Raw genomic sequence first — 115343 nt, forward strand, 5'->3', positions numbered from 1 at the left:
CCGCTGGCATCTGGCACAACTGGACCACCGACGCCGCAGTCAAACGCTCCCTGATCGCCTACGACCACTGAAGACATCGGACTCATTCATCTAGGTGGCGGGCGCCCACCGGGGATCTCGTCCTCCGAGCCCCACGACGCGGTCCAGGAAGTCCGATCCGTACGGTACGTCCACCACGGGGCCGAACATCGGCTGCCGTGCCGGATTGTCGGCCTCCGGCGCCAGCAGCGCGTACACCACCTGCAGGCTGGGCCGGTCGCACGCGTACGGCTGCCCGGTCGCCCGGGCCAGATCCCAGCCGTGCAGGACGAGTTCGCCGAGCGCGACCTGCGCGGCGACCCCCGCCGTCAGCGTGACGCCGCCCGCCCTGGCCGACCCCTGCCACGCCTCGCCCCTGCGCCAGACCTGCGCGAGCTCCGTGAGCCGTCGCGGAAGGCCCCGCCGCCAGTCCGCGGCGAGAGGACGCCCCGTCCCCTCCGCCAAGGACCTCTCGCTCCAGGCCCCCGTCCGTTTCGCCGCGGCGTCCCGGAACGCCGCGGTGAGTCCCGCCAGATGCGCCAGCAGATCGCGCACCGTGAACTCCGCGCAGGGCGTGGGCCCGTGCAACTGCTCGTCGCCGACTCCGCCGATCAGCTCGGCCACCCGCCGGGCCGCCGGTGCGAGATCGAACACGACGTCGGTGGGGGCGGCGGTCGTGGTGATGGCCATCTTGTCCCTCTCCCTGAAACGGTACGAAGCCCTGCCGTCAGAAAGGACCGGCCCCGCTCCCGAAACTCATCGGCCGGGGCCGAAATTCACGCAGATGATGGCGAAGTCCCATGTCAGGGTGGGTGGATGAGTGAAGAGACGTCGATTCGCCGACTCGACCTCGGGCACTTCGTACGACCCGCCACCGAGACCGGCACCGGCCACGCGCGCGCGGAGGCGGCGCTCGCCTACCTGGTGCGCCACCCGCAGGGGCTGCTGCTGTTCGACACCGGGATCGGCGCGGGGGATGCCTACGCCGAGGACCACTACCGCCCGCGCAGGCGGGAGCTGACCGCCGCCCTGGCAGCGGCCGGGGTCGCCCCGCAGGACCTGACCGCCGTCGTGAACTGCCATCTCCACTTCGACCACATCGGCGGCAACCCGCTCCTGGGCGAACTGCGCCCCGGGCTCCCCGTCTTCGTACAGGCCAGAGAACTCGCCGCCGCTCGCGCCGGGGACTACACCATCGACGCGCTGGTGGACCCGCCCGGACGTGCCGTGGCCTACGAGGAGTTGGACGGCGAGGCGGAGATCCGGCCCGGTGTGACGGTCGTGCCGACACCGGGGCACACGGACGGTCACCAGTCGCTGGTGGTCGAGCCGACCGCTCCTTCGGGGTGCGTCACGGTCCTGGCCGGTCAGGCCTGCGACGTCGCCTCCGACTACAGCCACGCGGAACTCGCCCACCGGACGGGCAGCGGTCCTGCGGCCCCTCCGTGGTGGGCGCGGCTGGCCGCGTTCGCGCCGGGGCGCGTGCTGTTCGCCCACGACCGCGCGGTCTGGACACCGTAGGCATTCCGCCTCCCCGGGACCCGCTGCCTGAGGCCCCTCGAAGCGTTTCCCCCAGGGCAACACGCCGATCCGTACACCGCCTCGCCACTGCCACCCTGGCCGCATCCCCGAGGAGGAGGCGGTCACCCGATGACGGCGAGAACAGGCCACGGCACGGGCCCGCAGGCCGGGGCGCGGCAGGTGCTGCGGGACCGCAACGCATCCCTCTTCCTCACGGTCGTCGTCGTGACGGGCTTCGGAACGACCGCCCTGTGGCTGGTGGCGGGTGTGTGGGTCAAGTCGCTCACCGGTTCGGACTCGTTGGCCGCGCTGACCACGTTCTCGATGTGGCTGCCGGTACTGGCGGGGCCGCTGCTGGGGGCGGTCGCCGACCGGTTTCCGCGCCGGCCACTGCTGGTGGCCGTCAACCTGTCGCTGGCGGTGCTGCTGACGGCACTGTGCGCCGTGGACCGTGCGGACAGGGTGTGGGTCCTGTTCGGCGTGCTCCTCCTGTACGGGGTCGGCGGCACGCTCTGCCAGGCCGCCGAGTCCGCCCTGGTGGCGACCGCCGTCGGCCCCCGGCTCCTGGGCGACTTCAACGGGCTGCGGATGACCGCCCAGGAAGGCGTGAAGCTGCTGGCACCGCTGGCCGGGGCGGCGCTCTTCGCCCGGTTCGGCGGGCCGTCCGTGGCCCTGCTCGATGCGGTCACGTGCGCGCTGGCGGCCGGGCTGGTCATGCTGCTGCGGGTACGGGAGGATCGCCCCGCGCAGCCCACCAGCCCCAAGGAACCGCGCTACGGGGCCACCAGGGGCAGCCGCTTCCTCCTCGGCTCCGGCGTCCTGCGCCCCCTCCTGCTCGCCGGCGCCGCCACCATGGTGCTGTCCGGCGTCAACGGGGCCGCGCTCTTCGCCGTCGTGGACGAGGGGCTCGGCCACTCCCCCACCTACGCCGGAGTGATGTACGCGGCGCAGGGCGCGGGCACGGTGATCCTGGGCATCCTCGCGCTACCGCTGCTGCGGCGGCTGCCGGAGCGGGTGTTCGCGGCGGCCGGCATCGCTCTGTTCGCCCTGTCGGCGGGGCTGCGGGCACTGCCGTACGACGCGGTCGTGCTGGTGGCGAGCGCCGGCATCGGGGCCGGGCTGCCGTGCGTGCTGGTCGGCGCGACAACGGCCGTCCAGCGGGAGGCCCCGGACGCGATGCTGGGACGTGTCTCGGCGAGCGCCCACTTCCTGGTGTACGGCCCGATGGCGGCCGCCATCGCGGCGGGCTCCGCGCTGATCGCGGTGGTCGACCACCGGGTGGTGCTGGTGGGGATCGCCGGGTGCGGGGTGGCGGTCGCTCTCGCGCTCGTCGTGCGGGGCGGGGCGAATCGCCGTGCCGGGCGCACCACTTGACGCATCGGTGACCGGCTCCATAGCGTCGCGTCGGTCGCCGCCCCCACCGGTGTGCCCCGTGGAACTCCCGAGGAGCCCCCTTCCATGTCCGACTCGCCCCGCACCCCCGGCACGCCCCGTACACTCCTGCTCACCGGCGCCGCCGGCGGCATGGGCACCCTGATGCGGGGACTGCTCCCGGCGTACGGGTACTCGCTGCGGCTCTTCGACGCGACGCCCATCGAGGGCGAGCCGCACGCGGTGACCGCCGATCTGGGCGACAAGCACGCGCTGCGTGAGGCCGTGGCGGGCGTCGACGCGATCGTGCACCTGGCGGGCATCTCCCTGGAGGCCCCCTTCGAGAAGATCCTCCGCTCGAACATCGAGGGGACGTACAACCTGTACGAGGCGGCCAGGGAGGCGGGCGTGCGCCGGATCGTCCAGGCCTCCAGCAACCACGCGGTGGGTTTCACCCCGCTGCCGGGTCCGGACGGCCCTCCCGTACCGGTGGAGACGCCGCACCGCCCGGACACCTTCTACGGGTTGTCCAAGGCCTTCGCCGAGGACCTCGCGCAGCTCTACTGGGACCGCGACGGTCTGGAGACGGTGTCGGTGCGCATCGGCTCCTGCTTCATGGAACCCACGTCGGTACGGATGCTGTCGCTGTGGCTGAGCCCGGGGGACGCCGCCCGGCTCTTCGACGCGGCGCTGACCGCGCCGTCGGTGGGGCACGCCGTGGTGTACGGGTCGTCCGCCAACACCCGGCTGCGCTGGGACCTCTCGTCGGCACGCGCGCTCGGCTACGCACCGCAGGACGACTCCGAGCAGTACGCGGACAAGCTCCTGGCGGAGCACGGGGAACCGCAGCCGGGAGAGGCGGAACACGATCTTCTGGGCGGCGCGTTCTGCGTGGACCCGCCGCAATGGCCGTACTGACCCGGTCCGGCCGTCCGGCCCGCGACTCGCGCCGCCGGGGCGCGGAAACCGGTTGCGGGGGCCCGCACTCGGCGGGAACCATGCGGTCCATGCCGAAACCCCAGGGATTCCGTTACGAGCAGCGTGCCGACGGCACCGTCGTCCTCACCCATCGCGAGCGCGCCGCTTCCACCCTGCGCGGGGGCCGGGCGGCGAGGTTCCTCGCCGAGGTGGAGTCGGGGGACCCGCAGCTCGTCATGGCCCGCTGGACCGGTGCGTACAAGTTCGGCAACGAGCGCACCGCCCGCAATCACCCGCGAAACCGCTGATCAACGCCATCTCCCGGGTCCTGACCGCTTCCTTGACGGAATTCTTCGCAAGGTAAGGGAACGGCAAAGCCTTCCCGGTCGTTACCCCAGGCATGACCGCAATGACCCCTGGCTCGAACATTCCGCTTCCCACCGCCCGCGTGGCCGTGGACGTGGCCGCCCCGGTGCGGCTCGACGTATCGGGCCTGCTGCTCACCGCCGACGGCAAAGTGCGTTCCGACGACGACTTCATCTTCTACAACCAGCCCACCGGGCCGGGCGTGACCTACCGCTCGGGCAGCGGCTCGGCCCCGGACGCCATCGTGGTGGACACCGGTGCGCTGCCGCCCGGCATCGAGCGGGTTGTGGTCACCGCGAGCCCCGACGCGGCCGGCCAGTCGTTCCAGGGCATCGAGCCCACGGCCACGGTGCGCGGCGCCGACGACAACAGCGTGATCGCGTCCTTCACCCCGCCGCAGCTCGGCTCCGAGACCGCCCTCGTGGTCGTGGAGGTCTACCTCCGCAACGGCGCCTGGAAGGTCCGCGCGGTCGGTCAGGGCTATGCGAACGGCCTGGCGGGCATCGCCACCGACTTCGGCGTCTCGGTCGAGGAGCCCGCCCAGGCGCCGGCTGCCGCCCCGGTGACGCCTCCTGCCGCACCCGCCTCCGCACCATCCGCTCCCGTCCCGTCGTACGACCCCCGTCAGGCCGCCCCGCAGCCGCCCGCCGCTCCCCCGGCCGCGCCCGCCGCTCCCGCACCGGGCGCCGGCAAGATCAACCTCGACAAGGGCCGGGTCAGCCTCCAGAAGAACCAGACCGTCTCCCTGGTCAAGGGCGGGCAGCCGCTGCTCTCGCAGGTCAAGATGGGCCTGGGCTGGGAGCCCGCGTTCCGCGGCAAGGACATCGACCTGGATGCCTCGGTCATCGCCTACGGTCCGGACCGCAAGCACATCGACAGCTGCTACTTCGGCAAGCTGTCGATCCTGAACGGCGCGATCAAGCACTCCGGCGACAACCTGACGGGGGAGGGCGCGGGCGACGACGAGGTCATCGTCGTCGACCTGGGCCGCATCCCGGCGAACGCGACCGGGCTGGTGTTCACGGTGAACTCCTTCACCGGGCAGAAGTTCACCGAGGTCGCCAAGGCTTACTGCCGTCTGATCGACGCCCGGACGGGCGAGGAGCTGGTGCGCTTCGACCTGACCGGTGCGGAGCCGCAGACCGGCGTGATGATGGCGAAGCTGATCAAGCAGTTCAGCGGTGAGTGGGAAATGACCGGTATGGGGGAATTCGTCAAGTCCCGGACGGTCCGCGGCATGGTGAAGCCCGCCGCTCAGGCTCTTTAAGGGGCTCCTGGGGCGGGCGAGGACGGAGAGGCCTGGCCCCGTGACCGACACCACGCGCCCGATGGGTTTGGTCGCCGATGGCCGCACGTAGCCTGGAAGGCATGTCCACCACCTCTCCGTCCGCCGCCGGGGCACCGTCCTCGGGCGCGGACCAGACGAACGCGGCGATTCGCCGGCTCGTGGACGCGCAGACGACGGACGAGGCCTGGCCCTCGGAGGAGTACGAGATGCTCCTCGTCGAGTGGGCGGCCGCGATGAACGAGACGCCGGAACCGGCCCCGTAGACCTCACCTCGAACAGCGGCCCCGCGAACACCAGCCGCACTGCTTTCAAACCCGCAGCACCAAACGACTCCGCCCCGTTCCCGAATCGTGATGATCCGGATACGGGGCGGGGGCGTTTTATCCCGGAGCCACGGGGGCTCAGAGCTTGGTCAACTTGGAGTAGGGGCTGAGGATCCGCCCCTGGCGTCCGGAAAAGTCGATGAGGACGGCGAGGTCTCCCTCGACCCCCACGACTCGTCCGAGTCCGAATTGATCATGCGAAACCCGGTCCCCCACCTCGTAGTTCTCAATGGGCGGGGCGGCCGGGGCCGGGACGTTGAAGGGACTGGACGGCAGGTGTCGCCGGGCTCCGGCTGGCTTTGTCATTACCTTCAGTATGCGCCCACGGGACGGCAGATGCCATGCCCGCCTCCCACTCGCCTCCCAGGTCCGGCCCCTCGCAGGGCTCCCACCGGCCCCAACGACGCCGGTCGGCCGTGCGCCCCGCCCGGCGTACGGGACACCGTCGCCGGTGCTGTTCAGGACCCGGCGCGGCCGTCGCGGTGGCGCTCCGCCGCTTCGGCGGTTTCGGGGCCGGCCGGGTCGTCGAAACGCGTCGGGATCGTCGGCGGCGCTTCCCCTTTCGAGTACGCGACCGGCTCGCTGTTCGAACGGGACGGGAGGCGCCGGGCCGGGCCGTCGCGCGGGCCCACGGCGTCCCTCCGAGCGTGGACCGTGCCGCCGACCGCGGATCGCTGAGCGCCGACCGTAGGCCGCCGGCCGCCGGCCGCCGGCCTACGGAAGCGAGCTGCGCCGGACCCGTCCGCGGGCGTACGCCTACTGCGCCTCCATGCGCACGCGGGCGCGCACGAGCGCGAGCGCGAGCACGTACGTGGGCGAACGCGGGCACGTACGTGGGCGAACGCGGGCACGTACGTGGGCGAACGCGGGCACGTACGTGGGAGTATGCGGCGGAGCAGTGGGAACGCGCGCCCGTGGGATGCGTCACTCCTGCGACGGCCGCAACCACGCACCCCCTCCCCCGCGTCGCACACTGCGTCAGGCAGCCACATCCGCGGCTCGGGGCCGGGTCGACAGAGGGGATCACGGGCATGGCAGCCGCATCATCCGCAGCCCGGCCGGAGCGGTACCGCGTCGTGGCGCCCCTCGGGGAGAGCGGCACGGGACGCATGGACCTCGCACGGGACCCCGCCGGGCACCTGGTGGCGCTGAAGACCGTGCACCCGCGTATCGCCGCCGATCCGGGCTTCCGGGAACGCTTCCGCCGCGAGACCTCGGCGGCCAGGTCCGTCCACGACGTGTACGCGGCAGCCGTGCTGGACGCGGACGCCGACGCCGAACTCCCCTGGCTGGCGAGCGAGTTCTGCGCGGGCCCCTCCCTGGTGGACACGATCAGTACGCTCGGCCCGATGGACTCGGCCGCTCTGGGCACACTCGGCGCCGCGCTCGCCCAGGCCCTGGGCGCCGTGCACGCGGCCGGTCTGGTGCACCGCGACCTCAAGCCCGCCCATGTGGTCGTCTCGCGGACCGGCCCCAAGATCCTCGACTTCGGAACGGCGAAGGACACCGCGGACGGCAAGCTCGGCTTCCTCGCCCCGGAACAGCTCACCGGATCCGCGGGAGCCGCCGCCGTCGGTCCGCCCGCCGACGTGTTCGCCCTGGGCGCGCTACTCACCCTGTCCAGCACGGGCCGCAATCCGTACGGTTCGGGCACCGCCCGCGACGTCATGCACCGCACCCTGCACGAGGCCCCCGACCTGCTGGGCGTGCCCGGCGGGGAGTGGCAGGGCTTCCTGCGGCGCTGTCTGGCGATGGACCCGGCCGACCGGCCGACCGGTCCGGAGGCGCTCGCCTGGTGCGCGGGACGGGCGGCGGGATCCGTTCCGTGGTGGCTGGAGGAGCCGATCCTCGGGGTCGTACGGGAGCACGAGGAAGCGCTGGCGGAACTGGTCGACGCCGGGCCCGAGCTGGCGGAGGCCATACCGGAGGCGTTCCGCACCCCGGCTCGGCACGCTCCCGCGCCGTGGCCCGAGGGAGGCTCCCCCCGCACGCCGTCCCGGTTCGCCGCCCCACGGGCAGCCGCCCAAGCGCCTCCCGCCCCCTCGCAGGACACCCCCGCTGCTCGCGACCCACGAACGCCCCCGCGCGCGCCGACAAACCCGTCGCTCCGCCCCGCGAACCCGCCGCACGACGACCCCACGAACCCGTCGCACCGCCACACCACGCCGCCGCACGACCCCGCGAATCCGCCGCACCGCCCTGCCGAGCCCCCGCGCGACCCCGCGAGCGCGCCGGGCCGCCCCTCCGCCGTACCGTCACCCCCGCCGACGTCGCCCCCGGGTCCCTCCCGTGCCACCGCCTCCGCCCGGGACACGCCTGCGGACCCCGCGCCCATGCCTGCACCGGAATGTGCAACGACCCCCGCGTCCGCGCCCGGTGCGCTCCCCACGCCCCGTCGCCGCGGATTCCCGGCTTGGATGGCGCGCTTCCTGCCCGACCGATCCGGACACTGACCCGGACACTTTGCCGGTCTCGTGCCTCGCGCCGAGAGTCGGCCGTCCCCCTCCGCCGTTCTCGCGCGGGCGCGGCATCATGATCCACATGACTGACGCACCCGCCCCCGCCACCTCCCCCGACCCCACTGCACCCCGCCCCACGCCCTTCCCGCCCACCGGCCGCCGCGTCCTTGTCAGCGGGGCGTCACGCGGTCTCGGCCGCGCGCTTGCGCAGGCGTTCGCGGCCAACGGCGACCGCGTCGCCGTTCACTTCGCCTCACGGCGCGACGAGGCGCAGGCGACGCTCGCTTCGCTCTCCGGGACGGGGCACGTGCTCGTCGGCGGCGACCTGTCCGCCCCCGAGGGGGCCGTCGAAGTCGCCGGGGAGGCCGCCGACGGCCTCGGCGGACTCGACGTGCTCGTGAACAACGCCGCCGTGAACCTCCCGCATCCGCCCGCCACCACGTCGTACGAGGACTGGGCCGCCACCTGGCAGAGCCACGTCTCCGTCAACCTCCTCGCGACGGCGCACCTCAGCCATCTCGCGGCCCACCGGATGATCGGGCAGGGCGGCGGTGGCCGGATCGTCAACGTCGGCTCGCGCGGCGCGTTCCGGGGCGAGCCCGACCACCCCGCGTACGGAGCGACGAAAGCGGCGGTGCACGCACTGGGCCAGTCGCTCGCCGTGCACCTCGCGCCGTACGGGATCGGCGTCGCCTCCGTCGCGCCCGGGTTCTTCGAGACGGAGCGGGTGGCACACCGGCTGGCGGGGGCCGAGGGGGAGGCGATCCGTGCGCAGAGTCCGTTCGGGCGGGTGGCATCCGCGGAGGAGGTCGCGGCAGCCGTGCTGTGGCTCGCGTCCCCGGCGGCCGAATGGGCATCCGGCACGGTGCTGGATCTCAACGGCGCGTCCTACCTGCGCACTTGATGCTTCTCCCGAATCCGGGCCAGGCGGCCCCTTGGCCGACGGCTCAGGCCGGCCTGGCGGACCGAGGACCCGAGGTGGGGGGCGCCAGGCGGGCACAGCGACAGCAGAGGTCAGGGGCTGGGGGCGCCCCCAAGGCGGGCCCCGGGCGGGCGGGGCCCTCAAACTCCGTGGCGCCCCGCCCCAAGGGCATGCCGTCCCCGGGCCCCATCGGGCCCGGGGACGTCTCCTAGCTCCGCGACCGCGCCTTGAAGGCCGCCTTGCGTGCCTCCTTCGCCGCACCCTTCTCCGGGTGCAGCCGCCCCACCGCCTCCAGTACCTCTGCCACCGCCGGATGCCCGACCCGCCACGCGCGCTCGAAGAACCCCTCGTGCCGCCCGGTCAGCCCGGCGACCAGTTCCCTCAGCTCGGGCGACGCCCCGTCCGCCACCTCCAGCTGCGCGGCGATCGTGTCGACGGCCAGCCAGAACACCATCTCCTCCGGCGGCGCCGGCACCCGTGCCGAACCCTGCTCCACCAGCCACACCCGGGCGAGACCGCCCAGTTCGAGGTCGTCGAGCTGCTCGCGTACGGCGGCCTCCGCAGCCGCTCCCACCAGGGACAGCGCCTGCTGGCAGCGCAGCCGCCGCAGTGGCCCGCCCGGGTCGACGCCGCGTGCCGCCGCCAGCAGCTCCCGTGCCGCGTCCGCGGGCTCACGCTGCGCGAGCCACTGCTCGATCTCCGCGCGGCCCGCGAGTTCGGGGAAGTGCGCGATGCCGTCGAGGAGCACGTCCGCGCCCTTGTCGGCGAGGTCTCCGACGGCCGGGGCGTCGACTCCCGCCTCCCGCATCCGCGCCCGCACCCCGTACAGGCCGAGCGGCGTCAGCCGCACCAGGCCGTACCGGGACACGTCCTCCTCGTCGAGTTCCTCGGCCACGGCGGGCGCGCCGGACTCCTCCTCCGCCATCAGCGCCTCGTCCACCGGCGTGTACTCGACGAGGCCCACCGCCTCCAGCACCTGGAACTGGTCGTCGAGCCGCATCATGGCTTCCGAGACCTGTTCCAGTACGTCGTCGGTCGGCTCGCCCATGTCGTCGGGGAGGATCATCGAGGCGGCGAGCGCGGGCAGCGGCACCGGGGAGTCGCCCGTGCCGCCGTCTGCGACGGTCAGCAGATACAGGTTTCCGAGGACGTTCTCCAGGTCCTCCGCCTCCTGCCGCGGGTCCCAGTCCAGGGCATCGAAGTCGAGTTCGCCACCGTCGCCGAGCAGCGCGCCGAGGTCGTCGAGCACCGGAGCGGCGGCGTCGGCGAAGGCCGTCTCGAACGCCTCCAGCCACAGCGCGAGGACGTCCTGCGGGCTGCCCTGGGCGACCAGGGCGAGTGCGTCGCCCGGCCCCGCGGTTCCCGATGCTCCCTCGGCCTCCGGGTCGTCCGGATCCGTGACCTCGACGAGCCCGGTGTCGACGGCCGTGCGCCACGCCTCGCTCGCGTACGCCGCCGCGTCCTCGGCGTCCTCGACGCCGTCCGCCGGGCCGAGGTTCAACACCTGCGCCGCTTCGCCCAGTTGCTCGTCGAAGAGATCGCCGCCCGCGTCGACCCGAGTGCCGGGAGCGACCCAGCGGGCCAGTCGGACGGCGCGGGCGAACAGCGGCGCGGCCAGCGCGTCCCGCGCCAGCTCCGCGTCCGAGTGCAGCCGCACCGGCGGCAGGGTGGGTCGGTCTTCGGACATCTGGGGGTTCTCCTCGGGGCACATGCCTGGGGGCACTTCGGTTGAGCGGCCCCCAGCGTAGACGTATTTGCACCGATCCCACCGGGTTCATGTACCCGTCAGGTTTCGTCCATCGGAGGATCATCCGACAAACCTTGACAACACCCGTACGTACGCAAGAGATTGACGCGCGTAGAACTGTTTTTCCCACCCCCCGCCGCACTCACCTCCCCGGAGTCCCCCGATGACGTCCCGCCGTTCCCTGCCGAAGATCACCGGCCTGCCGAGAACCACCGCGGTCGCCACCCTCCTCATCACCGCCCTCGCCGCAGGCCTCCTGACCGGCGCCACGAGCGCGGCTGCGGGAGACACTGCCCCGGTCCGCATCCACGACATCCAGGGCACCACCCGCGTCTCCCCGCTCGCCGGACAGCAGGTCGCGGACGTCGAGGGCATCGTCACGGGGGTCCGTACGTACGGCTCGAAGGGCTTCTGGTTCCAGGACCCGAAGGGCGACGGCAACCCCGCCACCAGCGAGGGCGTCTTCGTCTTCACGAGCTCCGCGCCGACGGTCGCGGCCGGCGACGCGGTGAAGGTCTCGGGCACGGTCACCGAGTACATACCCGGCGGCCTGAAGTCCGGGAACCAGTCCCTGACCCAGCTCTCCAGGCCGACGGTGACGGTCGTTTCCTCCGGCAACCCGGTGCCGGCCCCGGTCGTCATCAACTCGCGTACGGTTCCGGCCCGTTACTCCCCCCAGGGGGACCCCGCCGCGGAGAACAGCATCAACGCCCTGCCCCTCGCCCCCTCCCGCTACGCCCTCGACCACTACGAGGCCCTCGAAGGCGCCAACGTACGGATCGGCACCTCCCGGGTGGTCGGCGCGTCCGACCGGCACGCCCAGCTGTGGGTCACCGTCAAGCCGTACGAGAACGACACCCGCCGCGGCGGCACCCTCTACGGCAGCTACACCTCGCAGAACACCGGCCGCCTCCAGATCCAGCAGCTGGCCCCGCTCGCCGAGCGGCCCTTCCCGAAGGCGAACGTCGGCGACGTGCTGACCGGCGGTGCCGAGGGCCCGCTGGACTTCAACCAGTACGGCGGCTACACGCTCATCGCCCGCACCCTGGGCACGGTCGCCGACCGCGGCCTCAAGCGCGAGCACACCCGCCCGCAGTCCCGCCACGAGCTGGCCGTGGCCACGTACAACGTCGAGAACCTCGATCCCGCCGACCCGCAGGAGAAGTTCGACGCCCTCGCCCGCGCGGTCGTCGACAACCTCGCCTCCCCCGACGTCGTCGCCCTGGAAGAGATCCAGGACGACAACGGCGCGAAGAACGACGGCACGGTCGGCGCCGAGGCCACCGTGCGGAAGTTCACGGACGCGATCCGCGCGGCGGGCGGCCCGGCCTACGCATGGACCTCCATCGCGCCGGAGAACAACAAGGACGGCGGCGAACCCGGCGGCAACATCCGCCAGGTCTTCCTCCACAACCCGGCCCGCGTCTCCTTCACCCACCGTGCGGGCGGCGACGCGACGACGCCCACCGGCGTCGTACGGGAGAAGGGGCGCGCCGCGCTCACCCTCTCCCCCGGGCGCGTCGACCCCGCGAACGCCGCCTGGGAGAACAGCCGCAAGCCGCTCGCCGCCGAGTTCTCCTTCCGCGGCAAGCCCGTCATCGTCGTCGCCAACCACTTCGGTTCCAAGGGCGGCGACGAGGCCCTGTCCTCGCACCACCAGCCGCCGGTCCGCTCCTCGGAGACCAAGCGCCTCCAGCAGGCGCAGTCGGTGAACGCCTTCGTCAAGGAGGTCCTGAAGGCCGACCGCCGGGCTAACGTCCTCGTCCTCGGCGACATCAACGACTTCGAGTTCTCCGCCACGACGAAGGCCCTGGCCGCGGACGGCGCACTGACCGCCGCCATCGAGTCCCTGCCCCGCAGCGAGCGCTACTCGTACGTCTTCCAGGGCAACAGCCAGGTCCTGGACCAGATCCTGACCAGTCCGGCCATCCGCGGCTTCAGCTACGACAGCGTGCACATCAACGCCGAGTTCGCCGACCAGAACAGCGACCACGACCCGCAGGTGCTGCGCTTCCGTCCGTAGTACGGGACGGCCGCCGTACGCCCGCTACGCCCCCGCGCCGAGCGACAACGCGGGGGTGTAGCGCCGTACTTGGCTGCTCGCCAGGCCGGGGAACTCGTGGACGCGCCGCCACTCGGCGGGCACTTCCCCCGCCGGGCCCTTCGGTGCGTTCATCATCGCCTCGTGCGAGGCGGCGTCGACCCACTCGGCGAGGTTGAGCGCGCGGGCGCCGTCGAGGCTCACGTGGAAGTGGGCGGCGAGCGAGCCGTCGGCCACCGCCCGCGGGCCGTCGGCCTCTCCGGGCGGGCCCTCCAGCGCGGCGAACACGGTGTCCACCCATTCCCGGGCCCGTGCCCGGCCGGGCCCCTCGAAGTCCACCTCGATCAGCGCCACGCTGCCCGGCTGCCGGTCGTCACCCTCGGTGGGACTGCTGCGGTACAGGTCGTAGGAGTCGAGCCGCAGCCGCCGCACACCGGGCACGGCGGCGTCGATCTCCGCGTTCCGCTCGTCGCGCTCCCCGGCGACGAACGCCCGGTACGCCTCCTCGTTCCTCCACTGGCTGTAGTGCATGAGCGTCCTGCCGTCCTCGCCGACGTAGACGCTGTAGGAGATCAGTCCCGTGTCGGGCCAGTCCCGGGACAGCCACGCCCTCTCGATGGCGGCGACGGCCGCCCGCTGCGCCTGGGGCGAGCCGACGTCCCAGGTGCTGACCTTGACGACGCCGACCCCCGGCCGGGTCAGGTCGGGGCGGCTGCGGGTCACGGTTGCGGTCATGTCGGTCTCCTCGTCGGCGCGCCCGGGCGGGTTCCCTGCGCGGCTACGGGGATCACTCTGGGACGTCAAGTCCGGTTGAGGTCAAGCGGGTTGTCCGGTGCGTCACCGCGGCGGAGCGAGGTCCCACGGTGTGACGTCGAACGCGTCCACCATCCGCACGTCCTCCTCCAGCGCGAAGCTGCGCGCCGAGTGCCCCGGCCCTGCCGCGATCCTGAGCGTCTGCGCCTTCTCCACCCCGTCGTAGGGCCGCCAGTCGAGCCGGGAGTACGCGACGCCGCCGGGCGGCAGCACCACCTCGGCATCGGCCTTCTTCCCCTCCTCGCGGACGTTCACCTCGATGTCGACGGCCGTGCCGTCGGAGGCGTAGGCCTTGACCGAGGGGCGGCCGGAGAGCCGGTAGGGCGCCGCGCCGCAGTTGGTGAGGGTGAGGGTGGCCAACCGGTGCATCAGGGCCGCCTGGATCTCTCCCATGCCGACGCGCACTCCGGCGGGGCAGTCCCGCGCGGCGGGAGGGCTGTGCGGGGCGGGAGGGCTGTGCGGGGCGCCGGCCGGCGGCGGCGCGGCGGGACGCCCCGGACCATCGGGGGCCGCAGCTCCCCGCGTCGGCGTCGGGGACACGGGAGGGGCACTGCTCCCGGCCGGCCGCGGCACTCCCTCGCCCTCCGGTACGAGGAAGCCGTCGCACCCCGTGAGGGCCAGCGCCCCGAGCAGCACCGCCGCCGCCTTCGCTCGCGTACGCACGCCCATACAGGATCCCCCCGGCTCGCGCGGACCGGCCCGCGCCTCGTCTGCGCGGATCATGTCAGACTCCGGCCGGGCACCCGCCACTCCGGCCCACCGTCCACTTCTGCTTATGTTTTCCCCTAAGGAAATCTAAGTGGACCTGAACGGTCCGTGCGCCCGACACTGCGTTCATGACAGCTCCCCCGACTCCTTTCGGCCGCGCCCTGTGCGCGATGGTCACCCCGTTCACCCCGAGCGGTGACGCGCTGGACCTGCCGGGCGCCCAGAAGCTCGCCGGCCACCTGGTCACCTCGGGCGGCTGCGACGGTCTCGTCCTGAACGGCACCACCGGCGAGTCCCCCACCACCTCGGACGCAGAGAAGACGGCGCTCGTCGCCGCCGTGCGGGAGGCGGTCGGCCCGGATGTCCCGCTCCTCGCCGGTGTCGGCAGCGCGAGCACCGCACACACCGTGGAACTGGCCCGCGAAGCGGAACGGGCCGGAGCGGACGGGCTGCTGGTGGTCTCCCCGTACTACAGCAGGCCACCCCAGGCGGCGATCGAGGCCCACTTCTGCCGGGTCGCGGACGCGGTCGGCATCCCGCTGATGCTGTACGACATCCCCGCCCGTACCGGTGTCCGCATCGAGCCGGCCACGATGCTGCGGCTCGCCGGGCACCCCCGCATCGCGGCGGTCAAGGACTGTTCGTACGACCTGCTCGGCGCGGCCCGGGTCATCGACCGCACCGGCCTCGCGCACTACTCGGGCAGCGAGGAGCTGAACCTGCCCCTGCTCGCGGTCGGCGGCGCCGGGTTCGTCAGTACGCTCGCCAACGTCGTCCCGCACGCGATGGCCGCCCCTCTCCGGGCGCACCGCGACGGCGACGTGGACCGGGCGGCACGCCTCCACCGGCGCACCCTCCCGCTCGCCGAGCTGATGATGGCGTCCGGCCTGCCCGGCACGGTCACCGCGAAGACGCTGCTCAACGCGCTGGGGCTGCCCGCGGGCCCGGTCCGCGAGCCCTTGCAGCCGGCGTCCTCGGACGTGCTCGACGCGCTGCTGGCCGCCTACGGGGAGCTGATGGGCGACGACTGCTGACACGGGGGTGGCAACCGGGCGGGCAGGGGCGAGGGGGCGGCGCGGGCGGGCATCCTGTGCGCCGGGACTCATGGGCGCTCCGGCCACTCGCACGGCCCGCAGGTCACGCAGCTCGACGGACTCCGCCCCCCGGCGGGGCAGCTCGTACGGTTGCCCCGCCGCCCCCCTGACCCGCCGCTAGTCGTTGCTGTGCAGCACCTCGTTCAGCCCGCCCCAGACCGCGTTGTTCGGCCGGGCCTCGACCGCACCCGTCACCGAGTTCCGGCGGAACAGGATGTTCGAGGCCCCGGACAGCTCCCGCGCCTTCACGATCTGTCCGTCCGGCATCGTCACCCGCGTCCCGGCGGTGACGTACAGACCCGCCTCCACCACGCACTCGTCGCCGAGCGCGATACCGACGCCGGCCTCGGCGCCGACCAGGCAGCGCTCGCCGATCGTGATCCGCATGTTGCCACCGCCCGACAGCGTGCCCATTGTCGACGCGCCGCCGCCGATGTCGGAGCCGTCACCGACGACGACGCCGGCCGAGATGCGCCCCTCCACCATGGACGTCCCGAGCGTCCCGGCGTTGAAGTTGACGAATCCCTCGTGCATCACGGTGGTGCCCGACGCCAGGTGCGCGCCCAGCCGCACCCGGTCCGCGTCCGCGATCCGCACACCCTTCGGCGCGACGTAGTCCGTCATCCTCGGGAACTTGTCCACCGAGGTCACCATCAGGTGCAGTCCCTCCGCGCGCGCGTTGAGCCGCACCTCCTCGACCGAGTCGACGGCGACCGGCCCGAGCGAGGTCCAGGCCACGTTGGCGAGCAGCCCGAAGAGGCCGTCCAGGTTCTGCCCGTGCGGCTGGACGAGCCGGTGCGAGAGCAGGTGCAGACGCAGGTACGCGTCGTGGGCGTCCAGCGGCTTGTCGTCGAGCGAGGCGATGACCGTGCGTACGGCCACGACTTCGACACCGCGGCGGGCGTCGGGGCCGACGGCCTTGGGCGCGGCGGCGCCCAGCAGTTCGGCGGCGCGCTCGTCGGTGAGGCGCTCGGTCCCGGCCGGGCCGGGCTCGGCGACGAGTTCGGGCGCCGGGAACCACGTGTCGAGGACGGTGCCGTCGGCGGCGAGGGTGGCGAGTCCGGCGGCGACAGCGCCGGTGGTGCGGGAAACAGTCGTATCGGTCATGACAGGAAACCTAACCGGCGGCGGCCCGCGCGGGCGAACCGGTCTCGCCCTCCGGGCGCACGTCACCGGGCCCGGCCTCCCCGGAGCCCCGCATCCGCCCCGCCGCCAGCACCGCCGCTCCCGCCAGCACGGCCAGCGCGGTACAGGCCGGCCACAGCAGCTCCGGCGACGCCGCGTACAGCGCCCCGCCCAGCGGCGGCGCCAGTACGACCCCGCTCACCGACACCCCCGCGTACAGGCTCTGGAACCGCCCCTGGGCGTGCGCGGGCGCCTGGTCCGCCACGAAGGCCGTCGCCGGCGTCTTGTACAGGATCTCCCCGGCGGTGAGCAGCAGCATCATCGCCGCCGCGAGTGCGATCCCCGCCCCGAACACCAGCAGCCCGTAGCCGAGGCCGACGAGGATCAGGCCTGTCCCGACGACGGCGAGCGGCGCGTACCGCCGCAGCGCCGCGGCGGCGGGCAGTTCGAGGAGGAGGATGACTCCGCCGTTGAGGGCGAACAGCCACCCGTACACCTGGGTGCTGAGGCCGTGGTCGGCCAGGAAGACGGGGAAGGTCGAGAACAGCTGCCGGTAGACGAGGTCGGCGAGGAAGACCGACACCAGCAGCACCACCAGGGCGGGCCGGTCGCGCAGCTCCCGCCGGATGCTCTTCCCGCCGCCGGGTCCGGGCCTGCGGACCGCCGCGCCGCGCGCGGGCATCACCCGGGACACGTACAGGGCGAAGAGGAGCGTCCCGATCCCGTCGGCCACGAAGAGCGCGGTGTACGAGAACGTGAGCGCGACCAGCGCCCCGAGCGGCGCGCCCACGGTGAACCCCGCGTTGCCCGCGGCCCGCATCACGGCGAAGCCCTGCCTGCGGGCCACCTCGGGGACGCTGACGGCGACGAGCGCGGAGTTGCAGGCGCGGACGGCGCCCTGGGCGTACTGGCACAGCGGCAGCACGCCGTACAGCGCGGCGACCGGGATCAGCGGCAGCAGGCACAGCGCCGCCCCGGCGAGCACGGCCGCGCCCAGCAGCGTCCGCCGGTGGCCGAACCTGTCCCCGAACCAGCCGCCGGTGAAGTTGCCCGCCACGAGGCCGAGGCCGCCGATGCCGCTGAGCAGCCCGGCCTGCGGGACGGACAGGTCCCGCTCGTCCGTCAGGTACACGAAAAGGTAGATGAAGGTGAAGGCGACCGCGCTGTTGAAGAAGATCCCGAACGCCAGCAGCCAGACGGCCCTCGGTATGTCCCTGAAAGTCCCCAACATGCCTGCCCCGCCCCTCAGTTCCTTTTGGGAACCGACTATGGCAGCATCGTCACCGCAGGTCAACGACGCAAAGGGAGGCCCACCTGATCCTGGTCGTCGACCGCGACCGAACTATCCGCGAGGTGGTCTCCAGGTGGTCTCCGGCGACACGGACATCACGGCGAGCGTGGACCGGGCCCTCGGTGCGGTCCTCGGCGCGCCCCGCCGTGACGGAGACGTCTTCCGCGCACCGGCGGTCGTTCCCGCCCCCGCACGGAATTCCGCAGACCGTTCGAACCCCGATACGGTGGGCCGCCGATCTTCCCCTCGCACACACCCACCCCATGGAGCACGCAGTGACCCACTACTCGGGCGGACCCCCCGGCAGCCCCCCGCCCGGACCCCCGGGCCCCGGATACGGCTGGAACGGCGGCTGGGCGCCGCTCCCGGACGCGCCGAAACCCGGTGTGGTCCCGCTGCGTCCGCTGGGCCTCGGCGACATCCTGGGCGGCACCTTCTCGGCCTTCGGCCGGTACTGGAAGCCGCTGCTGGGCACGGCAGCCGTGGCGTACGGGACGGCGCTGCTGGTCGCGTGCGGCGCGATGGCCGTCGCCTACGCCCTGTGCACCGACGAGTTCGACGTGATCGAGCGCTCGATCCGCGCCAACGACTCCCACCCGCCCACCTCGGCCCTGGTCAGCGTCGCCGTGACCTTCGGCGTGGCGGCTCTCTTCGGCGTGCTGTGCCTGATGGCCGCCTCCGCTCTGACGCAGGCGGCCTCGCCCGCCGTGCTCCAGGAAGCGGTACTCGGCCGGCCGGTCACGTTCCGCCAGGTGTGGGGCCGGGCGGTGCGCCGGTTCCCGGCGGTGCTCGGGGCGCTGTCGGTCCCGTGGCTGCTGTCCCTGCTGGTGGGGGCCCTGCTGTCCGCGGGGTACGTGGCCCTGATGCTCACCGTCGTGGAGAACCGGGGCGGGGAGGCGGCGGGTGTGTGGGCGGCGGTCGGCCTCGGGCTGGGGCTGCTGCTCGCGCCCGCGGCCGTGTGGCTGTGGGTGCTGTTCAGCCTGGCCCCGGCGGTCGCCGTCTTCGAGTCCGCAAGCCCGGTGCAGGCACTGCGCCGCTCGGCCCGCCTGGTGAAGGGCTCGTGGTGGCGGATCTTCGGCATCACGCTGCTGCTGTGGCTGATGGCGACCGTGGCGAGCTCGCTCATCCAGATGCCGTTCAACCTCCTGGGCGCCTTCTCCATGGTCCCCGGCATGGACGTCGACCATACGGACGACGCCGCCGCCGCGGCACAGATCATGCTCTCCGTGGGCGGCTACGTGCTGATCAGCCTGCTCGGCAGCTTCATCAGCCAGATCCTGGTCACCTACTTCCCGCAGCTCACCACCGGCCTGCTCTACGTCGACCAGCGCATCCGGCGCGAGGGCCTGGCCCCGGCGCTGATCGACGCCGCACAGGTCCCGCCGCCGCCGCGGCACTGAGGCACGCGGCTGCGACAACACCGCGCACGCGGACACGGCTGTGCCCCCGGCGCTCACACGGAGCACCGGGGGCACAGCCATACGCACAGTCGTGCGTACGGAGGGGAACTCAGACGTTGAAGCCGAGCGCGCGCAGCTGCTCGCGGCCGTCGTCGGTGATCTTGTCCGGGCCCCACGGCGGCATCCAGACCCAGTTGATCTTGAGCTCGTTGACGATGCCCTCGGTGGCGGACTTCGCCTGGTCCTCGATGACGTCCGTCAGCGGGCAGGCCGCCGAGGTGAGAGTCATGTCGATGGTCGCGATGTTCGCGTCGTCGACGTGCACCCCGTAGATCAGGCCCAGGTTGACCACGTCGATGCCCAGCTCGGGGTCGACCACGTCGTACAGGGCTTCGCGGACCTCTTCTTCGGAGGCCGGCTTGGTCGTCACAGTCGTCTCGTCGCTCATGCCGTCTCCTTCTTCGCGCTCTCGCCCAGGGCCTGGGCTGTCGCGTCCTTCCATGCCATCCAGCTCAGCAGGGCGCACTTCACCCGGGCGGGGAACTTCGACACCCCGGCGAACGCGACCGCGTCCTCCAGGATGTCCTCCATCGCCTCGTCGGGCACGACGGCGCCCTTGGACTGCATCAGCTCCAGGAACGTCTCCTGGATCTTCCGCGCGTCGGCGAGGTCCTTGCCGACGAGAAGGTCATTGAGGACGGAGGCGCTGGCCTGGCTGATCGAACAGCCCTGGCCCTCGTAGCTCACGTCCTCGATGCGCTCGCCGTCGTACTTCACCCGCAGCGTGATCTCGTCGCCGCACGTGGGGTTGACGTGGTGCACCTCGGCGTCGCCGTCACGAAGACCGCGCCCGTGCGGGTGCTTGTAGTGGTCCAGGATGACTTCCTGGTACATCGAATCCAGCTTCACAGTGTTCCCCGCCCTACCCGAAGAAGTTCCGTACGTGCTCCAGCCCGTCGACCAGCGCGTCGACCTCTCCGGGCGTGGAGTACAGATAGAACGACGCTCGCGTGGTCGCAGGAATTCCGTAGCGCAGGCAGACCGGACGCGCGCAGTGGTGTCCGACCCGTACCGCGATGCCCTCCTCGTCGAGTACCTGGCCCACGTCGTGCGGGTGGATGTCGCCGAGCGTGAAGGAGAGCGCCGCACCGCGGTCCTCGGCCGTCGCCGGGCCGATTATCCGCAGGTCCGGGACTTCGAGGAGACGCTTGACCGCGTACTCGGTGATCGCGTGCTCGTGGCGCGCGATGTTCTCCATGCCGATCGCCGAGAGGTAGTCCACCGCCGCGCCGAGGCCGACGGCCTGCGCGATCGGAGGTGTACCGGCCTCGAACTTGTGCGGCGCGGGAGCATACGTGGACGAGTGCATCGACACGGTTTCGATCATCTCGCCGCCGCCCAGGAACGGCGGCAGGTCCTCCAGGAGTTCCTGACGGCCCCAGAGCACGCCGATGCCGGTCGGGCCGACCATCTTGTGGCCGGTGAAGGCCACGAAGTCGGCCTGCAGCGCCTGCACGTCCAGCACCATGTGCGGGGCGGCCTGCGAGGCGTCGATGCAGACCAGCGCGCCGACCTGCTGCGCGCGCCGGATGATCGTCTCGACCGGGTTGACCGTGCCGAGCAGGTTGGAGACCAGCGTGAAGGAGACGATCTTCGTCTTCTCGGTGATGATCTCTTCGATGTTCGACAGGTCGAGACGGCCGTCGTCGGTGAGGCCGAACCACTTCAGCTTCGCGCCCGTGCGCTGCGAGAGCAGCTGCCACGGCACGATGTTGGAGTGGTGCTCCATCTCCGTGATGACGATCTCGGTGTCGCGGTCCACCCGGTAGGGCTCGTCGGCCCAGGTGAGCATGTTGGCCACGAGGTTGAGCGACTCGGAGGCGTTCTTGGTGAAGATCACCTCGTCGCGGCTCGGCGCGTTGATGAAGGCGGCGACCTTGTCGCGGGCACCCTCGTACAGTGCCGTGGCCTCCTCGGCGACCGTGTACACACCGCGGTGCACGTTCGCGTTGTGCCGCTCGTAGTACTCGTTGAGCGCGTCGAGCACCTGGCGCGGCTTCTGCGAAGTAGCGGCGGAGTCCAGGTAAACGATCTTCTTGTCCCCGTGGACGATGCGGTCCAGCAGGGGGAAGTCCTTGCGGATCGCGTCCGTGTCGAGGAGGCCCGGCAGTTGTGTCACGCGGCTGCGCCACCCTTCGTGTACTTCTCGTAGCCCTCGGCCTCGAGCTGGTCGGCGAGTTCCGGACCACCGGACTCCACGATCCTGCCCGCCGAGAAGACGTGCACGAAGTCCGGCTTGATGTAGCGCAGGATGCGCGTGTAGTGCGTGATCAGCAGCGTGCCGACCTCGCCGGTCCCGCGGACGCGGTTGACGCCGTCCGAGACCTGGCGGAGCGCGTCGACGTCGAGGCCCGAGTCGGTCTCGTCGAGGATGGCGATCTTCGGCTTCATGAGCTCCATCTGGAGGATCTCGTGACGCTTCTTCTCGCCGCCGGAGAAGCCCTCGTTGACGTTGCGCTCGGCGAAGGTCGGGTCCATCTGGAGCTGCTCCATCGCGGACTTGACCTCCTTCACCCAGGTGCGCAGCTTGGGGGCCTCGCCACGCAGCGCGGTGGCCGACGTGCGCAGGAAGTTGGACACCGAGACGCCGGGGACCTCGACCGGGTACTGCATGGCCAGGAACATGCCGGCGCGGGCGCGCTCGTCGACGGACATCTCCAGGACGTCCTCGCCGTCGAGGGTGACGGTGCCGCTGGTGATCGTGTACTTGGGGTGACCCGCGATCGAGTACGCGAGGGTGGACTTGCCGGAGCCGTTGGGGCCCATGATGGCGTGGGTCTCGCCCTGCTTCACGGTCAGGTCGACGCCCTTGAGGATCTCCTTGGTGCCGTTCTCGACATCGACGGAGACGTGCAGGTCGCGGATTTCAAGCGTTGCCATGGGGTACTCAGGACTCCTGGGTGACGGAGACGAGCACATCGTCCCCTTCGATCTTTACGGGGTATACGGGGACGGGGCGCGTCGCGGGCAGGCCGGACGGCTTTCCGGTACGGAGGTCGAAGCTGGAGCCGTGCAACCAGCACTCGATGGCACAGTCCTCGACTTCGCCCTCGGACAGCGAGACGTTCGCGTGCGAGCAGATGTCGTTGATCGCGAAGACTTCGCCCTCGGTCTGGACAAGGGACACCGGCGTGCCGTCGACCTCGACCCGCTTGGGGGTGTCGGTCTCCAGCTCGCTCAGCGTGGCCACTCGTACGAACGTCATCAGACGGAAGCCTCCAGCTCCGCATCGATCTTGGCGAGCAGGCGCGCCTCGACGTCGTCGACGCCGATCTGCTGGACCAGCTCGGCGAAGAAGCCACGCACGACCAGGCGGCGGGCCTCGTCCTCGGGGATGCCGCGCGACTGGAGGTAGAAGAGCTGCTCGTCGTCGAAGCGGCCGGTCGCCGAGGCGTGGCCCGCTCCGGCGATCTCGCCGGTCTCGATCTCCAGGTTGGGGACCGAGTCGACGCGCGCGCCGTCGGTCAGCACCAGGTTGCGGTTCATCTCGTACGAGTCGGTGCCCTCGGCGGCCGCCTGGATCAGGACGTCGCCGATCCACACCGCGTGCGCGTCCTGGCCCTGGAGGGCGCCCTTGTAGGCCACGTTCGACTTGCAGTGCGGGACGTTGTGGTCGACCAGGAGGCGGTGCTCCTGGTGCTGGCCCTTGTCCGTGAAGTACAGGCCGAACAGCTCGGCCTCGCCGCCGGGACCGGCGTACGAGACGCGCGGGTGCAGCCGGACCAGGTCGCCGCCGAAGGTCACCACGACGGACTTGAAGGACGCGTCCCGGCCCACCAGCGCGTTGTGCTGCGCCACGTGGACGGCCTTGTCGGCCCAGTCCTGCACGGACACGACGGTGAGCTTCGCGCCGTCGCCGAGCACGTAGTCCACGTTGGCGGCGAGCACGCCGTCACCGGTGTGGTCGATGACCACGACGGCCTCGGCGAACGCGCCGAGCTCGAAGACCTGGTGGCCGTAGGCCGTACCGCCCTCGCCGTGCACCGACACGCGGATGGGCTCGGTGAGGACGGTCTCCTTGGGCACCGAGACGACCGAGGCCTTCTCGAAGGCGGAGTACGCCTGGGCGGCCACCCGGTCCACCGGGGTGCCGGCCTTGCCGAGGCGGGCGTCGGAGCGGTCGACCGTCTCGACGGTGACGCCCTCGGGGGCGTCGACCCGGACGGTCAGCACGCCGCCGGCCTCGGCGGTGCCGTCGTGCAGACCGCGCAGCCGGGCGAGCGGGGTGAACCGCCACTCCTCCTCGCGGCCGTGCGGCACCGGGAAGTCCGCCACGTCGAAGGACGGCGGCGCACTCATGCGGGTGGCGACGGTGGACTCCGCCGCCACCGCGAGGGAGCCGGAGGTGGTGGAACCCACCGGGATGTTGGTCTGGGCCTCAGCCATGGCTGTCGTGGTGCTCTCTCTCTGGATCAAGAAGTCGGGACGTGCGGACGGAGGGGGACGGTCAGCCGACCGAACCCTCCATCTGCAGCTCGATCAGCCGGTTGAGCTCCAGGGCGTACTCCATCGGGAGCTCCTTGGCGATCGGCTCGACGAAACCGCGCACGATCATCGCCATCGCCTCGAACTCGGTCAGACCGCGGCTCATCAGGTAGAAGAGCTGGTCCTCGGAGACCTTGGAGACGGTCGCCTCGTGGCCCATCGACACGTCGTCCTCGCGGACGTCCACGTACGGGTACGTGTCCGAGCGGGAGATGGTGTCGACCAGCAGCGCGTCGCACAGCACGTTGGACTTGGAGCCGGGCGCGCCCTCACCGATCTCGATGAGACCGCGGTACGAGGTACGGCCGCCGCCGCGCGCCACCGACTTCGAGACGATGTTCGACGACGTGTTCGGCGCCATGTGCACCATCTTCGCGCCGGCGTCCTGGTGCTGGCCCTCGCCCGCGAAGGCGATGGACAGGGTCTCGCCCTTGGCGTGCTCGCCCATCAGGTAGACGGCCGGGTACTTCATGGTGACCTTGGAGCCGATGTTGCCGTCGACCCACTCCATGGTCGCGCCCTCGTACGCCACGGCGCGCTTGGTGACCAGGTTGTATACGTTGTTCGACCAGTTCTGGATCGTCGTGTAGCGGCAGCGGCCGCCCTTCTTCACGATGATCTCGACCACGGCGGAGTGCAGCGAGTCCGAGGAGTAGATCGGCGCGGTGCAGCCCTCGACGTAGTGCACGTAGGCGTCTTCGTCGACGATGATCAGCGTGCGCTCGAACTGGCCCATGTTCTCCGTGTTGATACGGAAGTAGGCCTGCAGCGGGATCTCGACGTGGACGCCCTTGGGCACGTAGATGAACGAGCCGCCGGACCACACGGCCGAGTTCAGCGACGCGAACTTGTTGTCGCCGACCGGGATGACGGTGCCGAAGTACTCCTGGAAGAGCTCCGGGTGCTCCTTCAGCGCGGTGTCGGTGTCCATGAAGATGACACCCTGCGCCTCCAGCTCCTCGTTGATCTGGTGGTAGACGACCTCGGACTCGTACTGGGCCGCGACACCGGCGACGAGGCGCTGCTTCTCCGCCTCGGGGATGCCGAGCTTGTCGTACGTGTTCTTGATGTCGGCAGGCAGGTCCTCCCAGGACTGCGCCTGCTTCTCCGTCGAACGCACGAAGTACTTGATGTTGTCGAAGTCGATCCCCGACAGGTCCGAGCCCCAGTTCGGCATGGGCTTCTTGCCGAACAGCTTCAGACCCTTGAGACGCAGCTTCAGCATCCAGTCGGGCTCGTTCTTCTTCGCCGAGATGTCGCGGACGACAGCCTCGGACAGGCCGCGCTTGGCCGCGGCACCTGCCGCGTCGGAGTCGGCCCAGCCGAACTCGTACGTGCCCAGGCCCTCGAGTTCGGGGTGGGCAGTCTCCTCGATAGGGAGTGTCATGCGGGGTTCCTCCCGGCCGTGCTTGCTGATGCTGAATGACTGGTGTGACTGACCTTGGGGATGTACGTCGTGCAGACCCCGTCGCCGTGGGCGATGGTGGCCAGCCGCTGGACGTGGGTCCCGAGCAGTGCGGAGAAGACCTCGGTCTCCGCCTCGCACAGCTGCGGGAACTTCTCAGCGACGTGGGCGACAGGGCAGTGGTGCTGGCACAGCTGCTCTCCGACCGGTGCGCTACGCGCCGTAGCAGCGTACCCGTCGGCACTCAGGGCCCTCGCCAGAGCCTCGGTGCGCTCCTCGGGGGGCGCCGCCTCGACGGCTTCCCGGTACGCCTCGGCCTGCGCGGCGATCCGGGCGCGGGCGAACGCGGTGACGGCCGCCTCGCCCTGCTCGCCGCCGCCGGCCGCCCGGGAGATCCAGGTGAGGGCGTCGGCCGCGAGAGTGTCGTAGGACTGGTCGAAGGCGTCCCGGCCGCAGTCGGTGAGCGCGAAGACCTTGGCGGGCCTCCCGCGCGTACGCGCACCGTAGACGCGCTGCTCCTTGGCCTCCACCACGGTGTCCGCGACCAGCGCGTCGAGGTGGCGTCGTACGGCTGCCTGCGTGAGGCCCAGCCGCTTCGCCAGATCGGCGACGGTGGACGGCCCGTGGTCCAGGATGGACCGCGCGACACGGTTGCGGGTCGACCGCTCACCTGTCGCGATGTCCTCCTGAGGAACCTCGCCGTCGTATTTCACAACACCATTGTTGCGTAATTCTTCTGGGCCTGACAACCCGGCCCCGGAACAAGATCCGTGGACTACATCACTTAGGTAAACCTAAGCTGACCTGCGGAAATGATCATCGGTCAGACAATCGTGAGGCCCGCCGGCGAGCGCCGTCGACGGCTTGCCGGCATGCCGTCACGCCTGCCGCACCCGTCCCTGCGCCCCCGCGGCTCCCTCGCCGCCGACCTGCATGACCTGGGAGTACGTCCCCCCGTACACCCCTCCTCTTAAGCTCCTCCGTCCGCGCCCCGGGAGGGATGTGCGGCTCCCGGGTGGGTGAACGGGACGCCGGCCTCCTCCCGTCCGGCGGCGCGACGGTGCACGCGCAGGGGTGAGGGGAAGGAGCATCGGCCCGGGGCCGCCAGGGACCCCGCCTTGCCGGGCGTGGCGAACCGCCCCACCGGCCACGTCGCGCCCGTACGCGGGTACCGGCCCCGTGCCGGGGTCCCCGTCCCCCGCCGCCTAGACTCGCTCCCATGTCACATGAGCCCGTCGTCCAGGTCACCGGCCTGGTCAAGCGGTACGGATCCAAGACCGCGGTCGACGGCCTCGACCTCACCGTCGCCCCCCGCACCGTCACCGCCGTCCTGGGACCCAACGGCGCGGGGAAGACGACCACCGTCGAGACCTGCGAGGGCTACCGCAAGCCCGACGCGGGCACCGTCCGTGTGCTGGGCCTCGACCCGATCGCCGACGCGGCGAAACTGCGCCCCCGCATCGGCGTCATGCTGCAGTCCGGCGGCGTCTACTCCGGCGCCCGCGCCGACGAGATGCTCCGCCACATGGCCAAGCTGCACGCCCACCCCCTGGACGTGGACGTTCTCATCGAACGCCTCGGGCTGGGCAGTTGCGGCCGTACGACCTACCGGCGCCTCTCCGGGGGCCAGCAGCAGCGCCTCGCGCTCGCCATGGCCGTCGTCGGCCGCCCGGAACTCGTCTTCCTCGACGAGCCGACCGCCGGTCTCGACCCGCACGCGCGCCGCTCCACCTGGGATCTCGTCCGCGAGCTGCGCGAATCCGGCGTGAGCGTCATCCTCACCACCCACTTCATGGACGAGGCCGAGCAGCTCGCCGACGACGTCGTGATCGTCGACGCCGGCCGGATCATCGCCCAGGGCGCCCCCGCCGAACTCTCCCGGGGCGGCGCCGAGAACACCCTGCGCTTCACGGGCCGCCCCGGCCTCGACCTCGCATCGCTGCTGAAGGCCCTGCCGACGGACACCCTCGCGGAGGAGCTGGTCCCCGGCACGTACCGCATCAGCGGGAAGATCGACCCGCACCTGCTCGCCACGGTCACCTCCTGGTGCGCGCAGCACGGAGTGATGCCGGACGGCATCTCGGTCGAGCGCCGCACCCTCGAAGACGTCTTCCTTGAGCTGACCGGTAAGGACCTCCGTCCATGAGCACCGCCCCTTACACCCCGATGCCGGGCGCGGCCCCGCTCGGCCGGATGATCGCGGCGCAGACCGCCCTCGAAACGAAGATGCTGCTGCGCAACGGCGAACAGCTCCTGCTGACCGTGATCATTCCGGCACTGCTGCTCGTCCTGTTCTCGGCCGTCGACATCATCGACACCGGCCGGGGCAAGTCGGTGGACTTCCTCGCCCCCGGCGTCCTCGCGCTCGCCGTCATGTCGACCGCGTTCACCGGTCAGGCCATCGCCACCGGTTTCGAGCGGCGCTACGGCGTCCTCAAGAGGCTCGCCACCTCTCCGCTGCCGCGCTGGGCGCTGATGACGGCGAAGACGCTGTCGGTGCTCGTCACCGAGGTGCTCCAAGTGCTCCTGCTGACCGTGATCGCCCTCGGCCTCGGGTGGTCGCCGCAGGGCGACCCCCTTTCCGTCCTGCTTCTGCTGCTCCTTGGCACGGCGGCCTTCTCCGGGCTCGGGCTGCTGATGGCCGGCACCCTGAGGGCGGAGGCGACGCTGGCCGCCGCGAACCTCGTCTTCCTGCTGCTCCTCGTCGGCGGAGGTGTGATCGTCCCGCTCGACAAGTTCCCGGACGGCGTGCAGAGCGTCCTCGGCCTGCTGCCCATCTCGGCACTCTCCGACGGACTGCGCGACGTCCTGCAGCACGGCGCGTCGATGCCGTGGGGCAACCTGGGCGTCCTGGCCGGCTGGGCCGTGCTCGGTCTGGGCGCGGCGGCGAAGTTCTTCCGCTGGGAATAGCGCCGAGGAACCTGCGAGTGACGTCACACGCCGTACCGGGCCCCCTCGTGAAAAGCTGCACAAGCTCCGGCCTACGATGGTTGCCGTGTTGACCCCCCTCGCCCTCATCGCCAAGCGATGGACGCCCACGCCCCGTACGCTCCAGCGCGCCGCGCTGTCCGCCGTCGTGATGAGCGTGCTCATCATCGTCACCGGCGGCGCGGTCCGGCTGACCGGTTCCGGCCTCGGCTGCGACACCTGGCCCAAGTGCACGTCGGAGAGTCTGATCACCACGCCCGAGCAGGGCATCCACGGTCTGATCGAGTTCGGCAACCGCATGCTGACGTACGTGCTGTCGGCGGCCGTCGGCTGGGCGATCATCGCGGCGCGCTCCACCAAGCCGTGGCGGCGCGGCCTCACCCGGACCGCCTGGTTGATGTTCTGGCTGGTGATGAGCAACGCGGTGCTCGGCGGCATCTCGGTGCTCTCCGGCCTCAACCCGTGGACGGTGGCGGGCCACTTCCTGGCCGCCAATGCCCTCCTCGCGGTCGCGGTGATCACCTGGCAGCGCACCCGGGAGGGCGACGCCCCGCCACGGCCGCGCGTGCCGGGCCCGGTCCGCAAGCTGTCGTGGGCGATCGTGGTGGCGACCGTGCTGCTGCTCGTGCTCGGCACGTCGGTGACCGGCTCCGGCAAGCACGCGGGCGACAAGAGCGAGGTGCCGCGCATGCCGTGGGACTGGACCGACGCGGCCCACCTGCACGCCGTCTCGGCGTGGGTGGTCTGTGCGCTGGCCATCGCGATGTGGTTCGTGCTGCGCATGGTGGACGCCCCGGACGACACCCGCAAGCGCTCCCGCGACCTGCTGATCGTGCTGGTGGCGCAGGGCGTCGTCGGTTACGTGCAGTACTTCACGCACGTCCCGGAGCTGCTGGTCGGCCTGCACATGCTGCTGTCGTCGCTGATGTGGATCGCGGTGCTCCGGCTGGCCCTGAGCCTGCGCGAGCGTCCCGTGGAGGAGACCCCGGAGGTCCCCGCGCAGCCCGACGCCCCGCTCACCACGGCCGTCTAGCCGCACAGCCGGGCGGCCCCGGCAGCCGCCCGCCGTCCGGTCACGGCGCCGACCGCCCGCCCCGCTCGTCGGCGTCCAGCCGGTAGACGCGGCGGGCGTTGCCCGCGGAAAGCATCCGGGCGACCCGTTCCGCGTCCGGCCTGGACCACGCCCCGTCGGCCACCCACCCGCCGAGCACCCGTCCCAGCGCGTCGCGGAACTGGTGCGCGCCCACCACGTGCAGTTCGGGCAGCCCGCGGGCCCCGCTGGAGAAGAGCAGCTTCCCGAACGGCGCCAGTTCCAGCATCCCGGCGAGCACGGCGGCGGCCCGCGCCCCGGTGTGCGCCACGGCAGGACCCAGGTCGGCGTACACGTGCGGGAAGAGGCCCGCCAGCCGGGCCGCGTGCGCGTGGTACGGGGAGCCGTGCAGCAGCACCAGATCCGTGCCCAGGCCGGCGCTGGCCGCCGCGAACTCCGTCAGCTGTTCCGGATCCCCCGCCACGCGCAGTTGCACTGGCAACTGACAGCCGATCGCGTTCCACAGCAGGTGGCGCAGCAGTACCGGATCGCTCAGCAGCCCTCCTGCCCGGCGTCCCGCCAGCCACCGCCCGGCGGCGCCGCGCACCTCTCCCGGCCCCGGCGGGTGCGGGGCGAACGCGAGCCCGTCCCGTACCCCGGCGACCGAGAGGAAGGCGACCGCGGACCTCGTCGCCGCGTGCATCGCCTCGCCCAGGTTGGCGAGGAAGCCCTCTGCGGTGCCCGAGGTGTCCGCGACCTGTTCGGCCAGCAGTTCCAGCCGTACGATCTCCCGCGCCTGCGCGTCCCCCGCCGCCGCGAGCTCCCCGGGGTCCGTCAGGTCGCCCGGCGGACCGGTGTCGACGAGGTAGGTGGCGATGCCGGTGCCGCGCAGCAGCCGGCGGCCCGCTTCCAGGGCGCCCAGTTCGCGCCGTCTGGCGAGGTAGCGGGCGGGCGGGCAGTGCGGCTCCAGGCCGAGCAGGGGCGGGCACCAGCGGCGAACGGCGAAGCCCGTCTGGGTGTCGAAGAAGGTGGTGCCCGGCGCGGGTGGCGCGGCGGTGCTGCCGAGGTGGGCCTCGAAGGTGCCGAGGCCCAGCTCGGTGCGGAGCACCCCGTGGCAGTACTGGTCCACCAGCGACGGCGGGGCGGTGATCATCGGGGGCTCCCTGCGCAGACCGGGGACTGAGCTGTCTTCCACTGGTCCTAACGGGTGAACCCCGCGCAGGGGTACTGCTACGGCTTGCCGGAAGAGGGGTTGGCGGGGCCGCCGATCTGGAGTCCGGCCATCCGGCTCCACTCGTACGGGCCGGTCTCCACCTTCGCCGCGAACTCGCCGTCGAAGTCCTCGTGGACGGTGATGCCGGCCCGCTCGGTGGCCGCCTTCGCCACGTCGTACGTCGGGGCCACCAGGTCGCCCCAGGCGCCGTCGTCGCCCACCAGGACGATCCGGGTGCCCTTCTGCCCGAGGTACGCGAGCTGGCCCTCGGCGCCGCCGTGCTTGCCGGCGAACGCGCCGATCTGCTTGGCCAGCTTGGCGGTCCTGCGCTCGGCGGACCTGGGGGTCGCCTGCGGGGTGGCCGTCTCTGCCTGCTTGGTGTCTGCCATGAACAGGATGCTACCGACGGGTAGCGAAACGCGCGACGGGCGGGTCGCGTGGCCTTGACCACGTGAGCCGCCCGTCGGGACGCCGTACCGGGCCTACCGCAGGAAGGGGTCCACCGCGACCGCCACGAAGAGCAGCGAGACGTAGGTGATCGACCAGTGGAAGAGCCGCATCTCCTTCAGCTTCGCGCCCGTGACCTCGGCCTTGGCGCGGGCTCGCAGACCGTGCGCCTCCCAGAGCCACCAGCCGCCGGTGACGGCCGCGACGGCGGTGTAGAACCACCCCGTGTAGCCGAGCGGCTGGAGCAGCAGGGACACCGCGACCATGACCCAGCTGTAGAGCACGATCTGATTGGCGACCGCCTTGTTGCCCGCGACGACCGGCAGCATGGGCACGCCCACGCGGGCGTAGTCGTCCTTGACCTTCATCGACAGTGGCCAGTAGTGCGGCGGCGTCCAGAAGAAGATGACCAGGAAGAGGATCAGCGCGGCCCAGGACAGCGAGTTGGTCACCGAGGACCAGCCGATGAGGACCGGCAGGCAGCCGGCGATACCGCCCCAGACGATGTTCTGCGCGGTGCGGCGCTTGAGGATCATCGTGTAGACGACCACGTAGAAGAGGAGCGCACCCAGCGACAGCGCGGCGGACAGCCAGTTGACCAGCAGCCCGAACCAGAGCGTGGAGATCACCGCGAGCGAGAAGCCGAAGACGAGGCACTCGCCCGGGCTGACCATCCCGGTGACCAGCGGGCGCTGCGACGTGCGGTCCATCAGCGCGTCGATGTCGCGGTCGATGTACATGTTGAGCGCGTTTGCACCACCGGCGGAGAGGTAACCGCCGATACAGGTGGCCAGCACCAGCCACAGGTCCGGAACCCCTTGCTCCGCCAGGAACATCACCGGAACGGTGGTGATCAGCAGAAGCTCGATGATCCGCGGCTTGGTCAGTGCAACAAACGCCTTGACCCGGGCTCCGAACGGCCGATGGCCCCCCGGGCTGGGAGTCGAAGCGACCCCTGCGGGTCGGGACTCGACGGCCGTCACGCACACCCCTGACAGAGAATTCCTGAAGCAAGCACCGGACGTGAAGGCCCGGTAAATACTTGCGCGTACCACGCCACTGTAGACGTTGCCCATACGTCGTCCTTCGCCGGGGTGGGGTCGTGTTGGGCCACCCGTGAACCGGCCGGATACCTGCCCAGGACCCTGGGTACGCGAGCAGTAGTGTCCCGATGTATACGGAAATGCGTTCGTCGGGAGGCGAACCCCGTTTCACGCGCGCACTCTGGTACGTATGCGTCTTCTTTCCAGGGCCGCGGACTCGAAATTTCGCGCGTTCACGCGGGGGTAGGCTCGTCAACGCCCCGGTGCGGCGAATAGTCACCGGGCCCAAATCATTGTGGAGAGGAGCCCTGACCCAGGGTGAGCACCAAGCCGACCACCACAGACCTTGAGTGGACCGAATTGGACCAGCGGGCCGTAGACACCGCCCGCGTCCTGGCCGCGGACGCCGTACAGAAGGTCGGCAACGGCCATCCGGGTACGGCGATGAGCCTGGCCCCGGCCGCGTACACCCTCTTCCAGAAGGTGATGCGGCACGACCCGGCGGACGCCGAGTGGACGGGCCGCGACCGCTTCGTACTGTCCGCCGGACACTCGTCGCTGACGCTCTACACCCAGCTGTACCTGGCCGGCTTCGGCCTGGAGCTGGACGACCTGAAGGCGTTCCGTACGTGGGGTTCCAAGACCCCCGGGCACCCGGAGTACGGCCACACCACCGGCGTCGAGACCACCACCGGCCCTCTCGGCCAGGGTGTGGCCAACGCGGTGGGCATGGCCATGGCGGCCCGTTACGAGCGCGGTCTGTTCGACCCGGAGACGGCGCTCGGCGAGTCCCCGTTCGACCACTTCGTCTACGCCATCGCCGGTGACGGCTGCCTCCAGGAGGGCATCTCCGGCGAGGCGTCCTCGATGGCCGGGCACCAGAAACTCGGCAACCTGGTCCTGCTGTGGGACGACAACCACATCTCGATCGAGGGCGACACGGAGACGGCCGTCTCCGAGGACACCATGAAGCGGTACGAGGCCTACGGCTGGCACGTCCAGCGCGTGGAGCCCAAGCCGGACGGCGACCTGGACCCGGAGGCGCTCTACCGCGCGATCCAGCAGGCGAAGGCCGTCACGGACAAGCCGTCGTTCATCGCGATGCGCTCGATCATCGCCTGGCCCGCCCCGAACGCGCAGAACACCGAAGCCGCGCACGGCTCGGCGCTCGGCGACGACGAGGTCGCGGCGACGAAGCGGGTGCTGGGCTTCGACCCGGAGAAGACCTTCGAGGTCTCCGACGAGGTCATCGCGCACACCCGTAAGGCGCTCGACCGGGGCCGTGAGGCCAGGGCCGGGTGGGAGAAGGGCTTCGCCGCCTGGCGCACCGCCAACGCGGAGCGCGCGGCCGAGTTCGACCGCATCGCCGCGGGCGAACTGCCCGTCGGCTGGGAGGACAAGCTGCCCGTCTTCGAGACCGGCAAGGGCGTCGCCACCCGCGCGGCCTCCGGCAAGGTCCTCGAAGCACTCGGCGCGGTCATCCCCGAGCTGTGGGGCGGCTCCGCCGACCTCGCCGGCTCGAACAACACGACGATCGACAAGACGTCGTCGTTCCTCCCCGACGGCAACCCGCTGCCCGGGGCGGACAAGTACGGCCGCACGATCCACTTCGGCATCCGCGAGCACTCGATGGCCGCCGAGATGAACGGCATCGCGCTGCACGGCAACACCCGCATCTACGGCGGCACCTTCCTGGTGTTCTCCGACTACATGCGCAACTCGGTGCGGCTGTCCGCGCTGATGCACCTGCCGGTGACATACGTGTGGACGCACGACTCCGTCGGCCTCGGCGAGGACGGCCCGACCCACCAGCCGGTCGAGCACCTGGCCTCGCTGCGCGCGATCCCGGGCCTCAACGTGGTCCGCCCGGCGGACGCCAACGAGACCGCGATCGCCTGGCGCGAGATCCTCAGGCGCTACACCAAGGTCTTCGGCAAGGGCGCCCCCACGGGCCTGGTGCTGACCCGTCAGGGCGTGCCGACGTACGAGCGCAACGAGGACGCCGCCCGCGGCGGCTACGTGCTCCTCGACGCCGAGACGGACGGCCGGAACGCGGAGCCGCAGGTCGTGCTCATCGGCACCGGTTCCGAGGTCCAGCTCGCCGTCGAGGCGCGCGAGGAGCTCCAGGCCGCGGGCATCCCCACGCGTGTCGTGTCGATGCCGTCGGTGGAGTGGTTCGAGGAGCAGGACCAGGAGTACCGGGACGCCGTCCTTCCCCCGTCGGTCAAGGCGCGGGTGGCGGTCGAAGCCGGTATCGGTCTGACCTGGCACAAGTACGTGGGCGACGCGGGCCGGATCGTCTCGCTGGAGCACTTCGGGGCTTCCGCGGACGGCAAGGTCCTCTTCAAGGAGTTCGGCTTCACCGGCGAGGCAGTCGCTGCCGCCGCCCGGGAATCCCTCTCCGCCGCCCAGCGCTGACGCCCGTAGAGACCCAAGACCAGTAGGAGATGCAGAACTCATGACAGACGCACTCAAGCGCCTCTCCGACGAGGGCGTGGCGATCTGGCTCGACGACCTGTCGCGCAAGCGGATCACATCCGGCAACCTGGCCGAGCTGATCGACCAGCAGCACGTCGTCGGTGTGACCACCAACCCGTCGATCTTCCAGAAGGCAATCTCGCAGGGCGACGGCTACGACGTCCAGCTGACCGACCTGGCGGCCCGCGAGGTCACCGTCGAAGAAGCCATTCGCATGATCACGACGGCGGACGTGAGGGACGCCGCCGACATCCTGCGCCCGGTCTTCGACGCGACGCAGGGCCAGGACGGCCGGGTCTCCATCGAGGTCGACCCGCGTCTGGCCCACAACACGCGCGCCACGGTCGCCGAGGCCAAGCAGCTCGCCTGGCTGGTGGACCGGCCGAACACGCTGATCAAGATCCCGGCGACGCAGGCGGGCATCCCGGCGATCACCGAGGTCATCGGCCTGGGCATCAGCGTCAACGTCACGCTGATCTTCTCGCTGGAGCGCTACCGCGCCGTGATGGACGCGTACCTGGCGGGTCTGGAGAAGGCGAAGGCCAACGGCCTGGACCTCTCCACGATCCACTCAGTGGCCTCCTTCTTCGTGTCCCGGGTGGACACCGAGATCGACAAGCGTCTCGACGCCCAGGACACCGACGAGGCCAAGGCCCTCAAGGGCAAGGCGGCGCTCGCCAACGCCCGGCTCGCCTACCAGGCCTACGAAGAGGTCTTCAGCGGCGAGCGCTGGGCCGCCCTGGACAAGGCGCAGGCCAACAAGCAGCGTCCGCTGTGGGCCTCCACCGGCGTCAAGGACCCGGCGTACAAGGACACGATGTACGTCGACGAGCTGGTGGCGCCGGGCACGGTGAACACCATGCCGGAGGCGACCCTGGAGGCCGCCGCCGACCACGGCTCGGTCACCGGCAACACGATCGCCGGCAAGTACGAGCAGGCGCGCGCCGACCTGGACGCCCTGGAGAAGCTGGGCGTCTCCTACGACGAGGTCGTGGCGCTCCTGGAGACCGAGGGCGTCGACAAGTTCGAGGACGCCTGGAACGACCTGCTCAAGTCGACCGAGGCCGAGCTCAAGCGCCTCGCACCTTCGAAGGGCTGACCACTTGTCCAGCAGCAATCCGCTGCGTGACGCACAGGATCGACGGCTCCCGCGCATCGCGGGGCCGTCGGGCCTGGTCATTTTCGGCGTCACGGGCGATTTGTCCCGTAAAAAGTTGATGCCCGCCGTCTACGACCTGGCCAATCGCGGCCTGCTGCCGCCGGGCTTCTCGCTCATCGGCTTCGCCCGCCGCGACTGGGAGAACGAGGACTTCGCGCAGGTCGTGCACGACGCCGTCAAGGAGCACGCGCGCACCGAGTTCCGCGAGGAGGTCTGGCAGCAGCTGATCCAGGGCATGCGCTTCATCCAGGGCGACTTCGACGACGACGAGGCGTTCGAGACGCTCAAGTCGACGATCCAGGAGCTCGACAAGGCGCAGGGCACGGGCGGCAACTTCGCCTTCTACCTCTCCGTCCCGCCGAAGTTCTTCCCCAAGGTCGTCCAGCAGCTCAAGAAGCACGGACTGGCGGACCAGAAGGAGAACTCCTGGCGGCGCGCGGTCATCGAGAAGCCCTTCGGGCACGACCTGGCCTCCGCGCAGGAGCTCAACCGGATCGTCCACGAGGTCTTCCCTGCCAACGAGGTCTTCCGGATCGACCACTACCTGGGGAAGGAGACGGTGCAGAACATCCTGGCGCTGCGGTTCGCCAACCAGATGTTCGAGCCGATCTGGAACCGGTCGTACGTCGACCACGTGCAGATCACCATGGCCGAGGACATCGGCATCGGCGGCCGTGCCGGGTACTACGACGGCATCGGCGCCGCCCGCGACGTCATCCAGAACCACCTCCTCCAGCTGCTGGCGCTCACCGCGATGGAGGAGCCCGCCTCCTTCGAGGCGGACGCGCTGGTCGCGGAGAAGTCCAAGGTGCTGGGCGCGGTCAAGATCCCCAAGGATCTGGGCCGGGACACCGTGCGCGGGCAGTACGCGGCGGGCTGGCAGGGCGGCGCGAAGGCCGTCGGCTACCTCCAGGAAGACGGCATCGACCCCCAGTCGAAGACCGACACCTACGCCGCGGTGAAGCTGGAGATCGACAACCGCCGCTGGGCGGGCGTCCCGTTCTACCTGCGCACGGGCAAGCGCCTGGGCCGCCGGGTCACGGAGATCGCGGTCGTCTTCCAGCGCGCCCCGCACTCCCCCTTCGACCACACCGCCACCGAGGAACTCGGCCAGAACGCGATCGTCATCCGCGTCCAGCCCGACGAGGGCGTCACGGTCCGCTTCGGCTCCAAGGTGCCCGGCACCTCCATGGAGATCCGGGACGTCTCGATGGACTTCGCGTACGGCGAGTCCTTCACCGAGTCCAGCCCCGAGGCCTACGAGCGCCTCATCCTGGACGTCCTGCTCGGCGACGCCAACCTGTTCCCGCGCCTGGAGGAGGTCGAGCAGTCCTGGCGGATCCTCGACCCGATCGAGGAGTTCTGGGACACGCACGGCAAGCCCGCGCAGTACGCGTCCGGCACCTGGGGCCCGGTCGAGGCGGACGAAATGCTCGCACGAGAGGGACGGAGCTGGCGCCGGCCATGAAAATCGACCTGACGGACACCACGTCCAGCAAAGTCAACAAGGCACTCGTACAGGCGCGACGGGCCATCGGGACCCCGGCCGTCGGCATGGTGCTCACCCTCGTCATCGTCACCGACGAGGAGAACGCGTACGACGCCCTGAAGGCGGCCAACGACGCCTCGCGCGAGCACCCCTCGCGCAAGCTGGTCGTCATCAAGCGGCCCTCGCGCTCGCCGCGCGACCGCGCGAAGGCGCGTCTCGACGCGGAGGTACGGGTCGGCGCGGCCGCGGGCACCGGTGAAACCGTTGTCCTGCGGCTGTACGGCGAGGTCATCAACCACGCCCAGTCGGTCGTCCTGCCGCTGCTGCTCCCGGACGCGCCGACGGTGCTGTGGTGGCCGGTGCACGGTCCCGTGAACCCCGCCAAGGACCCGCTGGGCACCCTCGGGCAGCGCCGTGTCACCGACACCTACGCCGCCGAACAGCCCATCCACGAGCTGATGGCGCGCAGCGCGAACTACACGCCGGGCGACACGGACCTGTCCTGGGCCCGCATCACCCCGTGGCGTTCGATGCTCGCCGCGGCCCTCGACCAGCTACCCACCGAGGTCACCTCGGTGGAGGTGGAGGGCGAGGAGTTCAACCCGAGCTGCGAGTTGCTCGCCATGTGGCTGGCGGACCGGCTGCACGTGCCCGTCAAGCGCTCCCTCTCCGCCGGTCCCGGTCTGACCGCCGTACGGATGGAGACCAAGGACGGCCCGATCGTCCTGGACCGCGCGGACGGCTCGCTCGCCACGCTGTGCATGAAGGGCCAGCCGGACCGCGCGGTGGCGTTGAAGCGGCGTGACACGGCCGAACTCCTGGCGGAGGAACTGCGCCGCCTGGACCCCGACGACACGTACGCGTCGGCGCTGAAGTTCGGCGTGGACAGGCTGGGCGACACGGCGGAGAGGGCCGAGCCGCAGGCTTCGGGCCCGTCGGACTCCGTGGGCTCGTCGGACTCGTCCGGCCCATCGGACGGGAAGCCGGCGGCCGAGAGGTCCGCGTCCACTGCGGCGAAGAAGTCCGCTCCTGCGAAGAAGGCGGCTTCCAAGTGATGAGCGGGACGCCGCAGCTGGTGGTCCACCGGGACAAGGAGCTGATGGCCCAGGCCGCGGCGGCCCGGCTGATCACGAAGATCGTCGACGCCCAGGCCGCACGCGGCACGGCGTCGGTGGTCCTCACCGGCGGCCGCAACGGCAACGGACTGCTCGCGGCACTGGCCTCCTCCCCCGCCCGCGACGCGGTCGACTGGTCGCGGCTCGACCTGTGGTGGGGCGACGAACGGTTCGTGCCCGCCGCCGACCCGGAGCGCAACTACACGCAGGCCCGGGAGGCTCTGCTGGACGCGGTCCCGCTGGACCCGGCCCGGGTGCACGCCATGCCGGCCTCCGACGCGGGATACGAGGACGCGGACTCGGCGGCGGCCGCCTACGCGGCCGAACTGGCCGCCGCCGCGGCTCCCGAGGACCACGGTCCGGTGCCGTCCTTCGACGTCCTCATGCTGGGCGTCGGACCGGACACCCACGTGGCGTCCCTCTTCCCGGAGCACCCGGCGGTGCGCGAGACGCAGCGGACGGTGGTGGGTGTGCACGGCGCACCCAAGCCGCCGCCCACCCGTGTCTCGCTCACCCTTCCGGCGATCCGGGCGGCCCGCGAGGTGTGGCTGCTGGCGGCGGGCGAGGACAAGGCGAAGGCCGCGGCCCTCGCCCTCTCCGGCCCGGGCGAGATCCAGGCCCCGGCCTCGGGCGCGTACGGGCGGGCCCGCACCCTGTGGCTCCTGGACGCGGCGGCGGCCTCGGAACTCCCGAGGTCGCTGTATCCGCCGTCCTCGGCCTGAGCTCTTGTGCGTGGCGGCCCGGCACTTCCCTTACGGGGGGTGCCGGGCCGCGGTGCGTTCGGGGTGGGCGTGGGTCGGGGCGGGGCGGGCGGACTTGGGGGCGGGCGTGCGGGGGTGCACGTCCGGTGGGGGTGGGGTTGGATGCACGGGGCGTCGGGTGGGGTGAAGGCGGGGCGTCCGGTGGGGGCCGCCCCCTTGCCCGCCCGTTCCGCCCCCTGGGGGCGGCCCCGCCGCCCGAGGGGGCTACCGGAGGGGGCGGGCACGCGACCTCGCCGCCCGAGGGGGCTACCGGAGAGGGCGGGCACGCGGCCCCGCCGCCCGAGGGGGTTACGGGAGGAAGGCAGGGCCCCGCTGCCCACGGGGGCTACCGGAGCGGGAGGGCGCGCGGCTCCGGGCGCCCGCGGGGGTTGCGTCGGGTGGGTGCTACGGCGTTTGGGGGTCGCGTTGCAGGAAGGGGCCCAGGACTCCCTCCACCGCCTCGTCCGCGAAGGTCAGTCCCTGCGACGTCCCCGCGTCGTACACCGAGTACGCCCCCGCGCCCGCAGCCGTCGTCGCCGTCACCGTGACGAGCCCTGCCCGCCGCTGGAACACCGACTGCTTCACGGTGAAGCCGATGACACCGTCCCGCCGCAGCGCCACCGTGGCCCGCCGCACCGATCCCGACCGCACCACCAGATAGTCCCCGGTCAGTCCGTGCCCCAGCGACCGGTACGCATCGACCGCCAGCAGCCCCGCCACCGGCAGCATCACCACCGCCACGCCCCCGGCCACCCACAGCAGGACCTCCGTCAGCAGCACCCCCAGCAACGCCAGCGACGCCACCGCCCCAAGCACCGCCCCCAGCGCCCACCGCAGCCGCCGCCCCCGGGCCGCCACCGGATGCGGCACCAGCCGTGCCGCCGCCGTCGGCGCGACCGGTTCCCGCAGCACCCGTGCGGCCGCCACGTCGGCGAACTGCTTCGGCACGGCCGGGACGAGGGTCTTGTGGTCCGTCTTCTTGTCGGCCTCGCCCTCCGCGAGGCCGGTCGCCACTGCGTCCACCCGGGCCGCGCCCGCCAGCCGCACGCCCAGGGGCTCCACGACCTCGACGCCCCGCAGCCGCCGTTCCTCGATCGAGATGGACCGGGAGGTGAAGAGGCCACGCTGGACCCGCAGGGTTCCTCCCGGCTCACGGTCCAGCCGGTAGTTCCACCACATCTCGACGAACAGCCCGAGCGAACCGATCACGCCGGCGATCAACAGCGCCACCGCCAGAACGGCGACCGTCCAGACCACCGCGACCCCGCTGAAGACGCCGCCCACCCATTCGATGACGCCCCTCTGCACCCCGAACCACTCACTGACCTGCATCGCCGCGCCGAGCGCGGCGGCCCCCAGCAACGGGGCCGCGACAGAGAGCGGTGCGTACCGGATCCAGGCGGGGTCGAGCGTGGCGAGCCGCCCGTCGTGGTGCTCGTCGCCCGCACCGGAAAGGGACCTGGTGAGGAGCTCCCGACGCAGCCGGTCGCCCTCCCGCCGGGTCACCGGCCGGAGTTCCAGGGTCGACTCGGTGCCGGCGCCGTTGTTCTCACCGGTACCTATCCGTACCTTGACCAGTCCGAAGACTCTCAGCAGCGGGTGAGCGGTCAGGTCGACGTTGCGGATCCGCTCGCGGGCCAGCGAGCGGCGCTTCACCAGGAGCAGCCCGGTGTGGAGTTCGGCGCGTTCGGGGCCTATCCGGTACCGGGTGTGCCGCCACCGCAGGTACTCCGCCCCCGCGCTGCACCCGACGAACACCACGGCGCCCAGCAGCACCCAGCCGATCGCCGTCCAGGCCCCGAACGCGGACGAGAGCGCGACGAAGGCGGGCAGCCCACCGCTGACGGCGACGCCGCTCATGAGCAGGGCGGCCACGAGGACCGCGCGCCGGTCCAGCTTCTGCCACTGCGCCGCGTCGGGACCGGACCCGTTGTCGCTCATGTCGCGTCCCCGGGCGTGGCCCCGGTGACCTCCGTCAGCCGCTCCGCGAGGGCCGCGGCCTCCTCGTGGTCGAGCCCCTCGATCTTCACCGCGCCCTTGGCGGACGCGGTGGTGACCACGACGGTGGCCAGCCCGAACAGTTGCTGGAGCGGCCCGCGCACGGTGTCCACGGTCTGGACCCGCGACATCGGCGCGACCCGCCACTCCCGCCAGAAGAAGCCGGTGAGAACGTAGACCGCCGTGTCCGTGACCTCCCACCGGTGCACCCGGTACCACCACAGGGGCAGGAACAGCGCGGCGGCCAGGCCCGGCACCGCGATCAGAGCCGCGGGCATCAGCAGCCAGAACCTGGCCGGTTCGATGAGGACCGCCAGGAGGACGAGGACGAGGACAGGCGGCAGCACCAGCGCCAGCCACTGGATCTGCCACCAGCGGACCACGCGCGGGTCGAGCCTGTTGTTCGGCGGCCTCAGCCGCACGGTCCCCGTCCCCGTCACCAGCGCTCCTGTCGGTCAGCGGCCTTTCAACGGCCGCGCATCGTACGGTACTTCGCCACCAGCTCAGCAGTCGAACTGTCGAGCTGCTCGCCACCCCTGCCCTCGGTCAGCACCGGTTCGATCTTCTTCGCGAGGACCTTGCCGAGCTCGACGCCCCACTGGTCGAAGGAGTCGATGTTCCAGATCGCGCCCTGGACGAACACCTTGTGCTCGTACAGCGCGATCAACTGGCCGAGAACTGACGGCGTCAGCTCGTCGCTGAGGATCGTCGTCGTCGGGTGGTTGCCACGGAAGGTCTTGTGCGGCACCAGCTCCTCGGCCACACCCTCCGCGCGCACCTCGTCCGGGGTCTTGCCGAAGGCCAGGGCCTGCGTCTGGGCGAAGAAGTTCGCCATCAGCAGGTCGTGCTGGGCCTCCAGACCGGGCGCCAGGTCGGCGACCGGCCGGGCGAAGCCGATGAAGTCGGCCGGGATGACCTTGGTGCCCTGGTGCAGCAACTGGTAGTACGCGTGCTGCCCGTTGGTGCCCGGCGTACCCCAGACGACGGGACCGGTCTGCCAGTCGACGGGGTTTCCGTCACGGTCCACGGACTTGCCGTTGGACTCCATGTCGAGCTGCTGGAGGTAGGCGGTGAACTTCGACAGGTAGTGGCTGTACGGCAGGACGGCATGCGCCTGCGCGTCGAAGAACGCCCCGTACCAGACGCCCAGCAGACCGAGCAGCAGCGGCGCGTTCTCCTCGGCCGGCGCGGTGCGGAAGTGCTCGTCGACCCGGTGGAAGCCGTCGAGCATCTCGCGGAAGCGGTCCGGGCCGATGGCGATCATCAGGGACAGGCCGATGGCGGAGTCGTACGAGTAGCGACCGCCGACCCAGTCCCAGAACTCGAACATGTTGGCCGTGTCGATGCCGAAGTCGGCGACCTTCTCGGCGTTGGTGGACAGCGCCACGAAGTGCTTGGCGACGGCGGACTCGTCGGCGCGCAGGTTCGTCAGCAGCCAGTTGCGGGCGGACGTCGCGTTGGTGATCGTCTCGATCGTGGTGAACGTCTTGGAGGCGACGATGAAGAGGGTCTCCTCGGCGTCCAGGTCGCGCACCGCCTCGTGCAGGTCCGCGCCGTCCACGTTGGACACGAAACGGAAGTCCAGCTCGCGGGCGGTGAAGGAGCGCAGCGCGTCGTAGGCCATGGCGGGGCCGAGGTCGGAGCCGCCGATGCCGATGTTGACGACCGTCCTGATGCGCTTGCCGGTGTGCCCGGTCCACTCGCCGGAGCGGACCTTGTCGGAGAAGGCGGCCATCCTGTCGAGGACGGCGTGCACGGCCGGGACGACGTTCTCGCCGTCGACCTCGATCACCGCACCGCGCGGGGCGCGCAGCGCGGTGTGCAGGACGGCACGGCCCTCGGTGTTGTTGATCTTCTCGCCGCGGAACATGGCGTCACGCAGCTCGGCCACCCCGGTGGCCCTGGCCAGCTCGCGCAGCAGCTCCAGCGTCTCGTCCGTGACCAGGTGCTTGGAGTAGTCGAGGTGCAGGTCGCCGACCGCAAGGGTGTACTTCGTGCCCCGGGCCGGGTCGGCGGCGAACAGCTCGCGCAGATGCGTCGCACCCAGCTGTTCGCGGTGCTTGCCCAGCGCGGTCCACTCGGGCGTCTGGTTCAGCCTCATCGCGTTCATCTCCGAAATCAGCCCACTTCTACTCGTATCCGCATGCATCCCCCGCTGCCTCGATCCAACCTAATTGATCAGAGGTGCGAGTGCGGCCACGGCCAGTCCGAAGAGTGCGGCTGCCAACAAGGCCGGGGTGTTGAGCCCCCAGCCGGCCGCCACCAGTCCGCCGAGCAGCGCCCCCAGCGGGGCTCCGCCGACGGCCGTTGTCCGGAAGGCCGCGCTGATCCTTCCCAGCATGGCGGCCGGGCTGCGCTCCTGCATCAGCGTCGTCTGGTTCGCGTTCCACACGAGCCCCATCAGCCCGAACACGGCCATCGCAGCGACCGCCGCCCACAGCTCACGCACCGTCCCCAGGACGACCAGGGCGCCCACCTGGACGGTTCCCGCGACGAACACGCTCCGTATTCGCCCGAGCCGTTGCGCCAGTCGCCCGGCGACCAGTCCCCCGGCCACGCTGCCCACCCCGTACGCCGTCAGGACCGCCGCGAAGCCCGCCTGCCCGCTGTCCAGCCACCCGGTCACGTGCAGTACCAGCATGGCGATGAGCGCCCCCATGCCGATGTTGCACAGCGTCGTCGCCGCGCACAGCCCGCGCAGTGCCCGGTCCGCCCACAGCGCCTTCAGTCCCGCCGCGATGTCCCCGCGCAGGGTGCTGCCCGCCGGCCGGGGCGCCCGCTCGGCCGGCGGCCTGCGCAACGACGCGATGAGCACCGCCGCCAGTACGTAGGTGGCCGCGTCGGCGGCGTACGGCACGGACGGACCGCCGAGGAGCAGTACCGGCACCAGCGGTGCGGCCAGGAAGGTGCCCGCGACCTGCTGTCCGGTCATGAGCCGGGCGTTGGCCCTGCCCAGCGCGGCCGTCGGCACCAGCGACGGCAGCAGCGCCGTCGCGGCGTTGTCGAAGAGGGTCTGGAGGGTGGTCAGTGCGAAGGCCACCGCCAGGAGCAGCGCGATCGAGGCGTGTCCCAGGGCGACGGCCACCGCGAACGCGGCCATGAGAAGGCCCCGTACGGCATCCACGGCCCACATGGCCCGCCGCTGGTCCACCCGGTCCGCCACCGCCCCGCCGAGCAGCCCGAAGAGCAGCCACGGAAGGTATCCGCAGGCCGTCACCAGCGCGACCGGCATCGGGTCGGAGGTGAGCGAGGCGGCGAGCAGCGGCATGGCCGCCGTACGCAGCGAATCGCCGAACTTGGAGACCACGGCCGCCGAGAGAAGCCGCCCGAAGCCCCCGCGCCACCCCAGGGCCGCCGCCTGCACCGCTGTCACAACCGCCCCCGCGTGTCTCGCCGTTCAGCTCGTGCGAGAACAGTAGGGGGCACCACTGACAATCGTCCTGACCAGCAGGAACGGCGAAGCGGGGCCGGGGGAGCGCGCGGGAAGCGGGACGGCCGGGCACCTCGTCGGTGTCCGGCCGTCCCATCATTCCTAGATCTCGCCGCGCAGTTTCGCCAGTGCCTCGGCGAGGATGGCCTCGCCGTCCGCGTCGCTGCGCCGCTCCCGTACGTACGCGAGGTGCGTCTTGTAGGGCTCGGTGCGCGGCGGGGCCGGCGGGTTGTCCCGGTCCTGGCCGGCCGGGAATCCGCAGCGGGGGCAGTCCCAGGTGTCCGGGACCTGCGCGTCGCTGGCGAAACTCGGCTGTGTCTCATGCCCGTTGGAGCACCAGAAGGAGATGCGCAGGCGGGGCGCGGACTCGCCGCGCTCGGCCTCACCCATCGGCCCCGCTCCGACCCGGCTTCCCCGGATCGCGTTGCCACTTGCCACGGTCGTAACTCCCTGCGTGATGGTGCTGCGAAGCTTCGGCGAGCGGCTCCGCGGCGGGCGCCCAGTCTACGAAAGGCCCAACGCACGTCCAGTGACGGGAGTTACCCACCCCGGCGGCGGGACGCACGCCCCATGATAGGCCGCGCCCGCCCCCGTGTACCGGAGACGACCGGTCAGCTCCTGAGCTTCATCAGCAGGGCGAGCACCACGATGAGCGCGAACCAGATCAGCCCGATGACGATGGTGATCCGGTCAAGGTTGCGCTCGGCGACCGAGGACCCTCCGACGGAGGACTGCATGCCACCGCCGAACATGTCGGAGAGGCCGCCGCCCTTCCCCTTGTGCATCAGAACCAGCAGCATCAGCAGCAGGCTGAATACGATCAGGGCGATCGAGAACCCCATAACCACGGCTGGACCAACTTCCTCGGATCTAGACAAGTACGACAGGTGCGGGACAAGCACGAGAAAAACGACGGGGGCCGGTGGCGTGCCACCGACCCCCGTCAGAGTACGACGGATCGGCCCGAGGGCCTACTCACTGCGAGTACTACTGATCGCGGAAGCGCACGATCTTGACGAACTCGTCGACGTCCAGCGCCGCGCCGCCGATCAGGGCGCCGTCCACGTCGGGCTGCGCCATGATCGCGCCCACGTTGCCGGACTTCACGGAGCCGCCGTACTGGATGCGGACCTTGTCGGCCAGTTCCTGCGAGTACAGCTCGGCGAGCCGGCCGCGGATCGCGCCGCAGACCTCCTGCGCGTCCTCGGGGGTGGCGACCTCGCCGGTGCCGATCGCCCACACCGGCTCGTAGGCGATGACGACGGACTCGGCCTGTTCGGCCGGGATGTCCTTCAGGCCGCCGTCGACCTGGGCGAGGGTGTAAGGGACCTGCCGGCCGGCCTTGCGGATGTCCAGGCCCTCGCCGACGCACATGATCGGGGTCAGGCCGTGCTTGTACGCGGCCTTCACCTTCGCGTTGACGACCTCGTCGGTCTCGTTGTGGTACTGGCGGCGCTCGGAGTGGCCGACGGCCACGTACGCGCACTTGAACTTCGCCAGCATCGCGCCGGAGATCTCGCCGGTGTAGGCGCCGGAGTCGTGCGCCGAGAGGTCCTGGGCGCCGTACTTGATCTTCAGCTTGTCGCCGTCGACCAGCGTCTGCACGGAGCGCAGGTCGGTGAACGGCGGCAGGACCGCGACCTCGACGGCGTCGAAGTCCTTGTCGGCCAGGGCGAAGGCGAGCTTCTGGACGTGGGCGATGGCCTCGAGGTGGTTGAGGTTCATCTTCCAGTTGCCCGCCATCAGCGGGGTACGGGTGGTGCTCATCTAAGGATCAGTCCTCCAGTGCGGCAAGGCCGGGAAGGGTCTTGCCTTCCAGGTATTCGAGGCTTGCGCCGCCGCCGGTCGAGATGTGGCCGAACGCGTTCTCGTCGAAGCCCAGGATGCGGACCGCGGCGGCCGAGTCTCCACCGCCGACGACGGTGAAGGCGTCACTGTCCAGCAGGCCCTGCGCCACGGCGGCGGTTCCGCCGGCGTAGTCGGGGTGCTCGAAGACACCCATCGGGCCGTTCCAGAAGACGGTGCCCGCGTCGGCGATCTTCGCAGCGTACAGCTCGCGGGTCCGGGGCCCGATGTCCAGTCCCTCCTGATCGGCGGGGATGGCGTCGGCCGCGACGGTGTCCGGGTGGGCCGGCGCCTTGCCCTTGAGGTCGGGGAACTCCGGGGAGACCAGGACGTCGACCGGCAGGACGAATTCGACGCCCTTCTTCTCGGCGCGCGCCAGGTACTCCAGTACGACCGGGACCTGGTCCTCCTGCAGCAGCGAGATGCCGACCTCGTGGCCCTGGGCCTTGAGGAAGGTGTACGCCATGCCGCCGCCGACGAGGATCTTGTCGGCCTTCTCCAGCAGGTGGTCGATCACGCCGAGCTTGTCGGAGACCTTCGCGCCGCCGAGGACGACGACGTACGGCCGCTTGACGTTCTCGGTGAGCTTCTTGAGGACACCTACCTCGGTGGCGATGAGGTCGCCGGCGGCGTGCGGCAGGCGGGCCGGGAGGTCGAAGACGGAGGCGTGCTTGCGGTGCACCGCGCCGAAGCCGTCACCGACGTAGAGGTCGGCGAGGGAGGCGAGCTCGTCGGCGAAGGCGCCGCGCTCGGCGTCGTCCTTGGCGGTCTCACCGGCGTTGAAGCGCAGGTTCTCGATGACCGCGACCTTGCCGTCGGTCAGCGCGTCGACGGTGCTGCGGGCGGACTCGCCGACCGTGTCGGTCGCGAACGCCACGTCCTGGCCGAGGATCTCACCGAGCCGTGCGGCGGCCGGAGCGAGCGAGAAGGCCGGGTCCGGGGCGCCCTTGGGGCGGCCCAGGTGCGAGGCGACGATCACGCGCGCGCCCTCGGCGGCGAGCTTGGCGATCGTCGGCGCGACGGCGCGGATGCGGCCGTCGTCGGTGATCTTCGTACCGTCGAGCGGCACGTTGAGGTCGGCGCGGACGAAGACCCGCTTGCCGGCGACCCCTTCGGCGAGAAGTTCGTCGATCGTCTTCATGAAGATAGGGCTCCTCAGGAGGGCTGGACAGGCCACAGGGCTCGCACAGCGCCGCGTCGCGCTGCCCGAGCCCTGTAGCTCACATCATGGTGCTCTCAGTGTGGCTGATCAGTATGCGCTGATCAGAGCTGGCCGCCGACGAAGACCGTCAGGTCGACCAGACGGTTGGAGTAGCCCCACTCGTTGTCGTACCAGCCGAGGACCTTCACCGTCTTGTCCTCCTGGACCATCGTCAGGGAGGAGTCGAAGGTGCAGGACGACGGGTCGCCGACGATGTCGGAGGACACGATCGGGTCTTCGGTGTAGGTGAGGAAGCCCTTGAGGTCGCCGTCGTCGGCGGCCTTCTTGAACGCGGCGTTGACCTCGTCCTTGGTGACCTCGCGGCCGAGCTCGACGACCAGGTCGGTGACCGAACCGGTCGGCACGGGCACGCGGATGGCCATGCCGTCGAGCTTGCCCTTGAGCTGCGGGAGGACCAGGGCGGTGGCCTTGGCGGCACCCGTCGTGGTCGGAATGATGTTCTCGGCGGCGGCGCGGGCGCGACGCAGGTCCGAGTGCGGGAAGTCCAGGATGCGCTGGTCGTTGGTGTACGCGTGGACGGTCGTCATCAGGCCCTTGACCAGGCCGAAGTTCTCGTCGAGAACCTTGGCCATCGGCGCCACGCAGTTGGTGGTGCAGGAGGCGTTGGAGATGATGTGGTGGTTGGCCGCGTCGTACTTGTCCTGGTTGACGCCCATCACGATCGTGATGTCCTCGTCCTTGGCCGGAGCCGAGATGAGGACCTTCTTGGCGCCGCCCGCGAGGTGCTTCTCGGCATCCGCCTTCTTGGTGAAGATGCCGGTCGACTCGATCACGATGTCGACACCCAGGGTGCCCCACGGGATGTCGGCGGGGTTGCGCTCGGACAGCACCTTGATGGTGTGGCCGTCGACGGTGATGGTGTCCTCGGTGTGCGACACCTCGGCCTTGAGGCGGCCCAGGATGGTGTCGTACTTCAGGAGGTGCGCGGTGGTCGCGGTGTCACCCAGGTCGTTGACAGCCACGATCTCGATGTCCGCACCCTGCTCCAGCAGCGCCCGGAAGTAGTTGCGTCCGATGCGGCCGAAGCCGTTGATGCCTACGCGGATCGTCACGAACCGATCTCCTCGTTAGGTACGCCGGGTTTCGACGCCACGGCGAAGCTTGTATGGGATGTCCCCGACCGCCTCCGACCCTACCTCTCCGTAGACCGAGCCGCCGCATCGAGTGGGCGCGGACACGGGCCGGGAACAGCCCGCCGGCCCGTACTCCCCAGTAACCACGCGGGGAGCACGAGCCGGCGGGACCTTCGGCCCCACTACTCTCAGTGAGGACCGGCGGCGTTCCCGAGGTCAGCCCTTGATGCTCGAAAGGGCCTTCTCCAGGAGCCGTGCCCGCTGCCGGGCGTCCGGGACGTGTTCCAGCCCGAAGCCGAGCAGGACGGTGTCACGCGTGGTGACGCCCGCGTACGTCGGGAAGAGCTCTCCCGTACGGGCCCACGGAGCGGCGACCGGCGGGCTGCCGGGCGGCGGGGCGGACGCGCTCCACGCGCCGAGGGAGGTCTCGAAGCCCTCCACAGCCCGGTCGGTGCCGCCGACGCCGACCCTGGCGTTGTCGGCGAAGACGCCGCGGCCCAGAGTGCCCGGGTCGGTGACGTACGACAGCGACAGCTCGACCTTCTTGCCGGCATAGGCGCTCAGGTCGAAGGAGACCTGCTTCCAGCCGGAGGAGGAACCGGTGAAGCTGTTCCAGGCGCCGCTGGTGCCGGTGGCGGTGCAGGAGTCCGCGCCCTGGGTGAGGTAGCGGGTCAGGAACGGGTGGTTCTGGAGGAAGAACCCGGCCTCGCACTCGGCGGGGACGGCGTTCGTGGTGAGACCGCTCGCCTCGGGCAGGGTCGTCCAGTCGTCGGCTCCCTCGGTGTGCGCCTCCAGGAGCGCGTGGTCGTACTCCGGCTCGGTGTTCCAGCTCAGCGCCATCTTCAGCGCGGGCTTGTCGGCGGCGCTGACGCCCGTGAGGTCGACGGTGCGCGTCAGCCGCTTCCAGTGGCCGTTGGTACTGGTCGCCGACGCCATGCCCTGGCCCTCGTACGGTGCGTACGGGCTCGTGACCCCCGTGTAACGGCCTGCCTGAGCGCTCTTGAACTGCGGGAACTCCGCAGCCGGAAGCGTGTCCGAGGTGACCAGGTAGGAGCCCGCGGTGTCGAGCGGGTTCCCGAGGGCCGCGGTCAGCGGGGTGGTGATCCCCTGGAGCGCACCGGCCCCGGCGAGGCCGGTGACGCCCGGGGTGCTCACCCGGCCGTAGGCGCCGAGGTAGTACTGGCTGAAGTCGTCGGTGTTGGCCGGGCCGAGCCTTGCCGCACCGCCCGCCCTCTCCCCGGCCTCCACCAGCTTGCCGCCCTCGTTGAGGTACGACCGCAGGGCCAGCTGGGTGGGGCCGCCGGGCACGGCGGCGCCGGTGTAGTGCACGACCGAATCGAAGTGGCCGAGTACGCCCAGCGGGTGCGGCGTGCCCTGGGTGGCAACGTCCCAGACGGTGGCGGAGCGCCCGTTCGCCCGGAGCGCGTCCAGGTACTTCTGGACGTGGGCCGCGGGCGCGCCCTCCTCGGCGACCACGAGGTGGGCTGCCTCGGGGCGCTTGGCGAGGGTGTAGGTGAAGCGCTCGCTGGAGGTGGGTTTCCCGGCCTTGGTGCGGCCGGTGAACCAGACCTCGACCTGGTCGCCCGGCCTGCCGTCCTGGACCTTGGCGCGGTAGTCGTCGAAGTACTCGTTGTCCTCGTCCCCGTAGACCAGGCCGCCGTCCCACGCCTTCAGGGCCTGATCGTGGACCTTGCCGCCGTTGACGCGGTACTTGAGTTCCTTGTCGCGCACCGACTTGCGGACCGTCACGTTGATCTCCTGGTCCCGGTGGCGTGCGTACGAGGAGGTGAACGGGTCGGGCGTGAAGTCGGGAGCGTCGATGCCGACGACGGACTTCGGCCGGTCGGGGGTCAGGCTCGTCTCCGCGACGGAGAGCGCGAAGGGGACGTTCTTCGCGAACTCCTGCTGGATCAGCTTCTCGTCGTCGGGGAAGTTGAAGCCGGACTGGCAGTCCTCGGGCCGCCAGCGGTCGTCCGGGTCGATCCTGGAGGCCACCTGGCAGGTCGTCATCTCCGGCGTGAACATCTTGATGCCGTGGACGTTGCCCGCGTGGCCGCCGGACTCTCCGTTGGTCGTGTAGAGCTCGGAGGAGACCTGGGGGCGGTAACCGGGGACCGCCGGGTTCTCCGGGGTGCCCGCGAGGGCCTTGAGGGCCACGTCGTCGGGGCTGCCCGTCGCGACCTGCCAGCCGATGCCGTAGAGGATCAGCTCGGCCGCCGAGTGGTAGTTGAGGGCGTACTTGAAGCCGATGCGCCGCTCGAAGGCGTCGAGCGCCTGGGTCTCCGGCTCGGAATTCGGCTTCGGGCCGCGGAAGGTCTCGCTGGCCGGACTGGGTGACGATCCCTCGTTGTCGTAGCCCCACTTGTAGGCGAAGTTGCGGTTGAGGTCGACGCCGTCGCCGGCCTCGATCGTGCCGTTGCCGTTGTTGTCGCGCAGGTTCTTGCGCCACAGACGGTTGGCGGGGGCGGCATGCGTGAAGTCGTAGCCGTCCGGGTTGGCGGAGAGCAGGAACCACATCTCGCTGCGGTCCACCAAATTGGTTATCCGCTTGTCCTTGCCGTAGTTGTCTATGTAGTGGTGCATCAGCCGCCGGGTCATCTCCGGGGTGATCCACTCGCGCGCGTGCTGGTTGGAGAGGTAGAGCGTGGCGGGCCTGGAGCCGTCCGCGGTCCTCTTGGCGTTCCTGGTGAGTTTGAGCGCCAGGATGTCCTTGCCCTGGAGGCTCTTGCCGATGCTGACGACCTTGGTGATGCCCGGGTTCCGCTGCGCGGTGGCCAGGATCTCCTCCTGGAGGCCGCCCTTCCCGCTGTACGGGCGGAACACACCGTCCCCGGGGGCCGCGGCCCGTGCCTTCTGGGCCACTTTGTGTTCGCTGATGTCGATGCCCTGGCCGCGCAGCTCGGCGGCCTGCTTCTGCGTGAGGATCAGCTCGACGGTGGCGGTGCCCCGGTCCGGGACCCGCTCACTCAGCTCGTGGGCGTCGGTGCCCGCCTTGAGCAGCAGCGGCACCTGTTCCTGGGTGACCTCGGCCTTCCACACCGCGATGCCGTCACCACCCTCCGCGGTGCTCCCGGCGGGCTGCGCCTGGGCTGCGGGTACGACCGCAACCCCGGCCATCAGCAGTGAAGAAGCGGCGAGGATCGATCTCGCTCGGCGTCTCATGTGCCCCCCTTGCTGTCGTCCGTCACGTGCGTGAACAGACGCCAGACTCATGACCTTTCATGGTCACGTCAAGAGTGCACGGCGAACACAAGAAGCTGCCCCTGGCACCCAACAGGGCACCAGGGGCGGCGGGTTGAGGTGGAGTCAGGACTCTGGCGGGCGCGTCACCGGGACGGACCCTCGCGTCACAGACTTCCGGCCATGCCGCTCGCCATGCCATTGGCGTGGGCGTGGGCGAGGCCCTTGGCCATCTCCTCCTCGATCTCCTCGGTCATGTCCTCGGTCAGATTGCACTCCGTACCGGGGATGCCGAGGTCCTGTGCCCGCTTGTCCGCCATCGCGAGCAGGCGGCGGATGCGGCCCGCGACCGCGTCCTTGGTGAGCGGCGGTTCGGCCAGCGCGCCCAGTTCCTCCAGGGAGGCCTGCTTGTGCTCCATGCGCAGCCGGCCCGCGGCGGCGAGGTGCTCAGGCACCTCCTCGCCGAGGATCTCCAGTGCCCGCTGGACGCGGGCGCCGGCGGCGACGGCGGCGCGGGCGCTGCGGCGCAGGTTGGCGTCGTCGAAGTTGGCGAGCCGGTTGGCGGTGGCGCGGACCTCGCGGCGCATCCGCCGCTCCTCCCAGGCCAGCACCGACTCGTGCGCGCCGAGCCGGGTCAGCAGGGCGCCGATCGCGTCGCCGTCCCGTACCACCACCCGGTCCACGCCGCGCACCTCGCGCGCCTTGGCGCCGATGGAGAGCCTGCGGGCCGCGCCGACCAGGGCGAGGGCCGCCTCCGGGCCGGGGCAGGTGACCTCCAGGGAGGAGGACCTGCCGGGCTCGGTGAGCGAGCCGTGCGCGAGGAAGGCCCCGCGCCAGGCCGCCTCGGCGTCACAGGTGGCCCCCGAGACCACCTGTGGGGGCAGACCCCGGATGGGGCGTCCGCGCCCGTCCACGAGCCCCGTCTGGCGTGCGAGCTGATCGCCGCCCGCCACCACGCGTACGAGGTAGCGCGATCCCCTGCGCAGCCCGCTGGGCGCCATCACGACGAGCTCCGAGCTGTGCCCGAAAATTTCCAGAATGTCCTTCTTGAGCCTGCGTGCCGCATAGCTCGTGTCCAGCTCCGCCTCGATCACGATGCGGCCGCTGACCAGGTGCAGCCCGCCCGCGAACCGAAGGATCGCCGAGACCTCTGCCTTTCTGCAGCAGGTCCGGGTGACGGGAAGCCGGGAGATCTCGTCCTTCACCGCTGCCGTCATCGCCATGGGCCGATCCTTCCATGCATCCGAAAAATACGGTCGTACGCGGCTGCCAGGAGCTCCGGGTCGTGCTTGGGGGCTCCGTCGGGCCGGGCCACCGGCGCCAGCTCGACCGTCGCGCCGAACCGTTTTGCGGCATCGGCGAGTGAGGGAAGGTCGGGCACGGCGGCCTGATCGGCCAGCACCACGTCGAGGGCGAGTTTAGGGGCGTGTCGGGCCAAAACCTCCAAATGACGCTGCGGGGAAAAGCCCTCGGTTTCGCCCGGCTGGGGCGCGAGATTGAGGGACAGAATGCGCCTCGCCTTGGTCTCCACCAGGGCATCAAGCAGTTCTGGCACCAGCAGGTGGGGGATCACCGAGGAGAACCAGGATCCGGGTCCGAGAACCACCCAGTCGGCGTCAAGAACCGCCGCCACCGCCTCCGGAACGGCGGGCGGATCGTGCGGTACGAGGTGCACCGACTGGACGTCACCGGGCGTCAGCGCGACCGTCGCCTGCCCCCGCACGGTGTCCACCTCGTCCGGGCGTGCGGGGTCGTGGCCCCGTACGAGTGCCTGGAGCTCCAGCGGGACCGCCGACATGGGCAGCACCCTGCCGTGCGCCCCGAGGAGCCTGCCGACCAGATCCAGGGCCTGGACGTGGTCGCCGAGCTGTTCCCAGAGGGCGACGATCAGCAGATTGCCGACGGCGTGCTCGTGCAGGTCGCCCTTGGACTGGAAACGGTGCTGGATGACCCGGGCCCAGGTCTGGCCCCAGTCGTCGTCGCCGCACAGCGCCGCGAGGGCCTTGCGTAGGTCGCCGGGGGGCAGCACGCCCAGCTCGTCGCGGAGCCGGCCGCTGGAGCCGCCGTCGTCGGCCACGGTGACGACGGCGGTCAGATCGCCCGTGATGCGCCGCAGCGCGGCGAGCGAGGCGGACAGGCCCATGCCGCCGCCGAGGGCGACGACCTTGGGCGTGGCACCGCGCCTGCCGCGTGCGGCACGGGTGGACGGCTCGCCGCCGAGCGCGGAGGTGACTCTGCGCAGGCGGTGCAGCCGGACGGTGCGGTTGGTCACTCGCGCCCCATGTCCCGGTGGACGACGACGGTCTCGACGCCCTCGGTGGACAGCCGGGCGGCCAGCTTCTCGGACATGGCCACGGAGCGGTGCTTGCCACCGGTGCAGCCGACCGCGATGGTCACGTACCGCTTGCCCTCGCGGCGGTAGCCGGAGGCGATGAGCTGGAGGAGCTCGGTGTAGCGGTCGAGGAACTCCTTGGCGCCCGGCTGGTTGAAGACGTACCCCGACACCTCCTCGTGGAGGCCGGTGAAGGGGCGCAGTTCCGGAACCCAGTGCGGGTTGGGCAGGAAGCGGCAGTCGACGACGAGGTCGGCGTCGACGGGCAGGCCGTACTTGTAGCCGAAGGACATGACCGTGGCGCGCAGCTCCGGCTCCTCGTCGCCGGCGAACTGGGCGTCCATCTTGGCGCGCAGTTCGTGGACGTTCAGGCTGGAGGTGTCGATCACCAGGTCGGCGTCGCCGCGCAGCTCGCGCAGCAGGTCGCGTTCGGCCTCGATGCCGTCGGTGATGCGGCCGTCGCCCTGCAGCGGGTGCGGGCGGCGGACCGACTCGAAGCGGCGGACCAGGGCGTCGTCGGAGGACTCCAGGAACACGATGCGCCGGGTGACGCCCTTGGCGTCGAGGTCGGCGAGGGACTCGCGGAGGTTGTCGAAGAAGCGGCGGCCGCGGACGTCGACGACGACGGCGATGCGCGCCACGTTGCCCTGGGAGCGGGCGCCGAGCTCCACCATGGTGGGGATCAGCGCGGGCGGCAGGTTGTCGACGACGAACCAGCCGAGGTCCTCCAGGCACTTCGCGGCGGTGCTGCGGCCCGCCCCGGACATGCCGGAGATGATGACCAGCTCGGGGATGGGCGCCTCGGCCGGCTCCGCGGTCTCCCGCGTCGTGCCCGTACTCACTTGTGCTCCGTCTCCGTCGTGGGTGGCGTCCGGTCCCGTCGTGGGTTCCGGGTCAGTGCCTGGGGTGTTGTGGTTCTCGGTCATGCGTGGTGCCCCCGTTCTGCGACGGGGCGGCCGCGGGCGCGGTCTCCTCGTCGTCCTCGATGATCTCTCCTGTCGCCATGTTCACGGCGGGTGCGGCCGGGGCCGCTGCGGCGAGGGTCGCGGCCACGGTCTCGGCCGTCTTGCGGCCGATGCCCGGAACCTCGCAGATCTGGTCAATTGTGGCGGACCGCAGCTTTTTCACCGAACCGAAGTGTTTGAGGAGTGCCTGCTTGCGGGTCTCGCCGAGGCCGGGCACCTCGTCGAGGGGCCCGGCCCGGAAGCGCTTGGCCCGTTTGTTGCGCTGGTAGGTGATGGCGAAGCGGTGGGCCTCGTCGCGGACCCGCTGGAGGAGGTAGAGCCCCTCGCTGCTGCGCGGCAGGACCACCGGATCGTCCTCGTCGGGCAGCCAGACCTCTTCGAGCCGCTTGGCGAGTCCACAGACCGCGACGTCGTCGATGCCGAGCTCGTCCAGAGCCCGCTTGGCCGCCGCGACCTGCGGCTGTCCACCGTCGACGACGACGAGCTGCGGGGGGTAGGCGAAGCGCTTGGGCCTGCCGTCGTCGTCCGCGTCCTGCTCGGGGACCTCGCCTCCGGCCACCCAGTCCCCCGTCTTCTCCTTGGCCTGGAGGTAGCGCCGGAAGCGCCGGGCGATCACCTCGTGCATCGAGCGGACGTCGTCCTGTCCCTCGGCGTGCCAGACCTGCGTGTCTCCGACCCGGCCCTTGATCTCGAAGCGCCGGTACTCGCTCTTGCGGGGCAGCCCGTCCTCGAAGACCACCATGGACGCCACGACGTCGTCGCCCTGGAGGTGCGAGATGTCGAAGCACTCGATGCGCAGCGGCGCGCCGTCCAGCCCGAGGGCCTCGGCGATCTCCTCCAGGGCGCGGGAGCGGGTGGTGAGGTCGGAGGCGCGCTTCGTCTTGTGCAGGACCAGGGCCTGCATGGCGTTGCGCTGGACCGTGGCCATCAGGTCCTTCTTGTCGCCGCGCTGCGGGATGCGCAGCGACACGTTCGAGCCGCGCCGGCCGGTGAGCCACTGGTTGACGGCGGGGGTGTCCTCGGGCAGGGCGGGGACCAGCACCTCCTTGGGCACGGTGTCGCCCTGCTCGTCGCCGTACAGCTGCTGGAGTGCGTGCTCGACGAGACCGGCCGTGTCGACGTTCTCGACCTTGTCGGTGACCCAGCCGCGCTGGCCGCGCACGCGCCCGCCGCGGACGTGGAAGATCTGCACGGCGGCTTCGAGCTCGTCCTCGGCGACGGCGATCAGGTCGGCGTCGGTGGCGTCGTTGAAGACGACCGCGTTCTTCTCCAGGGCCCGCTTGAGCGCCCCTATGTCGTCGCGGAGACGGGCCGCCCTCTCGTAGTCCATGTCCTCGGCGGCGATCATCATCTGCTGCTCGATGCGCTTGAGGTACGTGCCGGTGCGGCCGGCCATGAAGTCGCAGAAGTCCTCGGCCAGTTCGCGGTGCTCCTCGGCGGTGACCCGGCCGACGCAGGGGGCGGCGCACTTGCCGATGTAGCCCAGCAGGCAGGGGCGGCCGATCTGGGCGGAGCGCTTGAACACCCCGGCGGAGCAGGTGCGCACGGGAAAGACGCGGAGCATCAGGTCGACGGTCTCGCGGATCGCCCAGGCGTGTCCGTACGGGCCGAAGTAGCGCACGCCCTTCTTCTTGGGGCCGCGCATGACCTGGACGCGGGGGTACTCCTCGTTCAGCGTCACCGCGAGGGACGGGTAGCTCTTGTCGTCGCGGTACTTGACGTTGAAGCGCGGGTCGAACTCCTTGATCCAGGAGTACTCCAGCTGGAGCGCCTCGACCTCTGTGGACACCACCGTCCACTCGACGGAGGCGGCGGTGGTGACCATGGTGCGGGTGCGCGGGTGGAGGTTGGCGAGATCCTGGAAGTACGAGGAAAGCCGCGGGCGCAGGCTCTTGGCCTTCCCGACGTAGATCACCCGGCGGTGCTCGTCGCGGAACTTGTAGACCCCCGGGGATTCGGGGATCTGGCCCGGCCGCGGCCGGTAGCTGGAGGGATCTGCCATGTCGGACAGCCTACTTGCGGCCACTGACAGCCGGGGTGCCCCGGGCGGGGACGCCCCGGCTGTTGGCCGTGGGGTTACCCGGCGGCCTCCCGTCGGCCGCGCAGGCGGGCCACGGCGAGGCCCGCGGCGGCCAGCAGCGCGAGCGCTCCGCCCGCCGCCAGGGTGGCCGTCGGGGTGCTGTCGCTCACAGCGGCGGTCTCGTGCGCGGGGCGCGCCGCGGAACCGGCGGCACCCGCCCCGGCGTATCCGCCCGCCTTGCCCTGTTTCGCGTAAGCGGTGCCGGGGAGCTTGTCGGCGTACGCGCGGTGCACGCGGGCGCGGTACGCGGCGAGGGTCGCGCCACGGGTGCCCACGGCGCGTACCGCGTCCGCGTCCAGGGGCAGCACGCGCGAGGCGTCGTGCACGTACCAGGCGTCGATCTGGGGTTCGCGGAAGACGGTGCCACCGGGAAGCCTGCGGGCGCCCTCGGCCGCGTACCGGGTCTCGTCGTCGCCGGTGGCGATGTTGACGACCTTCCAGGTGCCCTCGTGGGGCGCCATCCACAGGGAGGCCTTCCGGCCGTCCGAGGAGACGGCCGCGCCCGCGAAGAACTCCAGCCTCGCGACCTCGGCCCCCTGGGTGCCCGCGACGAACTCCGGGGACAGCGTGTGGACCGGCACGGTCGTGGGCTGCACGCGCGGGGCGGCGGCGTCGCGGGTGACGGCGCCGTCCCTGGCGAAGAAGCGGGACAGGGTGTCGAGGGTGGCGGGGGCGACGGCCGCCCGGTGGGCCTGCGCGGCCGCGTCCTTGAGGGAGCGGGCGGACGGGTTCTCGTCGGCACCGGCCTGGCCGGCGAGACCGAGCACGAGGGTGGTGGTGACGACGGCGACGGCGGCGGCGGCTCCCGGGCGGGGGTGCGCCGTGCGGGGGGTGGTTGCGTGGGGGGTCATCGTCGTCACGCCCCGATCTTGTAGAGCGAGTGGGTCCAGGAGAACGAGTTGTTGTTCACGTACCAGGCGTGCGAGGCCCAGTTGTAGCGGTCGCTGGTCTGCCACGGGTCGCCCCAGTAGACCCAGCTGTTCGCGGTGTCGTACCCGTAGATGACGTGCATGTGGCCGCCGCCGCTCTGCCACTGGATGCGGGTCTCGATCGGGCGGTTCGCGGTGATCTCGGTCTGCACGGTCGGGTAGCGCAGGTAGCCGGTGACGTACGACCCGGGGTTCACGCCCGCCCAGGAGAGGCCTCGCTGGACGTTGCCGAGGGTGGCCTGGTTGTTGGGGCAGGCGGTGTTCTGGCTGCGGCCGAAGGCGGCGTTGCAGAACTGGTTCTGGCTGTACTTCTTGCCGAACCAGGCGGCGATGGTGTTGCCGCCCGCGGCCCAGCACCAGTTGGTCTTCTCCTGGGCCTGCATGGTGATGTCGAGGCGCTTGGCGGCGAGCAGCGGGGACGACTGCCCGGTCTCGGCCCGGCCTGCCGGGTCGTCCTGTCGGGGTGCGGCGGCCGCTGTCGCCGTGGGGACGGCGAGCAGGGTCGCGGCGGCGAGGGCGGCCAGGGTGAGCCGTCTCCTGTGTGGGTTGCGCATCGCGTTCCTCCCGAGGCGGGGGGTGAGTGGAGGAGCGCGTCCGGACGCTGCTGAGGAGCATCGACGCTTGTCGGGTGCAGGTCAACACGCTTCAATGCGGATGACGCGGTGCTGTGAACGGGGTGGCGGGTGTGTGAACGCGCCCCTGCCCCGCGAGCAGCCCGCTTCGCCGACAGCGGCACGCCGGTCCGGCGCCCCGCCGTGAACGTTCACCGCCACGAGAATTCACCGCCACCCCAGGAGCCGTGATGCGGCAGCACCCGACACCGGGCGAGGAGACCCTCCCGCCGGCGGAAGCAGACCTCGCCCAGTTGCTGCGCACCGCACCGTTCCATCTGGCGCTGCGCGCGGCGCTCGCCCTGCGCGGGCTGCCCCTGCAACGGGTCCAGCACCACCTCGCGGGCCGTGGCGTCAAGGTCGGTGTGACCAGCCTGAGTTACTGGCAGCAGGGAGCGCGCCGCCCGCAGCGCCCCGAGTCCCTGCGCGCCGTACGGGAGCTGGAGGGGGTCCTGGGGCTGCCCGCGGAGTCGCTGATCCGGCTCCTGCCGGCCGAGGGCTCGGGAGGCGACACCGAGCGGCCCGCGACGCGTTCGTACCGGTCGCTGGTGGAGGTTTCCGGTTCGGTGGAACGACTGCTCGCCGAGCTGGAGTCGCCGCAGGACGGCGGGCTGCACACGGTCGGCCATCACGAGCGGGTACGCATCGGGGCCGGCCGGGAGCTGGTGGGACGCGACTCCGAGCACGTCGTACGGGCGCACCGCGACGGCGTCGACCGCTACCTGGCCATCCATCACGGCGACCCGGGCTGCGATCCGTCACGGGTGGCGGTACGGGCCTGGGATAACTGCCGTACGGGGCGGGTTCGTTGGCACCGGGAGACCGGGGTGGTGGTCGCCGAGCTGCTCTTCGACGCGAGACTGCGCGCCGGGGACACGTACCTCTTCGGATACGGCTTCGAGGACGGTACCGGCGGGGCGAGCAGTGAGTACGTGCGCGGCTTCAGCTTCGCGGGAGGCCAGTACGTGCTTCAGGTGCGCTTCGACGAGGCGGCCCTGCCGGTACGGTGCCGCCGCTTCGCGCGGGCGACGGCCGTGTCCCCGAGGGTGGCCCGGCAGGACCTCACTCTGAGCGGGCGGCACGGCACGGTGCACTTCGTGGAGCAGGGGGTGCGGCCGGGCATCCTCGGGGTGGACTGGGACTGGGAGTGACCGCCACGGACGTGCTTGTCCGTCGGTTACGCGTCCGGTCCGGCGATCAGTTTGCCGTTCTCCACCTTGACCGGGACGGCGGGGAGCGGTGCGGTGGCCGGACCGTTGAGGGCCTGGCCCGTGGTGGTGTCGAACCGGCTGCCGTGGCAGGGGCAGTTGCCCTCGTTCGCCTCGACCTTGTCGAGCACACAGCCGGCGTGCGTGCACTGGGCGCTGAACGCCTTGTACTGGCCCTCCGCGGGGCAGCTGACGACGACTCGCTGCTCACGGTAGAGCCTGGACCCGCCGACGGGCACGGCGGACGCGTCGCCGAGGGCGACCGGGGCGGTCGGCGTCGGTGTCTGGGCGTGTCCGAGCTTGGACTCGGTGGAGCAGGCGGCCACGCCCAGTCCGGCCGCGCCGGCGAGCGCGGCGCCCTTGAGAACGGTGCGGCGGGGGGTGGGCTGGCCGGACATGGTGTCTCCCGTGGTACGAGGGGGTGGTGGCGCGGGTGGGTCGACGCGACCGTGGTCGACGATACCGGGGACGAGGAGAAGGGCCACGAAGCGGCCCCGAAGCGGCGGGCCGGACCGCGGCACAGAGCCCCACACCCCGCACGACTCCCCCGCACGGACGCGCCCTTCAGGGGCGCAGCCTCCGGGGCGCACCGTTCAGGGGCGCGAGGAACTGCGCAACCACCCCCCCCAACCCGCACACCCTCCGCGCCCTTCAGAGGCGCGGGGAACTGCGCGGCCAGCCACACACAACCTGCACACCCACCCATCCCAGCCGGGGCTGCCACCCGGGGTCTGGGGCAGCGCCCCGGTTTCGGGAAGGGGCGGGGCGGGGTGAAGCCCCGCGCAGCGGCCCACTGCGGACCGGAGCGGGACCTCGATGCGGAACAGGGGCGGGCCAGGGGACGGCTCCACAAGGAACCGCCCCCTGGCCCGCCCCCACGGAACGTGCTGTCCCCCGTCAAAAGCCGAGGAGAGGGCGTCAGGTCAGCGGCCGGCCTTCTTGGCAGGGGCCTTCTTGGCCACCTTCTTCACCGGCACCACCGCCTTCACCGGCCCCGCCGACTTCCCCGTGGCGGACCCGGCAGCCGCCGTCTTCTTCGCCGGCACCGTCTTCTTCACCGCCGCCTTCCGTGCCGGAGCCTTCTTCCTCCCGGCGGTCGCGTTCCCCGACGGACTCGCGTCACTGATCCGGCTGGGGTCCAGGATGTCCCGCAGGAACTTCCCGGTGTGGCTCGCCGCCACCCCCGCGACCTGCTCCGGAGTGCCCTCGGCCACGACCAGTCCACCGCCCTTGCCGCCCTCCGGGCCCATGTCGACGACCCAGTCGGCGGTCTTGATGACGTCGAGGTTGTGCTCGATGACGATCACCGAGTTCCCCTTGTCGACAAGCCCCTCAAGGATCTTGATGAGCTTGCTGATGTCCTCGAAGTGCAGGCCGGTGGTCGGCTCGTCGAGAATGTAGACGCTCCGTCCGGACGACCGCTTCTGGAGCTCGGCCGCCAGCTTCACACGCTGCGCCTCGCCGCCGGACAGGGTCGTCGCGGCCTGTCCGAGCCGCACGTACCCCAGCCCGACTTCGTCGAGCGTCTTGAGGTACCGGGCGATCGAGGTGACCGGCTCGAAGAAGGCCAGTGCCTCCTCGATCGGCATGTTGAGCACCTCCGCGATGTTCTTGCCCTTGTAGTGCACTTCGAGCGTCTCGCGGTTGTAGCGCGCGCCGTGGCACACCTCGCACGGGACGTAGACGTCCGGCAGGAAGTTCATCTCGATCTTGATGGTGCCGTCGCCGGAGCAGTTCTCGCAGCGGCCGCCCTTGACGTTGAAGGAGAACCGGCCCTGCTGGTAGCCCCGTACCTTGGCCTCCGTCGTCTCCGCGAAGAGCTTGCGGATCTTGTCGAAGACTCCGGTGTACGTCGCCGGGTTGGACCGCGGGGTGCGGCCGATCGGCGACTGGTCGACGTGCACGACCTTGTCGAGGAGGTCGTCGCCCTGGACCCGGGTGTGCCGGCCGGGCACGCTCCGGGCACCGTTCAGCTCGCGGGCCAGGTGCGTGTACAGGATGTCGTTGACCAGCGTCGACTTGCCCGAACCGGACACACCGGTGACGGCGGTCAGCACGCCCAGCGGGAAGGACACGTCGATGTCCCGCAGGTTGTTCTCGCGCGCTCCGTGCACCACGAGCTGCCGCGACGGGTCGACGGGACGGCGTACGTCGGGGGTCGGGATGGCCCGCTTCCCCGAGAGGTACTGCCCGGTGATCGACTGCTTGTTGGCGAGCAGCCCCTTCAGGGAGCCGCTGTGCACGACGTTGCCGCCGTGCTCGCCCGCGCCGGGGCCGATGTCGACGATCCAGTCGGCGACCTTCATGGTGTCCTCGTCGTGCTCGACGACGATCAGGGTGTTGCCCATGTCGCGCAGTCGCACCAGCGTCTCGATGAGGCGGTGGTTGTCGCGCTGGTGCAGGCCGATGGACGGCTCGTCCAGGACGTACAGCACGCCGACCAGGCCGGAGCCGATCTGGGTCGCGAGCCGGATGCGCTGTGCCTCGCCGCCGGACAGGGAGCCCGCCGGGCGGTTCAGCGACAGGTAGTCGAGGCCGACGTCGACGAGGAAGCGCAGCCGCTCGTTGACCTCCTTCAGCACCCGCTCGGCGATCTTCTTGTCGCGGTCGTTCAGGGTGAGCTGCGCGAGGAAGTCGGCGCACTCGCTGATCGACATCGAGGAGACCTCGGCGATGGACTTCTCCATCACCGTCACCGCCAGGATCAGCGGCTTGAGGCGGGTGCCCGCGCAGGTGGGGCAGGGCACCTCGCGCATGTAGCCCTCGAAGCGTTCGCGGCTGGAGTCGCTGTCGGATTCCGCGTGCCGGCGCTTCACGAACGGCACCGCGCCCTCGAAGGAGGTGGTGTAGGCGCGCTCGCGGCCGTACCGGTTGCGGTAGCGGACCTCGATCTGCGTCTTGTGGCCGTACAGCAGGGCCTTCCTGGCGCGCTGCGGCAGCCCCGCCCACGCCATCTGCGTGCTGAAGCCCAGCTCGCTCGCCAGGGCGTTGACCAGGCGGGCGAAGTAGTCCTTGGTGTGTCCGTGCGACCAGGGGTGGATGGCGCCCTCGTCGAGCGACTTGTCCGGGTCGGGGACGATCAGGTCGGCGTCGACCTCCATGCGCGTACCGATGCCGGAGCAGTCGGGGCAGGCGCCGAAGGGCGAGTTGAAGGAGAACGAACGCGGTTCCAGCTCCTCGAACGACAGGTCGTCGTAGGTGCAGTAGAGGTGCTCGGAGTACATCCGCTCGCGGTCCGGATCGTCCGCGTCGAGGTCGACGAAGTCGAGGATGACCATGCCGCCGGAGAGACCGAGGGCGGTCTCCACGGAGTCGGTGAGCCGCCGCTTGGCGCTCTCCTTCACGGTGAGGCGGTCGATGACCACCTCGATGGTGTGCTTCTCCTGCTTCTTGAGCGTGGGCGGCTCGGTCAGCTGGATGGTCTGGCCGTCGACCCGGGCCCGGCTGTACCCCTTGGTCTGGAGCTCCGCGAACAGGTCGACGAACTCGCCCTTGCGCTCGCGCACGAGCGGCGAGAGGACCTGGAACCTGCTGCCCTCGGGCAGCTCAAGGACCTTGTCCACGATGGCCTGCGGGGACTGCCGGGAGATGGGCCGTCCGCACTCGGGGCAGTGCGGCTTGCCGATGCGGGCGAAGAGCAGACGGAGGTAGTCGTACACCTCGGTGATGGTGCCGACCGTCGAGCGCGGGTTGCGCGAGGTCGACTTCTGGTCGATGGAGACGGCCGGCGAGAGGCCTTCGATGAAGTCCACGTCCGGCTTGTCCATCTGGCCGAGGAACTGCCGTGCGTACGAGGAGAGCGACTCGACGTACCGGCGCTGCCCCTCGGCGAAGATCGTGTCGAACGCGAGGGAGGATTTGCCCGATCCGGAGAGACCCGTGAAGACGATCAGGGAGTCCCGGGGGAGGTCGAGCGAGACGTTCTTGAGGTTGTGCTCGCGAGCGCCACGAACGATGAGACGGTCGGCCACGCCGGTCCGCACCTTTCTTGAGAGGAGCAGGGGTGCTGGGGATCCCCCGTCGGGGTCCCGGGACGGTCCTGCTCGGTCCGGGACTGATGCCGGCTCCGGGTTTTCAGGGCTTCCGGGGATTCCAGGCTAGAGGGGTCTGCTGAGCGTTGTCCTTGAGTTCAGCTCTGTGCTTCAGCTCTGTACTCAAGGATGCCTGAGGCCCAGATGTTCCCCTTGAGCGTATAGCACGTACATTCGATTCCCGGACCGTGCCCGCCGACTTCATCCGAACGAGTGGCCCGGCGGATCGGGGTCGGCATATCGTCTGCCCCATGAATGATCATGTGCACGATCTGGCGCTGCTGAACGACGCCACGGACCGCCTGCTCGCCCGCGCGTCCGGGCTGGACAACGCCGCCGTCGCCGAACCGTCACGGCTGCCCGGCTGGACGCGCGGCCACGTACTGGCGCACCTGGCCCGCAATGCGGACGCCCTGCTGAACGTCCTCGCCGGACGCCCCATGTACGCCGGCGCCGAGGCCCGGAACGCGGACATCGCCCGCGACGCCCCGCGCCCGCTGGACGCACAGCTCCAGGACGTACGGGCGACGGCCGACGCCTTCGCGGCGGCGGCCGACGCGAGCGCCGACTGGAGCCGCACCGTCGAGCTGCGCAACGGCGTCACGGACTCGGCGTCCCGGGTGCCGTTCCGGCGCCTGGTGGAGGTCGAGCTGCACCACGTGGACCTCGGCATCGGCTACGAGCTGGAGGACCTCCCCGAGGAGTTCACCGGGCGCGAGATCGCCTTCCTCGCCGACCGCTTCACGGGCAGCGCGACCGTGCCGCCCACGACGCTGACCGCCGCCGACGGACAGCGGTGGACCACCGGTGGAGCGGACGGCGAGCCGGTGACCGTGACGGGCGGCGCCGCCGACCTCCTGGGGTGGCTGGCCGGCCGCCGCGACGGGTCCGCGCTGACCGCCTCCGGCGGCCCGCTGCCCGTACTGCCGCCGCTGTAGGCGCGGTACTAGGCTGCCCGGTATGACGTACAGCGGAGTGGTGAAGGTCGGCGGTCCCGCGGATGTGCACGAACTCAGGGACCTGATGATCTCGAAGGTCGCCGTCGGGTCGATGAACAACAACGCGTACTTGCTGCGCTGCCGGGAGAGCGGTGAGCAGCTGCTGATCGACGCGGCCGCCGAGCCGCACACCCTGCTGACGCTGATCGGCGACGACTCCGTCGCGTCGGTGGTCACCACCCACCGGCACGACGACCACTGGCAGGCCCTCGGTGAGGTCGTGGCGGCCACCGGTGCGCGCACATTCGCGGGACGGCACGACGCGGAGGGCATCCCCGTCCCGACGGACGTGCCGCTCGACGACGGCGACACCGTGCGGGTGGGCCGCGTGGAGCTGACCGCGCGGCACGTGGCGGGACACACACCGGGCAGCATCGTCCTCGTCTACGACGACCCGCACGGCCACCCGCACGCCTTCACCGGCGACTGCCTCTTCCCGGGCGGCGTGGGCAACACCTGGGGCGACGCACAGGCGTTCACGTCGCTGCTGGACGGCGTACGGCGGCAGCTCTTCGACCGGCTGCCGGACGAGACCTGGGTGTACCCGGGGCACGGCGGTGACACCACTCTCGGCGACGAGCGCCCGCACCTCGCCGAATGGCGCGAGCGCGGCTGGTGACCGCTCCCCGCCACGGCTCCTTCGCGCGGTCGTGACCGCGGGGCCCTCCCCGGAGGCCGGGTTCTGCCGGAACACCGGCCGGCGGGGAGGGTCCGGCCTTGCGGGCGCCCCGCGCCGGCGACGCACGCCCGCGGTCCCGGCCGTGCACGGCTGCCCGGGACGCCGTACTGCCGGACACGGGAGAGCCGGAAACGGGAGAGGTGGACGGCGCGCAGCCGTCCACCTCTCCCGTTGTCGTGCGGCCGTCGGTCAGGAGTCGACGGAGGTCTTGTCCGAGGTGCCGGCCGCGGCCGCTTCGCGCTTCTTGTTGGCGATCAGGCTGGTGATCGTCGTGATGAGGAGCACACCGCCGATGACCGACAGCGAGAAGGCGATCGAGATCTCGGGCACGTGCACCCCGTTCTCGTGCAGAGCGTGCAGCACCAGCTTGACGCCGATGAAGCCGAGGATGACGGACAGCCCGTAGCTCAGGTGGACCAGCTTCTTCAGCAGTCCGCCGATCAGGAAGTACAGCTGGCGCAGACCCATCAGCGCGAAGGCGTTCGCGGTGAAGACGATGTACGGGTCCTGGGTGAGACCGAAGATCGCGGGGATCGAGTCCAGCGCGAACAGCACGTCGGTGGTGCCGATGGCCAGCATGACGACCATCAGCGGCGTCATGACGCGCTTGCCGTGCTTCTGGACGAAGAGCTTGGTACCGCTGTACTTGTCGTCGACGCCGAAGCGCTTCTCGGCGGCCTTCAGGAGGCGGTTCTCCTCCCACTCCTCGTCGTCCTGGTCGGCACGCGCCTCCTTGATCAGCTTCCACGCGGTGTAGATCAGGAACGCGCCGAAGATGTAGAAGACCCACGAGAAGTTGGCGATGACCGCGGCACCGGCGGCGATGAAGATCGCGCGCAGCACCAGGGCGATCAGCACGCCGATGAGCAGCACCCGCTGCTGGAGGTGCGTCGGCACGGAGAACTTCGCCATGATCAGGACGAAGACGAAGAGGTTGTCGACGCTGAGGGACTTCTCGGTGACGAAGCCGGCGAAGAACTCTGCGGATGCCTGACTCGTGCCGAAGACCAGCAGGCCGAGGCCGAAGAGGATGGCCAGGGCGATCCAGACGACCGTCCAGGTTCCGGCTTCCTTGATCGAAACGTCGTGGGGCTTGCGCCCGATGAAGAAGTCCACACCGATCAGGGCCGCGAGGCCCAGAACGGTGAAGACCCACGTGCTCGTTGAAACGTCCACTGCGCCTCCGGCAGATAGCTACGGCAACTCACTCAGCGTCGTCGCTGCCGGAGGTCTCCTCCACCCGGGGCCGCCCACTGGCGCACGCCGGGCCGATGCCCCGGGACCGAGGGCGGTCCGTATTGACGGGTACATCGCAGGTCGGGAGTACTCCCCTCCGCTCCGTCGAGAGTACCGGTATTACCAAGAAAAGGTAAAGCGATCAGTGGATCCGTGTTGAATGCGCAGGTCAGATCGCTTTGCCGGGGCTTGAAGGTCAGCGTCCCAGGGCGCGCCGCGCCGCCGCGACCTGACTCAGCACGTTCCACAGCACCTGGCTGCCGGGCGGCGCGAGCAGCGGTTCGTACGTCCAGGCGTGGCCCACCCACGGATCGGCCAGGTGCTCGTCGGGCACCGGGGTGAGTCGCAGCAGCGAACGCCACAGCGGGTCGAGCACCGGCCCGTACCCGCTCGCGTCCTCGCGGTCGGCCACCATCATGAGGTGCACGCCGACGGACGGACCCTCGTCCGCGAGATAGCGGAGCTGCGTGACGGCACGGTCGTCGAAGCCGTGCGGGAAGTCGTTGACGATCAGCAGCTGCTCGGCGGTGTCCACGTGCGGCGGCAGCGCGTCGGCGGCGCCGGCCCTGATCGCCATCTGGACCAGGTCCACCCGCTCGGTCAGCCCGGCCAGGACGGTCGCCACTCCCTGGGCGCCGGCCGCGGGCGGCGAGGCCAGCACTCCGGACTTCACCAGCGGGGCGAGCGCGGCGGAGGCGGAACCCGCCGGATCGATGACGTGCACGGTGAACTCCCCGGCCGGGTAGGCGCCGAGCAGCCGCGCCGCGTGGGCGACGGCCGTGTCCATGGACTGGCGGCGCAACTGGTCGGTGTCCATCGTCATCGCGGCCTCGGAACCGGTCCGTCCGCTGTCGATCCACAGACCCCGCTCCAGCGGGAGCCGGACAAGGAGCGGGATGTGCAGGTCGGGCCGCTCGGGCAGGTGCAGGTCGCCGATGCGCAGCGCCATCGGCATCTCCATGGGGACGCGGTAGGCGTGCCAGGCCGGGTTGTCCCAGCGGGCGAACGACGGCGGCAGCGCGGGCTCGACGACGTCCGACTCGGCGATCAGCTGGGCCAGGTCGCGGTCCAGGACCGCGCGGGCCTGCTCGACGAGCCGGTCGCGTTTGGTGCGGGCGCTCTCACGGGCGAGGTCACCGGTGCCGCCGATGCGGCTGCGGGGGTCGGAGAGGACCTTGTCGAGCTCCTGCTCCATCCGGGACTCGGCGAAGTCGACGGCACTGCGGTAGGCGGCGGCGCTGCGGGCCAGGTCCTCGAACATGCCCCAGACCTGGTTGTAGAGGCGTTCGTCCATGGACCAGCCGGCCGCGTCACCGGCGACGGGGCGCGGAGGCTGACCGGCCGGCCCCGGCGGGGACTGGGACGGCGGCGCGGGCCGGGACTGGGCCGGCGGTGCGGGCGGGGGTGGCGGGGGTGCGGCGGCCTTTTTGCGGCGGGGGTGGCTGTAGTCGACGGGGCCGCTGCTCGGCGGTGGCTGTGCGGGTGTGACGGCGGGAGGCACGGTTCCGGCGGCGGGCTGCCGGTCGGAGGCGCCTGCGGAGGCGGCGGACGGGGCGGCGGGGGCCGCGGACCCGGGGGGCGCCCCGGTGGTGCCGGCGGTGGGGTTCACGGTGGTGCCACCGTCGGAATGCCCTGCCGGGCCGCCGGTGAGGTCCGCGGCCGGGTGGCGTACCGCGTCCTGGCGGGCCGGGTGGGTCCGGTGGCGGACCCCGTCGCCCTCCGCAGCAGTACGGGGCGGGGGTGCGACCACCGAACGTGCCAGCCCCCTGCCGACGGCGTCCTGGATGACCGCGGTCAGCTCATGGGCCTGCGCGAGGCCCTGGTCGGCGAGCAGCTCGGCGAGGCCGCCCGCGTACCCCTGGCCGACGGCCCGGACCTTCCAGGCGTCGCCCCTGCGGTAGAGCTCCAGGGCGACGACGGCGGACTCGGCGTCCAGTCCGGTGAGCGTGAAGGTGGCGATCTCGGCGCCGTCCAGCGCGGTCACGGCCGCGAAGGGGGCGGCGACCGCGCCGAAGCGGGTGGGGAAACCGGTCGCGACGGGCAGGGCGAGCAGTACGTGCACCCGGTGCGTGGCTTCGGGCAGCGCCCCCAGGTCGACGGCGAGCCGGTGGTCGGCCGCGGCCTGCCGGGACACTTCCAGACCGGGCAGGTGGGGCGTGCCCGGATGGGCCACCCATTCGACGCCCCGTACGGTGCCGTGCTCGTCGCCGAGCGTGGCTCCGGCGACGACCGGCTGACCGGCCGAGATCCGGATCTCCAGACGGGCCTGGGGCAAGGGGTGGTTCTGCCCCCGGACCAGTTCGGCGGTCATCGCCTGTCTCCCCCACGTCGGTCGTGCGCCTGTCACGCCTGCCGGTACTGCGTGCGTGCTGAGTCCACGCGTGCGTCTGCCGCGTTGCGAGACGTGGCAGCTCCCGGGGGGCTGCCGCCTCCGGGAGCTGCGGTGCTGCTGCGGTCCTTCGGGGTCTACAGCTGCGGCAGGATCGACGGCATCAGGTCCTGGAAGGTGCGCCCGTTGGCCGGGTTCCCGAGGGCCGTCATCTGCCAGCCCGCACCCGCGCGGTGCACCTTCGCCATGATCTGGGCGGTGTACTGGCCGCCGCCGTCGAGGGTGTAGCGGGCCAGTTCCTGGCCGTTGGTCTCGTCCACGATGCGGCAGAACGCGTTCTGCACTTCCTGGAAGGTCTGGCCGGTGAAGGAGTTCACCGTGAAGACGATCTGGTCGATGTGCACCGGTACGCGCTGGAGGTCCACCAGGATCGACTCGTCGTCGCCGCCCTGCCCGGCGCCGCCGACCAGGTTGTCACCGGTGTGCTTGACCGAACCGTCGTCGCTGACGAGGTGACGGAAGAAGACGACGTCCACCGGCTGCTTGTCGGCGAACAGCACCGCCGACGCGTCGAGGTCGACCTCGCGGGTGCGCGAGCCGAACAGACCACGGCGGGGGGCTGCCTGCCAGCCGAGCCCCATCCGCACTGCGGTCAGGGTTCCCCCGTCGCTCTTTTGCAGGTTGATGGCCTGACCCTTGGTCATGTTGACCGTCACGCGCTACCCCTCTCCACAGACCCCACCACCGCCCGTGTGTGCGGTTGTCAGCACCCTATGCAGTGACCGGCGAGGGGTCGCAGCCCCGGTGCGTTTTGTGTCGTTCCTGCAACACTCGGCGGCTCAGCCGCCTCGTGACGCACCGGAGTTCGCCGTCCGTCCCCCGCCTCAGGCCTGTCCCGCCTCCCTCATCATCCGCAGCTCCTTCTTGAGTTCGCCGACCTCGTCGCGCAGCCGGGCCGCCACTTCGAACTGCAGCTCCGCGGCCGCCGCGCGCATCCGCGCGGTCATCTCCTCGATCTGCTGGGCCAGCTCGGCCGCCGGGCGGTCGGTGAGGACCTCGGCACCCTTGCCCCTGGCCGCCTTCGCCGCCTTGCCGCCGAGCGCGGGGACCGGGGCCTTGGCGTCCTTGCCCGCCTTCGGCTTGCGGTATTCGGTGCCGAGCAGTGCCTCGGTGTCGACCTCTTCGCGGGCGATCGTCGCGACGATGTCGTTGATCTTCTTGCGGAGCGGCTGCGGGTCGATGCCCCGCTCCTTGTTGTAGGCCACCTGCTTCTCGCGGCGACGGTTGGTCTCCTCGATGGCCTTCTCCATCGCCGGGGTGATCCGGTCCGCGTACATGTGGACCTCACCGGAGACGTTGCGCGCCGCGCGGCCGATGGTCTGGATCAGGGAGGTCCCGGAGCGCAGGAAGCCTTCCTTGTCCGCGTCGAGGATCGCCACCAGCGACACCTCGGGCAGGTCGAGGCCCTCGCGGAGCAGGTTGATGCCGACCAGTACGTCGTACTCACCGGCCCGCAGCTCGCGCAGCAGCTCGATGCGGCGCAGCGTGTCCACGTCGCTGTGCAGGTAGCGGACCTGGATGCCCAGTTCCAGGAAGTAGTCGGTGAGGTCCTCGGCCATCTTCTTGGTGAGGGTGGTGACCAGGACGCGCTCGTCCTTCTCGGTGCGCTTGCGGATCTCGTGCACCAGGTCGTCGATCTGGCCCTCGGTCGACTTGACGACGACCTGCGGGTCGACGAGTCCGGTCGGGCGGATGATCTGCTCGACGAAGCCGTCGCCGCGGGAGAGTTCGTACGTGCCGGGGGTGGCGGACAGGTAGACGGTCTGGCCGATCCGCTTCTGGAACTCCTCCCACTTCAGCGGCCGGTTGTCCATCGCGGAGGGCAGCCGGAAGCCGTGGTCGACCAGAGTGCGCTTGCGGGAGGCGTCGCCCTCGTACATCGCGCCGATCTGCGGGACGGTGACGTGCGACTCGTCGAGGACCAGCAGGAAGTCCTCCGGGAAGTAGTCCAGGAGGGTGTGCGGGGCGGTGCCGGGCCCGCGGCCGTCGAAGTGCATCGAGTAGTTCTCGACGCCGGAGCAGCTGCCGATCTCGCGGAGCATCTCCAGGTCGTAGGAGGTGCGCATGCGCAGCCGCTGGGCCTCCAGCATCTTGCCCTGCTTCTCCAGCTCGGCAAGGCGCTCGCCCAGCTCCTTCTCGATGCCGTTGATCGCCTTCTCCATGCGCTCCGGTCCTGCCACGTAGTGGCTGGCGGGGAAGACGTACAGGCTCTGGTCCTCGCTGATGACCTCGCCGGTGAGCGGATGCAGCGTGGACAGTGCCTCGATCTCGTCACCGAACATCTCGATGCGGACGGCCAGTTCCTCGTACACCGGGAAGATCTCGATGGTGTCGCCGCGCACCCGGAAGGAGCCGCGGGTGAACGCGACGTCGTTGCGGTTGTACTGGATGTCGACGAAGCGACGCAGCAGCGCGTCGCGGTCGATCTCCTGGCCGACCTTGAGGGAGACCATGCGGTCCACGTACTCCTGCGGCGTGCCCAGGCCGTAGATGCAGGAGACGGAGGCGACCACGACGACGTCGCGGCGGGTGAGCAGCGAGTTCGTCGCGGAGTGGCGCAGCCGCTCGACCTCCTCGTTGATCGAGGAGTCCTTCTCGATGTAGGTGTCCGACTGCGGGACGTACGCCTCGGGCTGGTAGTAGTCGTAGTACGAGACGAAGTACTCGACGGCGTTGTTCGGCAGCAGCTCGCGGAACTCGTTGGCCAGCTGGGCGGCGAGGGTCTTGTTGGGCGCCATGACGAGCGTCGGGCGCTGGAGCTTCTCGATCATCCAGGCAGTCGTCGCCGACTTGCCGGTGCCGGTCGCACCCAGCAGGACGACATCCTTCTCACCTGCGCGAATGCGCTTCTCCAGCTCGGCGATGGCCGCCGGCTGGTCACCGCTGGGCTGGTAGGGACTGACGACCTCGAAGGGCGCCACCGTACGTTCGATCTTGGAAACGGGCCGCATGCATCCACCGTACGACCCACCACTGACACTCACGTCTCGGTCGCACCCTCCCCCCTTCCGGCGCGGCCTTGCGTCCGCACGGGCGGCTCCCTGTACCGGTTTCGTCACGGTGCGTGTTCCGACCTCGTGGTGCGTCGTTCACCGCATGGCCATTCGTCGCCTTTTCCGCGTTGGCGCGTCCCTGTCACGCTCTGGCCGTCCGTGACTTCCCGCTGCAAGGAGAACCCAGTGCACGTACGTACCGTCGCTGCCGCCCTGACCGCTCTCGTCGGCGGCGCTTCCGCACTCGCCCTGCCCGGCACCGCGCAGGCCGCCGACCGCGCACCCGCCCGTACCGCCTCGGCCTCGGCCGTCGGCGGGCCCGTCATGATCGCGCACCGGGGCGCTTCCGGCCAGGCACCGGAGAACACGCTGGCCGCAGTCGACGCGGCGAAGCGGATGGGTGTCGTCTGGGTGGAGAACGACGTCCAGCGCACCAAGGACGGCGAGCTGGTCGTCGTCCACGACGACAACCTGGCGCGCACCACCAACGTCGAGCAGGTCTTCCCCGGACGTGCGCCGTGGAAGATCAAGGACTTCACCGCCGCCGAGATCCGCAGGCTCGACGCCGGCAGCTGGTTCGGTCCCGCCCACCGGGGTGCCCGCGTGCCGACCCTGAAGCAGTACGTGGACAGGGTCGAGAAGCACCGGCAGAAGCTGTTGCTGGAGATCAAGAACCCGGCTCTGTACCCGGGCATCGAGAAGGACATCGTGGCGGTGCTCCGCAAGGAGGGCTGGCTGGACCGCGCGCACGTGCACAGCAGGCTGGTCGTGCAGAGCTTCAGCGCCCCGAGCCTGCGTGCGGTGCACACCCTGCGGCCCGACGTGACCACCGGGTTCCTCGGCACGCCGGCCGTCGCCGACCTGCCCAAGTACGCCGCGTACACCGACCAGATCAATCCGCAGCACGGGACGATCAGTGCGGCCTACGTGGCGGCTGTGCACCGCCTCAAGGGCGCCCACGGCAAGCGGCTGCGGGTCAACACCTGGACCGTGGACGACGCGGTGAACGCGAAGAAGGTCCGGGGCTACGGCGTGGACGGGATCATCACCAACCGGCCGGACGTCGTGCGGGCCGCGCTGCGAGGCTGAGCAGGGCCTTTCCACCGCTCGCGGCCCGCTGTCAGTGCCCGGCCGTACGGTGGTGGGCGTGAACAGCACCGCACCACACAGAGGTTGTGTCGAGTGGGCCGTCGTCGGCAGCGACATCGGTCCGCTCCTGCTGGCCGCGACCGGAGCAGGCCTGGTGCACGTGGCCTTTCACGCGGACGAGAAGGTCCGCACACGGGCCCTGGCACAGTTGGCGTCCCGGCTGGGCGCACAGCTCGTCGCGGTGCCTGCGGATCCGCTCCCCGCGTCGAGCCGGCTGGCCGAACCCGTCCGGCAGTTCGCCGGCTACTTCGCGGGCACCCTGCGGCAGTTCTCCCTCCCGCTGGACTGGTCACTGACCTCGGGCTTCCACCGGCAGGTCCTGCGCGAGCTGAACGACTCCGTGCCGTACGGAAGCGTCGTCGGATACGGCGACCTGGCCGCCCGGGTCGGGCAGCCGGGCGGCGCCCAGGCGGTCGGGGCCGCCATGGGGTCCAACCCGCTCCCCGTGGTGGTGCCGTGTCACCGGGTGGTGGAGAGCGGCGGAGGGCTCGGCGGATTCGGCGGCGGGCCGGAGACCAAACGGACACTGCTGGCGCTGGAGGGGGTGCTGCCGCAGCCTCTGTTCTGACCGGGCAGGCCCCGGATCGCTTTTTCACATGCCCCGTGGGGGTATCGGATGGCACACTGCCGCTGTGACCACCACATGTGACCAGTACATGCCCTGTGCCACCCGATCCGCTCCTCCTGCTGCTCGTCGCCGCACTCCGGCCGACGGCGGAAGGGCGTGTACGAAGTGAGCGCCATCGACAGGAACGACCAGCCGGACGGCAGCGCACCCACTCCCGCACCCCCGCTCCCGCCGACGCCCGGGTCCACCCCGGCGGTGTCCGGGGCGGAGGTGCCCGCGCTGCAGCGCCGCACCACGGTCGTGCTCGTCGTGAGCCAGATCCTGGGCGGGCTCGGCGTACCGATCGGCATCACCCTCGCACCCGTGCTGGCCACCGAGATCAGCGGCACCGAGGCGGTCTCCGGACTGGCCCCGACCGCGTCCGTCGTCGGCACGGCGCTGCTGTCGGTGCCGCTCGCCTCGCTGATGACCTCGCGCGGCCGACGGCCCGGTCTGGTGCTGGCGTACCTGATCGGGGCCCTCGGTGCGGCGCTCGTGGTGGTGGCCGCGCTGGCGGACAACTTCCCGCTGCTGCTGGTCGGCATGGCCGGGTTCGGCGCTGCCTCGTCCGCCAATCTGCAGGCCCGGTTCGCCGCTGCCGACCTGGCGGCCCCCGACCGGCGGGCCCGGTCGATCTCCACGGTGGTCTGGGCGACCACCGTCGGCGCTGTTCTCGGGCCGAACCTCGCGGCCCCGGCGGGACGTGTCTTCGCCGGCACCTCCATACCCCTGACGGCCGCCCCGTTTCTCTGGGCGGCCGTCATCTTCCTCGTCACGGGTGTGATCGTCGCCGTACTGCTGCGCCCGGACCCGCTGCTCACCGCACGGGCCCTGGCCCCGCGGGAGGAGCAGTCGGCCGCGAGCCGGTCCCTGCGGGCGGGCATCGCCGCGGTGCGGGCATCACCGCGCGCCAGGCTCGCACTGGTGACGGTCGCGGTCTCGCACACCGCGATGGTGTCGATCATGACGATGACGCCCGTCCACCTCGGCCACCACGGCGCGGGGCTGGAACTGGTCGGGCTCGTCATCAGCGGCCACATCGCCGGGATGTACGCGTTCTCGCCGATCATGGGCTGGCTGTCGGACCGGCTCGGCCGCCTGTCGGTCATCGGACTGGCCGCCGGCCTGCTGTCGCTCGCCGCGTTCCTCGCCGGCACCTCGGGCGGCAGCCACGGGCAGACCGCCGCAGGCCTGTTCGTCCTGGGCCTCGGCTGGTCCGCCGGGCTGGTCTCCGGCTCCGCACTGCTCACGGACTCCGTGCCGCAGCCCGCCCGTGCCGCGGTGCAGGGCCTGTCCGACCTCACGATGAACTCGGCGGCGGCCGTCGGTGGGGCGGCCGCCGGACTGATCGTCGCGCAGGCGGGCTACGGCTGGCTCAACGCCGCCGGGGCGCTCTTGCTGCTGCCGATGGCCGCTCTGGCGCTCTTCACCGCGCGGACGAGTCCGAAGGAAGCCGCTCCTGCCGTCAGAGGCTGATGTGGTACGCCTTGCGCAGCGTCTCGTGCACCGTCCAGGTCGTGCGGTCGCCCTCGCGCAGCACGCAGGCGTCGCCGGGGCCGATCCGCAGGGTTACGCCGCCTTCCACCTCGACGGTGGCACGGCCGCTGACGACCACGAACAGCTCGTTGGCCTCGGTGTCGGTGACGACACCGGGCGTGATCTGCCAGATCCCGCGCAGCTGCTTTCCGTCCGGCGACTCCCAGAGCACCTTGCCGGTGACCACGGGGTCCCCGGAGACGATCTGTTCCGGGTCCAGCGGCTCGACCTCCAGCTCGGCGTCCGGAACGTGCACGGAGAAGGAGGCCGGGGCAGCAGGGACTTGATCAATTGTCGTCATGGCCGGTCACCTTAGCGGTGCCTCCCCGGACAGCCGCGGTCAGCCTTCGGGCACTCCGTTCGAAAACGTCGTCCGCGACAGCGCGTGCCCCGGCGAACAAGGGGCACAGGAAGGGCACAACGTCGACCGAGAACCGTCGACCGAGAGCTACAGCCAGGGAGCTGCTGTCATGGAGATTTCGGGCATTATCAGCGCGATCGTCATCGGCATCGTCATCGGTGTGCTCGGCAGGCTGGTGATACCGGGCCGTCAGAAGATCGGCGTCCTGTGGACCATCGCGGTGGGTATCCTCGCGGCGTTCGCGGGCAGCGCGCTCGCGAACGCGCTCGGCGTGAAGGACACCAACGGCATCGACTGGATCGAATGGCTGATCCAGATCGCTCTCGCCGCGATCGGTGTCCTCGCCCTGGTCAAGCTCAAGACGGGCAACCGGAGCAGCACCCGCCGGTAGAACAGCCGCTTCCGGCACACCGGACTTGCGTCCCCTTCGGCCTCCGTGCGCGCCGCTGCGCCCGGAGGCCGACCGGTGTCGCCGTACGGATTCGGCCGCCATGTGCCGACCGGGCCCGGCGGCCCTGCGCCGGGCCCGGCGGTCTCGGTCGACGCGGAGCAGGCCGACGACCGGGACCGGGCGGGCGTTCACTTCCCGTCGTCGGGAAGCCCGGTCCAGGCCGGATGCCGGGCGTCGTCGGCCCGTACGACCACGTCGGCGGCGTCCGAGGGCCCCACCTCGCTCTCGTACCGGGCGAACGCGGGCAGCGTCCACCGTTCGCCCTCGGCGGTACGGCGGGCCAGAGCCCCCGCCGACAGCCTCACGTGCACCGACAGGTCGAACGGGAACCAGCGCCCGAGCAGCAGCGGTCCGTGCACCAGCAGCACACCGCCGGGCGGGAGCTGTACGTATCGACTGCGCGTCGCCCGGTCGGTCACCGGGTCCCACAGATCGGGCAGCACCCGCCCGGTGCCCCCGGGCTCCAGCGGCCCGAAGACCTCGCGCCACAGCGCCCCGGTGTCGAACCACCCGTCGAAGTACGTGTCCGGGTCCTGCTTGCCGTACTCGAAACGCAGCGAGGCAGACCGCAGGAATCCCTCGGTGTCGGCCACGTGGACGGCCCGGCCACGCTCCCGCAACGCCTCGGCGAGCATCCCGGCCGCCTCCCCGGTACGGGCAGCGGGCGCCCCGTCCACCCCCACCTTCAGCCACGGACTGCCGTCGGCGGGAACAAGGCCGTCGAGATGCCGGGCCAGCCGTCCGGCGAGACGTCCCCAGGTGATCGGTCGAAGCTCCACGTCCCCATCATCGCCGCGCAAAACCACCGCACAAAACCGCGCCGCCCCGTCCCGCGGTTGTCACCGCTCCCCCGGCGGTACATCACCTCTATGACCCTCGTCGTGGTCGAACCGCTGAAACGCCGCCACTGCGCGGAGTGCCACCGGGGCCCGCTCCCCCTCCTCGTCCTCGAATACAACGCCCCGCGCTGCCTGGACTGCGCCGACCTGAGCCACCTCGTCCTGCTCCCGCGCGGCAACACGGCGCTCACCCGCCGCGCCCGCGAGGCCAGTTCGCTGTGGGCGGTGGTCGTGCGCCACCACAGGCGCCGCAAGCGGTACGAACGCCAGGGCCTCCTCGTGGAGGAAGAGGCCCTGGCCCGCGCCGAGTCGGCCTGTCTCGCCGACGCCGACGCCCGAGCCCGCCGCCGCACCCGCGACGCCGCCCGTCGCGCCACCGAGGACACCCGCCTCACCGCGGCCCTCTCCGCCGCCGTCCGCACCCTCTTCCCCGGCTGCCCGCCCGAACGCGCCCACACCATCGCCGCGCACACCGCGCAGCGCGGCAGCGGCCGCGTCGGCCGCAGCGCGGCGGGCCGCGCCCTGGACCGGGACGCCGTCACCGCCGCCGTACGCGCCTCCGTACGGCACGAGGACACCCCGTACGACCGGCTCCTCATGGCGGGCATACCCCGACACGAAGCACGGGCCCGCGTGGCGGACGCGATCGACGCGACGCTGGAGGGGTGGCGAGCGGTCCCGTAGGGGCGGGGGCGACCTGTCGACGGAGCGGGAAGGGGGACCCGAGCGCTCCTCCCTGGCGCCGACGCCGCCCGGGCCACCGGACTGTCAGGGCTCCATCAGACGGGCCAGCACGTCCACCGGATCGCCCCCCGCCGTTCCGGCGGGCCACCAGTCGTCAGCGCCGTCCGACTCGTAGCCGTACCAGAGGCCGTCGCGGCCGTAGCGGAGCTGGCAGCGGTCGGCGGTGAGGTGGTTGTGCCACGGGCGGAGGTCCGGGTGGCCGAGGGCGAGCAGGGTGGAGCGGGCCCGGTCGAAGGGTCCGGCGGGCGGGTCCCAGAGGCCGTCGAGCACCGACAGGGCGGTGGGGCCGCCCTGCCGCCACGCCGCGACGGCCTTGGCCAGGTCGGTGGGGGTGCGGCCGAGCGCGCGGGTGAGGGACGTGTAGAGGTGGCGGGTCGCGGCGGTGAGGCCCGAGCCGGGTTGGGCCGCGGCGATGCGCACCGCGTCCTGCCAGGCGGTGAGGCCGTCGATCGGGTCGGTGCCCGTGGTGAGGAACGCATGGGCGCGGGTCGCCGCGTCCGTCGCCAGGTGGTCGAGGGTGAGCGGGTCGGGGGCGTCGCGGGTGTGCGGGTACGAGGGCGGGGTGCCGGGGTGCGGCGGGAGCGGGAGCGGATCGGGAAGCGTGCCGAGGGGGCCGTGGGCGAGGGCTTCGCGGGCCGGGAGCGCCGGGGTGGGTGCGGGTGCACGGGTGGCGGTCGCGGTGTGGGCGGCGTTGCGGCGGGTCAGGGCGTCGAGGATCTCGCGCTCGTCGCGGCCGCGGAGGAGGAAGACGACGAAGGGGTCCTCGTCGAGGATGCGGGCCACCTGGTAGCAGAGGGCCGCCGCGTGCTTGCAGGGACGGCCGGCGTCCGGGCAGGTGCAGCTGGGCAGCAGGTCGCCCGCCGTGGCGGGAAGCAGGGGCGTGCCGGAGAGGCGTGCGAGGGGATCGAGCAGGGCCTGCGGCATCGTCTTGGCGAGCAGCGCCTCCAGGTGCGCGGGGTCCTCGGCGGCGGCGTCCAGGAAGTCGTCCCAGTCCTCGTCGGCGAGGGTGCGCAGGCGGATGTCCGCACGGTACGGGCGGGCCCGGCTGCCGCGTATGTACGCCACGACCCGCCCCGGAGTGACCGTGATCGTGTCGACGTGCCCCGCGTCGGCGTACGCCCGGCCGCGCGCGAGGCGGGCCGGGTCCAGGGAGAGCGCTTCGAGGGCCTCCACCCAGGCACGCCCCCACCAGGTGGTGGCCGGTCCGGTGGCCTCCGAGGTGGGTGGGAAAGTGCGGCGCCGGTCGGCCGCGGGTGCGCTCGCGGAGGCTCCGGACGCGCTGCGCGGCGTCATGACTCCCTCCCGGGCGGAGCGCCGAACGGGGCGGGGCGGGCGGCAGCACCAGGACGGGCATGACACGCGGCGGCGTCGGAGTGGGCATGACGTACCGCGGCGTCGGCGCTGGCCTGACGCGGGGCGGCGTCGGGGCGGGTGTGGCGTTGGGCGGGGCGAGGCACGGGACGGGGCGTCACGACGGCCTCCTGAGCGACACCAGGTCCGCGAGTTCGCGGTCGCTGAGTTCGGTGAGGGCGGCCTCGCCGGTGCCGAGGATCGCGTCCGCCAACGAGCGCTTCGCGGCGAGGAGTTCGGCGATGCGGTCCTCGACCGTGCCCTCCGCGATCAGGCGGTGGACCTGTACGGGCTGGGTCTGGCCGATGCGGTACGCGCGGTCCGTGGCCTGTTCCTCGACCGCCGGGTTCCACCAGCGGTCGAAGTGCACCACGTGCGCGGCGCGGGTGAGGTTGAGGCCGGTGCCCGCCGCCTTGAGGGACAGCAGGAACACCGGGACCTCACCGGACTGGAAGCGGTCGACCATTTCCTCGCGCTGCGCCACCGGTGTCCCTCCGTGCAGGAGTTGGGAGGGGATCGCGCGGGCGGTCAGGTGCTGGGACAGGAGGCGGGCCATGGACACGTACTGGGTGAAGATCAGTACGGAGTCCTCCTCGGCGAGGATCGTGTCGAGGAGTTCGTCGAGGAGGGCGAGCTTGCCCGAGCGGGCGGTGAGCCGGGCGGGGCCCTGCTTCGGCCCGCCCTCCTTCAGATACTGCGCGGGGTGGTTGCAGATCTGTTTGAGGGAGGTGAGCAGCTTCATGATCAGACCGCGTCGGGCGATGCCCTCGGACGCCTCGATCGCGGCCATCGTCTCGTTCACCGCCGCCTGGTAGAGCGCGGCCTGCTCGCGGGTGAGCGGGACGGGGTGGTCGGTCTCGGTCTTGGGCGGCAGCTCGGGGGCGATGCCGGGGTCGGACTTCTTGCGGCGCAGGAGGAAGGGGCGGACCAGCCGGGAGAGCCGTTCCACCGCTTCGGGGTCCTCGCCGCTCTCGACGGCGCGGGCGTGCCGGGCGCGGAAGGTGGTGAGCGGGCCGAGCAGGCCGGGGGTGGTCCAGTCGAGCAGGGCCCAGAGTTCGGAGAGGTTGTTCTCGACCGGGGTGCCGGTGAGGGCGATCCGGGCGGGGGCCGGGATCGTGCGCAGCGCCTTGGCGGTGGTGGAGCGGGGGTTCTTCAGGTGCTGGGCCTCGTCCGCGACGATCATTCCCCAGGTGTGCGTGGCGAGTTCGGGGGCGCTCGTGCGCATCGTGCCGTACGTGGTGAGGACGAAGCCGCCGTCGAGACCGGCCAGGTTGCGGCCGGTGCCGTGGAAGCGGCGGACCGCCACTCCGGGAGCGAACCGTTCGATCTCGCGCTGCCAGTTGCCGAGGAGGGAGGCGGGACAGACCACGAGGGTGGGGGCGCTCCGCGCGCGCGAGGCCGTACCCGTACGGTGCAGGTGGAGGGCGATGACAGTGATGGTCTTGCCGAGACCCATGTCGTCGGCGAGACACCCGCCCAGGCCGAGCGATGTCATCAGGTCGAGCCAGGCCAGTCCGCGAAGCTGGTAGTCGCGCAGGGTGGCGTGCAACTCGGGCGGCTGTGGGACGGTGTCCGCACCGCCACGGGCGAGCCGGTCGCGGAGGGCTGCCAGCGCCCCGGCCGGTACCGCCTCGACCTGCTCGCCGTCGATCTCCGCCGTGCCGGTGAGTGCGACGCCGAGCGCGTCGGCGGGGTCCAGCAGCCCCAACTGCCTTTTGCGGGCCTTGCGTACGAGAGCGGGGTCGACCACCACCCACTGGTCGCGCAGCCGCACCACCGGCCGGTGCTCCTCGACCAGTGCGTCCATCTCCGCCTCGGTGAGTTCCTCGCCGCCCACCGCGAGCTGCCAGCTGAACGCGAAGAGGTGGTCCGCCTCGAAGAAGGGTGTGCCGTCGGTGGCCGAGCCGGGTGCGGGGCGCACCACGGCGGTCGCGGTGAGCGTACGGGCCAGCTCGCGTGGCCAGTGGACACTGACGCCTGCCGCCTCCAGCCGGTGCGCTGCGGGGCCCAGCAGGTCGTACAACTCGTCGTCGGACAGGGGAAGTACGTCGGGGACGGGCTGTTCCAGAAGGCGGGCGAGCGGCGGCCAGACGCGGGCCGCGCGGCGCAGCGCGAGAACGGTGTCGATACGGGCACGCGGGCCGAAGTGGTCGCCGCCCCCGCCGTCCCAGAGGTCCGCGACGTCGACGAGGTGGGTGGGGTCGGCGAGGCTGTGGACCTGGACGACGGCGGCGCCCGCGCGGCGTGCCCCGGCCTCGGTGTCCTCGTCGCGCGGGTCGAACAGGCTGTGCACGGGCAGGTCGAGCCGGAGTGAGACCCGCACCCCGGCGTCCGCGCCCGCCGCCACCTCGGCAGCCCATTCCCGCAGTTCCGGCAGGTGCTGGGCTGCACGCGCGGCGAAGGGGGCGCCAAAGGCGTAGGCCGCCGCCGGGGTGCGGGGCAGGGTGTCGGCGACGGCGTCGACGAACGAGCGCACGAGGTGGACCGGGTTGGGGACGTGAAGGGGCTTGCGGTCAGGAACGGGGACCGCGTACCCCTCGGGTGGCATGGCGGCGGCGATGGCCCGCAGGTGGGCGATGTCGGCGGCGTCCGGCGGCCCGGCCCGCCAGGCGTCGTGACCCGTGGCCGTGAGTCCCGGCAGCAGCAGACCCCGCGCGACCAGGTGCAGGGCGTGCTGGGCCGCGGCGCCCCAGCAGCGGGCGGCAGGGTGCGCGGCGGGGTCGTGCCGGGCCGCGACGAGGAGCGGGAGCGCGTCCGCCAGGGCGAGGAGGCGGGCGGGGACCGTACGGGAGCGGGGGACGGAGCCGTGGAGGCGGACGACGGTGATCTCGTCGAGGGCGCCCCCGGTGCCGCCGGTCTCGCCGCTGCCGGCCGGGCCGGGAGCGGGCGGCTCCGGCAGGTCCGTCCCGTCGGGGGCCCAGAGGGCGATCCGCGCTTCCCTCGGCAGGGGTGCGGGGAGGTAGAGCGCGGCGATGTGCCGGGACAGTCGCAGGGGTGCGGTGAGTGCTGCGCCCATCGTGCCGTCGCCTCCCTTCCGGTCCGGATCTGCGCAGGTGGGCGCAGGGTTTCCGCGTGGACCTGTGAGTCTACGGGCGGGGTCTGACAGTCGGGGCGGCGGCGAAGGACGCCGGGCCTGCGGCAGAAACACCCGGACGCTGTCCGTGTCGACGGGAGGCCTCAACTCCGCGGTGTCGCCCGTTCCTCCAGTTCCCGCCACACCTTCCGGACCTGGGGCTCCAGTGCCTCAAGCGGCCCGTCGTTGTCGATCACCAGGTCGGCGACGGCGAGGCGCTGCTCGCGGGTGGCCTGCGCCGCCATCCGGCCGCGCGCATCGGCCTCGCTCGTCCCCCTCACCCGTACCAGCCGGTCCAGCTGGGTGTCGGGCGACGCGTCCACGACCACCACCAGGTCGTACAGCGGTGCGAGCCCGTTCTCCGTCAGCAGGGGCACGTCGTGCACGACGACGGCATCGGCCGGGGCCGCCCGCTCCAGTTCCGCCGAGCGGGCTCCGACCAACGGGTGCACGATCCCGTTGAGGATCTTCAGCTTCTCCGGGTCGGCGAAGACGATGGCACCCAGCGCGGGCCGGTCCAGCGTGCCGTCCGCGGCGAGGACGCCCTCGCCGAACGCCGCCACCACGGCGTCGAGCCCGGGGGTTCCGGGCTCGACGACCTCACGTGCGATCTTGTCCGCGTCGACGACGACCGCGCCGTACGACGCGAGCAGCCGCGACACCTCACTCTTGCCGGCGCCGATCCCGCCGGTCAGGCCTACTTTCAGCATGACCGGAAGCCTAGGCCGCCCTCCGGGGCCCTCAGAGGTCGCCCTCCCGCTCGGCGAGGAACTTCTCGAATTCCAGGCCGATCTCCTCCGCCGAGGGCAGGTCCTTGGCCTCCGCGACGAGGCTGCCGCGCGTCTCCGCGCCTGCCACCGCGTCGTACTGGTGCTCAAGTCCCTGAACCAGTGCGACCAGTTCCTCGTCGCCCTCGCCGACCTGGCGGTCGATCTCGTCCTGGGTGCGCCGCGCCTCGGTGCGCAGTGCGTGCGCCACCGACGGCAGCACCAGCCCGGTCGCCGCGGTGATCGTCTCCAGGACGGTCAGCGCCGAGTCCGGATAGGCCGAGCGGGCCACGTAGTGCGGTACGTGGGCGGCGACGCCGAGCACGTCGTGCCCCGCCTCGGCGAGCCGGTACTCCACCAGCGACTCCGCCGACCCGGGCACCTGCGCCTCGTCGAAGGGGCTGCGGTGCCCCGGCACCAGGTCCGTGCGGTTGCCGTGCGGGGTGAGTCCGACCGGGCGGGTGTGCGGGACGCCCATGGGTATCCCGTGGAAGTTCACCGCCAGCCGCACTCCGAGCCGCTCCACGATCTGGCGCACGGCGGCCGTGAACCGTTCCCACTCCACGTCCGGTTCCGGGCCCGAGAGCAGCAGGAACGGGGCGCCCGTGGCGTCCTGCACGAGATGCACTTCGAGCGCGGGCGTCTCGTAGTCCGACCACCGGTCACGCTTGAAGGTGAGCAGCGGGCGGCGGGCCCGGTAGTCCACCAGCCTGTCGTGGTCGAAGCGCGCCACCACCTGGTGCGGCAGTGTGTCCAGGAGCTTCTCGACGATCTGGCCGCCGGTCTCCCCCGCGTCGATATAACCGTCGAAGTGGTAGAGCATGACCAGTCCGGCCGACTCCTGGGCCAGCGCCGTGTCGACGACGGCCAGCCCCTTCGGCTCCCATGCGTACAAACCCTGCGGATCAAGCACGATTCCCGCTACCTCCTCGCGTTTCACAGAGAAGAACGTGCCCGGCGGCGCAGGCATTCCCGGGTGCCGCCCCCTCCCTCGTACGAGGGGCCGGCCAACGTGCGGGAACCGCGAACAAGTTGTGCCGGCAAGCGGCGGAAATACGGCGAGGCCCGCTCCCCCGAAGGGGAACGGGCCTCGCTGTTCAGCCTGTTCAGCTGCCTGCCGTCAACCCGGGAGGGGTCGGACGGCCACACGACCGGTGAGGGTCAGAGCATTCAGCTCTGGCCGCCCGCCAGCTTCTCGCGCAGGGCGGCAAGGGCCTCGTCCGACGCCAGGGCGCCGGAGTTGTCGTCCGACTCCGAGGAGTACGAACCGCCCGAGATACCGGCGCCGGCGTTGCCACCGGTGGCGGCGGCCGGAGCGGCAGCGCCCTCGGCAGCGGCGGCCTCGTCGGCCTCGCGGGACTTGATGACCTGGGCCTGGTGCTGCTCGAAGCGCTGCTGCGCCTCGGCGTACTGACCCTCCCAAGCCTCACGCTGCGTCTCGAAGCCCTCGAGCCAGTCGTTCGTCTCGGGGTCGAAGCCCTCGGGGTAGATGTAGTTGCCCTGGTCGTCGTACGACGCGGCCATGCCGTAGAGGGTCGGGTCGAACTCGACCGAGGCCGGGTCGGAGCCGAAGGACTCGTTGGCCTGCTTCAGCGACAGCGAGATCCGGCGACGCTCGAGGTCGATGTCGATGACCTTGACGAAGATCTCGTCGTTGACCTGGACGACCTGCTCCGGGATCTCCACGTGGCGCTCGGCCAGCTCGGAGATGTGGACCAGGCCCTCGATGCCCTCGTCGACGCGCACGAACGCACCGAACGGAACCAGCTTGGTGACCTTGCCGGGAACGACCTGGCCGATCTGGTGCGTACGGGCGAACTGCTGCCACGGGTCTTCCTGCGTCGCCTTCAGCGACAGGGAGACACGCTCGCGGTCCATGTCGACGTCGAGAACCTCGACGGTGACTTCCTGGCCGACCTCGACAACCTCGGACGGGTGGTCGATGTGCTTCCAGGACAGCTCGGAGACGTGCACGAGACCGTCGACGCCACCCAGGTCCACGAAGGCACCGAAGTTGACGATCGAGGAAACGACGCCGGAGCGGACCTGACCCTTCTGCAGGGTCGTGAGGAACGTCTGGCGAACCTCGGACTGGGTCTGCTCGAGCCAGGCACGGCGGGACAGGACCACGTTGTTGCGGTTCTTGTCCAGCTCGATGATCTTGGCTTCGAGCTCCTTGCCCACGTAGGGCTGGAGGTCGCGGACGCGGCGCATCTCGACGAGGGAGGCCGGCAGGAAGCCACGGAGGCCGATGTCGAGGATGAGACCACCCTTGACGACCTCGATGACGGTGCCGGTGACGATCCCGTCCTCTTCCTTGATCTTCTCGATCGTGCCCCAGGCGCGCTCGTACTGTGCGCGCTTCTTGGACAGGATGAGACGGCCTTCCTTGTCCTCCTTCTGGAGAACAAGAGCCTCGATCTCATCGCCCACGGCGACGACCTCGTTGGGGTCGACGTCGTGCTTGATGGAAAGCTCGCGGGACGGGATGACGCCTTCGGTCTTGTAACCGATGTCGAGCAGGACCTCGTCCCGGTCGACCTTCACGATGACGCCATCAACGATGTCGCCGTCGTTGAAGTACTTGATCGTCTCGTCGATCGCCGCGAGGAACGCGTCCGCGTCGCCGATGTCGTTGACCGCAACCTGCGGAGTGGTGGCGGTGGTCTCGGTGCTGCTCGTCATGTGGGAAAGGGCTCCGGTACGGACAGAAGTCGTAGGTAATGCCACGCCGTGAGCCTGTCGCTCTGCAGAAGCCGGACAGCCGAAGAGGCACCAAGCCGAAAACCCGCCGGGCGCCTCGAAACCGAGGAGACATACCTACAGATGCGAGCGCGGCCTGCTAGGTCTGAGGCGCGCAGGCTCGCAGCGCAACTTGTAGCATACGGGGGCCGCCGGGCAGGGTCAATGCGCGAAGGCACCCACCCGGGGCGGAACGCCGCATTCCCGGCACAACTCCGGTGGGGCAGCGCCGCAATGGCCGCCCCGCCCGCCCTCGGCCACTCCCCGGCACAGTACCCGGGGAGGGTTCCGGGGAACCCCACTCAGACGATGCAGACGGGCGCGATGATCCAGCGATGAGCCATGAGGACGACGCTTTCGAGGCCCTCGACGTGTTCGGCGGACCGGAGGGCACCGCCGGCACCTCCGAGGGCGAGGACACCGAGCCGGAGGCCACCCGGCGCGCCGCGGGGGAGGCCGAGAGCAGCCGGGCCAGCCGGGGCTGGTGGGACCGCAACGCGGACGAGTACCAGCAGGACCACGGCACCTTCCTCGGCGACGACCGCTTCGTGTGGGGACCGGAGGGTCTCGACGAGGTGGAGGCGGAACTGCTGGGCCCCGTCGAGGACCTCAAGGGTCTCGACGTGCTGGAGATCGGCGCGGGCGCCGCGCAGTGCTCGCGCTGGCTGGCCGTCCAGGGCGCCAGGCCTGTCGCGGTGGACCTCTCGCACCGACAGCTCCAGCACGCCCTGCGGATCGGCGGCGGTGCGGACGGGGTGGGCCTGGTACAGGCCGACGCCGGAGTGCTGCCGTTCCGGGACGGCTCCTTCGACCTGGCGTGCTCCGCGTACGGGGCGGTGCCCTTCGTCGCGGACCCGGTGAAGGTGTTCCGCGAGGTGCGCCGGGTGCTGCGGCCGGGCGGTCGGTGGGTGTTCTCGGTGACGCACCCGATCCGCTGGGCGTTCCCGGACGAACCGGGCCCCGAGGGTCTGTCGGTCTCCGCCTCGTACTTCGACCGCACCCCTTACGTGGAGCAGGACGAGCAGGGGCGCGCGGTGTACGTGGAGCACCACCGCACGCTCGGCGACCGCGTCCGGGACGTGGTGGCGGGCGGGTTCCGGCTGGTCGACCTGGTGGAGCCGGAGTGGCCGGCGTGGAACAGCTCGGAGTGGGGCGGCTGGTCGCCGCTGCGCGGGAACCTGATCCCGGGGTCGGCGATCTTCGTCTGCGAGCGGGACTAGCGGTACGGCACTGGCCCGCGTGCCGGCGCGGCCCGCGGGGCACCGCCGTACCGGCCCGGGGCCGGTCCGCCGCCGCCCCCGGCACCCGTCGCGGTACGGACTCGGCACACGCTCCGGTACGGACCGGGGGCACGCGCGTACGAGACTGGGCGGGTGATACGTAACGACGCCCTGGAGCAGTTGCCCGTACGCGGTGCCGTGCCCGCCCTCGAAGAGGCGCTGGCGGTGCACGGGACGGCGGTGCTCTGCGCGCCGCCCGGCACCGGCAAGACGACGCTGGTGCCGCTGGTCCTGGCCGGGCTGGTGGGCGGGGGGCCCGCACGACGGGTGGTGGTCGCCGAGCCGCGGCGGATCGCCGCGCGGGCGGCGGCCCGGCGGATGGCGTGGCTGCTGGGCGAGTCCGTCGGCGAGCGGGTCGGCTTCACCGTGCGCGGGGAGCGCACGGTGGGCCCGCGCACGGTGGTCGAGGTGGTCACGACGGGAGTGCTGCTGCAACGCCTCCAGCGTGACCAGGAACTGCCGGGTGTCGACGTGGTGGTCCTGGACGAGTGCCACGAGCGGCATCTCGACGCCGACACCGTGGCGGCCTTCCTCCTGGACGTGCGCGCGGCCCTGCGCCCGGAGCTGCGGCTGGTCGCGGCGTCCGCGACGACGGACGCGGCCGGCTGGGCCGAGCTGCTGGGCGGGGCGCCCGTGGTGGCGGCGCAGGGGGTGTCGTACCCGGTGGAGACGGTGTGGGCGCCGCCCGCGCGACCGGTACGGCCGCCGCACGGGATGCGGGTGGATCCGGCGCAGCTGACGCACGTGGCATCCGTGGTGCGGCGGGCGCTCGCCGAACGGGAGGGGGACGTGCTCTGCTTCCTGCCGGGGGTGGGCGAGATCGCCCGGGTGGCGGGCCGGTTGAAGGGCGTGGACGCCGAGGTGCTCCAGGTGCACGGGCGCGCGCCCGCCGCGGTGCAGGACGCGGTGCTGGCAGGGCCGGGAACGTCGGGACGCCGTGTTGTCCTGACCACCTCCGTCGCCGAGTCGAGCCTGACGGTGCCAGGTGTGCGGGTCGTCGTGGACTCCGGGCTCGCGCGGGAGCCGCGTACCGACCACGCGCGTGGCCTGAGCGCGCTGACGACGGTACGGGCGTCCCGGGCGGCGGCACGGCAGCGGGCGGGCCGGGCCGGACGGGAGGCCCCGGGGGCGGCCTACCGCTGCTGGGACGAGGCGGAGGAGGCCCGGCTGGCCCCCTTCCCCAACCCGGAGATCAAGGTGGCCGATCTGACGGCGTTCGCGCTCCAGGTGGCCTGCTGGGGCGATCCGGACGCGTCCGGGCTCGCCCTGCTGGACGCTCCCCCGGCCGGGGCAATGGCGGCGGCCCGGGAGGTCCTGTCCGCCGTCGGCGCGGTGGACGCGGAGGGCAGGGCCACGCAGCGCGGCGTACGGCTGTCGCGGCTCGGACTGCACCCCCGGCTGGGACGGGCGCTGCTGGACGGCGCCCGGGAGGTTGGGGCACGGCGGGCGGCGGAGGTGGTGGCGCTGCTGAGCGAGGAGCCGCCGCGGGAGTACGGGGACGACCTGGCGGACGCCTGGCGGGCGGCACGGCGCGGCAACGACGCGTACGGGGCCCGATGGGGCCAGGAGGCACGGAGGCTGGCTTCGTCGGTGGCGGGGGCCGAGGGGGACGGTTCGGGATCGGAACGGCGTGCGGGTTCGAGTCCGGGTGCGGGTGCCGGAGGTGACGATGCCGTGGCCGGGCTGGTAGCGGCTCTGGCCTTTCCGGAACGGTTGGCGAGGGCCCGGGGGGCGGGTGCGTTCCTGATGGTGTCCGGGACGGGTGCCGAGGTCGGTGAGGGGTCGCGGCTGCGGAGTGCCCCGTGGCTGGCGGTGGCGGTCGCGGACCGGCCCGCGCACGCGGCGTCCGCGCGGGTCCGGCTCGCGGCTGTCGTGGACGAGGACACCGCCCGCCTGGCGGCCGAGCACGTACGGGCGCAGGGGGAGGAAGTCCGCTGGGAGGGCGGGGACGTCGTCGCCCGGCGGGTGGAGCGGCTGGGCGCCGTCGAGTTGTCCGCACGGCCGCTGCGGGACGCGCCACTCGTGCGCGTGCACGAAGCGCTGCGGGAGGGGCTGCGGCGGGAGGGGCTCGGGCTGCTGCGGTGGACGCGGGACGCGGAGGGGCTTCGGCAACGCCTGGCCTTCCTGCACAGGGTGCTGGGAGCGCCCTGGCCGGACGTGTCGGACGCCTCCTTGTCCGGACATACGGACGAATGGCTGGAGCCGGAGTTGTCACGTGCGCGGCGTCGGGCGGACCTGGGGCGCATCGACGCCGGCCAGGCGCTGCAGCGATTGCTGCCGTGGGCCGCTGGCGAGGCGGGTCGGCTGGAGGAGTACGCGCCGGAGCGGATCCGGGTGCCGAGCGGGTCGCGCATCCGGGTGGACTACGGCGGCGAACAGCCGGTGCTGGCGGTGAAGTTGCAGGAGATGTTCGGGTTGGCCCGGACGCCGCGGGTGGGGGGTCCGGCGCAGGTCCCGGTACTCGTACACCTGCTGTCCCCGGCGGGCCGGCCCGCAGCGGTCACCGCAGACCTGGAGTCCTTCTGGAAGGAGGGGTACCGGGGGGTACGGGCCGAGCTGCGGGGGCGGTACCCGAAGCACCCTTGGCCGGAGGACCCGATGGAGGTGGAAGCGACCCGCTTCACCAAGGCGAGGCTGCGGGGGTAGGGCGGAGGCGCTGCGGGTACGGACGGCCGGCGGATCCGGGGCCGTTCCGTGGGGGCAGGGTGGCGCAGGCAGTGCGGGCCGATCGCTCCGGCGCCGGCACGGCGCGCGGGCAGGAGCCGACCGACCGCGCGGTGTCCCACGTCCTCGACGCGGTGGCCCGGTTCCGGAGCCCTTACGTTCCCGCTGCCCGGGCGCCGGGCTGCTTCCGCACCTCCCCGGTCGGTGCGGGTCGGGATGCGGTGCGGAACTCGGTGCGGGGGCCGGGGGTTGTCGTCCCTGCCCCCGCACCGGATCGTCCGCTGCCTACGGCTTCGCCGTGCCCGTCGGCGAGGCCGTGCCCGTCGGGGTCTGCGTCGGCGTGGTGGGCGTCGTCGTCGGGGGCGGGGTGGTCGGCTTCGCCGTGACCGTCAGCTCGACGTTGAGCACGACGCCGTCCGCGACGATGCGCAGGACGTACGTACCGGGGGCGTCGTCCGCGTACAGCTCCGGCAGCGTCAGCGTGCCGTCCGTTCCCGTGGTGAGCGCGCCCAGCGTGCGGACCGCCGTGCCGTCCTCCGCCTTGAAGTACGGGCCCTTGGCGCCCACGATCACGGCGGACACCCTGGCCCCGGCGAGCGCCCTGCCGTCGGTGGTGGCCTTCACCTCGACCGCGGTGGCGAACGCGGTCCCGGCCTCTGCCTCGACCTCGGTGTCGGAAGTACGGACCAACGTGTCGGCCTTCGGCGCCGGGGCGGGCCTGGCCGTGACCGACGCCCAGAACTCGGCGGCCGGGGCGCCGGGCGCCGTGGCCCGGATCACGAACGACCCGGCCCTGTCGCCCGCCGCGAGGACGGGCGCGGTCGCGAGGCCGTCCTTGCCGGTGGTGACGGTGGTGCGCAGCGCGTTGCCCGGGAAGCGGGCTTCGGTGGCACCGACGACCGTGAAGACGACCCTGACTCCCGCCACTGGCTTGCCCGTCGCGGACAGCGCACGCACGGCCGGACGGGCGGCGAACCTTCCGCCGGCGACCGCGGTGGGCTTCTGCCCGCCGGCCACGACCAGCCGGGCCGCCCCGGCCGGGGTGGTGGGCGTGGTGGGCATGGTCGTGGGAGGCGTGGCGGGCGGGGAGGTCGGCGGGGTCGGGGTGGGCTTGCCGCCGGATGCGGGCGGCGTGGTGGTTCCCGGGGCCGGCGGCGAGGTGGGGGTGCTGGTGCCGGGCTTCGTGCCCTGGCCCGCACTGCCGGTGCCGACGGGGGTCCCGCGGTGGCTGTCGGGTTCCGGGGTGACGGGCAGGACACCGGTGCCGTCCGGGACCTCGTGGGTGCCGCGGTTGTAGTAGTCGAACCAGGACAGGACGGTCCGCAGGTACTCCCGCGAGCGGTTGTAGCTGAGTATCGCCCTGTCGCGGTCCTCGGGATTCGTCATGTCCCGGGAGCCCGCGCAGAGGTAGTGCCCGGCGGCGAGCGCCGCGTCGTAGATGTTGTTGGGGTCCTTGCGGCCGTCGCCGTTGCCGTCCTTGCCGTTGCGGGCCCAGGTCGAGGGGATGAACTGCATCGGGCCGACCGCCCGGTCGTACGCGGTGTCCCCGTCGAACTCGCCGTCGTCGGTGTCCGGGATGTTGGCGAAGCCGATGCCGTTGAGGACCGGGCCGCGGATCGAACCGGTGGAGTCGCCCTGGGCGTCGACCTGGCCGCCGCGTGCGTGTCCGGACTCCACCTTGCCGATGGCGGCGAGGAGTTGCCACGGCAGGCGGCAGGAGGGGTCGGCCGCCTCGACAGCCGCCTGCGCCTTCTTGTACGCGTCCAGGACGGTGACCGGAAGGCCTGCTTCCGCCTCGCCCGCCGGGGTGGTGGCACCGGTGCCGGGCGCGCCTGTGCTCGTCCCGGGCCTGGGGGTGGTCAGCGGCGGAAGGTCGGTGTAGTACGGGGAGTTGCCGGACGCCGCGGACTCGGGCGCGGGCTGCGCGCCGGCCGCCTGCCCGCTGTACGGGCTCGCCGGAGCCCCGGGAGCCTGTGACGCGGACAGAGCGGCCACGGCTATCGCCGCGACCGCAGTCGTGGTCGCCCCCTTGCGCAACCGGCGACCGAACTGTGCTGCCATACGAGTGGTCCCTCCCCATCGACGGCGGTACGCGCTCCCCAGCGCGACGACCCACGTGACACTACGACAACTCACGGCCCCGTATAACCGGCTCCTGAGCGCTTTTCACCACTTCGACACCTTCGCATCTCCGCGCATACTTGACGCCATGATCGACAGCAGTCGAACGAGCAGCAGACTGCAACACCTGTCCACCTGGGGGCGTACGTGCCGTTCACACTCAGTCATGCGGCGGCCGTGCTGCCCGGAATCCGCCGTGACGGCACCGGCCGCGGCCCGCTGCTGCCCTCGGCGCTGGTCGCCGGTTCCTTCGCCCCGGACCTGACGTACTACGCCGCCTCCGGTGTCCCCGGCGGCATGGACTTCGGCAGCCTCACTCACTCGCTGCTGGGCATCCTCACCGTGGACGTGCTGTGCGCGGCGGGGCTGGTGTGGCTGTGGGTGCTGGTGCGGGCGCCGTTGGTCGCGCTGCTGCCACGCCGGCGGCAAGGGAGGGTGTACGGGTTGCTGCGCGGGGCCCGGTGGGGGGCCGTGTCGCCCGCCCTGGCGGGGAAGTTCGTGCTCTCGGCCGTCATCGGCGCGCTCACCCACGTCACCTGGGACCTCTTCACGCACCCGGGACGGCTCGGCATGGAACTCTTTCCGGCCCTCGGGGCGGTGTACGCGGGACTGCCGCTCTACACCTACGCCCAGTACGGATCGTCCGCGCTGGCAGCTTTCGGGCTCGGCTGGTTCGTGCTCACGGCGCTGCGGCGGCAGCCCGCCGACGGCTCCACCACCGCGGTGCCGCTGCTGACCGCACGGCAGCGGGCGGCCGGCGGGGCCCTGCTCGTGGGATGCGCGGTGCTCGGTGCGGTTCTCCGGTGCGTGCGCTGGGCCGCGCACCAGAGCGTCCCGCTGCGGCCCTTCGACTACGTGCCGACGATCTGCTTCGGCGCAGGCGCGGGACTGCTGGTGGGCCTGCTGCTGTACGCGGCACTGGTCGGCCGGTGGCGGCGGGCCGCACTCCGGGAGGCGGCACCCCGCGACGACGTGGCGCGGGCCAGCCCCCGTACCCGATCGCACTGATCGCGCACCGCGGCGGGCCCCATCGGCGGCCGGGGCGAACCCCGGCCGCCGCACCCTCCGCGGGTCCGCGAGCGGGTCAGTGCGCGGCGGACTCCCAGTCCGCGCCGACACCCACCGACACGTCCAGCGGCGCCCGCAGCTGCACGGCTCCCGCCATCTCGCGGCGGACGATCTCCTCGACCTGCTTCCGCTCGCCCTTCGCGATCTCCAGCACGATTTCGTCGTGCACCTGGAGCAGCATCCGCGAGGTGAGCCCTGCTCTCTCCAGTGCCGCGTCCACGTTCAGCATCGCGACCTTCACGATGTCGGCGGCGGTGCCCTGGATGGGGGCGTTGAGCGCCATCCGCTCGGCCATCTCACGGCGCTGACGGTTGTCGCTGTTGAGGTCGGGGAGGTAGCGGCGGCGGCCGAGCATGGTCTCGGTGTAGCCCGTGGCGCGGGCCTCCTCGACGGCGCGCTGGAGATAGTCCTGCACCCCGCCGAACCGCTCGAAGAACGTGTTCATCAGACCTCGGGCCTCCCCCGCGTCGATGTTCAGCTGCTGCGAGAGGCCGAACGCCGACAGCCCGTACGCCAGTCCGTACGACATCGCCTTGATCTTGCGGCGCATCTCCGGGTCGACCGCCTCGCGCGCCACCCCGAACACCTGGGAGGCCACCGTGGTGTGCAGGTCCTCACCGGACTTGAACGCCTCGATCAGCCCGGCGTCCTCCGACAGGTGCGCCATCACCCGCAGTTCGATCTGGCTGTAGTCCGCCGTCATCAGGCACTCGTAGCCCTCACCGACGACGAAGCCGCGCCGGATCGCCCGGCCCTCGTCGGTACGCACCGGGATGTTCTGCAGGTTGGGCTCGGTGGACGACAGCCGTCCGGTCGCCGCCACCGTCTGGTTGAAGGTGGTGTGGATACGGCCGTCCGCGGCGATCGTCTTGATCAGGCCCTCGACGGTGACCCGCAGCTTCGCCTGCTCCCGGTGGCGCAGCATGATCACCGGCAGCTCGTGCTCGGTCTGCGCCGCCAGCCACGCCAGCGCGTCCGCGTCCGTCGTGTAGCCGGTCTTGGTCTTCTTCGTCCTGGGAAGCGCCAGCTCGCCGAAGAGGATCTCCTGGAGCTGCTTGGGCGAGCCCAGGTTGAACTCGCGTCCCGCCGCGTCGTGCGCCTCGCCCACGGCCTGCTGCACCGAAGCCGCGAACTGCCCTTCCATCGCCTCCAGATGAGCCCGGTCGGCGGCGATGCCGTGCCGCTCCAGACGGGCCAGCAGGATCGAGGTCGGCAGCTCCACGTCGTGCAGCAGCTCTGCCGCGCCCACCTCCTTGAGCTTTTCCGTGAACGCCTCGCCCAGGTCGAGGATCGTGCGCGCCTGCCCCATCAGGGCGTCGGCCTCGGCCCGCTCGTCCTCCTCGGAACCGAACGCCAACTGGCCCTCCGCGGCGCCGGCAGGCGCCAGCTCACGGCCCAGGTACTCCACCGACAGGGCGTCCAGCGCGAACGACCGGCGCCCCGGCTTGACCAGGTACGCCGCGAGCGCGGTGTCCATGCTGACCCCGGCCAGCCGCCAGCCGTGCTCGGGCAGAACCCGCATCACACCCTTGGCGTTGTGCAGGACCTTGGGACTGTCCGCGCCGGCGAACCAGGCGGCGACGGCCTTCTCGTCGGCCTCGTCGAGCTGGGCCGGGTCGAACCAGGCGGCGGCCCCGTCCGCGGCGGCCAACGCGATCTCGGTGACGCCACCGGTGCCCAGCGACCACGTGTCGACGGTGGCGACGCCGAGCGGCTGCGCGCCGTGCTCCGCCAGCCACGGGGCCACCTCGCCCGTGCCGAGCACCGTGCCGTCGAGCTGGAGACCTGCGGCCGGAGCGGCGGTCTCCTCCTCGGCGGCCCCCGGGTCCACGGCGTACAGACGCTCGCGCAGCGACGGGTTGCGGATCTCCAGAACGTCCAGGACACCGGCCACCGCCTCGCGGTCGTACGGCGCGCGCAGCAGGTCGGCCGGGCCCTTGGGCAGCTCCACGTCCCGCACCATCTCGGTGAGCTTGCGGTTCATCTTCACCGCGTCCAGGTGGTCGCGGAAGTTCTGCCCGGCGACACCCTTGACCTCCGCGGCACGCGCCACCAGCTCCGCGAACGAACCGAACTCGTTGATCCACTTCGCGGCGGTCTTCTCGCCGACCTTCGGAATGCCCGGAAGGTTGTCGGACGGGTCGCCGCGCAGCGCCGCGAAGTCCGGGTACTGCTGCGGCGTCAACCCGTACTTCTCCTCGACCTTCTCCGGAGTGAACCGGGTCAGCTCGGAGACGCCCTTCGTCGGGTACAGCACGGTGACGTGCTCCGTGATCAGCTGGAACGAGTCACGGTCGCCCGTCACGATCAGCACGTCGAAACCGGCCGCCTCGGCCTGCGTGGCGAGTGTCGCGATGACGTCGTCCGCCTCGAACCCGTCGATGGCGAACCGGTCCACGTGCATCGCGTCGAGGAGCTCGCCGATCAGCTCGACCTGCCCCTTGAACTCGTCGGGCGTCTTCGAGCGGTTCGCCTTGTACTCCGGGAACTCCTCGGACCGCCAGGTCTTGCGGGACACGTCGAACGCCACCGCGAAGTGCGTCGGCGCCTCGTCACGCAACGTGTTCGCCAGCATCGAGGCGAACCCGTAGATGGCGTTCGTCGGCTGGCCGCTCGCGGTCGTGAAGTTCTCCGCGGGCAGCGCGAAGAACGCCCGGTACGCCAGGGAGTGCCCGTCCATGAGGAGCAGGCGGGGTCGGCTCCGCTGCTCGGCTGCGGGGAGGTCTGCGGTCTTCTTCGCTGCTGTCTTTGCCACGCCCCCGATCCTAGGCGGCGCCACCGACAATCCCACCCGCGCACCGGTCGAGCCCCGCCCCTCGGGCACCGGCTGTCAGTGCTCCGTGACAGGATCGAATACGTACCGCACGCAGTCGCCACACCCACCGCTCGAAGGGGAGCGCCATGGCAGCGAAGCCGCCCGCAGGGGACCCGGTCCAGGACGCGCCGCAGGTCGCCTCCCCCCAGCACGCCGCCGCCGGGCTGGCCGCCGTCGCGCACAGCCTGCGCTTCGCCCAGCAGCAGATGGGCACGGTCCGCACAGCCCGCACCCTCCGCAAGGTCAACCAGAAGGACGGCTTCGACTGCCCCGGCTGCGCCTGGCCCGAGGAGGACAGGCGGCACACGGCGGAGTTCTGCGAGAACGGCGTGAAGGCCGTCGCCGAGGAAGCCACCGTACGCCGCGTCACCCCCGCGTTCTTCGCCGCGCACCCGGTCTCCGACCTCGCAGGACGCAGCGGTTACTGGCTGGGGCAGCAGGGCCGCCTCACCGAACCCATGCACCTGGCGGAGGGCTCGGACACGTACGAGCCGGTGAGCTGGGAGTACGCCTTCGACCTCGTCGGACGCAAGCTGGCGGCCCTCGACTCGCCGGACGAGGCCGTCTTCTACACCTCGGGGCGCACCAGCAACGAGGCCGCCTTCCTCCTGCAGCTGTTCGCCCGGGAATTCGGCACGAACAACCTCCCTGATTGCTCCAACATGTGCCACGAGTCCTCGGGGTCCGCCCTCACCGAGACCCTCGGCATCGGCAAGGGCAGCGTCTCCCTCGAAGACCTCCACCAGGCCGACCTGATCATCGTCGCCGGACAGAACCCCGGCACGAACCACCCGCGCATGCTGACCGCCCTGGAGAAGGCCAAGCACGCCGGTGCGAAGATCATCTCGGTGAACCCGCTGCCCGAAGCGGGACTGGAGCGGTTCAAGAACCCGCAGACCCCGCAGGGCATGCTCGGAGGAACCGCGCTCACCGACCTCTTCCTCCAGATCCGCCTCGGCGGTGACCAGGCCCTCTTCCGCCTCCTCAACAAACTCCTCCTGGAGACGGAAGGCGCCGTCGACGAACCCTTCGTACGTGAGCACACCCATGGCTACGAGGAGTTCGCGACCGCCGCGAAAGCCGCCGACTGGGACGAGACACTGACCGCCACCGGTCTGGAGCGCGCCGACATCGAACGCGCCCTGCGCATGGTGCTCGCCGCCGAGCGGATCGTCGTCTGCTGGGCGATGGGGCTGACCCAGCACAAGCACTCCGTACCGACCATCCGCGAGGTCGTCAACTTCCTCCTGCTGCGCGGCAACATCGGCCGCGCCGGTGCCGGCGTGTGCCCGGTGCGCGGGCACTCCAACGTCCAGGGCGACCGCACCATGGGCATCTTCGAACGCCCCGCACCGGCCTTCCTCGACGCCCTCGACAAGGAATTCGGCATCACCTCGCCCAGGCACCACGGATACGACGTGGTGCGCGCCATCCAGGCACTGCGCGACGGCGACGCCAAGGTGTTCTTCGCGATGGGCGGCAACTTCGTCGCCGCCACCCCCGACACCCACGTCACCGAGGCCGCCATGCGCAAGGCGCGCCTCACCGTCCACGTCTCGACCAAACTCAACCGCTCGCACGTCGTCACCGGCACCCGCGCCCTGATCCTGCCCACCCTGGGCCGCACCGACAAGGACGTGCAGCAGAGCGGCAAGCAGTTCGTCACGGTCGAGGACTCCATGAGCATGGTCCACGCCTCCCGCGGCAACCTGCCGCCCGCGAGCAAACACCTGCTGTCCGAACCCGCCATCGTCGCCCGCATGGCCCGCGCCACCCTCGGCGCCGCGTCCCGCACCCCCTGGGAGGACTTCGAGCGGGACTACGCGGCCATCCGCGACCGGATCTCCCGCGTCGTCCCCGGCTTCGAGGACTTCAACGCCCGCGCCGCCCGGCCCGGCGGCTTCACCCTCCCGCACGGACCGCGCGACGAGCGACGCTTCCCCACCGCCACCGGCAAGGCCCACTTCACCGCCGCCCCCGTCGAATACCCGCGACTGCCCGCCGGACGGCTGCTGTTGCAGACCCTGCGCTCCCACGACCAGTACAACACCACCATCTACGGCCTCGACGACCGCTACCGCGGCATCAAGGACGGCCGCCGCGTCGTCCTCGTCAACCCGCAGGACGCGGCCGAACTCGGCCTCCCGGACGGCTCGTACACCGACCTGGTCAGCGAGTGGAAGGACGGCGTCGAACGGCGCGCCCCCGGTTTCCGCGTCGTCCACTACCCGACCGCCCGCGGCTGCGCCGCCGCCTACTACCCGGAGACCAACGTCCTGGTCCCGCTCGACGCGACCGCCGACACCAGCAACACCCCCGCCAGCAAGTCCGTCGTCGTCCGTCTGGAACAATCACCGACCGTCTGAGCGTTCGCTTAGGAAACCGACGGTCGTGTCCATCGAACGGAGCCTGTCCCATGGGTGAGCAGTCCACCGCGAAGTTCCCGCAGGAGGTACTCGACGAGTACGCCGCCCTCGGCGTCGACCTGCCCGCGCTCTTCTCCGCAGGTCACCTCGGCACCCGCATGGGCGTCGAGATCGTCGAGGCGTCCGCCGACCGCGTCGTGGGCACCATGCCCGTGGAGGGCAACACCCAGCCGTACGGACTCCTGCACGGCGGCGCCTCCGCCGTGCTCGCCGAAACCCTCGGCTCGGTGGGCGCCATGCTGCACGGCGGCAGCACGAAGATCGCCGTCGGCGTCGACCTCAACTGCACCCATCACCGGGGCGCCCGCAGCGGACTGGTGACCGGCGTCGCCACCCCCGTCCACCGCGGACGCTCCACCGCCACCTACGAGGTCGTCATCACCGACGACCAGGACAAGCGGGTCTGCACGGCCCGCCTGACCTGCATGCTCCGCGAGATGGACCCGGGCGCCGCCACCGCCGCCGTCAAGGGCTGACCGGCAGCGTCACACTGCTCACCCCGGCCCGGACCGACATCGTCGTCCCGGCCGGGTAACGCAACGTGTAGTCGTAGTCCGTCGAGATCAGCACCACACCCAGACGGTGCCCCTTCTTGAAGACGTACTCCTGCGGCTCCATGTCCCACCTCAGCCCGTACTCACGGCCCTCCACCACCTTGTCCTGGCGGGAGAGGGAGTTGCGGTTGCGGACGTCCAGCCACCCCCGCGACACGATCTTGAAGTCCGCGTTCTCCGTACGGTGTCTGCTGCGGTACGCACACCCGGTGTCGCCCGGAACGCCCTGTCCGTAGCAGACGGCCGGCTGCGAGGTGTCGGCCACCGTGCCCGCCGTCGCCCGGGTGTCCTTCCCGTAGTCCACCAGCAGCGCCGTCACATACGGCGAGGTCCCCCGCAACGACGCCCGCACCGACAGCCGCGGCACCCCGTTGATCCGCAGGTCCCTGCCCAGCGCCCCCGTCGTGTACGCGAGCCGGTTCGGGTTCGCTGCGTCCGGCGCCGCCACCAGGTCCTCGGCCCGCACCGTGCGGCCCGCGTCCGTCAGCGATTGCCTGACGGGCAGCCCCGGCAACGCCGACAGCCCGTCCCTGTTCAGCCGCAGCGTGTGCGCGCGCGTCCCCGGGGCCGGCCACTCCGCCTGCCGCTTCCAGCTGAAGTCGGCCTGCTCCACGTCCACCTTCGGCTCGTCCAGGGCGCCGTTCCTCAGCCCGTACAGCCAGAAGTCGAACCACTGATGGGTCTGCCGCAGCCACTCCTCCATGCGCAGCGGCATCGGGTTGCTGTGCCCCGCCTGGTGCAGCCACATCTTGCGCGGCACACCGTGCTTCTTCAGCGCCTCCCACAACTGGACCGACTGCTTGGGCTTCACGTTCCAGTCGTTGAAGCCGTGCACGACGAAGACACCGGCCCTGATCCGCCGCACGTCCGGCAGGTAGTCCCGCTCCCGCCAGAACGGGCCGTAGTCGCCGGTCACCCGGTCCTGCCGCGCGGTCAGCGCGTCGTGCACCGGCGCACACACCTCGGGACGGGCACGGCTGTTGACACCCTTGGCGAGGATGTCGGTGTCCTCGCCCTGATAGCCGCCCGGCGCGACGACCCCGCCGCCGGCCCGGTAGTAGTCGTACCAGGAGGAGATCCCCGAGATCGGCACGATCGCCTTCAGCCCCTTGACACCGGTCGAGGCGACGGCGGTCGGCAGGGTCCCGTTGTACGAGATGCCCATCATCGCCGAGTCACCCGTCGACCAGGTGGCGCCGACCGGCTTCCCCTCCAGGTCCCAGCCCCTCGCACGCCCGGCCAGCCAGTCCACGGCGGCCTTCGCGCCGAGCGTCTCGTTGCGCCCGCCGGAGGTGGCGCAGCCGGTCGCGGCCCCCGAACCCAGGCTGTCGACCTGGGCGACCGCGTAACCGCGCGGCAGGTAGTAGTTGTCGTAGTACCCGCTGTACGTCACCGGGCCGGCCGCCGCCAGGGACGGCTGCCGGGCGTCCGCGCGCAGCCACTTGCCGGCGGGCAGCCCGTCGCCGTCCAGGTCGACGTTGTGGAAGGGGACGTCGGGGCCGCCGCCCCAGTACGGGCTGGCCTCGATGATCGTGGCGACCTTCAGCCCGGCGTCGGTCTCCCTGGGCCGCAGGATGCGCATCCGGATCATGTCGCGCTGCCCGTCGTGGTCGCTGTCCACCTCGGTCTCGATGTCGACCTGCTGATGGAGGGCGTCGGCGCGGGAGAACACCGGCTGCGTCGCATTGCCGACGATCTTCAGCGCCGGTTTCGGTTCCTCCGCCGCCCGTGCGGCGGCAGGGGTGGGCAGCGCGGCAAGGAGCGAAGCGGCCAGCGCCGCCATGCCCCACTTCCGTACGGTGTGAACCGTACGCACCGTTCTCTCGGACGTTCCGTTCGATCCCGCCATCGTGCCGGCCTCCAGAGGGGCGCAGAAATGTGACGACCACGCGCTGAGCGCGCACACATTGCACCGCGTCCACCCCGGACGCACCAGAGGGCGAAGCCCCTTCCCCGCGCCACACCCGTTCCGCGGGGCGGGCCGGAGCGACCCGCGGGCGACTGCATGAAGGCGAGCCTTCCCACACCCGGAACACCATCGCCCTCGCCGTCATGGCGGCGAGCGAGGAACGCGAGCGGGCAGACGGAGCGGCAGTCGAGGAACTCCTCACCGCACGCACGAAGCGCGCCCCCGCACCAAGCGGTACCGCACCGGGACGCCGAGCGACACCCCCTGGCACTGACCCGAGGCGGCCCGCACGCCCGGCCCCCACGCGCCGGCCCGAGGCACAAGCCCGGATGAACGGGTCCGTATGCACGAGCACCGACGCCCGCCACCGTCGCCGGATCCGCCGGACAGTGACCGTTTACCGGGTTTTGCCGTCCGGATGCCGCGAGAAAGTTACACAGCGTCACACTCGGGAAAAACGGAACGCCTTCTTCCAGCATGCCGAGAAGACCGCAGGAGAACCCTCCTGCACAACTTGTCCGCATAGCGGACTGACAGCACCATGAACCCTTCAAGCCCCTTAACTGCGCTGGCATCTCTCGGTATTCGAGACTCCGGAGCCCCGGAGAAGGGCCCGAAAAACCCCGCGCACGCCCCCCACCCATGGCCACGGCATAACAAGAGCGTCACATCCTGCGCACGCCGCTCCCAGCCACCCCCACCTGCGCTTAGAGTCACGGCCAGTCACCGCGCCGCCGGGCGCGTCGCCACAGCACCGCATTCAGCGCCACCCGAGTACGGCCCGGCGATCGACACGGCTCCTCACGCGGAGGAAGCCGCGCCAGGGAAAGGACCCCTTCGTGCGACACCGTTCTTTGCTCATACTCACCACAGTGCTCACCACCGGAGCACTGACGCTCACCGCTTGCGGTTCCCGCGACGACAAGGGCGGCGGCGGCGACAAGGGCGACAGCAAGACCAAGGTCGTCATCGGTGTCGACTCCCCCACCAGCGGCGACCTCTCCGCACTGGGCCTCGGTATCCGCAACTCCGCCGACCTCGCTGCCAAGACGGCCAACAAGAACAACACCGTTCCCGGCGTCGAATTCGTCACCCAGCCCCTCGACGACCAGGCCCAGCCCAACGTCGGCCAGCAGAACGCCGCCAAGTTCATCAGCGACAAGAAGGTCATCGGCGTCGTCGGCCCGCTGAACTCCAGCATCGCCCAGGTGATGCAGAAGCCCTTCACCGACGCCAAACTCACCCAGGTCTCCCCGGCCAACACCGGGACCGAACTGACCCAGGGCCCCAACTGGAAGGCCGGCGACAAGAAGCGCCCCTTCGCCGCCTACTTCCGCACCGCCACCACCGACCAGGTGCAGGGCGCCTTCGCCGCGAAGTACCTCTACACCACCAAGAAGATCGACAAGGTCTACTTGATGGACGACCAGAAGACCTACGGCGCCGGCCTCGCCGCCTCCTTCAAGGAGCAGTTCACCAAGCTCGGCGGCAAGATCGTCGGTGAGGACCACGTCGTCCCCGAAGAGCGCGACTTCAACGCCATCGTCACCAAGGTCAAGAACTCCGGCGCGAAGGCCCTCTACTACGGCGGCGAGTACCCCGCCGCCGGCCCCCTCAGCCAGCAGCTCAAGGACGCCATCAAGATCCCCCTCATGGGCGGCGACGGCATCTACAGCGCCGACTTCCTCACGCTCAACAAGAAGGCCGAGGGCGACCTCGCCACCTCCGTCGGCAAGCCCGTCGAGCAGCTCGACTCCGCCAAGAAGTTCATCGACGACTACAAGGCAGCCGGCTACAAAGAGGACTACGAGGCCTACGGCGGCGGCACCTACGACGCCACCTGGGCAATCATCGAAGCCGTGAAGATCGCCGTCGCCGACAACGGCGGCAAGGTCCCCGCCGACCTGCGCCCCAAGGTCCTCGACGCCATGTCCAAGGTCAAGTTCGACGGCGTCACCGGCCCCGTCTCGTTCGACGAGTACGGCGACACCACGAACACCATGATGACCGCCTACCAGGTCGAGAACGGCAAGTGGGCAGCGAAGTTCAGCGAGGCGTACAAGCCGTAACCCCGGCACACGCCTGACACACACCATCCCCACACCGCGCGGGCGCGCCACCAGCGCTCCCGCGCGGTGCCATATTCCGAACCACTGACGGAGGCCCTGCGGTGCACGAACTGCCGCAACAGCTGGCCAATGGACTCATCCTCGGCGCGATGTACGGTCTCATCGCGATCGGCTACACGATGGTCTACGGCATTGTCCAGCTCATCAACTTCGCCCACGGCGAGATATTCATGGTCGGCGGCTTCGGCGCCCTGACCGTCTACCTGATACTGCCCGCCGGGTTCTCCCTCGGCGCCGCGATCCCCCTCATGATCCTCGGCGGAATGGTCGTCTCCGTCGCCGTGGCCACCGCCGCGGAACGCTTCGCCTACCGCCCCCTGCGAGGCGCACCACGGCTCGCCCCCCTGATCACCGCGATCGGGCTCTCCATCGTCCTGCAGCAACTCGTCTGGCAGTGGTACCCCGACGCCAAGAAGGACCACCCCTTCCCCCAGCTCGAGGGCGAAGCGCTCAGCCTCCTCGGCGCCGACCTCCAGCCCGGCGGCATCTTCCTCCTCGTCGCCGCCCCCATCTCCATGATCGCCCTCGGCTTCTTCGTCAACAAGACCCGCACCGGCCGCGGCATGCAGGCCACCGCGCAGGACCCCGACACAGCCAAGCTCATGGGCATCAACACCGACCGCATCATCGTCACCGCCTTCGCGATCGGCGCCGCCTTCGCCGCCGTCGCCGCCGTCGGATACGGCCTCCACAACGGCCAAGTCAGCTTCCGCATGGGCTTCCTGCTCGGCCTCAAGGCCTTCACCGCAGCCGTCCTCGGCGGCATCGGCAACATCTACGGAGCCATGCTCGGCGGCCTCGTCCTCGGCGTCGCCGAAGCCCTCGCCACCGGATACATCGCCGAAATCCCCGGCATGGAACTCTTCGGCGGAGGTAGCTGGAAGGACGTCTGGGCCTTCAGCCTCCTCATCATCGTCCTCCTCGTCAGGCCCCAGGGCCTGCTCGGCGAGCGCGTCGCGGATCGGGCGTGACCACCATGACCAACCTCACCAAAACCACGAGCACCACCAGCCCCGACGACAGCAACGCCCCCCTCATCCCGCTGCCCCCCACCGCCGCCCGCGCCACGGCACTCGCCGGATCCGCGATCGCACTCGCCGGCACCTTCCTCGCCTGGACCTGGAGCGAGGAATTCCCCGGCAACCTCACCGTCACCGGCTACCCCGGCGGCCTCCAGACCCTCACCCTCACCGTCGCACTCCTCACCCTCCTGTTCACCCTCTCCGGGTACGGAATCAAAGGACTGCGCTGGCTCACCCCCGGCGGCACCAACAGCCCCGTACGCCTCCTGGCACTCGCCACCCTCGGCACCACCGGCTTCACCATGGGCGCCATCTCCGTCGTCCTCGGCGGCCTCGTCAACCTCGAACCCGGCGCCTGGATCTCCGGCACCGGCGCACTCATCGCCACCATCGGCGCCTTCGCACTCCCCCACGACGCACACGGCGAACAACCCCCCACCGGCCTCTGGGAACGCATCCGCCACACCCTCAAGGCACCCGCACCCGGCACGCCTCAGAAGCTCCCCGGCTGGGCCGAGATCCTCGTCATCACCGGCGTCTTCGCCGCAGGCCTGGCCCTCTTCGCCTACGGCATCGACATCGAGTACCCCGAACTCTTCATCGGGTTCCTCATCGCCGTCGGCTTCGCCTTCGCCGCCCTCGGCAAAGCGGGCCTGCTGCGACGCCTCAGCCAACTCGCCGGCACACACCGCAAGGTCGCCATGATCGCCGCCCTGGTCGCCGCGATCTGCTTCCCCTTCACCCAGACCAACGACCAGTACGCCCTCATCGGCGCCCAGGTCCTCATCTTCGCCACCGTCGCCCTCGGCCTCAACGTCGTCGTCGGCCTCGCCGGACTCCTCGACCTCGGCTACGTCGCCTTCCTCGGCGTCGGCGCATACACCGCAGCCCTCGTCTCCGGCACCGCCAGCTCCGCCTTCGACGTCAAATTCCCCTTCTGGGCAGCCGCCCTGGCCGGAGCCGCAGCCTCACTCATCTTCGGCGTCATCATCGGCGCACCCACCCTGCGACTGCGCGGCGACTACCTCGCCATCGTCACCCTCGGCTTCGGCGAAATCTTCCGCATCACCGTCCTCAACCTCAACGGCGTCACCGGACCCGACATCACCAACGGCTCCAACGGCGTCACCAACGTCCCCGACCTCAACATCCTCGGGTTCGACCTAGGCATCCAGCACGACTTCCTCGGCTTCAGCCTCACCAGGTCCTCCAACTACTTCCTGCTGATGCTGCTCTTCACCGTCATCGTCGTACTCGTCTTCCGCCGCTCCGCCGAATCCCGCATCGGCCGCGCCTGGGTCGCCATCCGCGAAGACGAAACCGCCGCCACCGCCATGGGCATCAACGCCTTCCGGCTCAAGCTCCTCGCCTTCGCACTCGGCGCCGCCCTCGCCGGCTTCGCCGGATCCGTACAGGCCCACCTCGGATACAGCGTCACCCCCGAGCAGTACCAGTTCGCCGGATCCGTGGCACCCAACTCCGCGTTCCTCCTCGCCGCCGTCATCCTCGGCGGCATGGGCACCATCGCCGGACCCCTCATCGGCGCCGCACTCCTCTACCTCATCCCGGCCAAGCTCGCCTTCATGCAGGACTACCAGCTCGTCCTCTTCGGACTCGCCCTCATCCTGCTCATGCGCTTCCGCCCCGAAGGCCTCATCGCCGACCGCCGCAAGAAACTCGAATTCCACGAACACGAACAACAGACCACACCGGACGCCCCACCACCCGGCAGCACCACCGGCGTCGCGAAGGCGGGGGCGTGAACACCATGACGACCACCACAGCCACCACCACCGCCGTCCTCGACGCCAGCGGCGTCACCATGCGCTTCGGCGGCCTCACCGCCGTACGCAACGTCGACCTCACCGTCAACGCGGGCGAGATCGTCGGCCTCATCGGCCCCAACGGCGCCGGCAAGACCACCTTCTTCAACTGCCTCACCGGGCTCTACATCCCCACCGAAGGCAAGGTCAGCTACAAAGGCACCGTCCTGCCGCCCAAACCGCACCTCGTCACCCAGGCAGGCATCGCCCGCACCTTCCAGAACATCCGCCTCTTCTCCAACATGACCGTTCTGGAAAACGTCCTCGTCGGCCGCCACACCCGCACCAAGGAAGGCCTCTTCTCCGCCCTCCTCCGCGGCCCCGGCTTCAAGAAGGCCGAACAGGCATCCCACGCACGCGCCATGGAACTCCTGGAGTTCACCGGCCTCGCCCACAAGGCCAAGCACCTCGCGCGCAACCTGCCCTACGGCGAACAACGCAAGCTCGAAATCGCCCGCGCGCTCGCCAGCGACCCCGGACTCCTCCTCCTCGACGAGCCCACCGCCGGCATGAACCCGCAAGAGACCCGCGCCGCCGAAGAACTCGTCTTCGCCATCCGCGACATGGGCATCGCCGTCCTCGTCATCGAGCACGACATGCGGTTCATCTTCAACCTCTCCGACCGCGTCGCCTGCCTCGTCCAGGGCGAAAAACTCGTCGAAGGCACCCCCCAGGTCGTCCAGGCCGACGAACGCGTCGTCGCCGCCTACCTCGGCACCCCCTTCGAAGGCGCCCCCGGCGCCGAAGAGGCCGCCGAAGTCCAAGCAGCCGAGGACCACGCCGCGGAGGACCACGCCGCCGAGGACCAGACCACCGAAGACGACGCCGACGCACCCAGCACCACCCGCACGAACCGCACCGAAGGAGACACCCCATGACCGCCCTCCTGGAGGTCGAGGACCTCCGCGTCTCCTACGGCAAGATCGAAGCCGTCAAGGGCATCTCCTTCAGCGTCGAAGAAGGCCAGGTCGTCACCCTCATCGGCACCAACGGCGCAGGAAAAACCACCACCCTGCGCACCCTCTCCGGCCTCCTCAAGCCCACCGCCGGAAAGATCACCTTCGACGGCAAACCACTCTCCGGCATCCCCGCACACAAGATCGTCGCCCTGGGCCTCGCCCACTCCCCCGAGGGACGCCACATCTTCCCCCGGCTGACGATCACCGAGAACCTCCAACTCGGAGCGTTCCTGCGCAGCGACAAAGAAGGCATCCAGAAAGACATCCAGCGCGCCTACGAACTCTTCCCCATCCTGGGCGAACGCCGAAAGCAAGCCGCAGGCACCCTCTCCGGCGGCGAACAGCAAATGCTCGCCATGGGCCGCGCACTCATGTCCCAGCCCAAACTGCTCATGCTCGACGAACCCTCCATGGGCCTCTCCCCGATCATGATGCAGAAGATCATGGAGACCATCACCGAACTCCGCTCCACCGGCATGACGATCCTGCTCGTCGAACAGAACGCCCAAGCAGCGCTCTCCCTCGCCGACCAGGGCCACGTCATGGAGATCGGCAAGGTCGTCCTCTCCGGCACCGGACAGGACCTCCTCCACGACGAGTCCGTCCGCAAGGCGTACCTCGGCGAGGACTGACCCTCCCCCACGCACGCCAAGGGGCCCGGCCCGCGCACACCACGCGGACCGGGCCCCTCTGCGTACGCCCCGGACCTACTGCTCCTTGGCCGCCGCCTTCTTCTCCTCGGCGTCCTCGATGACCGCCTCCGCCACCTGCTGCATCGACAGCCGACGGTCCATCGACGTCTTCTGGATCCACCGGAACGCGGCCGGCTCCGTCAGCCCGTACTGCGTCTGCAGGATCGACTTCGCCCGGTCCACCAGCTTCCGCGTCTCCAGCCGCTGCGTGAGGTCCGCGACCTCGCTCTCCAGCGTCTTCAGCTCGGCGAACCGCGAGACGGCCATCTCGATGGCCGGGACGACGTCGCTCTTGCTGAACGGCTTCACCAGGTACGCCATGGCCCCGGCGTCCCGCGCCCGCTCCACGAGGTCGCGCTGCGAGAACGCGGTCAGCATCAGTACGGGGGCGATGGACTCGGCCGCGATCTGCTCGGCGGCGGAGATCCCGTCCAGGACCGGCATCTTCACGTCGAGGATGACCAGGTCCGGCTTGTGCTCCCGGGCCAGCTCCACGGCCTTCTGCCCGTCCCCGGCCTCGCCCACGACCGAGTAGCCCTCTTCCTCCAGCATCTCCTTGAGGTCGAGCCGGATGAGGGCTTCGTCCTCGGCGATGACGACACGGGTCGTCAGCGGCGGAACGTGCGACTTGTCGTCGTCGGCGACGGACGGCTGGGGCGACTCGGGGGTGGTCACGGGGCTCCTCGGTACGGGGCATATACAGCTGCCAAGAGCGTACCTAGCTGCGGTATGGTGGTCATGCAGCGGGTCGGGGGAAACCTTCGATTCGTTAGGCCCCGGTAGCCCAACTGGCAGCAGGCAATGGATTCAAAACCCATACAGTGTCGGTTCGAATCCGACTCGGGGCACTTTTCCTTGGATTCCAAGGTCGCATGGTTTTGGCGACACTCCACACAAACGTGTGAGCGTGTCGCCTTTTTCATGCGCGGCAACGGGATCACTCGCAAGATCGCTCCCGTGTACGACATGGCAACGCGCAAGCGAGCACTTTCTCTCGTCGCCCAAGGGCTCAGCTTGAACTCCGCGAGCAAGGAAACCGGCATATCCCGGTCTGCCATCCGCTCCTGGCAGGCCTGCATCGAACCGCTCCCTCGCATCGCTGGTGCCCCGATGCGGGACACTCCGGCCGATCCAGCCGCGTATGCATATCTGCTCGGTCTATACCTGGGCGACGGCTGTCTCAGCGAGCACCCGCACGGTGGCCACCAGCTCCGCGTAGCCTGCGCCGACGCGTGGCCCGGCCTCATCGACGAGTGCCGGACAGCCATCACCAAGGTGCACCCTCAGAGCAAGGTGTACTCCCTGCAGCGACAGGGGTACGTCAGCGTGACCAGCTACAACCGGAGCTGGCCAGTTCTCTTCCCGCAGCACGCACCAGGCAAGAAGCACCTTCGACAAATTGCCCTGCAACCCTGGCAGCAGTCCATCGTGGGCGAGTTCCCCTGGGGGTTCATCCGAGGGCTCGTCCACTCCGACGGTTGCCGAATCACCAATTGGACCACGCGGCTCATTGGCGGTGCGCGCAAGCGCTACGAATACCCGAGGTACTTCTTTACCAACAAGTCGGACGACATCAGGCGCATGTTCACCGATGCACTGGATGCCGTGGGCGTGGCATGGAAGCACCCCAACGCATGGAACATCTCCGTGGCCCGACGCGCGTCCGTAGCGCTCATGGACGCCCACGTCGGGCCGAAGTACTGAACACACGCGCCTACTTGGGGCTGTCGTCCTCGCCGATGTGGTGGATGCGGACCAGGTTCGTGGAGCCCGCGATTCCCGGCGGGGAGCCGGCCGTGATCACGACCACGTCGCCCTTCTGGCAGCGGCCGATCCGAAGCAGTTCCTCGTCCACCTGGGCGACCATCTCGTCCGTGGAGCCGACCTTCGGGCCGAGGAAGGTTTCCACGCCCCAGGTGAGGTTCAGCTGGGAGCGGGTGGCCGGTTCGGGGGTGAAGGCGAGGAGCGGGATCGGGGAGCGGTAGCGGGAGAGGCGCTTGACCGTGTCGCCGGACTGGGTGAAGGCCACGAGGAACTTGGCGCCGAGGAAGTCGCCCATTTCGGCGGCTGCGCGGGCGACGGCGCCGCCCTGGGTGCGGGGCTTGTTGCGGTCGGTGAGGGGTGGGAGGCCCTTGGCGAGGATGTCCTCTTCCGCCGCCTCGACGATGCGGGACATCGTGCGGACCGTCTCGATGGGGTATTTGCCGACGCTTGTTTCGCCGGAGAGCATGACGGCGTCGGTGCCGTCGATGACGGCGTTGGCGACGTCGCTGGCCTCGGCGCGGGTGGGGCGGGAGTTGTCGATCATCGAGTCGAGCATCTGGGTGGCGACGATGACGGGTTTGGCGTTGCGCTTGGCGAGTTTGATGGCGCGCTTCTGGACGATGGGGACTTGTTCGAGGGGCATTTCGACGCCGAGGTCGCCGCGGGCGACCATGATGCCGTCGAAGGCGGCGACGATGTCGTCGATGTTGTCGACGGCCTGGGGTTTTTCGACCTTGGCGATGACAGGGAGGCTGCGGCCTTCCTCCTTCATGATGCGGTGGACGTCTTCGATGTCGCGGCCACTGCGGACGAAGGAGAGGGCGATGATGTCGGCGCCGGTGCGCAGGGCCCAGCGGAGGTCGTCGATGTCCTTTTCGGAGAGGGCGGGGACGGAGACGGCGACGCCGGGGAGGTTGAGTCCCTTGTGGTCGGAGACCATGCCGCCTTCGATGACGGTGGTGTGGACGCGGGGGCCTTCGACGGAGGTGACTTCGAGGGTGACTTTGCCGTCGTCGACGAGGATGCGTTCGCCGGTGGTGACGTCGGTGTGGAGGCCGGTGTAGGTGGTGCCGCAGGTGTGGCGGTCGCCTTCGAGGGGTTCGACGGTGATGGTGAAGGTGTCGCCGCGTTCAAGGAGTACGGGGCCTTCGCGGAATCGGCCCAGGCGGATCTTCGGGCCTTGTAGGTCGGCGAGGATGCCGACGCTGCGTCCGGTCTCTTCGGAGGCGTTGCGTACGTGCTGGTACCGCGCCTCGTGTTCGGCGTAGGTGCCGTGGCTGAGGTTGAAGCGGGCGATGTCCATTCCGGCTTCGACCAGGGCTTTGATCTGGTCGTATGTGTCGGTGGCGGGGCCCAGGGTGCAGACAATTTTTGCTCGGCGCATGGGTCGAGCCTAGGGCTTACCGATGGGTAGGTATTTGGTTGCGCATGACTACTCAACAACCTTTGGGTGAAAGGTTATTGACAAGTGTTGAATTGTGCGCGGGGGCGCTCTGATGAGCAATTGGGAGTGCCCTGCTCAGAGTTGGGGCGGGGCCATGGTGAAGCGTGCGTTGACGTGGGCGTGGACGGTTTGTCGCTGGGGTTCGAGGTCGAGGGTGGGAGTTTCGTCGGTCATGGCCATGTCGGTTCCGCCGTAGGCGGCCATGCGCAGGGAGGGGGCTGCGGCAAAGGGTTCGGCGTGTTCGGTGCCTTCGTCGGCGAGTTCGAGGAGGGCGACGAGGTGGGTGTCGAGGGCTTCGGCGTATGCCCGGGCACGGACGACGGCTTCGCGGACTGCTTGGGTGCGGGCTTGTGCGTAGACGGGTGAGGTGGGGCGCAGGGCCCACCAGGGGCCGTCGACGCGGGTGAGTTCGAGGTCGGAGAGTCGGGTGGTGAGTTCGCCGAGTGCGGTGAAGTCGGCGAGTTCGGCGGTGAGGTGGACGCGGCCGTGGTAGGCGCGGATGTGTTCGGTGCGGCCTTTGCGGGTGAGTTCGGGGTTGATGGAGAAGGAGCCGGTTTCGAGTTTTTCGACGGCGTCGCCGTAGGTCTTGATGAGGTCGAGGGCTGCGGTGTTGCGTCGGGTGAGGTCGTCGAGTGCGGTGCGGCGGTCGGTGCCGCGGGCGCTGACGGTGATGGTGATGCGGGCGATTTCGGGGTCGACTTCGAGGCGGGCTTCGCCGCGGACGGCGACGCGGGGTGCGTCGGGGGTGCCGTGGGGGGCGGGGGTGTTGTTCACGGGTGGCTCCTCTGGTTGCGGTACGGACCACTGTGGCATCCGGGTGTGACATCGGGGAGTCATCGGATCGAAACCTGTAGGGGGTGTCGTGGTGGGTGGCTCTGGGTCAGAATCTACGCGCGTTGTGCATGGGCAACGCGTGGACTAAGGGGTTCAAATGCCGCTGAATCGACGGAAGTTTCTGGGTCGGGCCGCCGCTACGGGTGCCGGTGTGGCGATCGTGGGCGGGGCTGCGGGGTCTGCTGAGGCCGCCGGGCAGGGTGGTGGGCGCGGTCCGGGGCGTCCGCCGAGGCGGTATGCGTTCACGGTGATGGGGACGACCGATCTGCACGGGAACGTCTTCAACTGGGACTATTTCACCGACAGGGAGTTCGACGACAAGGATCACAATGACGTCGGTCTGGCGAAGATCTCCACGCTGGTGAACGCGGTGCGCAAGGAGAAGGGGCGCGGGAACACGCTCCTCATCGACGCGGGTGACACGATTCAGGGCACCCAGCTTTCGTACTACTACGCGAAGGTCGATCCGATCACCGCGAGGCGCGGTCCGGTGCATCCGATGGCGCAGGCGATGAACAGGATCGGTTATGACGCCGCCGCGCTCGGCAATCACGAGTTCAATTACGGAATTCCGGTGCTGCGGAAGTTCGAGGAGCAGTGCGATTTCCCGCTGCTGGGGGCGAATGCGCTGGATGCGAAGACGCTGCGGCCGGCGTTCGCTCCGTACAGCATGCACCGGCTGCGTACCCCGTACGGGCGGGATGTGCGGGTGGCGGTGCTGGGGCTGACGAATCCCGGTATCGCGCTCTGGGACAAGATGAATGTGCAGGGGAAGATGGTGTTCCCGGGGCTTGAGGAGCAGGCGGCGAAGTGGGTGCCGAAGCTGCGGTCGATGGGTGCGGACGTCGTGCTGGTGTCGGCGCACTCGGGTTCCAGTGGGACTTCCTCGTACGGTGACCAGCTTCCGTACGTGGAGAACGCGGCGGGTCTGGTGGCGGAGCAGGTGCCGGGCATCGACGCGATTCTGGTGGGGCACGCGCACACCGAGATAGCGGAGTACTTCGTCGAGAACAAGCAGACCGGGAAGAAGGTGCTGCTGTCGGAGCCGTTGAAGTGGGGGCAGCGTCTGACGCTGTTCGACTTCGAGCTGGTGTGGGCGAAGGGCCGCTGGGCGGTGGAGAAGGCGTCGTCGCGGGTGCTGAACTCGAACACCGTGGCGGAGGACCCGCGGATCACCCGGATGCTGGGTGACGAGCACAAGAAGGTCGTGGCGTACGTCAATCAGGTCATCGGCACCTCGACGACGGCGATGACGACGGCGGAGGCGGCGTGGAAGGACGAGCCGCTGATCGACCTGATCAACCTGGTGCAGACGGAGACGGTGCAGGCGGCGCTGGCCGGCGGGGAGTACGCGACGCTGCCGGTGCTGTCGCAGGCGTCCTGCTTCTCGCGTACGGCGAAGGTGCCGGCGGGGCAGATCACGATCAGGGACGCGGCGGGTCTGTACCCGTTCGAGAACACCCTGGAGGCGCGGCTGCTCACGGGTGCGCAGCTCAAGGAGTACCTGGAGTACTCGGCGAAGTACTACGTGCAGACGCCCGCCGGTGCTGCGGTGGACCCGGCGAGGCTGACGAATGCGGAGGGCACGCCCGACTACAACTACGACGTGGTGTCGGGGCTGACGTACGAGGTCGACATCGCCAAGCCGAAGGGTGCGCGGATCGTGAACCTTGCCTTCGAGGGGAAGCCGGTGGATCCGAAGGCTCAGTTCGTGTTCGCGGTGAACAACTACCGGGCGTCGGGCGGTGGGGCGTTCCCGCACATCGCGGGCGCCAGGCAGCTGTGGGCGAATTCGGAGGAGATCCGGAACACGATCATCACGTGGGTGAGGGCGAAGGGGACGGTGGATCCGAAGGCGTTCGCGTCGGTGGACTGGAAGCTGACCAGGGACGGTGAGCCGGTGTTCTAGCGGGTCCAGGGGCCGCCGCGCTCTCGCTGGGCCGGTGGGTTCCGGCGGGGCGGTGGGCCGAAGCGCTCCGCGGGGGGTGGTCTGGTTCGGCGGGGCGGAGATCCGGCTCGGTCGGGCGGGGTGAGCCATCCGTTCCGGTCCGGTGGGCGCCGGTGTTTGTCGCGGGGTGACGTGGGCGGGGTTCCGCTCGCGTCACCCCGTTGTCTCGCGGCCGAGCACCGTCACGCGTTCTGGAAGGCGCTCGCCGCTTCCGGGTAGTCAGACCTTCAGTTGTACGAGGCCCTCGCGCGGGGCGGGGAGGAGAGGGCGGGCAGGGTTGCCGAGGCCGAAGGTGGTGAAGGCGGTGCGGGCGGGGAGGGGGTAGGCGTCCGTGCCGGTGAGGGAGTTGAGGATGACGGCGCTGCGCCAGGCGGCGAGTCCGAGGTCGGGGGCGCCGACGCCGTGGGTGTGGCGTTCGGCGTTCTGGACGTACACCGAGCCCTGGACGACGGGGTCCAGGACGAGACGTTGCTGTGCGTCGATGCGGGGGCGCTGGGAGGAGTCGCGTTTCATGTACGGGTCGAGGGCGGCGAGCAGCCGGTCGACGGGGCGTTCGCGGTAGCCGGTGGCGAGGACGACGGCGTCGGTGGTGAGGCGGGAGCGGGTGCCCTGCTGGGTGTGTTCGAGGTGGAGTTCGACCTTGGTGGTGGCGACGCGGCCTGCGGTGCGGACGTGGACGCCGGGGGTGATGGTGACGTCCGGCCAGCCGCCGTCGAGGGTGCGGCGGTAGAGCTCGTCGTGGATGGCGGCGATGGTGTCGGCGTCGATGCCTTTGTGCAGTTGCCATTGGCGGGGCAGGAGTTCGTCGCGTACGCCTTCGGGGAGGGCGTGGAAGTAGCGGGTGTAGTCGGGGGTGAAGTGTTCCAGGCCGAGCTTGGAGTACTCCATGGGGGCGATGGCTTCGGTGCGGGCGAGCCAGGTGATCTTTTCGCGGCCGGTGGGGCGGGCGCGGAGCAGGTCGAGGAAGACCTCGGCGCCGGACTGGCCGCTGCCGATGACGGTGACGTGGTCCGCCCCGAGCAGCTGGGGGCGGTGCTGGAGGTAGTCGGCGGAGTGGAGGACGGGGACGGCGGGGGCTTCGGCGAGGGGCTTGAGGGGTTCGGGGATGTAGGGGGCGGTGCCGACGCCGAGGACGAGGTTGCGGGTGTAGGTGCGGCCGAGGGCTTCGGCTTCTCCTTCGGGGTCGAGCTGGGTGAAGTCCACTTCGAAGGCGACGCGTTCGGGGTTCCAGCGGACCGCGTCGACCTGGTGGCCGAAGTGGAGTCCGGTGAGGTTCTCGCTGACCCAGCGGCAGTAGGCGTCGTACTCGGCGCGTTGGATGTGGAAGCGCTCGGCGAAGTAGAAGGGGAAGAGGCGTTCGCTGTCGCGGAGGTAGTTGAGGAAGGTCCAGGGGCTGGACGGGTCGGCGAGGGTGACGAGGTCGGCGAGGAAGGGGACTTGGAGGGTGGCGCCTTCGATGAGGAGGCCGGGGTGCCAGTGGAAGGCGGGGCGTTGTTCGTAGAAGGCGGTGGTGAGGCCGCCGTGGATGCCGTCGGCGAGGGCGGCGAGGGAGAGGTTGAAGGGGCCGATGCCGATGCCGACGAGGTCGTGGGGGCGGTCGGGGGCGGGGGCTTGGGGGCCGGGGGGCGGCGGGGCGGCGGTCATCGGGGGTGCCTTCCGGGTGGGCGGGGTGGGGGTCGGCGAACGGGGGGGTGGGCTGTCGGGGGTGCGGGTTGACGGTGACGCCTCAGGGATTGGCGTCACGCAGCCCACGGTGGAGGGGTGGCTGCACCGGGGGTGAAGATGGCCCGTCGGAGGTCGGAGCCTGCCCCCGGGGGCAGGGGGGTGGGGGTTGCCCGCCGGGTGTAAGGGCGCTGGTGCCGGGGGGCGGCGTGCTCATGGGGGGTCCTTCGGGGTGCGCGTTGACGACACACCAGGGTGTACGGGGGATGGGAGCGGTGTCCGGAGTGGACAACGATCGCGACCCGAAAGGGGTATCGGCTCGCGGTGAGGGGGCGTTGACGGGGCCGGGGCTGGTATGGGACGGCTGGGATGCCGTGGGACCAGGCGTTTCTGAGGCGGGTCTGGTGGGGGCAC

Annotated in this window: 93 protein-coding genes and 1 tRNA gene; 40 read left to right on the top strand and 54 right to left on the bottom strand. The window is 70.9% G+C overall.

Annotated features, from left to right (window positions below; genetic code table 11):
* Window positions 1-90: 90 nt before the first annotated feature.
* Window positions 91-708 (bottom strand): TIGR03086 family metal-binding protein, encoded by a 618-nt coding sequence (locus HNQ79_RS00005; protein ID WP_185025415.1) that lies wholly within the window; start codon window positions 706-708, stop codon window positions 91-93.
* Between the two features lie 126 nt (window positions 709-834).
* Here HNQ79_RS00005 and HNQ79_RS00010 point away from each other — a divergent pair, with 126 nt between their 5' ends.
* From HNQ79_RS00010 to HNQ79_RS00035, 6 genes are all read left to right on the top strand, one after another.
* A complete protein-coding gene (locus tag HNQ79_RS00010) occupies window positions 835-1539 on the top strand; it encodes an MBL fold metallo-hydrolase (protein WP_185025417.1) in 705 nt (234 codons plus the stop codon).
* A 129-nt stretch (window positions 1540-1668) separates the two neighbouring features.
* Complete coding sequence (locus HNQ79_RS00015) at window positions 1669-2913, top strand: MFS transporter (protein WP_185025420.1); 1245 nt, start codon at window positions 1669-1671, stop codon at window positions 2911-2913.
* An 84-nt stretch (window positions 2914-2997) separates the two neighbouring features.
* A complete protein-coding gene (locus tag HNQ79_RS00020; RefSeq protein ID WP_185025421.1) occupies window positions 2998-3828 on the top strand; it encodes an NAD-dependent epimerase/dehydratase family protein in 831 nt (276 codons plus the stop codon).
* Between the two features lie 89 nt (window positions 3829-3917).
* Window positions 3918-4136: a hypothetical protein gene (locus HNQ79_RS00025; RefSeq protein WP_185025422.1), complete on the top strand. Its 219-nt coding sequence runs from the start codon at window positions 3918-3920 to the stop codon at window positions 4134-4136.
* Between the two features lie 92 nt (window positions 4137-4228).
* Window positions 4229-5461 (top strand): TerD family protein, encoded by a 1233-nt coding sequence (locus HNQ79_RS00030; protein WP_185025423.1) that lies wholly within the window; start codon window positions 4229-4231, stop codon window positions 5459-5461.
* Between the two features lie 101 nt (window positions 5462-5562).
* Complete coding sequence (locus tag HNQ79_RS00035) at window positions 5563-5745, top strand: hypothetical protein (RefSeq protein WP_185025424.1); 183 nt, start codon at window positions 5563-5565, stop codon at window positions 5743-5745.
* Window positions 5746-5883: 138 nt separating this feature from the next.
* Here the strand turns inward: HNQ79_RS00035 and HNQ79_RS00040 are convergent, their stop codons facing one another.
* Window positions 5884-6111: a hypothetical protein gene (locus HNQ79_RS00040; protein ID WP_185025425.1), complete on the bottom strand. Its 228-nt coding sequence runs from the start codon at window positions 6109-6111 to the stop codon at window positions 5884-5886.
* 725 nt (window positions 6112-6836) lie between these two features.
* On the opposite strand from HNQ79_RS00040, the gene HNQ79_RS00045 reads away from it, so the two are divergent.
* Complete coding sequence (locus HNQ79_RS00045; protein WP_185025427.1) at window positions 6837-8258, top strand: serine/threonine protein kinase; 1422 nt, start codon at window positions 6837-6839, stop codon at window positions 8256-8258.
* 88 nt (window positions 8259-8346) lie between these two features.
* A complete protein-coding gene (locus tag HNQ79_RS00050; RefSeq protein WP_185025429.1) occupies window positions 8347-9168 on the top strand; it encodes an SDR family NAD(P)-dependent oxidoreductase in 822 nt (273 codons plus the stop codon).
* 226 nt (window positions 9169-9394) lie between these two features.
* Here HNQ79_RS00050 and HNQ79_RS00055 read toward each other — a convergent pair whose 3' ends face one another.
* Window positions 9395-10873, bottom strand: a complete 1479-nt coding sequence (locus HNQ79_RS00055) for a hypothetical protein (protein ID WP_185025431.1) — start codon at window positions 10871-10873, stop codon at window positions 9395-9397.
* Between the two features lie 223 nt (window positions 10874-11096).
* Between HNQ79_RS00055 and HNQ79_RS00060 the strand changes: the two genes are divergently transcribed.
* Window positions 11097-12956: a DUF8508 domain-containing protein gene (locus tag HNQ79_RS00060; protein ID WP_185025433.1), complete on the top strand. Its 1860-nt coding sequence runs from the start codon at window positions 11097-11099 to the stop codon at window positions 12954-12956.
* Window positions 12957-12980: 24 nt separating this feature from the next.
* On the opposite strand, the gene HNQ79_RS00065 is transcribed toward HNQ79_RS00060, so the two are convergent.
* Together HNQ79_RS00065 and HNQ79_RS34400 are read right to left on the bottom strand one after the other, a co-directional pair.
* A complete protein-coding gene (locus HNQ79_RS00065; protein WP_185025435.1) occupies window positions 12981-13709 on the bottom strand; it encodes an antibiotic biosynthesis monooxygenase in 729 nt (242 codons plus the stop codon).
* 102 nt (window positions 13710-13811) lie between these two features.
* Complete coding sequence (locus HNQ79_RS34400; protein ID WP_185025437.1) at window positions 13812-14450, bottom strand: DUF4232 domain-containing protein; 639 nt, start codon at window positions 14448-14450, stop codon at window positions 13812-13814.
* 173 nt (window positions 14451-14623) lie between these two features.
* Between HNQ79_RS34400 and dapA the strand changes: the two genes are divergently transcribed.
* The gene (gene dapA, locus HNQ79_RS00075; protein WP_185025439.1) at window positions 14624-15529 is read left to right on the top strand and encodes a 4-hydroxy-tetrahydrodipicolinate synthase; all 906 of its coding nucleotides are present in this window, start codon (window positions 14624-14626) and stop codon (window positions 15527-15529) included.
* 177 nt (window positions 15530-15706) lie between these two features.
* Here dapA and dapD read toward each other — a convergent pair whose 3' ends face one another.
* Both dapD and HNQ79_RS00085 read right to left on the bottom strand, forming a co-directional pair.
* Entirely contained in the window at window positions 15707-16696 is a 990-nt protein-coding gene (gene dapD, locus HNQ79_RS00080) for a 2,3,4,5-tetrahydropyridine-2,6-dicarboxylate N-succinyltransferase (RefSeq protein WP_185025441.1), read from the bottom strand.
* Window positions 16697-16706: 10 nt separating this feature from the next.
* Window positions 16707-17945 carry an MFS transporter gene (locus HNQ79_RS00085; protein WP_373312440.1) on the bottom strand — a complete coding sequence of 413 codons (1239 nt, stop codon included), beginning with the start codon at window positions 17943-17945 and terminating at the stop codon, window positions 16707-16709.
* Between the two features lie 323 nt (window positions 17946-18268).
* On the opposite strand from HNQ79_RS00085, the gene HNQ79_RS00090 reads away from it, so the two are divergent.
* On the top strand, window positions 18269-19405 hold the full coding sequence (locus HNQ79_RS00090; RefSeq protein ID WP_185025444.1) for a DUF7847 domain-containing protein: 1137 nt from the start codon (window positions 18269-18271) through the stop codon (window positions 19403-19405).
* Between the two features lie 109 nt (window positions 19406-19514).
* On the opposite strand, the gene HNQ79_RS00095 is transcribed toward HNQ79_RS00090, so the two are convergent.
* The 8 genes from HNQ79_RS00095 to HNQ79_RS00130 all read right to left on the bottom strand — a co-directional run bounded on the left by HNQ79_RS00095 (window position 19515) and on the right by HNQ79_RS00130 (window position 26068).
* Complete coding sequence (locus tag HNQ79_RS00095; protein WP_185025446.1) at window positions 19515-19853, bottom strand: metal-sulfur cluster assembly factor; 339 nt, start codon at window positions 19851-19853, stop codon at window positions 19515-19517.
* A complete protein-coding gene (gene sufU, locus HNQ79_RS00100) occupies window positions 19850-20314 on the bottom strand; it encodes a Fe-S cluster assembly sulfur transfer protein SufU (protein ID WP_185025447.1) in 465 nt (154 codons plus the stop codon). The genes HNQ79_RS00095 and sufU overlap by 4 nt, the downstream gene beginning before the upstream one ends.
* Before the next feature lie 13 nt (window positions 20315-20327).
* On the bottom strand, window positions 20328-21584 hold the full coding sequence (locus HNQ79_RS00105; protein ID WP_185025449.1) for a cysteine desulfurase: 1257 nt from the start codon (window positions 21582-21584) through the stop codon (window positions 20328-20330).
* Window positions 21581-22345, bottom strand: coding sequence for a Fe-S cluster assembly ATPase SufC (sufC, locus tag HNQ79_RS00110; protein WP_185025452.1), 765 nt, complete (start codon window positions 22343-22345; stop codon window positions 21581-21583). Before sufC ends, HNQ79_RS00105 begins: the two co-directional genes overlap by 4 nt.
* Before the next feature lie 7 nt (window positions 22346-22352).
* Window positions 22353-22670, bottom strand: coding sequence for a non-heme iron oxygenase ferredoxin subunit (locus HNQ79_RS00115; RefSeq protein ID WP_185025454.1), 318 nt, complete (start codon window positions 22668-22670; stop codon window positions 22353-22355).
* Window positions 22670-23851 (bottom strand): Fe-S cluster assembly protein SufD, encoded by a 1182-nt coding sequence (gene sufD / locus HNQ79_RS00120; protein WP_185025456.1) that lies wholly within the window; start codon window positions 23849-23851, stop codon window positions 22670-22672. The genes HNQ79_RS00115 and sufD overlap by 1 nt, the downstream gene beginning before the upstream one ends.
* A gap of 61 nt (window positions 23852-23912) precedes the next feature.
* On the bottom strand, window positions 23913-25337 hold the full coding sequence (sufB, locus tag HNQ79_RS00125; protein WP_185025459.1) for a Fe-S cluster assembly protein SufB: 1425 nt from the start codon (window positions 25335-25337) through the stop codon (window positions 23913-23915).
* Complete coding sequence (locus tag HNQ79_RS00130) at window positions 25334-26068, bottom strand: helix-turn-helix transcriptional regulator (RefSeq protein ID WP_185025461.1); 735 nt, start codon at window positions 26066-26068, stop codon at window positions 25334-25336. Before HNQ79_RS00130 ends, sufB begins: the two co-directional genes overlap by 4 nt.
* A gap of 506 nt (window positions 26069-26574) precedes the next feature.
* Here HNQ79_RS00130 and HNQ79_RS00135 point away from each other — a divergent pair.
* The 3 genes from HNQ79_RS00135 to HNQ79_RS00145 all read left to right on the top strand — a co-directional run bounded on the left by HNQ79_RS00135 (window position 26575) and on the right by HNQ79_RS00145 (window position 29316).
* Window positions 26575-27501: an ABC transporter ATP-binding protein gene (locus HNQ79_RS00135; protein WP_185025463.1), complete on the top strand. Its 927-nt coding sequence runs from the start codon at window positions 26575-26577 to the stop codon at window positions 27499-27501.
* Window positions 27498-28265, top strand: a complete 768-nt coding sequence (locus HNQ79_RS00140; RefSeq protein ID WP_185025465.1) for an ABC transporter permease — start codon at window positions 27498-27500, stop codon at window positions 28263-28265. The genes HNQ79_RS00135 and HNQ79_RS00140 overlap by 4 nt, the downstream gene beginning before the upstream one ends.
* Before the next feature lie 76 nt (window positions 28266-28341).
* Window positions 28342-29316, top strand: coding sequence for a COX15/CtaA family protein (locus tag HNQ79_RS00145; RefSeq protein ID WP_185025467.1), 975 nt, complete (start codon window positions 28342-28344; stop codon window positions 29314-29316).
* A 40-nt stretch (window positions 29317-29356) separates the two neighbouring features.
* On the opposite strand, the gene HNQ79_RS00150 is transcribed toward HNQ79_RS00145, so the two are convergent.
* The 3 genes from HNQ79_RS00150 to HNQ79_RS00160 form a co-directional block, all read right to left on the bottom strand.
* On the bottom strand, window positions 29357-30463 hold the full coding sequence (locus tag HNQ79_RS00150; RefSeq protein WP_185026494.1) for an amidohydrolase: 1107 nt from the start codon (window positions 30461-30463) through the stop codon (window positions 29357-29359).
* A gap of 80 nt (window positions 30464-30543) precedes the next feature.
* On the bottom strand, window positions 30544-30915 hold the full coding sequence (locus HNQ79_RS00155) for a hypothetical protein (protein ID WP_185025469.1): 372 nt from the start codon (window positions 30913-30915) through the stop codon (window positions 30544-30546).
* Window positions 30916-31008: 93 nt separating this feature from the next.
* On the bottom strand, window positions 31009-31962 hold the full coding sequence (locus HNQ79_RS00160; protein ID WP_185025471.1) for a heme o synthase: 954 nt from the start codon (window positions 31960-31962) through the stop codon (window positions 31009-31011).
* Between the two features lie 372 nt (window positions 31963-32334).
* Between HNQ79_RS00160 and tkt the strand changes: the two genes are divergently transcribed.
* Genes tkt through pgl form a run of 5 tightly spaced genes read left to right on the top strand, consistent with a single transcriptional unit; the run spans window position 32335 to window position 38979 of the window.
* Window positions 32335-34434, top strand: a complete 2100-nt coding sequence (gene tkt, locus HNQ79_RS00165) for a transketolase (RefSeq protein WP_185025472.1) — start codon at window positions 32335-32337, stop codon at window positions 34432-34434.
* A 40-nt stretch (window positions 34435-34474) separates the two neighbouring features.
* Window positions 34475-35593 (top strand): transaldolase, encoded by a 1119-nt coding sequence (gene tal, locus HNQ79_RS00170; RefSeq protein WP_185025473.1) that lies wholly within the window; start codon window positions 34475-34477, stop codon window positions 35591-35593.
* A gap of 4 nt (window positions 35594-35597) precedes the next feature.
* A complete protein-coding gene (gene zwf, locus HNQ79_RS00175; protein WP_185025474.1) occupies window positions 35598-37121 on the top strand; it encodes a glucose-6-phosphate dehydrogenase in 1524 nt (507 codons plus the stop codon).
* The gene (gene opcA / locus HNQ79_RS00180; RefSeq protein WP_185025475.1) at window positions 37118-38197 is read left to right on the top strand and encodes a glucose-6-phosphate dehydrogenase assembly protein OpcA; all 1080 of its coding nucleotides are present in this window, start codon (window positions 37118-37120) and stop codon (window positions 38195-38197) included. The genes zwf and opcA overlap by 4 nt, the downstream gene beginning before the upstream one ends.
* Window positions 38197-38979: a 6-phosphogluconolactonase gene (pgl, locus tag HNQ79_RS00185; protein WP_185025476.1), complete on the top strand. Its 783-nt coding sequence runs from the start codon at window positions 38197-38199 to the stop codon at window positions 38977-38979. Before opcA ends, pgl begins: the two co-directional genes overlap by 1 nt.
* Before the next feature lie 423 nt (window positions 38980-39402).
* On the opposite strand, the gene HNQ79_RS00190 is transcribed toward pgl, so the two are convergent.
* The 16 genes from HNQ79_RS00190 to HNQ79_RS00265 all read right to left on the bottom strand — a co-directional run bounded on the left by HNQ79_RS00190 (window position 39403) and on the right by HNQ79_RS00265 (window position 58605).
* Window positions 39403-40938 (bottom strand): PH domain-containing protein, encoded by a 1536-nt coding sequence (locus HNQ79_RS00190; RefSeq protein ID WP_185025479.1) that lies wholly within the window; start codon window positions 40936-40938, stop codon window positions 39403-39405.
* Window positions 40935-41438 (bottom strand): PH domain-containing protein, encoded by a 504-nt coding sequence (locus HNQ79_RS00195; protein WP_185026496.1) that lies wholly within the window; start codon window positions 41436-41438, stop codon window positions 40935-40937. Before HNQ79_RS00195 ends, HNQ79_RS00190 begins: the two co-directional genes overlap by 4 nt.
* A 23-nt stretch (window positions 41439-41461) precedes the next feature.
* Window positions 41462-43105, bottom strand: coding sequence for a glucose-6-phosphate isomerase (gene pgi, locus HNQ79_RS00200; RefSeq protein ID WP_185025480.1), 1644 nt, complete (start codon window positions 43103-43105; stop codon window positions 41462-41464).
* A gap of 60 nt (window positions 43106-43165) precedes the next feature.
* On the bottom strand, window positions 43166-44368 hold the full coding sequence (locus HNQ79_RS00205) for an MFS transporter (RefSeq protein ID WP_185025481.1): 1203 nt from the start codon (window positions 44366-44368) through the stop codon (window positions 43166-43168).
* A 159-nt stretch (window positions 44369-44527) separates the two neighbouring features.
* Complete coding sequence (locus HNQ79_RS00210) at window positions 44528-44863, bottom strand: RNA polymerase-binding protein RbpA (RefSeq protein ID WP_010352468.1); 336 nt, start codon at window positions 44861-44863, stop codon at window positions 44528-44530.
* Between the two features lie 173 nt (window positions 44864-45036).
* Complete coding sequence (gene secG / locus HNQ79_RS00215) at window positions 45037-45273, bottom strand: preprotein translocase subunit SecG (protein WP_185025482.1); 237 nt, start codon at window positions 45271-45273, stop codon at window positions 45037-45039.
* Between the two features lie 139 nt (window positions 45274-45412).
* Entirely contained in the window at window positions 45413-46192 is a 780-nt protein-coding gene (tpiA, locus tag HNQ79_RS00220; protein ID WP_185025483.1) for a triose-phosphate isomerase, read from the bottom strand.
* 7 nt (window positions 46193-46199) lie between these two features.
* Window positions 46200-47411 carry a phosphoglycerate kinase gene (locus HNQ79_RS00225; protein WP_185025484.1) on the bottom strand — a complete coding sequence of 404 codons (1212 nt, stop codon included), beginning with the start codon at window positions 47409-47411 and terminating at the stop codon, window positions 46200-46202.
* A 122-nt stretch (window positions 47412-47533) separates the two neighbouring features.
* Window positions 47534-48544: a type I glyceraldehyde-3-phosphate dehydrogenase gene (gene gap, locus HNQ79_RS00230; protein WP_185025486.1), complete on the bottom strand. Its 1011-nt coding sequence runs from the start codon at window positions 48542-48544 to the stop codon at window positions 47534-47536.
* Between the two features lie 237 nt (window positions 48545-48781).
* The gene (locus tag HNQ79_RS00235; RefSeq protein WP_185025488.1) at window positions 48782-51727 is read right to left on the bottom strand and encodes a M14 family metallopeptidase; all 2946 of its coding nucleotides are present in this window, start codon (window positions 51725-51727) and stop codon (window positions 48782-48784) included.
* A gap of 185 nt (window positions 51728-51912) precedes the next feature.
* Entirely contained in the window at window positions 51913-52968 is a 1056-nt protein-coding gene (gene whiA, locus HNQ79_RS00240; RefSeq protein ID WP_185025491.1) for a DNA-binding protein WhiA, read from the bottom strand.
* A complete protein-coding gene (locus HNQ79_RS00245; protein WP_185025493.1) occupies window positions 52959-54017 on the bottom strand; it encodes a gluconeogenesis factor YvcK family protein in 1059 nt (352 codons plus the stop codon). The genes whiA and HNQ79_RS00245 overlap by 10 nt, the downstream gene beginning before the upstream one ends.
* Complete coding sequence (gene rapZ, locus HNQ79_RS00250) at window positions 54014-55003, bottom strand: RNase adapter RapZ (RefSeq protein WP_221507164.1); 990 nt, start codon at window positions 55001-55003, stop codon at window positions 54014-54016. The genes HNQ79_RS00245 and rapZ overlap by 4 nt, the downstream gene beginning before the upstream one ends.
* On the bottom strand, window positions 54972-57044 hold the full coding sequence (gene uvrC, locus HNQ79_RS00255) for an excinuclease ABC subunit UvrC (RefSeq protein ID WP_185025497.1): 2073 nt from the start codon (window positions 57042-57044) through the stop codon (window positions 54972-54974). Before uvrC ends, rapZ begins: the two co-directional genes overlap by 32 nt.
* A gap of 74 nt (window positions 57045-57118) precedes the next feature.
* Entirely contained in the window at window positions 57119-57973 is an 855-nt protein-coding gene (locus HNQ79_RS00260) for a hypothetical protein (protein WP_229923189.1), read from the bottom strand.
* Window positions 57974-57978: 5 nt separating this feature from the next.
* Window positions 57979-58605: a papain-like cysteine protease family protein gene (locus HNQ79_RS00265; RefSeq protein ID WP_185025498.1), complete on the bottom strand. Its 627-nt coding sequence runs from the start codon at window positions 58603-58605 to the stop codon at window positions 57979-57981.
* 248 nt (window positions 58606-58853) lie between these two features.
* Here HNQ79_RS00265 and HNQ79_RS00270 point away from each other — a divergent pair, with 248 nt between their 5' ends.
* Window positions 58854-59813 carry a hypothetical protein gene (locus HNQ79_RS00270; RefSeq protein WP_185025500.1) on the top strand — a complete coding sequence of 320 codons (960 nt, stop codon included), beginning with the start codon at window positions 58854-58856 and terminating at the stop codon, window positions 59811-59813.
* 26 nt (window positions 59814-59839) lie between these two features.
* Here the strand turns inward: HNQ79_RS00270 and HNQ79_RS00275 are convergent, their stop codons facing one another.
* Both HNQ79_RS00275 and uvrA read right to left on the bottom strand, forming a co-directional pair.
* The gene (locus HNQ79_RS00275; protein ID WP_185025502.1) at window positions 59840-60268 is read right to left on the bottom strand and encodes a Rieske (2Fe-2S) protein; all 429 of its coding nucleotides are present in this window, start codon (window positions 60266-60268) and stop codon (window positions 59840-59842) included.
* Window positions 60269-60793: 525 nt separating this feature from the next.
* On the bottom strand, window positions 60794-63841 hold the full coding sequence (uvrA, locus tag HNQ79_RS00280) for an excinuclease ABC subunit UvrA (RefSeq protein ID WP_185025504.1): 3048 nt from the start codon (window positions 63839-63841) through the stop codon (window positions 60794-60796).
* 311 nt (window positions 63842-64152) lie between these two features.
* On the opposite strand from uvrA, the gene HNQ79_RS00285 reads away from it, so the two are divergent.
* Both HNQ79_RS00285 and HNQ79_RS00290 read left to right on the top strand, forming a co-directional pair.
* Window positions 64153-64839, top strand: a complete 687-nt coding sequence (locus tag HNQ79_RS00285) for a maleylpyruvate isomerase family mycothiol-dependent enzyme (RefSeq protein ID WP_185025506.1) — start codon at window positions 64153-64155, stop codon at window positions 64837-64839.
* A 22-nt stretch (window positions 64840-64861) separates the two neighbouring features.
* Window positions 64862-65518 (top strand): MBL fold metallo-hydrolase, encoded by a 657-nt coding sequence (locus tag HNQ79_RS00290; RefSeq protein WP_185025508.1) that lies wholly within the window; start codon window positions 64862-64864, stop codon window positions 65516-65518.
* Window positions 65519-65767: 249 nt separating this feature from the next.
* Here HNQ79_RS00290 and HNQ79_RS00295 read toward each other — a convergent pair whose 3' ends face one another.
* The 4 genes from HNQ79_RS00295 to uvrB all read right to left on the bottom strand — a co-directional run bounded on the left by HNQ79_RS00295 (window position 65768) and on the right by uvrB (window position 72154).
* The gene (locus HNQ79_RS00295) at window positions 65768-66754 is read right to left on the bottom strand and encodes a TerC family protein (protein WP_185025510.1); all 987 of its coding nucleotides are present in this window, start codon (window positions 66752-66754) and stop codon (window positions 65768-65770) included.
* A gap of 256 nt (window positions 66755-67010) precedes the next feature.
* On the bottom strand, window positions 67011-69125 hold the full coding sequence (locus HNQ79_RS00300) for a TerD family protein (RefSeq protein ID WP_185025513.1): 2115 nt from the start codon (window positions 69123-69125) through the stop codon (window positions 67011-67013).
* A 155-nt stretch (window positions 69126-69280) separates the two neighbouring features.
* Window positions 69281-69859: a TerD family protein gene (locus HNQ79_RS00305; protein ID WP_185025515.1), complete on the bottom strand. Its 579-nt coding sequence runs from the start codon at window positions 69857-69859 to the stop codon at window positions 69281-69283.
* Window positions 69860-70027: 168 nt separating this feature from the next.
* On the bottom strand, window positions 70028-72154 hold the full coding sequence (gene uvrB, locus HNQ79_RS00310) for an excinuclease ABC subunit UvrB (protein WP_185025517.1): 2127 nt from the start codon (window positions 72152-72154) through the stop codon (window positions 70028-70030).
* A gap of 228 nt (window positions 72155-72382) precedes the next feature.
* Here uvrB and HNQ79_RS00315 point away from each other — a divergent pair, with 228 nt between their 5' ends.
* The 3 genes from HNQ79_RS00315 (at window position 72383) to HNQ79_RS00325 (ending at window position 75428) form a co-directional block, all read left to right on the top strand.
* A complete protein-coding gene (locus HNQ79_RS00315; RefSeq protein WP_185025519.1) occupies window positions 72383-73285 on the top strand; it encodes a glycerophosphodiester phosphodiesterase in 903 nt (300 codons plus the stop codon).
* 34 nt (window positions 73286-73319) lie between these two features.
* The gene (locus HNQ79_RS00320; RefSeq protein WP_185025521.1) at window positions 73320-73913 is read left to right on the top strand and encodes a methylated-DNA--[protein]-cysteine S-methyltransferase; all 594 of its coding nucleotides are present in this window, start codon (window positions 73320-73322) and stop codon (window positions 73911-73913) included.
* A gap of 165 nt (window positions 73914-74078) precedes the next feature.
* Window positions 74079-75428 (top strand): MFS transporter, encoded by a 1350-nt coding sequence (locus HNQ79_RS00325; RefSeq protein WP_373312436.1) that lies wholly within the window; start codon window positions 74079-74081, stop codon window positions 75426-75428.
* On the opposite strand, the gene HNQ79_RS00330 is transcribed toward HNQ79_RS00325, so the two are convergent.
* Window positions 75418-75789 carry a cupin domain-containing protein gene (locus tag HNQ79_RS00330; RefSeq protein WP_185025524.1) on the bottom strand — a complete coding sequence of 124 codons (372 nt, stop codon included), beginning with the start codon at window positions 75787-75789 and terminating at the stop codon, window positions 75418-75420. The genes HNQ79_RS00325 and HNQ79_RS00330 overlap by 11 nt on opposite strands.
* Before the next feature lie 169 nt (window positions 75790-75958).
* Here HNQ79_RS00330 and HNQ79_RS00335 point away from each other — a divergent pair, with 169 nt between their 5' ends.
* Window positions 75959-76240 (top strand): GlsB/YeaQ/YmgE family stress response membrane protein, encoded by a 282-nt coding sequence (locus HNQ79_RS00335; RefSeq protein ID WP_185025527.1) that lies wholly within the window; start codon window positions 75959-75961, stop codon window positions 76238-76240.
* Between the two features lie 188 nt (window positions 76241-76428).
* Here the strand turns inward: HNQ79_RS00335 and HNQ79_RS00340 are convergent, their stop codons facing one another.
* Complete coding sequence (locus HNQ79_RS00340; RefSeq protein ID WP_185025529.1) at window positions 76429-77079, bottom strand: nucleoside/nucleotide kinase family protein; 651 nt, start codon at window positions 77077-77079, stop codon at window positions 76429-76431.
* A 90-nt stretch (window positions 77080-77169) separates the two neighbouring features.
* Here HNQ79_RS00340 and HNQ79_RS00345 point away from each other — a divergent pair, with 90 nt between their 5' ends.
* The gene (locus tag HNQ79_RS00345) at window positions 77170-77823 is read left to right on the top strand and encodes a DUF2293 domain-containing protein (protein ID WP_185025531.1); all 654 of its coding nucleotides are present in this window, start codon (window positions 77170-77172) and stop codon (window positions 77821-77823) included.
* Between the two features lie 84 nt (window positions 77824-77907).
* On the opposite strand, the gene HNQ79_RS00350 is transcribed toward HNQ79_RS00345, so the two are convergent.
* The 5 genes from HNQ79_RS00350 to rpsA form a co-directional block, all read right to left on the bottom strand.
* Window positions 77908-79176 carry an SWIM zinc finger family protein gene (locus HNQ79_RS00350; RefSeq protein WP_185025533.1) on the bottom strand — a complete coding sequence of 423 codons (1269 nt, stop codon included), beginning with the start codon at window positions 79174-79176 and terminating at the stop codon, window positions 77908-77910.
* 175 nt (window positions 79177-79351) lie between these two features.
* Window positions 79352-82249, bottom strand: a complete 2898-nt coding sequence (locus tag HNQ79_RS00355; protein WP_185025535.1) for an SCO1167/SCO6262 family helicase — start codon at window positions 82247-82249, stop codon at window positions 79352-79354.
* Window positions 82250-82410: 161 nt separating this feature from the next.
* The gene (gene coaE, locus HNQ79_RS00360; RefSeq protein ID WP_185025538.1) at window positions 82411-83016 is read right to left on the bottom strand and encodes a dephospho-CoA kinase; all 606 of its coding nucleotides are present in this window, start codon (window positions 83014-83016) and stop codon (window positions 82411-82413) included.
* 31 nt (window positions 83017-83047) lie between these two features.
* A complete protein-coding gene (locus tag HNQ79_RS00365) occupies window positions 83048-83986 on the bottom strand; it encodes a PAC2 family protein (protein WP_185025540.1) in 939 nt (312 codons plus the stop codon).
* A 257-nt stretch (window positions 83987-84243) separates the two neighbouring features.
* A complete protein-coding gene (rpsA, locus tag HNQ79_RS00370) occupies window positions 84244-85758 on the bottom strand; it encodes a 30S ribosomal protein S1 (protein ID WP_185025542.1) in 1515 nt (504 codons plus the stop codon).
* Between the two features lie 392 nt (window positions 85759-86150).
* Here rpsA and HNQ79_RS00375 point away from each other — a divergent pair, with 392 nt between their 5' ends.
* Entirely contained in the window at window positions 86151-87035 is an 885-nt protein-coding gene (locus tag HNQ79_RS00375) for a class I SAM-dependent methyltransferase (protein ID WP_221507167.1), read from the top strand.
* A 153-nt stretch (window positions 87036-87188) separates the two neighbouring features.
* Window positions 87189-89741: an ATP-dependent helicase HrpB gene (gene hrpB, locus HNQ79_RS00380; protein ID WP_185025544.1), complete on the top strand. Its 2553-nt coding sequence runs from the start codon at window positions 87189-87191 to the stop codon at window positions 89739-89741.
* Window positions 89742-90044: 303 nt separating this feature from the next.
* Here the strand turns inward: hrpB and HNQ79_RS00385 are convergent, their stop codons facing one another.
* Window positions 90045-91820 carry a lytic transglycosylase domain-containing protein gene (locus HNQ79_RS00385; protein ID WP_185025546.1) on the bottom strand — a complete coding sequence of 592 codons (1776 nt, stop codon included), beginning with the start codon at window positions 91818-91820 and terminating at the stop codon, window positions 90045-90047.
* Window positions 91821-92027: 207 nt separating this feature from the next.
* Between HNQ79_RS00385 and HNQ79_RS00390 the strand changes: the two genes are divergently transcribed.
* The gene (locus HNQ79_RS00390) at window positions 92028-92888 is read left to right on the top strand and encodes a DUF4184 family protein (RefSeq protein ID WP_185025548.1); all 861 of its coding nucleotides are present in this window, start codon (window positions 92028-92030) and stop codon (window positions 92886-92888) included.
* Window positions 92889-92964: 76 nt separating this feature from the next.
* Here HNQ79_RS00390 and polA read toward each other — a convergent pair whose 3' ends face one another.
* On the bottom strand, window positions 92965-95703 hold the full coding sequence (polA, locus tag HNQ79_RS00395; RefSeq protein WP_185025550.1) for a DNA polymerase I: 2739 nt from the start codon (window positions 95701-95703) through the stop codon (window positions 92965-92967).
* A 146-nt stretch (window positions 95704-95849) separates the two neighbouring features.
* Between polA and HNQ79_RS00400 the strand changes: the two genes are divergently transcribed.
* Both HNQ79_RS00400 and HNQ79_RS00405 read left to right on the top strand, forming a co-directional pair.
* Window positions 95850-98129, top strand: coding sequence for an FdhF/YdeP family oxidoreductase (locus HNQ79_RS00400; RefSeq protein WP_185025552.1), 2280 nt, complete (start codon window positions 95850-95852; stop codon window positions 98127-98129).
* Window positions 98130-98179: 50 nt separating this feature from the next.
* The gene (locus HNQ79_RS00405; protein ID WP_185025556.1) at window positions 98180-98665 is read left to right on the top strand and encodes a PaaI family thioesterase; all 486 of its coding nucleotides are present in this window, start codon (window positions 98180-98182) and stop codon (window positions 98663-98665) included.
* Here HNQ79_RS00405 and HNQ79_RS00410 read toward each other — a convergent pair.
* Window positions 98655-100526 carry a Xaa-Pro dipeptidyl-peptidase gene (locus HNQ79_RS00410; protein WP_260421461.1) on the bottom strand — a complete coding sequence of 624 codons (1872 nt, stop codon included), beginning with the start codon at window positions 100524-100526 and terminating at the stop codon, window positions 98655-98657. The two genes, HNQ79_RS00405 and HNQ79_RS00410, sit on opposite strands and share 11 nt — an antisense overlap.
* Before the next feature lie 980 nt (window positions 100527-101506).
* Here HNQ79_RS00410 and HNQ79_RS00415 point away from each other — a divergent pair.
* The 5 genes from HNQ79_RS00415 to HNQ79_RS00435 all read left to right on the top strand — a co-directional run bounded on the left by HNQ79_RS00415 (window position 101507) and on the right by HNQ79_RS00435 (window position 107217).
* Complete coding sequence (locus HNQ79_RS00415) at window positions 101507-102721, top strand: branched-chain amino acid ABC transporter substrate-binding protein (protein ID WP_185026500.1); 1215 nt, start codon at window positions 101507-101509, stop codon at window positions 102719-102721.
* A gap of 101 nt (window positions 102722-102822) precedes the next feature.
* Window positions 102823-103752 (top strand): branched-chain amino acid ABC transporter permease, encoded by a 930-nt coding sequence (locus HNQ79_RS00420; protein ID WP_185025560.1) that lies wholly within the window; start codon window positions 102823-102825, stop codon window positions 103750-103752.
* Between the two features lie 5 nt (window positions 103753-103757).
* A complete protein-coding gene (locus HNQ79_RS00425) occupies window positions 103758-105566 on the top strand; it encodes a branched-chain amino acid ABC transporter permease (protein ID WP_185026501.1) in 1809 nt (602 codons plus the stop codon).
* 5 nt (window positions 105567-105571) lie between these two features.
* Entirely contained in the window at window positions 105572-106504 is a 933-nt protein-coding gene (locus HNQ79_RS00430; protein WP_185026502.1) for an ABC transporter ATP-binding protein, read from the top strand.
* Window positions 106501-107217 (top strand): ABC transporter ATP-binding protein, encoded by a 717-nt coding sequence (locus tag HNQ79_RS00435; protein WP_185025562.1) that lies wholly within the window; start codon window positions 106501-106503, stop codon window positions 107215-107217. Before HNQ79_RS00430 ends, HNQ79_RS00435 begins: the two co-directional genes overlap by 4 nt.
* Window positions 107218-107292: 75 nt before the next feature.
* Here HNQ79_RS00435 and HNQ79_RS00440 read toward each other — a convergent pair whose 3' ends face one another.
* Window positions 107293-107952 (bottom strand): ANTAR domain-containing response regulator, encoded by a 660-nt coding sequence (locus HNQ79_RS00440; RefSeq protein ID WP_185025564.1) that lies wholly within the window; start codon window positions 107950-107952, stop codon window positions 107293-107295.
* Between the two features lie 98 nt (window positions 107953-108050).
* Here HNQ79_RS00440 and HNQ79_RS00445 point away from each other — a divergent pair.
* Both HNQ79_RS00445 and HNQ79_RS00450 read left to right on the top strand, forming a co-directional pair.
* A tRNA-Leu gene (locus HNQ79_RS00445) sits at window positions 108051-108125 on the top strand.
* A 109-nt stretch (window positions 108126-108234) separates the two neighbouring features.
* Window positions 108235-108981, top strand: a complete 747-nt coding sequence (locus tag HNQ79_RS00450; protein ID WP_185025567.1) for a helix-turn-helix domain-containing protein — start codon at window positions 108235-108237, stop codon at window positions 108979-108981.
* Window positions 108982-108991: 10 nt separating this feature from the next.
* On the opposite strand, the gene pyk is transcribed toward HNQ79_RS00450, so the two are convergent.
* Both pyk and HNQ79_RS00460 read right to left on the bottom strand, forming a co-directional pair.
* Complete coding sequence (gene pyk, locus HNQ79_RS00455) at window positions 108992-110425, bottom strand: pyruvate kinase (protein ID WP_185025569.1); 1434 nt, start codon at window positions 110423-110425, stop codon at window positions 108992-108994.
* A 135-nt stretch (window positions 110426-110560) separates the two neighbouring features.
* On the bottom strand, window positions 110561-111298 hold the full coding sequence (locus HNQ79_RS00460) for an SIMPL domain-containing protein (RefSeq protein WP_185026503.1): 738 nt from the start codon (window positions 111296-111298) through the stop codon (window positions 110561-110563).
* Window positions 111299-111416: 118 nt separating this feature from the next.
* Here HNQ79_RS00460 and HNQ79_RS00465 point away from each other — a divergent pair, with 118 nt between their 5' ends.
* Window positions 111417-113228: a bifunctional metallophosphatase/5'-nucleotidase gene (locus tag HNQ79_RS00465; RefSeq protein WP_185025571.1), complete on the top strand. Its 1812-nt coding sequence runs from the start codon at window positions 111417-111419 to the stop codon at window positions 113226-113228.
* A gap of 258 nt (window positions 113229-113486) precedes the next feature.
* Here HNQ79_RS00465 and HNQ79_RS00470 read toward each other — a convergent pair whose 3' ends face one another.
* Window positions 113487-114911: a lysine N(6)-hydroxylase/L-ornithine N(5)-oxygenase family protein gene (locus HNQ79_RS00470; protein ID WP_185025573.1), complete on the bottom strand. Its 1425-nt coding sequence runs from the start codon at window positions 114909-114911 to the stop codon at window positions 113487-113489.
* Window positions 114912-115343: the final 432 nt, after the last annotated feature.

It is taken from the genome of Streptomyces candidus, from assembly GCF_014207445.1.
In the GTDB taxonomy this organism is placed as follows: Bacteria; Actinomycetota; Actinomycetes; order Streptomycetales; family Streptomycetaceae; genus Streptomyces; species Streptomyces candidus.

Bases quoted from the DNA above. Each gene is read 5' to 3' on its own strand.
- uvrB (WP_185025517.1), bottom strand. From the start codon at position 72,154: ATGCGGCCCGTTTCCAAGATCGAACGTACGGTGGCGCCCTTCGAGGTC.
- HNQ79_RS00145 (WP_185025467.1), top strand. From the start codon at position 28,342: ATGGTTGCCGTGTTGACCCCCCTCGCCCTCATCGCCAAGCGATGGACG.
- HNQ79_RS00025 (WP_185025422.1), top strand. From the start codon at position 3,918: ATGCCGAAACCCCAGGGATTCCGTTACGAGCAGCGTGCCGACGGCACC.
- HNQ79_RS00155 (WP_185025469.1), bottom strand. From the start codon at position 30,915: ATGGCAGACACCAAGCAGGCAGAGACGGCCACCCCGCAGGCGACCCCC.
- HNQ79_RS00060 (WP_185025433.1), top strand. From the start codon at position 11,097: ATGACGTCCCGCCGTTCCCTGCCGAAGATCACCGGCCTGCCGAGAACC.
- HNQ79_RS00345 (WP_185025531.1), top strand. From the start codon at position 77,170: ATGACCCTCGTCGTGGTCGAACCGCTGAAACGCCGCCACTGCGCGGAG.
- HNQ79_RS00140 (WP_185025465.1), top strand. From the start codon at position 27,498: ATGAGCACCGCCCCTTACACCCCGATGCCGGGCGCGGCCCCGCTCGGC.
- pgi (WP_185025480.1), bottom strand. From the start codon at position 43,105: ATGAACGCGATGAGGCTGAACCAGACGCCCGAGTGGACCGCGCTGGGC.
- HNQ79_RS00035 (WP_185025424.1), top strand. From the start codon at position 5,563: ATGTCCACCACCTCTCCGTCCGCCGCCGGGGCACCGTCCTCGGGCGCG.
- HNQ79_RS00405 (WP_185025556.1), top strand. From the start codon at position 98,180: ATGGGTGAGCAGTCCACCGCGAAGTTCCCGCAGGAGGTACTCGACGAG.
- HNQ79_RS00425 (WP_185026501.1), top strand. From the start codon at position 103,758: ATGACCAACCTCACCAAAACCACGAGCACCACCAGCCCCGACGACAGC.
- opcA (WP_185025475.1), top strand. From the start codon at position 37,118: ATGAAAATCGACCTGACGGACACCACGTCCAGCAAAGTCAACAAGGCA.
- whiA (WP_185025491.1), bottom strand. From the start codon at position 52,968: ATGGCGATGACGGCAGCGGTGAAGGACGAGATCTCCCGGCTTCCCGTC.
- HNQ79_RS00350 (WP_185025533.1), bottom strand. From the start codon at position 79,176: ATGACGCCGCGCAGCGCGTCCGGAGCCTCCGCGAGCGCACCCGCGGCC.
- HNQ79_RS00270 (WP_185025500.1), top strand. From the start codon at position 58,854: ATGCGGCAGCACCCGACACCGGGCGAGGAGACCCTCCCGCCGGCGGAA.
- HNQ79_RS00460 (WP_185026503.1), bottom strand. From the start codon at position 111,298: ATGCCACAGTGGTCCGTACCGCAACCAGAGGAGCCACCCGTGAACAAC.
- HNQ79_RS00385 (WP_185025546.1), bottom strand. From the start codon at position 91,820: ATGGCAGCACAGTTCGGTCGCCGGTTGCGCAAGGGGGCGACCACGACT.
- rpsA (WP_185025542.1), bottom strand. From the start codon at position 85,758: ATGACGAGCAGCACCGAGACCACCGCCACCACTCCGCAGGTTGCGGTC.
- HNQ79_RS00300 (WP_185025513.1), bottom strand. From the start codon at position 69,125: ATGACCGCCGAACTGGTCCGGGGGCAGAACCACCCCTTGCCCCAGGCC.
- coaE (WP_185025538.1), bottom strand. From the start codon at position 83,016: ATGCTGAAAGTAGGCCTGACCGGCGGGATCGGCGCCGGCAAGAGTGAG.
- pgl (WP_185025476.1), top strand. From the start codon at position 38,197: ATGAGCGGGACGCCGCAGCTGGTGGTCCACCGGGACAAGGAGCTGATG.
- HNQ79_RS00015 (WP_185025420.1), top strand. From the start codon at position 1,669: ATGACGGCGAGAACAGGCCACGGCACGGGCCCGCAGGCCGGGGCGCGG.
- dapD (WP_185025441.1), bottom strand. From the start codon at position 16,696: ATGACCGATACGACTGTTTCCCGCACCACCGGCGCTGTCGCCGCCGGA.
- HNQ79_RS00435 (WP_185025562.1), top strand. From the start codon at position 106,501: ATGACCGCCCTCCTGGAGGTCGAGGACCTCCGCGTCTCCTACGGCAAG.
- HNQ79_RS00135 (WP_185025463.1), top strand. From the start codon at position 26,575: ATGTCACATGAGCCCGTCGTCCAGGTCACCGGCCTGGTCAAGCGGTAC.
- HNQ79_RS00115 (WP_185025454.1), bottom strand. From the start codon at position 22,670: ATGACGTTCGTACGAGTGGCCACGCTGAGCGAGCTGGAGACCGACACC.
- dapA (WP_185025439.1), top strand. From the start codon at position 14,624: ATGACAGCTCCCCCGACTCCTTTCGGCCGCGCCCTGTGCGCGATGGTC.
- rapZ (WP_221507164.1), bottom strand. From the start codon at position 55,003: ATGACCGAGAACCACAACACCCCAGGCACTGACCCGGAACCCACGACG.
- sufC (WP_185025452.1), bottom strand. From the start codon at position 22,345: ATGGCAACGCTTGAAATCCGCGACCTGCACGTCTCCGTCGATGTCGAG.
- HNQ79_RS00040 (WP_185025425.1), bottom strand. From the start codon at position 6,111: ATGACAAAGCCAGCCGGAGCCCGGCGACACCTGCCGTCCAGTCCCTTC.
- HNQ79_RS00085 (WP_373312440.1), bottom strand. From the start codon at position 17,945: ATGTTGGGGACTTTCAGGGACATACCGAGGGCCGTCTGGCTGCTGGCG.
- tal (WP_185025473.1), top strand. From the start codon at position 34,475: ATGACAGACGCACTCAAGCGCCTCTCCGACGAGGGCGTGGCGATCTGG.
- HNQ79_RS00410 (WP_260421461.1), bottom strand. From the start codon at position 100,526: ATGGCGGCGCTGGCCGCTTCGCTCCTTGCCGCGCTGCCCACCCCTGCC.
- HNQ79_RS00030 (WP_185025423.1), top strand. From the start codon at position 4,229: ATGACCGCAATGACCCCTGGCTCGAACATTCCGCTTCCCACCGCCCGC.
- HNQ79_RS00355 (WP_185025535.1), bottom strand. From the start codon at position 82,249: ATGGGCGCAGCACTCACCGCACCCCTGCGACTGTCCCGGCACATCGCC.
- HNQ79_RS00190 (WP_185025479.1), bottom strand. From the start codon at position 40,938: ATGAGCGACAACGGGTCCGGTCCCGACGCGGCGCAGTGGCAGAAGCTG.
- HNQ79_RS00465 (WP_185025571.1), top strand. From the start codon at position 111,417: ATGCCGCTGAATCGACGGAAGTTTCTGGGTCGGGCCGCCGCTACGGGT.
- HNQ79_RS00010 (WP_185025417.1), top strand. From the start codon at position 835: ATGAGTGAAGAGACGTCGATTCGCCGACTCGACCTCGGGCACTTCGTA.
- HNQ79_RS00335 (WP_185025527.1), top strand. From the start codon at position 75,959: ATGGAGATTTCGGGCATTATCAGCGCGATCGTCATCGGCATCGTCATC.
- HNQ79_RS00020 (WP_185025421.1), top strand. From the start codon at position 2,998: ATGTCCGACTCGCCCCGCACCCCCGGCACGCCCCGTACACTCCTGCTC.
- HNQ79_RS00095 (WP_185025446.1), bottom strand. From the start codon at position 19,853: ATGAGCGACGAGACGACTGTGACGACCAAGCCGGCCTCCGAAGAAGAG.
- HNQ79_RS00090 (WP_185025444.1), top strand. From the start codon at position 18,269: ATGGAGCACGCAGTGACCCACTACTCGGGCGGACCCCCCGGCAGCCCC.
- sufD (WP_185025456.1), bottom strand. From the start codon at position 23,851: ATGGCTGAGGCCCAGACCAACATCCCGGTGGGTTCCACCACCTCCGGC.
- uvrC (WP_185025497.1), bottom strand. From the start codon at position 57,044: ATGGCAGATCCCTCCAGCTACCGGCCGCGGCCGGGCCAGATCCCCGAA.
- HNQ79_RS00005 (WP_185025415.1), bottom strand. From the start codon at position 708: ATGGCCATCACCACGACCGCCGCCCCCACCGACGTCGTGTTCGATCTC.
- sufB (WP_185025459.1), bottom strand. From the start codon at position 25,337: ATGACACTCCCTATCGAGGAGACTGCCCACCCCGAACTCGAGGGCCTG.
- HNQ79_RS00470 (WP_185025573.1), bottom strand. From the start codon at position 114,911: ATGACCGCCGCCCCGCCGCCCCCCGGCCCCCAAGCCCCCGCCCCCGAC.
- HNQ79_RS00265 (WP_185025498.1), bottom strand. From the start codon at position 58,605: ATGCGCAACCCACACAGGAGACGGCTCACCCTGGCCGCCCTCGCCGCC.
- HNQ79_RS00285 (WP_185025506.1), top strand. From the start codon at position 64,153: ATGAATGATCATGTGCACGATCTGGCGCTGCTGAACGACGCCACGGAC.
- HNQ79_RS00375 (WP_221507167.1), top strand. From the start codon at position 86,151: ATGAGCCATGAGGACGACGCTTTCGAGGCCCTCGACGTGTTCGGCGGA.
- HNQ79_RS00055 (WP_185025431.1), bottom strand. From the start codon at position 10,873: ATGTCCGAAGACCGACCCACCCTGCCGCCGGTGCGGCTGCACTCGGAC.
- HNQ79_RS00065 (WP_185025435.1), bottom strand. From the start codon at position 13,709: ATGACCGCAACCGTGACCCGCAGCCGCCCCGACCTGACCCGGCCGGGG.
- HNQ79_RS00235 (WP_185025488.1), bottom strand. From the start codon at position 51,727: ATGAGACGCCGAGCGAGATCGATCCTCGCCGCTTCTTCACTGCTGATG.
- tpiA (WP_185025483.1), bottom strand. From the start codon at position 46,192: ATGAGCACCACCCGTACCCCGCTGATGGCGGGCAACTGGAAGATGAAC.
- HNQ79_RS00050 (WP_185025429.1), top strand. From the start codon at position 8,347: ATGACTGACGCACCCGCCCCCGCCACCTCCCCCGACCCCACTGCACCC.
- HNQ79_RS00260 (WP_229923189.1), bottom strand. From the start codon at position 57,973: ATGACCCCCCACGCAACCACCCCCCGCACGGCGCACCCCCGCCCGGGA.
- HNQ79_RS00290 (WP_185025508.1), top strand. From the start codon at position 64,862: ATGACGTACAGCGGAGTGGTGAAGGTCGGCGGTCCCGCGGATGTGCAC.
- HNQ79_RS00430 (WP_185026502.1), top strand. From the start codon at position 105,572: ATGACGACCACCACAGCCACCACCACCGCCGTCCTCGACGCCAGCGGC.
- HNQ79_RS00275 (WP_185025502.1), bottom strand. From the start codon at position 60,268: ATGTCCGGCCAGCCCACCCCCCGCCGCACCGTTCTCAAGGGCGCCGCG.
- HNQ79_RS00225 (WP_185025484.1), bottom strand. From the start codon at position 47,411: ATGAAGACGATCGACGAACTTCTCGCCGAAGGGGTCGCCGGCAAGCGG.
- HNQ79_RS00330 (WP_185025524.1), bottom strand. From the start codon at position 75,789: ATGACGACAATTGATCAAGTCCCTGCTGCCCCGGCCTCCTTCTCCGTG.
- HNQ79_RS00045 (WP_185025427.1), top strand. From the start codon at position 6,837: ATGGCAGCCGCATCATCCGCAGCCCGGCCGGAGCGGTACCGCGTCGTG.
- HNQ79_RS00400 (WP_185025552.1), top strand. From the start codon at position 95,850: ATGGCAGCGAAGCCGCCCGCAGGGGACCCGGTCCAGGACGCGCCGCAG.
- pyk (WP_185025569.1), bottom strand. From the start codon at position 110,425: ATGCGCCGAGCAAAAATTGTCTGCACCCTGGGCCCCGCCACCGACACA.